Raw genomic sequence first — 113921 nt, 5'->3', positions numbered from 1 at the left:
ATCATGATGGACAGTCCAAAGAAATTAGGCTATCGTATGCCTGCAGAGTATGAACCCCATCATGGGACTCTCATGGTATGGCCTACTCGACCAGGGTCTTGGCCTTTTCAAGGAAAGGCTGCAAAAAAAGCTTTTAGCCAGATTATCAAAACTATTGCTCAGGGGGAAACAGTCTACCTTTTGGTTGAGGAGAACTATCTATCTGAAGCACAATCTTATCTTGGAGACAAGGTTGTTTATCTAGAAATTCAAACAAATGATGCCTGGGCACGTGATACTGGTCCGACCATTCTCCTCAATAATCAAAGGGAAAAGTTGGCGGTTGATTGGTCTTTCAATGCATGGGGTGGTGCTGTTGACGGTCTCTACCAAGACTATGAAGCAGATGACCAAGTAGCAAGCCGCTTTGCAGAAGTCTTAGATATACCTGTTTACGATGCCAAACCTTTTGTACTGGAAGGCGGAGCTATTCATAGTGACGGTCAAGGAACCATACTTGTGACTGAAAGTTGTTTGCTCAGTCCGGGTCGTAATCCTCACCTAACTAAAGAGGAGATTGAAAAGACCTTACTAGAGAGCCTTGGTGCCGAAAAAGTTATTTGGTTGCCTTACGGTATTTATCAAGACGAAACAAATGAACATGTTGACAATGTTGCTGCCTTTGTAGGCCCTGCAGAAGTTGTTTTAGCTTGGACGGACGACCAAGACGATCCTCAGTATGCCATGTCTGCAGCTGATTTAGCTCTCTTAGAGAAGGAAACTGATGCAAAAGGCCGGAGTTTCACTATTCATAAACTTCCAATCCCAGCTATTCATCAAGTAGTGACGAAAGAAGATTTGCCGGGCTATACTTACGAAGAAGGAGAAGAGGAGCGCTATGCCGGCGAACGTCTAGCAGCTTCATATGTAAATTTTTACATTGCTAATAAGTCTGTATTAGTGCCACAATTTCAGGATGTAAACGATCAAGTGGCATTGGGTATTCTGAGTCAGTGTTTCCCAGATCGTGAAGTTGTCGGAATTCCTGCAAGAGATATTCTATTAGGTGGTGGAAATATCCACTGTATTACCCAACAAATTCCAGAATAGGAGAAAAAGATGAGAAATGTAACGGTTGCAGCTATTCAGATGCAATGCGCTAAGGATATGGAAACCAATATCCAAACAGCTGAACGTTTAGTTCGACAAGCTGCTGAGCAAGGAGCCCAAATTATTCTCTTGCCTGAATTATTTGAACGTCCTTATTTCTGTCAGGAACGTCAGTATGACTACTACCAGTATGCCCAGTCTGTGTCTGAAAATACAGCTATTCAGCATTTCAAAGGAATTGCCAAAGAGCTAAAGGTCGTTTTACCGATCAGTTTCTATGAAAAAGATGGTAATGTCTTATACAATTCCATTGCTGTCATTGATGCAGATGGAGAAGTGCTTGGCGTTTATCGGAAGACTCATATTCCTGATGACCATTATTACCAAGAGAAATTCTTTTTCACACCTGGAAATACTGGTTTCAAGGTCTGGGATACTCGCTATGCCAAGATTGGTATTGGCATTTGTTGGGATCAGTGGTTTCCTGAAACAGCCCGTTGTCTTGCATTAAATGGAGCAGAATTACTCTTTTACCCAACAGCCATTGGGTCGGAGCCAATTTTGGACACAGATAGTTGTGGTCATTGGCAACGTACCATGCAGGGGCATGCGGCAGCAAATATTGTGCCAGTTATCGCAGCAAATCGTTTTGGTTTGGAAGAAGTCACTCCTTGTGAGGAAAATGGGGGACAAAGTTCCGGTCTTAACTTCTACGGTTCATCCTTTATGACCGATGAAACAGGAGCTATTCTAGAGCGAGCTGAAAGACAAGGTGAAGATATTCTGTTAGCTACTTATGACCTAGACAAGGGAGCAAGCGAACGCCTAAACTGGGGTCTCTTTAGAGATAGAAGACCAGACATGTATAAAGATATTGTGAAATAATTGGTTGTATTTTAGGTTTAGGTCATTAACGTTTTAGGATAGATAGGAGACCTTTTAATGAATCAAGCATGGGAATTATTATTTGAGGGTAAGATTGACGAAGCGAAGCAATTAGTTCAAGCGGAGTTTTCGCTTGCAACTTGTAAAGATTACAGTCTTTTAAACCTGATGGGCTATATCTATTTGTACGAAAAAAAATACGAAGATTGTTTAGAGATTTACCAACGTTATCTTCACTTGGCTATTACAGAAAAGAATCGTGAAAATGAACACATCGCGTATCATCAATTGGCCATGGTCTATCGTGAAATGAATGATTTTCAGACAGCTCTTAGCTATATCGAAAAAGAGCGAGAAGTTATTGAACAAGATTTTTCAGGGGATTATCTCAAATATTCTGTTAATGACTATGAGCAAGGTTATTTACGATTAAAGTTAGGTCAACTAGTTGAGGCGGAGTTTTATATGCAGCAGTCGCTAGACTCAGCCTTAAAGACAGATGATCTTATCGCTCAGGCCTGTGCTTATAGAGGATTGGGAGAGATTTATCGAAAACTTGATTCGAGTAAATGCCATGATTGTTTTAGTCACGCTATTCAACTCTTTGATAAGGCCGGAGATGAGATTGGAGCGGAAGAAGTCAGAGCTTTAATAGATAATAAAAAGTCTGAGACAAAATAGTTCTCAGATACAAAAAAGCTAGAGGTTCCCAATTGTGGAACTCTAGTTTTTTTCTGTAAATACTATAGTAATTTTTTGATAATGGCTTAGGATTCTGATAAAATGGACTTAGTGTTAGCAAGGATAAAAGAGACTGGAAAGCACTCAATCAATTTTTTCTTGAAGAATTAAGTCGTGACTGAGGTTAATTATGGAAAAATGGACTTGTAGATGTGGTCAAGCAATGAACAACCATAGATCGCCCGATCCAAATGCTTATTCTGTATACTCGGATGAGTTCTTAGCAGAAATTTCTCAAGCTGAATTATTTTGACTGATATTCTGTCATTTTAATTACGGTAATTATTTGTTATAATACTTCAAAGGAGGAAATCAGATGGTAGTAAAAACAAGAAAACAAGGAAATTCAATCACCAATACTGTTCCAAGTGAATTCAATATTCCAAGTGGTGTTAAATACGAAGCGAAATTGTTACCAAGTGGTGAAATTATCTTTACTCCCGAAGAGTCTGAACATCAGATTTCTTATGTATCTGATGATGCCTTTGACTTAAATTTGGACAAAATTTTTGACGAATACGATGATGTTTTCAAAGCTTTGGTCGAAAAGTGACAGTCTATCTAACAGAGAGGCAAATCGAGAAAATCAATGCTTTAGCAATTCAACGGTATTCACCTAATGAAAAAATTCAAATAGTTAGTCCTTCTGCCTTAAATATGATTGTCAATATCCAGAACAATTTGTCTTCGGTAAACCTCTTTATCCAACAATTTTTGATAAGGCAACGATATTATTTGTCCAATTGATCAAGAAGCATGTTTTTGCCAACGCTAATAAACGAACTGCTTTCTTCGTTTTGGTGAAATTTCTACAGTTAAATGGTTATCGTTTTTCTGTAACAGTTGAAGAAGCGGTCGATATGTGTGTAACTATCGCAGTAGAATCCTTAACAGATGAAAGGTTATCTAGCTACACCAAATGGATCTCAGAACATTCATTTAGAGCTAATAGCCAAATTTAAGCTTGGATATTTAAATCCTATAAGTAAAAAATAGATAAACAGACAGTATTAGAATTCTGTAATTCAGAAAACTAATCTTTTGAATATGTCAAATATTCAACCTTACTAAACAAGAAAAAGTAGCCCACTCAGGCTACTTTTTTAAAATTCTTTGTAAACATAAGGATTCTCTGGTTTATCAACCTTGATAAAGGATTGAACTTCAAGGGTTGGGAGGACCTGGTTAAGTTCCTTGTGATAGTGATTACTAATCTTACCTTTGACTCTTACCCAGGTGTTATTGTCATACTGATTGGTATTTCCTGTAGTCAAAAGTCCAAAAACTCCTGAATCAGCGATACAGTGCATGATACCAAAGCGAAAGACAAATTGACTATTGGCATGATTTGGATCGTTGTAAACAAAGCCTGTGAACTCGATTTCCTTACCTTCAAATTCGTTTGGAAAATCGTAGATAGCTTCCATGACCTCCAGGTAATTTTCATCATTGATAACTATACTAGATTGAGCTAAGTATTTATCAGCACTCTTACGAACAGTGTCTACATAAGCTGTGTGTGAATAAAACATACTCGTATCTGGTTTAAGATACTGACTGCTAGTTCCTTCACTTGCTTGGATTGCCTTATCAGTTCCTTCCGACAAAGGGAAATAATATCCTTTGGCCGATACTGTTTGCGAATCTAGAGCGACAGTTGGAAATGTAAATCCAACTAACAAGGGCAAACTTAAGAGGACAAAACTAGCAAGCTTGGCTGAAAAACTATGTAAGTGACTATGTTCTTTCAAACGCTTGAAGCAAATATAGGCTTGAACGATGGCTAGTAGCAAAGATAAAGACATAGTGATATAAGCCAGGTAAGAGTAGTGGAGGTTTAGATACTGATTGAGCTTACCTGATAGATGTAGATGAAGGGTTAAGAAAAAATAACTCATCAAAATAAAAAATCGTATCATAGCATCACCCCGACTATATAAGAATAGACAAGAACAACAAGAGTTACGATGGTCATGAACTGCCAGATAAAGCGAGTTTTGAGATAATTCTTCATCATGAGTAGGTTCTTGACATCAAGCATGGGACCTATAACTAGAAAGGCAAGCACTGGAGCAAAGCCAAAACTTGATAGAAGAGAAGATCCGATAAAGGCATCCGCTTCACTACAGAGAGATAGTAGGAAGGATAAGACCATCAGAAGAACAATTGCAAGTAGTGGTGTTGCACTGATAGAAGTCAGAATCCGAGTTGGTACATAGACCTGGACAATGCTGGCAAACAGACAGCCAAAAACCAAGTAACGCCCCATATCAAAGAATTCATCAATAGCTTGGATGAAGATCTGAAGAAGTTTCTGACCTGAAGTCAAGTGAGAAAAATCATGCTCATGACAAGCCAATCTATTTTCCTTTTGGATAGGTCCCTCCCAGACAAAACCAAGAAAGATACCCAATATAGTAGCAACTAGAATCGCGCCCAAAGCACGTAGTAACACCATTTTAAATGAATTACCAAAGGCCGAATAAGTCGCAAAGAGTACGATGGGATTGATGATTGGAGCTGTGACCAAAAATGGGACAGCTGTATAGCTTGGAACCTTTTTTTCCAAGAAACGATTGATGATCGGAACAATTCCGCACTCACAAGATGGGAAGAGAAACCCTATAAATGTACCAAAAAAGATTCTCCCCAAGCGATTTTTAGGGAGAAATCTATAAACTTTCTCAGGAGTCACATAGACTTCGATAGCACCAGAAATAATGCTTCCAATCAAAATGAAGGGTAGGGCCTCAATGATGATTGATAGAAAAATAGCGCCAGCTTGTAAAATACTCGAAGGCAGACTTTGAAAAATCGTCATCTATTTTTTCTTTTCTGCCTTATCTTTCTTTTCTTTATCGTCTGGAAATGTCACTTGTTTCAAATCAGGGAGTTTAGCGAATTCTTCGAACATCTTATCTAAGTCATCAGTTTTTGTAAATTTAACAGCCATTGGGCATACCTCAATTCTAATCGTTTCCTCTATTATACTATTATTTCAGCCAAAAGGTTTAATTTTAAATTGTTAAGACCAATGAATTTTAATCTTCAACAAATACCAAGCTAACTGTGACATTAATGAAAACAAGCTTTCTTCCTTATGGTATAATAGTTCTATGGATAAAAAATATGAAAAAATTTCCCAAGATTTGGGTGTAACTTTAAAGCAAATTGATACGGTTTTGTCTTTGACAGCAGAAGGATCAACTATTCCCTTTATCGCTCGTTATCGGAAAGATATGACTGGAAGTTTGGATGAGGTTGCTATCAAGGCTATTATTGATCTTGATAAAAGTCTTACCAACCTCAATGATCGTAAGGAAGCGGTCTTAGCTAAGATTCAAGAACAAGGCAAGCTGACCAAGGAACTGGAAGAAGCTATCCTGGCAGCTGAGAAATTAGCAGACGTAGAAGAACTCTATCTACCTTTTAAAGAAAAACGTCGGACCAAGGCAACCATTGCTCGTGAAGCTGGACTATTTCCTCTTGCTCGCTTGATCTTGCAGAATGTAGATGGCTTAGAGAAAGAAGCTGAGAAATTTGTCTGTGAAGGATTTGCGACTGGTCAAGAAGCCTTGGCTGGGGCAGTTGATATTTTGGTAGAAGCTCTATCTGAAGATGTCAATCTTCGTGCTATGACCTATCAGGAAGTGTTGAGACACTCTAAAATCACTTCGCAAGTCAAGGATGAAAGTCTTGATGAAAAACAAGTTTTTCAGATTTATTATGATTTTTCAGAGACAGTTGGCAACATGCAGGGCTATCGAACCTTGGCTCTCAATCGTGGGGAGAAGCTAGGCGTCTTAAAAGTAGGTTTTGAACATGCGACGGATCGTATCCTAGCTTTCTTTGCTGCTCGTTTCAAGGTGAAAAATGCCTATATTGATGAAGTTGTTCAACAGTCAGTTAAGAAAAAGGTCTTGCCTGCTATCGAGCGCCGTATTCGTACCGAACTTACAGAGAAGGCAGAAGAAGGAGCTATTCAACTATTTTCTGACAATCTGCGTAATCTTCTCCTTGTTGCACCTCTTAAAGGGCGCGTGGTCCTTGGATTTGACCCTGCCTTTCGTACAGGTGCCAAGCTGGCAGTAGTTGATGCGACCGGGAAGATGCTGACGACACAAGTCATTTATCCAGTCAAACCAGCTTCGGCTCGTCAAATCGAAGAAGCTAAACGTGATTTAGCAGATTTGATTGGTCAATACGGTGTGGAAATCATTGCCATCGGTAATGGTACTGCTAGTCGTGAAAGTGAAGCTTTTGTCGCTGAAGTGCTCAAGGATTTTCCAGAAGTTAGTTATGTCATTGTTAATGAGAGTGGTGCGTCTGTCTACTCCGCTAGTGAACTTGCCCGTCAAGAGTTTCCTGAGTTAACCGTTGAGAAACGATCTGCTATTTCTATTGCTCGTCGCCTGCAAGACCCACTGGCTGAGTTGGTTAAAATCGATCCCAAATCCATTGGTGTCGGTCAATATCAGCACGATGTTAGTCAAAAGAAACTGTCTGAAAGTCTAGACTTTGTTGTTGATACAGTAGTGAACCAAGTCGGTGTCAATATCAATACAGCTAGTCCAGCCTTGCTTTCTCATGTCGCAGGGCTTAACAAAACTATTTCAGAAAATATTGTTAAGTATCGTGAAGAAGAAGGAAAAATCACCTCACGAGCTCAAATCAAGAAAGTCCCTCGTCTAGGTGCCAAAGCATTTGAACAGGCAGCAGGTTTCCTCCGTATCCCTGAAAGTAGCAACATCCTTGACAATACTGGTGTTCACCCAGAAAACTATGCTGCAGTCAAGGAACTCTTCAAACGTTTGGACATTAAAGACCTAAATGAAGAAGCGCAAGCCAAACTCAAATCTATTTCAGTTAATGAAATGGCTCAAGAGCTAGACCTTGGTCAAGAAACACTTAAAGATATCATCGCAGACCTTCTCAAACCAGGTCGTGATTTCCGTGATTCTTTTGACGCTCCAGTTCTTCGCCAGGATGTCTTGGATATCAAAGACTTACAAGTTGGGCAAAAGCTTGAAGGAGTTGTGCGCAACGTCGTTGACTTCGGTGCCTTTGTTGATATCGGTATCCATGAGGATGGTCTCATTCATATCTCTCACATGAGTAAGAAATTTATTAAACATCCGAGTCAAGTAGTTTCGGTTGGCGATTTGGTTACTGTTTGGGTGAAAAAAATCGATGCTGACCGCGAAAAAGTGAATCTGTCGCTTCTTGCACCAAATGAATCTAACTGATTACGTTAAACAGGTCTCTTTAGAGGATTTTGGAAAACCTTTCAAACACCAAGCTCAGTGGAATACTCGTCTGCGGTCGACAGGTGGACGATTTTTCCCAAAAGATGGTCATTTGGATTTCAATCCCAAAGTCTATCAAGAACTTGGTTTGGATGTGTTTCGAAAGATTGTCCGTCACGAGCTCTGCCATTACCATCTTTACTTTGAAGGCAAGGGCTATCAGCATAAGGATTTAGCCTTTAAGCAACTTTTAAAAGAGGTAGACGGTCTCCGCTTTGTTCCTCCCTTGTCAAGTTCCAATCAAAAACCAAGCTTAGTCTATGCTTGTCAGTCTTGTCAGCAAATCTATCAAAGAAAGCGACGAATTGATACTAAACGTTATCGGTGTGGTCTCTGTCGTGGAAAGCTCCTCTTGTTAAATCGGCCTAAGGACTGATGTAGCAAATCTAGCATAGTGCTATACTAAGATTAAGAAATCCGAAAGAGGAATAAATTATGAATACAAAATTTTATAAATTGAGAAGAAATCGCATGATATCAGGTGTACTAGCTGGTCTATCTGATAAGTGGAATCTTGATGTAACCCTAGTTCGTTTCCTTTTTGCAATCTTTACAATCGCAAACTTTGGACTCGGAATTATTATCTACATTATCCTTGCTTCGATCCTACCAACAAAAGAAGATATCGAAGCTGAAATGTATGGAACAGGCCCACGCAAGATTAAAGAGGCTGAACCAATTAATGATAATGAAGGTTGGTTTTGGTAAATCAAATTAACTGTTTATATTTTGATAGCAAAAAAGATACCGCGCGGTATCTTTTTTAAATACTAAACAATTGTCCAAACAGATAGGTTACTCCCATGGTTAAAAGACCAATACAAAGGTTACGAATCATAGCTGTTTTGGTTGGTGCTTTTCCAAGTTTAGCACTGGTGTAGCCTGTAATCAATAGAGAAATCGCAACGATAAAAACAGTGGCAGGGATTCGGTAGTCACTTGGAAAGATCGTAATGGAAAGCATTGGTGGTAGGCTACCAAGTACGAAGGCAATAAAGCTAGATGCAGCAGCATGCCAAGGATTAGTAAATTCTTCGTACTCGATTCCGTATTTTTCCTCAACTAAAGCCTTGAGTGGATTTTTCAAAAAGGCTTTGTTGGTTAGTAGTTGAGCAGATGTTTCACACTCACCATTTTGAAGATAAGCTGCATAGAGGGATTTTTTAGCAGCATCCAAGTCCTTATCTAAAAGAAGTTGTTCGCGGGCTACAGCGGCCTCCTCAGTGTCTTTCTGAGTGGATACAGATACATACTCGCCACCAGCCATAGAAAAGGCACCAGCAAGAATTGCGGCTAAACCTGAGAGGAAAATAATCCAGATATTGCTTGTCGCACTGGCAACCCCGATAACAACTCCAGCGATGGAAATGATCCCGTCATTAGCTCCTAGTACACCAGCACGCAAGATATTTAAACGCCCTGCAAAGTTTGAATCAATTTCATGAGTAATTTCTGTCATAGTCTTCTCCTTCATATTCATTATAAAGTATGGGAGAAGTGAAAACAAACATTTTAAACTATCTGAAAAAAGTTCTACAATTCTAATAATAGCCATAGCTATTGCTTATGCAAAGATATAACAAAGTTGTATTTGTAACCTAGTGAAATAGGTGATACAATGAACCTAATGAAATCTTTGGAGGTCTAAATATGACTCGTGAATTTAAATTTGAAACTCTGCAATTGCATGCAGGACAAGTGGTAGATGAGACTACAAAATCTCGTGCAGTTCCTATTTACCAAACAACATCCTTTGTATTTGAAGATACACAGGAGGGTGCAGACCTTTTTGCCCTTCAAAAAGCTGGAAATATCTATACTCGTATTACCAATCCAACAACTTCAGCCTTTGAAGAACGTATTGCAGCACTTGAAGGTGGTGTTGGTGCTCTTGCTACTGCATCAGGTATGGCTGCTATTACTTACACAATTTTGGGACTTGCTCATGCAGGTGATCATGTTGTTGCAGCTTCAACTATCTACGGTGGTACTTTTAACCTATTGAAAGAAACCCTTCCTCGCTATGGAATCACCACAACTTTTGTTGATATCGATAATCTAGAAGAGGTAGAAGCAGCGATTAAAGACAATACCAAACTTGTTTTGATTGAAACTTTGGGAAATCCAGTCATCAACATTCCTGATATTGAAAAAATAGCTGAAATTGCTCATAAACATCAGATTCCTTTGGTTGCAGACAATACCTTTGCAACACCTTATCTTATCAATGTCTTTTCTCATGGTGTTGACATTGCGGTTCACTCAGCAACTAAGTTTATCGGTGGACACGGTACAACAATTGGTGGTGTTATCGTTGATAGTGGGAAGTTTGACTGGGCTGCTTCAGGGAAATTCCCTCAATTAGTCGAAGAAGATCCAAGCTACCACAATATCAGCTATACTCGTGATGTTGGTGCTGCAGCTTTTATCGTTGCTGCTCGTGTTCAATTGCTTCGCGATATGGGAGCTGCCCTTTCACCATTTAACTCATTCTTGCTCTTGCAAGGGCTTGAAACACTTTCTCTCCGTGTAGAACGTCATGTTCAAAACGCTGAAAAAATCGTTGATTTCCTTGTTAACCATCCAAAGGTTGAAAAGGTTAACTATCCTAAACTTCCAGATAGCCCTTACCATGCCTTGGCGGAGAAATATTTACCAAAAGGTGTTGGTTCAATCTTTACTTTCCACGTTAAAGGTGGAGAAGCAGAAGCACGTAAGGTGATTGATAGCTTGGAAATCTTTTCAAACTTAGCCAATGTAGCAGATGCTAAATCATTGGTCGTTCATCCAGCAACTACAACACATGCTCAGTTGTCTGACTCAGATCTAGAGGCAGCAGGAGTAACTAAAAATCAAATCCGTCTTTCAATCGGTCTTGAAAATGTCGATGATTTGATTGAAGATTTGCGACTTGCACTTGAAAAGATTTAAAAACACTTAAAATTTATCTGGTTTAAGATCCTTCTCACGAATAATTAAGTGAGGAGGATTTTTATGTATAGTATTTCATTTCAAGAAGATTCGCTCTTGCCAAGGGAACGCTTGGTAACAGAAGGAGTAGAGAGTTTGAGTAATCAGGAGTTACTAGCCATTTTGTTACGAACAGGGACTCGTCAATCTACTGTTTTTGAAATCGCACAAAAAGTATTGAATCAATTAAATTGCTTAACTGATTTGAAAAAAATGACCTTGCAAGAACTACAGAGTTTATCAGGTATCGGTAGAGTAAAAGCTATTGAATTGCAAGCTATGATAGAGCTAGGAAGTCGTATTCATAAACAAGAAACCATTGAGGCAGAGAGTATTCTTAGCAGTCGTAAATTAGCTAAAAAGATGCAGTCTGAGCTTGGAGATAAAAAACAAGAGCACCTAGTGGCGCTCTATCTGAATACTCAAAATCAAATCATTCATCAGCAAACCATTTTTATCGGTTCAGCTACTAGAAGTATTGCTGAACCACGGGAAATTCTCCACTATGCTTTGAAGCATATGGCAACATCTGTGATTCTGGTTCATAATCATCCATCTGGTGCTGTCATGCCGAGTAGAAATGATGACCATGTTACGAAGCTTGTTAAAGAAGCCTGCGAATTAATGGGGTTGGTCTTATTGGATCATCTTATCGTCTCACATTCCGATTATTTTAGTTACCGTGAGAAGACGGATCTGGTGTAAAAAACCTGTATATGATACAGGTTTTACAATTCATTGACGACATAGTCGAAAAGTGTTTTATCTTTGGGGCGATTTTCAAAGAGAAATTCTGGATGCCATTGAACACCGAGGAAAGGGAAACCATCCGTTGTTGTAACAGCCTCGATAATTCCATCTTTAGGATCATGAGCTACAACCTTTAGATTTGGAGCTAGGTCCTTAATACTCTGATGGTGGAAAGAGTTGATATGGGAGATATCTCCATAGATATCTCGAAGAATAGTATCAGGCTCGGTGACTAAACGTTGAGTTGTATACTCGGCTGAAGTATCCTGCCAATGGTCTTCAATATCTTGATAAAGAGTTCCTCCCATAGCCACATTAAAGAGCTGGGTGCCTCGACAAACAGAAAAAATTGGTTTCTTTTGTTTGATTGCTTCTTCAATGAGTGCTAACTCAAAAATATCTCTTTGAAGGTGATAGTCATCACTATCGATTGTTTTAGGCTCACCGTAGAACTTTGGATCGACATTTTGTCCACCAGTTAGAATAAGTTTATCAATCAAACCAATGTAGTAACTGGCCATTTCTTCATCACCAATCGGTAGGATAATGGGTATACCTCCAGCTTTCTTAACCCCTTCAACAAAGCCTTTTGCAGCATAACTCATCATAAGATCATCATCTGGATGCGGGGTTTCATTTCCTGTAATCCCAATAACTGGTTTATTCATAAATATTTACACTTTCTAATCCTCTTTACGCATGAAATAGAGGAGAGTTTGAAGTTCGCTTGTAAGATCGACATACTGAACAACCACGTCTTTAGGAAGATGTAGGTGAACAGGTGAAAAACTAAGAATACCCTTGATTCCGGCGTCGACTAATAGTTCTGCAACTTCTTGAGATTTAATACTAGGGACAGTAAGAATAGCAGTTTTAACATCACTATCTTTGATTTTGTCTTTTATTTGAGAGATTCCATAGATTGGAACACCGTCAGGAGTCTTGGTACCAACCTCAGGATGGTCATCTAGGTCAAAAGCCATAATGATTTTCATCTTGTTACGCTCATGAAAACGGTAGTGGAGAAGAGCGTGCCCCATATTTCCGATACCTACCAGCATAACATTAGTTATAGAATTATCATTTAAAAGATCAGCGAAAAAATTCATGAGCTTTTTAACATCGTATCCAAAACCACGTCGTCCAAGTTCCCCAAAGTAGGAGAAGTCTCGACGAACCGTTGCAGAATCAATTCCAATTGCCTCTGCGATTTGTTTGGAATTAGCTCTTTCAATTTTCTCAGCATTAAATCTTTTAAAAATACGGTAATAGAGAGAAAGTCTCTTTGCTGTTGCTTTAGGAATAGCAGACTGTTTTTCTTTCACAAAATCACAACCTTTCTATTTACTATTTTATATAAAGCTTGTGAAAATAGCAACAATAACGAAAAAAAACTAAGAAAAATCTTAGTTTAGCTATTTTCGTGGTAAGATTTCAAAAAACGATAGAGATCACCAAGAAGCCCTTGATAGATCTCAACTCCATTGTGTGTTAATGAAGTGATAAAAGTCGTATCAGGAAGGGTTACACAACCTGATAGAGAAAGCATGAGTGCTTCATAATCTTCATATTCTTGCACACGTTCAACTTTATAAGGATCCTTGTAAGTTAATCGAAACATAACGACCTTTTATCTTTCACTTTTTGTAAATACACCACGTTCAACAAGACTATCCATCAAGAAGTAGAATTTCTCTTGGTGAATATGTGTTTCCTCAGACTTAAAAATGTCAACTAAACGAAGGCCAAATTTATCTGTGATATTGATTTTTGCACCTGTCAGGTCTCTGTTGATGATAATCTTAAGCTGGAACCCTTCTCCACTATTTGGGACTTTTTCAAGAAGACGTGTCAGTTCATAGTTCCCAACTTTAGTTTCAAAAAAAGTATTATCTTTTAGAGTGAACTTTTTGACGGTTGGGCTAAGTGTGTAATCATAACGGCAATTTTTAAGACTAATGGTTTTTTCGAATGCCATTGAGTTATCCTCCAATGATATTTTTAAGAGTATTGGCGAGAGTTATCATCTCTTGTTCTGTATTTTTAGGTGAAATGCTGACGCGAACGGATTCATGTAAGCGAGGCGAGTCTTCTCCGTAGAAAGCCTGAAGAACATGACTGACCTGAACGACACCTGCAGTACAAGCAGAGCCAGTTGAAATAGAAATCCCTTCAAGATCTAGACGAAGGAGTAGTAGATCATTACGTTGACCTGGAAATCCAATATTAAGGACATAAGGTAGCTGGTCTTTCCCTTGATTGAGATAATAGTCTGTGTCAGCCATTTCCTTTAAGAATGTTTCTTTTAGTTTTTGAACCTTTTTAAAGTTTTGTTCTTGGTTTTCAAGATCATCCTTTAGAGCTGCTACCATTCCCACAATGGCAGGAAGATTTTCTGTTCCAGCTCTTTTTTTCTGCTCTTGATCACCACCATGAAGGTAGGAATCAAAATCTGTAGATGCAGCATAGAGAAATCCAATGCCTTTTGGACCATAAAATTTGTGTGCAGAAGCGCTAAGAAAATCAATTCCCAATTTTTCGGGAAGAATTTCTAGTTTTCCAACTGCCTGAACCGCATCGACATGATAGACGGCTGGATGATTTTTTAGAACTTCACCAATTTCAGCAACAGGTAAAAGTGTACCAGTTTCATTGTTTGCAAACATAGTAGAAACAAGAATGGTATCTTCACGCAGTGCATTTTTGACCTGGTCTGCAGTAATTTCTTGATTTTCAGGCTGTAAAATAGTCACTTCAAAACCGAAATTTTCAACCAAGTATTTGATTGGTTCTAGAACAGCATGGTGCTCAATCGCAGTAGTGATAATGTGCTTTCCACGATTTTGATGGCGAAGGCAGTATCCGATGATAGCAGTATTATTGCTTTCAGTACCACCAGTGGTAAAGAATATATGTTGTGGCTTTGTTCCTAGTAAACTTGCTAGTTCTTGACGAGCTTCTCGTAATAGTTTACCCGCTTGGCGTCCATGGCTATGAATACTAGAAGGGTTCCCATATGTTTCTTGCATGACTTGAGTCATTGCTGAGATAGCTGCAGGTGACAGGGGTGTTGTAGCAGCATTATCCAAATAAATCAAAAACTCACCTAATTTCTATTTAAATAGTGGACTAACTGGTTTTCTTTCATGAATACGAACCATGGCATCACCAATCAATTCGCTAGCAGTGATGTATTGTACGTTTTTAGGTTTTTTACTTTCTGTCACAACAGAATCTGTAACCAATATTTCTTTGATATTTGCTGCATCTAATAACTCTGCTGCACCGTTAACGAATAATCCATGACTGGATACAGCGTAGATTTCAGTAGCACCATCGCGTTCCAAAATTTTAGCAGCTTCAGAGAAGGTGCGGCCAGTGTTCAGAATGTCATCGATCAAGATTGCCTTTTTACCTTCGACATCTCCGATGATATAACCTTGACTGCGTTCAGAATCATCTTGTGCATAATCAATGATGGCAATTGGAGCATCAAGATATTCAGCAAGACTACGAGCACGTTTTACACCAGAGTTTTTAGGACTAATAACAACCACATCTGAACCAGTTAAACCTTTATCACAGTAATGTTTTGCAAAAAGTGGAATAGTATAGAGGTTATCTACAGGAATGTCAAAGAATCCTTGAACCTGAACGGCATGGAGGTCAAGAGTCAATACACGACTAACTCCAGCTTTCACCAACATATTTGCAACCAGTTTTGCAGTAAGTGGTTCGCGTGAAGAAGCGATACGATCTTGGCGAGCGTAGCCGAAGTATGGAAGTACAACGTTAATGGTATTAGCACTAGCACGAACACAAGCATCAACCATAATCAAGAGTTCCATCAAGTGGTTATTTACTGGATAACTAGTTGATTGGATGATATAAACATCGTATCCACGAACACTTTCTTCGATGTTAACTTGGATTTCACCATCTGAAAATTGACGTGAAGATACTTTTCCAAGTGGAACACCCGCAGCATCTGCGATTCTTTGAGCAATTTCCTGGTTGGAAGATAGTGCGAAAAGTTTCATGTTTTTTGTATCTGACATCGATAAACCGTCCTCTTTAAACTAAGTAAATCGCTATAGTAAAACACTTTTAGTGATAAATGCTCTCTACAACAGATTCTATTATTTTTTATCCCTTTTATTTTATCAAAAAAAGAAGATTATTTCAGTATTTTTTCATATTTTCTATAAAACGAACCAATTTCGAAGGAGCTTTTTTGTAATGGATTTCATTGACTTGTAAAAATTCTTGGAAATCAAGGCTACCTTGCTTACCATCTTCTACTTCTAATTCAAGCTCATAGTCAACAATATCAAAGTATTCGCTTTGATCAAGAGCCATGAGTCCGATAGGAGTTTGCTTTTCGTAACGAACAGTAGTTAGGCAACCTAACACTACCCAGCCATTGGTTGAAAGTCCACGGCTAGTCAATTCTTCAAGAATCATTCCTTGTGGAAGTTTACATTCTTTAAGACAATGGTTTGCTTCCTCAAGGCTGAGATCTTGATTGTACTCCATATTTCCAACTTTTTGTGGGATTTTTATGGTCAATTCAGCGCTATTTTCAAAAGTACGAATGCGCATAGCTATTTTATGTTGTCTAAGGTAAAAATCAGGCGTATCTAGGTAGTAATTTTTTTGTGTAATAGGTGTGATTCCTGAAAAGTGATCCTGCAATCTTTGATATTCATCCTTGTTTAGAAGTGTTTTCATTTCAATTTCTAAATGTTTCATTTTTTTTACTTTTTCCTTATCTTTGAAAGCGATTGTATGGTATAATAAGCATTGTATTTATTGTATAAGATTTTTTCTAGAAAATCAAAAACTAGATAAATCGAAGTGTATAGAGAATTGGATGAAAAAGATATATGATTACGGAATGGGAAGAATTTTTAGATCCTTACATTCAGGCTGTCGGAGAGCTGAAGATAAAACTCCGAGGTATTCGAAAACAATACCGCAAACAAAATAAACATTCTCCAATTGAGTTTGTAACTGGTCGAGTCAAACCGATCGAAAGTATAAAAGAAAAAATGGCTCGTCGAGGGATTGGATACGATACGCTGGAACAGGACCTGCAAGATATTGCAGGTTTACGCGTCATGGTTCAATTTGTAGATGACGTGAGCGAGGTTGTTGCCATCCTTCGTAAGAGGCAAGACATGAGAGTGGTACAAGAACGTGACTACATCACTCATCGAAAGGCTTCAGGCTATCGCTCTTACCATTTGATTATTGAGTATACTGTTGACACGATCAAGGGGGCAAGAACGATTCTGGTTGAGATTCAGATTCGTACCTTGGCTATGAATTTCTGGGCTACCATCGAGCATTCTCTTAATTATAAATATCAAGGCGATTTTCCAGAAGAAATTAAGAAACGCTTGGAAATTACTGCAAGGATATCCCATCAATTGGATGAAGAAATGAGTAAAATTCGTGATGATATCCAGGAAGCACAGGCACTCTTTGATCCATTGCATAGAAAGTTAAATGACGGGGTAGGTAATAGTGACGATACCGATGAAGAATACAGGTAAACGAATCGATCTAATCGCTAATCGCAAACCTCAAAGTCAAAGAGTCTTATATGAATTAAGAGATCGACTAAAAAAAAATAACTTTATATTAAATGATAAACATCCCGATATCGTGATTTCCATAGGTGGGGATGGGATGCTTTTGTCTGCTTTTCACAAGTATGAAGACCAGCTGGATAAGGTTCGCTTCGTTGGTGTTCACACGGGTCATTTAGGTTTCTATACAGACTACCGTGATTTTGAACTGGACCAATTGGTTACTAATTTACAGTTAGATACTGGGGCTCGTGTGTCTTACCCACTGTTAAATGTAAAGGTATTTTTGGAAAACGGGGAAGTGAAGATTTTCCGAGCTTTGAATGAGGCTAGCATTCGGAGAGCTGATAGGACTATGGTTGCCGATATTATCATTAACCAAGTGCCATTTGAACGTTTTCGAGGAGATGGCCTGACGGTATCGACGCCAACCGGGAGTACAGCTTATAATAAATCTCTTGGTGGAGCAGTTTTGCATCCTACTATTGAGGCCCTACAATTAACAGAAATTGCGAGTCTCAACAATCGTGTCTACCGAACCTTAGGTTCGTCTATCATTGTGCCTAAGAAGGATAAGATTGAATTGATACCGACTCGCAATGATTATCATACGATTTCTGTTGACAATAGCATTTATTCTTACCGTAATATTGAAAGAATAGAATACCAAATAGACCACCACAAGATTCACTTTGTCGCAACACCAAGCCATACTAGTTTTTGGAATCGTGTCAAGGATGCCTTTATTGGTGAGGTGGATGAATGAGGTTTGAATTTATTGCTGACGAACATGTCAAGGTAAAGACCTTTTTAAAAAAACACGAAGTCTCGAAAAGTTTACTTGCCAAAATCAAGTTTCGAGGTGGAGATATTCGCGTAAACGGTCATCCACAAAATGCAACCTATCTCTTAGATATTGGGGATGTGGTTGTCATCGACATTTCTCCTGAGGAAGGTTTCGAGACACTGGAAGCCATTGATTATCCACTGGATATTCTGTTTGAAGATGATCATTTCTTGATTTTAAACAAACCCTTTGGTGTGGCCTCGATTCCTAGTGTCAATCATTCCAATACCATCGCTAACTTTATCAAGGGCTACTATGTGAATCAGAACTATGAAAATCAACAGGTCCACATTGTAACCAGACTAGATCGAGATACTTCGGGCCTCATGCTTTTTGCTAAACACGGATATGCCCATGCTAGACTAGACAAGCAGTTGCAGAAGAAAGCTATTGAAAAGCGTTATTTTGCTTTAGTTAAAGGAGATGGGTTTCTGGATCCTCAAGGTGAAATCATTGCACCGATTGCTCGAGATGAAGATTCCATTATCACTAGACGAGTGGCAAAAGGTGGTAAATATGCTCATACCTCCTATCGTATAGTGGAGTCTTATGGCAATATTCATCTAGTTGATATTCGCCTACATACGGGAAGGACCCACCAGATTCGTGTTCATTTCTCTCATATAGGTTTCCCTTTGCTTGGCGATGACCTATATGGTGGTAGTCTTAAACATGGCATAGAGCGTCAAGCTCTGCATTGCCATTACTTATCGTTTTATCATCCTTTTCTTGAAGAGCAGTTGGAGATGGAAAGTCCACTGCCGGATGATTTTAAGAATCTTATAACTCAGTTATCAAATAATAATTTATCTAAAAAGGAGTAAAAACTCATGGAAGTTTTTGAAAGTTTGAAAGCCAACCTAGTTGGTAAAAATGCACGTATTGTTTTGCCTGAAGGTGAAGAACCACGTATTCTTCAAGCAACAAAACGCATCGTAAAAGAAACAGAAGTTATTCCTGTCCTACTTGGAAATCCTGATAAAATTAAAATCTATCTTGAAATCGAAGGAATCATGGATGGTTATGAAGTAATCGATCCTGCACATTACCCTCAATTTGAAGACATGGTAGCATCACTTGTAGAACGTCGTAAAGGAAGAATGACTGAAGAAGAAGCTCGCGAAATCTTGGTTAAAGACGTGAACTATTTTGGTGTTATGTTGGTATACATGGGCTTGGTAGATGGAATGGTTTCAGGAGCTATTCACTCTACTGCGGCAACTGTTCGCCCAGCCCTTCAAATCATTAAAACACGCCCAAATGTTAGTCGTACTTCAGGTGCCTTCCTTATGGTTCGTGGCACTGAGCGTTACCTATTTGGTGACTGTGCCATCAATATCAATCCTGATGCTGAAGCATTGGCAGAAATCGCGATTAACTCTGCTATCACAGCTAAGATGTTCGGTATCGAACCCAAAATTGCGATGCTAAGCTATTCAACTAAAGGTTCTGGTTTTGGTGAAAGCGTAGATAAAGTTGTTGAAGCAACTAAGATTGCTCATGATCTTCGTCCTGACCTTGAAATTGATGGGGAATTGCAATTTGATGCTGCCTTCGTTCCAGAAACAGCTGCTCTTAAAGCACCAGGAAGTAAGGTTGCTGGACAAGCAAACGTCTTTATCTTCCCAGGTATTGAAGCAGGGAATATTGGTTACAAGATGGCAGAACGTCTCGGTGGATTTGCAGCGGTTGGTCCAGTATTGCAAGGTTTGAACAAACCAGTTAATGACCTTTCTCGTGGATGTAATTCAGACGACGTCTTCAAACTTACTCTTATCACAGCAGCCCAAGCTGTACACCAATAAAATACAAGATAGCTCCTTTTCTGTTAAAGGAGCTTTTCGTTGAATTTAAAATCTAAAGATGATAAAATGTATTTACAAATCATCTTTACAAAGAGGTATTAATCATGGCAAATACTCAACCTGTTAATTTTAGAGCAGATTCGACTTTTTACCAACAAACGAAAGAAATCTTAGCTGATGAAAAGTTAACCATGTCAGATATCTTTAATGCTGCACTTCGTAAAATTGCGACAGGTGCAGTTGATCCTAAAGAATTCGTATTTAGTGATTCACAAGAGACCCAATATCAGGTTGCTTTTGAAGACTTGAAAAAGGAAATCTTGATGGGACATCAAGAAATTGAGCAAGGTAAACTAACGTCTTTGGCAGATGTAAGAAAGGAATTTGGCCTTGAGTAATCATAAATGTTACCATGTTTCTCTTACGGATCAAGCTAAGAAAGACTTGAGAGAAATACATGATTATATTGTACTGAATTTTTATAGCCAACAATCTGCCGATAGTAAACTAGACCTTATTCTAACGGCACTAGAAACTTTAGAAATCTTTCCAGAAGCATGTCCTTTGGTATCGAGTCGAGGTTATGGTGAATTAACAAATGACGGAAAACGTTACCGATATATGCCTATTGAAAATTACTTAGCTTTATATTATATCGACAAATATGAGGTTTATGTCTCAAGAATTTTAAATTCTACGCAGAATTGGGCTAAGTTATTCAATAAGTAGAGGTGAAATTTTTTAAATTTATTTGAATCATTTAGTCCCACTCTTTGTCCCCAAAGAAAGGAAGTTTTTTAAATTGAAATACAAATTTCTACTCTTCGACCTCGATCACACACTACTCGATTTTGATGCTGCAGAAGATATTGCCTTATCGCAACTCCTAAAAGAAGAAGGAGTAGAGGATATCCAAGCTTACAAAGATTATTATGTGCCCATGAACAAGGCTCTTTGGAAGGATTTGGAACAGAAAAAAATCACAAAATCAGAATTGATAAACACTCGTTTTGCAAAATTGTTTGCTCACTTTGGCATTGAAAAAGATGGGTCTTACTTAGCAGAGCGCTACCAGTTTTTCCTATCAAAACAGGGGCAGACTTTCTCAGGCGTGGAAGATTTATTAAAAAAATTGATAAGTAAGGGCTATGAACTCTATGCTGCGACAAATGGAATCACCTATATTCAGACAGGTCGTTTGGAACAATCTGGAATTGCACCATTTTTCAAGGAAATCTTCATTTCAGAGCAACTCCATACCCAAAAACCAGATGCTGAATTTTATGAAAAAATTGGAGCTCGTATCCCTAATTTTGATAAAAATCAGACCCTTATGATTGGTGATTCTTTGTCAGCTGATATTCAAGGTGGAAATAATGCTGGCATCGATACCATCTGGTATAATCCTCATCATCTGGAAAATAAGACACAAGCTCAGCCAACTTATGAAGTCGACTCTTATCAGGCTCTGCTAGAAATCTTAGACAAACTGTAAAAAGTGGTTTAGATAGCCACTTTTTGCTATAATAGAGACAGTATTAACGAAGGAGTCGGCTATGGAACACTCATCTTGGCATGCTTTGATTAAAGAGCAATTACCTGAAGGTTATTTTGGGAAAATCAATCACTTTATGGAGCAGGTTTATGCTCATGGGACTGTTTATCCACCTAAGGAAAAGGTTTTTCAGGCTCTTTTGACGACCCCTCTGGAAGAGGTTAAGGTAGTGATTCTGGGGCAAGACCCCTATCATGGGCCAGGTCAGGCGCAGGGTTTGAGTTTTTCTGTACCTGACTCTATCCCAGCTCCGCCATCCCTGCAAAATATCTTGAAAGAATTGTCAGATGATCTTGGTGTTAAGGAATCCCATGACTTGACCTCTTGGGCAGAGCAGGGAGTCTTGCTTCTCAATGCTTGCTTGACTGTCCCTGCTGGCCAGGCAAATGGTCATGCTGGTCAGATATGGGAACCTTTTACAGATGCTGTGATTAAGGTTGTCAATAATCTAGATAGACCAGTCGTTTTTGTACTCTGGGGAGCTTATGCACGTAAGAAGAAGTCCTTGGTTACCAATCCTCAACACTTGATTATCGAGTCAGCCCATCCAAGTCCTCTTTCAGTTTACAGAGGATTTTGGGGTTCCAAGCCTTTTACCAAGGCCAATGAATTCTTAAAAGAAAGTGGACAAGAGCCAATTGATTGGCTTAGATAAGGAGAAAATATGCCTCAGTTAGCGACAATTTGCTACATTGATAACGGGAAAGAGCTACTCATGCTTCATCGCAATAAAAAGCCTAATGATGTCCATGAAGGGAAATGGATCGGCGTAGGTGGAAAGTTAGAGCGTGGAGAAACTCCCCAAGAATGTGCTGCCCGCGAGATTTTAGAAGAAACAGGATTGAAGGCTAAGCCAGTTCTTAAAGGTGTAATCACCTTTCCTGAATTTACTCCTGACTTAGACTGGTACACCTATGTATTTAAGGTAACTGAGTTTGAAGGGGAGTTGATTGACTGTAATGAAGGGACCTTAGAATGGGTTCCTTACGATGAGGTTCTCAGCAAGCCGACTTGGGAAGGGGATCATACCTTTGTCGAGTGGCTTTTAGAAGATAAACCATTCTTTTCAGCCAAATTTGTCTATGATGGTGATAAATTATTGGACACTCAAGTGGATTTCTACGAATAAAGGAGTAAAGCGATGTTAGTAATCAAAAACGGCCGTGTAATGGATCCTAAGTCTGGTTTGGATCAAGTGTGTGATGTCTTGGTTAAAGATGGGAGAATTGTCAAAATTGCGCCTGAGATTAAAGAAGAAGGAGCAGAAATCTTAGATGCTACTGGTCTTGTAGTTGCGCCTGGATTGGTGGATATCCATGTTCATTTCCGTGAACCTGGTCAAACTCATAAAGAAGACATTCATACAGGAGCACTAGCAGCAGCTGCAGGTGGATTTACAACTGTCGTTATGATGGCTAATACCAATCCAACCATCTCAGATGTTGAGACTTTGCAGGAAGTTCTTCAATCTGCGGCAAAGGAAAAGATCAACGTTAAATCTGTAGCAACAATTACCAAGAACTTTAATGGCCAAGATTTGACAGACTTTAAGTCGCTTTTAGAAGCTGGAGCTGTTGGATTTTCTGATGATGGGATTCCACTTGAAAGCAGTAAAGTGGTCAAGGAAGCCATGGAAGAGGCTAAAAAGTTAAACACCTTTATCAGTCTGCACGAAGAAGATCCTGGACTGAATGGTACGCTAGGTTTTAATGAAAACATTGCTAAAGAACATTTCCATATCTGCGGTGCTACCGGGGTTGCAGAATACGCTATGATAGCTCGTGATGTCATGATTGCCTATGCAACCAAAGCCCATGTCCACATTCAGCACTTGTCCAAGGAAGAAAGTGTTAAGGTTGTGGAGTTCGCTCAAGGTTTGGGAGCAAACGTAACTGCAGAAGTAGCACCTCAGCATTTTTCTAAGACTGAAGCTCTTCTTTTGACTAAAGGAAGTAACGCTAAGATGAATCCACCTCTTCGTCTGGAGTCTGACCGTCGTGCAGTTATTGAAGGGCTTAAATCTGGAGTCATTTCTGTAATTGCTACTGACCACGCGCCTCACCATGCTGATGAAAAGAATGTCGAAGATATTACCAAAGCTCCATCAGGTATGACAGGTTTAGAAACTTCTTTGTCACTCGGTTTAACTTACTTAGTCGAAGCTGGTGAGCTAACCCTGATGGAATTATTAGGAAAAATGACAGTAAACCCAGCCAAATTGTATAATTTTGAAGCAGGATATTTGGCTGAAAACGGCCCAGCTGATATTACAATTTTCGATGATAAAGCTGACCGAATCGTTGATACGCATTTTGCTTCTAAAGCAGCTAATTCACCATTCATTGGTGAACAATTAAAAGGGCAGGTTAAATATACTATCTGTATGGGACAAATCGTTTATCAAGCAGATTAGGAGCTTGAGGATGAATTATTTTCGTAAATTTAGAAATCGTAAACGAAATGCTTGCCATGGAGTATATTGTCAAGCCGCTAACCGTGCTAAAATTCAGTATGAAACCAAGGAAAAAGCTGATCATGCTGTAGAGTATGATAATGGTGGCTTGGTTAGAAGCTATTATTGCGCCTCATGTAATTGCTGGCACACGACATCAAAAACTAGTAATCCACCTTTGAGCTTGAGAAAATACGGCTTAAAGCTTTTTGACTTGGATGAAAAGAAGTAGAAAGAGTAGGTATGCGTTCAACAGAAACTATTAAAGACAAAATCATCTTATTTTTAAAAATTTTCTTTCCTATTTTAATTTATCAATTCGCTAATTATTCCGCATCTTTTGTCGATACCACGATGACGGGTCAATATAATACTCTCGATCTAGCGGGTGTTTCAATTGCAACTAGCTTATGGAATCCTTTCTTTACCTTTTTGACTGGAATCGTCTCAGCCTTGGTCCCTATTATTGGTCACCATTTGGGACAAGGAAAAAAGAAAGAAGTTTCTTCGGATTTTTATCAATTTCTTTATTTGGCTTTAGCCTTATCTATCGTACTTTTTGGCTTGGTTTTCTTTTTAGCACCAATTGTGTTAGAATTCATGGGACTGGAAGTGGCTGTATCCAGCGTTGCCATACGTTATCTGTGGCTCTTAGCCATTGGTATTATTCCTCTCTTACTTTTTAGTGTTATTCGTTCGCTACTTGATACGCTAGGACTGACAAAATTGTCTATGTATCTCATGCTTCTTTTACTTCCTTTAAATAGTGGATTTAATTATTTACTAATATATGGTGCTTTGGGTTTTCCTGAGTTAGGAGGTGCAGGAGCAGGTCTGGGGACTTCTCTTGCCTACTGGGCTTTGTTGCTGATTTCGGTTTTGGTCTTGTTAAAGCATAAAAAGCTCAAGGAATATCAACTCCAAAGACCTATGCCCCTACAAATCAAAAAAATCAAGGAAGCTATTTATCTTGGTCTACCAATTGGTGGGACGGTATTTGCTGAAGTTGCCATTTTTTCAGTTGTTGGTTTAATTATGGCGAAATTCTCATCTCTTATTATTGCCAGTCATCAGTCAGCTATGAACTTTTCAAATTTGATGTATGCTTTTCCTATGAGTATTTCAACTGCTATGGCTATTGTGATTTCTTATGAGGTAGGAGCTAAACGATTAGACGATGCTAAACAGTATATCCATATTGGTCGTTTAACAGCTATGGTGTTTGCTGTTTTAACACTTAGTTTTCTTTACATCTATCGTGAAAATGTAGCCAGACTATATGGTCAAGATCAAGAATTTATCCAACTAACAGCTTCTTTTATGACCTATAGCTTGTTCTTCCAGTTAGCTGATACCTTTGCGGCACCTTTGCAAGGGATTTTAAGAGGTTACAAGGATACGATTGTTCCTTTTTGCCTTGGTCTTCTTGGATACTGGGGTGTTGGGATTCCGCTTGGCTTATATCTTGATTATTCGACTATTTTAGGTGCGTACTCCTATTGGATTGCTCTCATCATTAGTTTAATGGTAAGTGGAATTCTTTATCAGTGGCGTTTACAAGTTATTATGAAAAGATTCAAATAATTTGTTAAAAAACGATGAAAATACAACTTGTGAAATTTGTATTTTATATAAAGAAAAGTCTTGATTTTACTGGCTTTTCTTTTTTTATATTGTGAAAAATTGCAGGCATATTTTTTGACACAAATTAACCTATACAGTAAAATGGAACTATAAGAATTTAAACTTAGAAAGGCAAGATTATGTCAACTTTAGATAAAAATCTTTTGCTTGAGATGTTCCGTAAGATGGAAGAAATTCGTCGTATGGACTTAAAAATTGCTCAATTAGTAAAAAAAGGAAAAGTGCCTGGTATGACGCACTTTTCTGTTGGTGAGGAAGCTGCCAGCGTTGGGGCTATGTTGGCTCTAAACGAGGATGACCTCATCACCTCAAATCACCGTGGTCACGGGCAAGCCATTGCTAAGGGAATCGACCTTAATGGGATGATGGCTGAAATTCTTGGTAAATACACTGGAACTTGTAAAGGTAAAGGTGGATCTATGCATATCGCAGACCTAGATGCAGGTAACCTTGGTGCTAATGGTATCGTAGGTGGTGGTATGGGGATTGCAGTTGGTGCCGCCCTTACACAACAAATGAAAAACACTGGCAAGATTGTCGTTTGCTTCTTTGGTGATGGTGCGACAAACGAAGGTGTTTTCCATGAAGCGGTGAATATGGCTTCTATTTGGAATCTTCCAGTGATTTTCTACTGTATCAATAATGGATATGGAATCTCTGCAGATATTAAGAAAATGACTAATGTCGAGCATATCCACGAACGTAGCGCAGCTTACGGTATTCCTGGTATGTTTATTGAAGATGGTAACAATGTAATCGATGTCTACGAAGGATTTAAGAAAGCAGTCGACCATGTTCGTTCTGGTAAAGGTCCTGTCTTAATCGAAAGTGTAACCTATCGTTGGCTTGGTCACTCATCATCAGACCCTGGTAAATATCGTACACGTGAAGAAGTAGAAGAGTGGAAACAAAAAGATCCAATTGAAAATCTTCGTAAGTACCTTGTAGCAAATAATATTGCTAGTGCAGAAGAACTTGAAGAAATTCATGCACAAGTTAAGGAAGCAGTGGAAGCATCTGTTAAATTTGCTGAAGAGAGTCCATTCCCTCCACTTGAATCAGCATTTGAAGATATATACGCAGACTAAGGAGAAGTAGAGAAATATGGAAACAAAATTAATGTCTTTCCGCGATACCATTATCCTTGCAATGTCTGAGGAAATGCGTCGTGATGAAAATGTGCTTTTGATGGGTGAAGATGTCGGAGTTTTCGGTGGAGACTTTGGTACATCTGTAGGTATGCTTGAGGAATTTGGACCAGAACGTGTTCGTGACTGTCCGATTTCTGAAGCTGCTATCTCAGGTGCAGCTGCTGGTGCAGCTATGACAGGACTTCGTCCAATCGTTGACATGACTTTCATGGACTTTTCTGTTATTGCCATGGATAATATCGTCAACCAAGCAGCTAAAACTCGTTACATGTTTGGCGGTAAGGGTCAAGTGCCTATGACAATCCGTTGTGCCGCTGGTAACGGAGTAGGTTCTGCAGCTCAGCACTCACAATCATTGGAATCTTGGTTCACTCACATCCCTGGATTGAAGGTTGTTGCTCCAGGTACACCTGCTGACATGAAGGGACTTCTTAAGTCTTCTATCCGTGATAACAACCCAGTCATCATCCTTGAATACAAATCAGAATTTAACCAAAAAGGTGAAGTTCCAGTTGATCCGGACTATACAATTCCGCTTGGTGTTGGTGAAATTAAACGCGAAGGAACCGATGTAACAGTTGTAACATACGGTAAAATGCTTCGTCGTGTCATGCAAGCAGCTGAAGAATTGGCTGAAGAAGGCATCTCAGTAGAAGTAGTAGACCCACGTACTTTGGTTCCACTTGATAAAGACATCATCATTAATTCAGTTAAGAAAACTGGAAAAGTAGTTCTTGTCAATGACGCTCATAAGACGAGTGGATTTATCGGTGAGATCTCAGCTATTATTTCTGAATCTGAAGCATTTGACTACTTGGATGCACCTATTCGCCGTTGTGCAGGTGAGGATGTACCAATGCCTTATGCACAAAATCTTGAAAATGCAATGATTCCAACAGTTGAAAGCATCAAAGATGCTATTCGTAAAACTCACAACAAACAATAATACATAACATAAATTATATAAACAAAACTTATTTGAGATACTTTTTGTATCCAAGTAAGTTGAAAAGTTGCGACAGGAGAGAGTCGGGTCGATATTAACCGACGAACGACTTAGTAAGTCTACTAGGTTGACCGCCTTATAGTGGCAACCGTAGTAACTTGAGATACGTTTCGTATCCAAGTTACTTGTAGAGTTGAACTCGGGCTAAAGTCTGTGTGAAAAAGATAAACTTTCCTATTTTCACTTTGACTTTTGACGCCCTTAGTATCTTATAATTGAATTCGGACGGAGGTCTGCGAAAAAAAGATAGATTTCCTTGTGTTCATGGAACACATCGTCAATCTCCTATTTTTTCATTGCCCTCTTCGCCCTTAATATCTTGTAATAGAATAGGAGAGGTCATGGCTGATGATAAGCTAAGAGCGACTCCTGCGGCTAGAAAATTAGCGGATGATTTAGGGATTAATCTCTACGACATTTCTGGCTCAGGCGCAAACGGTCGTGTCCACAAAGAAGACGTGGAAACATTTAAAGACACTAATGTGGTTCGCATTTCACCACTTGCAAAACGAATTGCCCTTGAACATAACATTGCATGGCAGGAAATCCAAGGAACTGGTCATCGTGGTAAGATTATGAAGAAAGACGTTTTAGCCTTCCTTCCTGAAAATATCGAAAACGATACGATTAAATCACCTGCTCAAATCGAGAAAGTGGAAGAAGTTCCAGATAACGTAACTCCTTATGGGGAAATCGAACGTATTCCAATGACACCAATGCGTAAGGTTATTGCTAAACGTATGGTTGAGTCATACTTGACTGCTCCAACCTTCACGCTTAACTACGATGTAGATATGTCTGAATTGCTTGCCCTTCGTAAGAAAGTTCTTGATCCAATTATGGAAGCAACTGGTAAGAAAATTACCGTTACAGATTTGCTTTCACTTGCGGTTGTTAAGACTCTTATGAAACACCCATACATCAACGCTTCATTGACAGAAGATGGTAAGACAATCATCACTCACAATTATGTCAACCTTGCGATGGCAGTTGGTATGGATAATGGATTGATGACACCAGTTGTCTATAATGCAGAAAAAATGAGCTTGTCTGAGTTGGTAGTTGCATTTAAGGACGTTATTGGACGTACCTTAGAAGGTAAACTAGCTCCTAGCGAATTGCAAAATTCAACCTTCACAATCAGTAACTTGGGGATGTTTGGTGTTCAATCATTTGGTCCTATCATCAATCAACCAAACTCAGCAATTCTCGGGGTTAGCTCAACGGTTGAGAAACCGGTTGTAGTTAATAGTGAAATCGTGATTCGTCCAATTATGAGTCTTGGATTGACAATTGACCACCGTGTCGTAGATGGTATGGCTGGTGCTAAGTTTATGAAAGACTTGAAAGCTTTAATTGAAAACCCAATCTCAATGTTGGTTTAGAGAATTTTTTTTTAGAAATATAGATAGAGGAAGTAAGATATGGCCTTAGAAGTAATTATGCCAAAAGCCGGCGTGGATATGACAGAAGGACAAATCGTCCAATGGAATAAAAAAGTCGGAGAATTTGTAAAAGAAGGAGAAATCCTTTTGGAAATCATGACTGACAAAGTCAGCATGGAATTGGAAGCAGAAGAAGACGGTTACTTGATCGCTATCCTGAAAGGGGACGGCGAGACTGTTCCTGTTACTGAAGTTATCGGATATCTTGGTGAGGAAGGGGAAAACATCCCATCAGCTGGGGCATCTGCACCAGAAGCTAGCCCAGCACCTGCAGCAAGTGCTTCAAACGATGATGGTAAGAGCGATGATGCTTACGACATCGTTGTTATCGGTGGTGGACCTGCTGGTTATGTTTCTGCCATTAAAGCGGCTCAATTAGGTGGTAAGGTTGCTCTTGTTGAAAAATCTGAACTTGGTGGAACCTGCTTGAACCGTGGATGTATCCCAACCAAGACTTACCTTCACAACGCTGAAATTATTGAAAATATCGGTCATGCAGCAAATCGTGGTATCGTGATTGAAAACCCTAACTTCACTGTTGATATGGACAAACTTTTAGAAACTAAATCTAAAGTTGTTAATACACTTGTTGGTGGGGTTGCAGGACTTCTTCGTAGCTACGGAGTTGATGTTCATAAGGGTATCGGTACTATTACTAAAGATAAGAATGTCTTGGTAAATGGTTCTGAATTGCTTGAAACTAAGAAGATCATCCTTGCTGGTGGTTCAAAAGTAAGCAAAATTAACGTTCCTGGTATGGAATCATCTCTTGTGATGACTAGTGATGACATCCTTGAAATGAACGAAGTACCAGAAAGTCTCGTTATCATCGGTGGTGGGGTTGTTGGTATCGAACTCGGGCAAGCCTTCATGACATTTGGTTCAAAAGTTACTGTTATCGAAATGATGGATCGTATTGTACCAGCAATGGATGCAGAAGTTTCTAAAAACCTTCGCTTGATTCTTGAACGTAAAGGTATGACTATCTTGACAGGTACTAAACTGCAAGAAATCATTGAAGAAGATGGCAAACTTCGTATCAAGGTTGAAGGAAAAGATGATGTTATCGCAAACAAAGCTCTTCTTTCAATCGGTCGTGTTCCAGACCTTGAAGGTATCGGTGATGTTGAATTTGAATTAGAACGTGGTCGTATCAAGGTTAACGAATACATGGAAACTTCTGTTCCAGGTATCTATGCACCAGGTGATATCAACGGCACTAAGATGTTGGCTCACGCTGCCTTCCGTATGGGTGAAGTTGCGGCTGAAAATGCACTTAAAGGAAACCACATTGTTGCGAAATTGAACTTGACTCCTGCAGCTATCTATACACTTCCAGAAGTAGCAGCAGTTGGTTTGACAGAAGAACAAGCTCGTGAAAAATACGATGTTCAAATCGGTAAATTCAACTTTGCCGCAAACGGACGTGCAATTGCATCAGATGCTGCTCAAGGATTTGTTAAAGTCATTGCAGACAAGAAATATGGTGAAATCCTTGGAGTCCACATCATTGGTCCTGCAGCAGCTGAATTGATTAACGAAGCATCAAGTATCATTGAAATGGAAATCACTGTTGAAGAAATGCTTAAGACTATCCACGGACACCCAACATACTCTGAAGTTATGTACGAAGCATTTGCTGATGTTCTTGGAATGGCTATCCATTCACCTAAGAAAAAATAAACAAGTCTCTCAATAAAATTTTCTTAAAGTAGTACGGACGGCAGCGACCTCTATTAGAGTTCCATGCCTAAAAATTGAGCCTATTGCTCAATTTTTCCGAGAAATGTAACGATAACACGTTGCATTTCTTTTTACTACTTTAGAAAATTGGATTGCTATGAACAAAATTTAAAAACTAGATTTTTGGAAATACTATGAAATACATTATCAATCATTCAAACGACACTGCCTTTAATATTGCTTTAGAGGAGTACGCTTTTAAGCATCTTCTTGATGAAGATCAAATCTTCCTTCTTTGGATCAACAAACCATCTATCATTGTAGGTCGTCACCAAAATACCATCGAAGAAATTAACCGTGACTATGTTCGTGAAAATGGAATTGAAGTAGTCCGACGAATCAGTGGTGGTGGAGCTGTTTACCATGATTTGAACAACCTTAACTATACCATCATTTCAAAAGAAGATGAAAACAAGGCTTTTGACTTCAAGAGCTTCTCTACTCCGGTTATCAATACCTTGGCTGAACTTGGTGTTAAAGCTGAATTTACAGGCCGTAACGACTTGGAAATTGACGGTAAGAAATTCTGTGGAAATGCACAAGCCTATATCAATGGCCGTATCATGCACCATGGTTGTCTTCTCTTTGACGTGGATTTGTCAGTCCTAGCTAACGCACTTAAAGTGTCTAAAGATAAGTTTGAATCAAAAGGGGTTAAATCAGTCCGTGCTAGAGTAACTAATATTATCGATGAGTTGCCAGAAAAGATCACTGTTGAAGAATTCCGTGACCTACTTTTGGAATACATGAAAAAAGAATATCCTGAAATGACGGAATATGTATTTTCAGATGAAGAATTGGCTGAAATCAACCGTATTAAAGATACTAAGTTTGGGACATGGGATTGGAACTATGGTAAATCACCAGAGTATAACGTCCGTCGTGGAACAAAATTCCCAAGCGGTAAGGTTGAAATTTTTGCTAACGTTATCGAGTCAAAAATTCAAGACATTAAGATTTATGGTGACTTCTTCGGTATCGAAGATGTTGCAGCAGTAGAAGATGTCCTTCGTGGTGTCAAATACGAACGCGAAGATGTTCTTAAAGCCCTTCAAACCATTAACTTAGGTCGTTATTTCGCAGGAATTACTGCGGAAGAAATTGCTGAAGCTGTGGTGGAATAAAGTAAAAGATATCCATGTTAAATGGATATCTTTTATCTTAGACTTGATATTCAAAAATAATGAGAGTAGAATAAAGAGGAAATCTGAACAAAAAGGGGATCAAATTCAATGATGAAAGTACCAGTGGAAAAACTTGGTCTATTTGAACAGTTAGATCGTATAGTAGTGGCTTTTTTTAGCACGCAACAATCTTCAAGTCCATATGATTTGAATATCAGTATTACACAAGAACACCTTGACCAGAAAAAGCAAGAGCTAGAACCATTAGGCTATCAAGCAGTCCAACTACCATTAGGAATGGCTTTAGATAATGTCATCCAGCAACCTCATTATAAAAACTTAATCATTGGTGGACTTGCTCCCGACGAAATTATAGTCAGCAAAGAAGAATTAATGCCTTTAAAAGATATTGTGGACAGTTTTTGTATTATGTACGCTACAGCTAATAACAGACTGGAAAATAGTAAGGCTTATGAATTAATGAAAGATAAGACGGTTTATTTTATTGGTAAACTATTTACAGATTTTCCAAAAGCCAGTGATGAAATTGCTTATTTAGGAATTGATCGAATAGAGGACGATGGTACACCATATGAAGCAGTTAAATGTTTTCTAACGGAAGAGAGTGCAGAGAAGTTCAATGATGAAAAAAGACCAGTCACCCCTGCAAACTTGGCCTATCTAAAATCATTCTGGGGAAAACCAGTCATTATTGAGCCACACCGTAATTATTGGATCGAATTTTTATAGAAAGAATAAAAGAGCGTAAGATTCGATAAAAAATCCTACGCTCTTTTTCTAACACTTAAATTTACATAATTTATATTATGTGACTCATAAACTATCTAAAGCGTTTTTCTGTTCGTCATTGACAATATGGGTATACAAGTCGGTAACTTGTGTGCTAGCATGTCCTAGTTGATGGCTTACCAAAACCTGCGACTTGGTTGCATCATATAGACGTGTTGCAAGTGTGTGGCGTAGTTTGTGGGGTGTCACTCGGACTTTGAAATCTTCAGAATACTTTGCCACCATCTTTTCAACACTAGAAGCATCGATACGGTTTGGAACCCCTCGATACAAGGTTAGAAAGAGGGCTGTATCGGTCTTTTCTGTCTTATAACGTTTGTCACGAATGGCGAGATATTGTTCTAAATAAGGCTTAGCAAAGGCAGCCACATTGACTGAGTCTCTTTTTCCACCTTTTCGAGTGACGTCAATCACCATCATCTTAAGATTGAGATCTCGAAGATCCAGGTTAACTGCCTCAGAGAGACGGACACCAGAGGCAAGAAGGAGTGCGATAATCGCTAAATCTCGCTCTTTATTCTTGTTAAAGGACGATAAGGCTCGATTTGAGAGAGTTTTAGGGTATTCCTCATCGATATAGTTCAGAAAACCTTCTGTTTCATCGCCCAAAAAGAGTTTTTGCTTGATATTCTCAGCCCGTGCAGCTAAAGTTTCTTTCTTTTTCTTGGTTGCAACCTTCTTCATGACATTGCGGTAGAAATAAGGTTCCCCTTGCTCGTTTTCAACTTCCTCAGTCAAATACTTATAAAGGCTAGAAAGTGCCGAAAGGGTACGGTTAATGGTTGTTTGAGAAACCCCATTTTTCGTCGTATTGGCATTAAGCAGAGGACGTTCACGTAAGTAAAGAATGAAGGATTCCATGTCTTTCTTGGTCATGTGCTCCAGAACGTCTAAGGGAATATTGGCCATGGTGTCAGCATCCGATATACCAGATTCCAAGACCCAGGTGAAAAATCGATCGTATTCCTTTAAGTATTCGTACAAGGTTGTAAAACTGTATGGTACAGCCAGTTTCGATTGATAGTATTCAAGAACATACCAGGGCATAACTTGTTTAAGTTTATCAATCCGTTCTAATAAGATCTCGCGTTTCATGTTTTTCTCCAAATCTTTCTATACTAGTAGTATAGCATAGCTAGATATATTTTTCAAGAAAATTATAGTTTTTCGGAAAGATGATATAGGGGCTATTTCAGTTAACCGAAAAAAATTTTTGAGCAAAAAATGTACTTTATTCCCGTGAAAACTAAATCTTTCGCATACTAAAATTCTGTACACTATCTACTTGAAAACTAAAAATACAATCTTTTAAAATAATGTACTTTATAAAAATCTATGATAAAAAACAAGTTCAAATTTGAACCTGTTTTTTAAATTTTCCTATAAGGAACAAAATGTTCTCTTTTTCGTCTACGCCCTTTACAAAATATGCATGGCTCGATAGATCGTTTTACATTTGCAATCTTATCTACAATAGCCATTCTATAACGATGCTCTGGATTATTCTTACAAATCCACCAAAATCTTAATTGCGTATTATTTGGGATTCTTTCTGGATCCCCTAGAATAAGATTGTTAAGATAGTCCCACTCGTTCATCAAATCTTCAAATGAGATATTATCTTGTCTTTCTTTTAATTCTGCACAAAATGGACACATTTCTTTAAGATCTTTTGTCTCGGAATTTAAATACTTATTTAATATAATGCTGAAGCGCTCATGAAATTCGAAGTTACATTCTTTGCAGCGCCATAAATAAAACCTTTTTTCAGTTAATAATGGAACAAAACTATCTATTGAGACTTTATTATTTGGTGCCCACAATTTTGCTAGTTCAGGGTACAAATAATCAAATGTATTATACCCATTCAGAGGCTTATCGTTGTTACAGAAAGGACAACACTGAGAAACTTCTCTTCGAATTGGGATAGAACATAAATATGTCCCATGACACTTTGAACAATCCCACCAATATTTTTTCGTTTCTATTGTTGTCTGAGATAAATGAATAGGAATTTTATTTTTATCGCTCCATTCTTTGATGAGTTTTGGTTCTTTAAGGAAAATATTATTTTTAAATACCTCAGTCCTCCAGTCACATTGATTGGGACATGTTTGAAAGTTTTGATTTTCTAAATCGGTTCGACTGATCATTTCGGCTGGGCTACATTGAAAGTTGATTTTACAACAAGGACAAACCCAACTAACTACATTATTTGACTTAAACCAATATTCGGAAAAATCCCTTTCATTACTGAGGTCCCAAAATTCCCTCAAATAGGGATGTGTTTCATTTAGTGTATTAAAATCCTGAAGTTTTTCTCTATTTGAACAAAATGGACAAGACCTATCTGTTTTTTCAAATAGTGAGCATGAATACTCTCCGTGACAATTCGTACATTCCCATAACACATGAACATTAGATAATACATCAACTTGATTAGGTGTAATATTGTTCCTTTTAGACCACTCCTTGAGCATGGAAGAATTTAAAAAAGATAGAGGAGAAACATCAAAATCTTTATCCAATAACTCTTCAAATGAAGAATGACACTCCAAACAGTAATGACCACTTCTTTTAATTCGGTTCAATAATCTATCAATAGATAATTCAAATTTGCAATGACACTTATCACATTCCCAATGGATAGGTACTGTTATATTGTAACTCAGCTTCAGTTCGTTAAATTTAAATTTGTTTAAATGTTCGCTATAGATTTTAGCTAAATTTGGATAAATTGATTTGTAATCGCAATGATAGGAAGTTTCATTGCAGCCAAAATGAAATAAATCCCCACTTGTTAGTTGAAATAACCTCTTATTTGTCGCAGAATCTTTCCAACTTAATTGACACGCCGGACATTTAAAATTGAATTTTCTTTTACTATTGAACGGCAAGGTAAGAAGTTTCTCATCTAATTCTTCATCTTGCTCAATGCTGTAGTTTATATAATTTCTGAAATCGGGATAAACCTGAAGGACGCTCTCATTTTCATCAATGGAACGTTCACCTAATCCACAATGGGGGCAACACCTAAGATATTCATAACTGTCAAGCTGCACATCAATGATTTTCGCTTCCCAATGGTGTTGACAATAAGGGCAAGACCAATAGGCATATTTTAAACTATTTGACGATAATTTTTTGGGGTCAAGAACATTTCGTTTTTGATCCCAGTACATGTAAATAGCTGGATTATCTTTAACTTTCTTGTTCATTTCTTTCCTCATTTATAATTAGTTTTGCTGTCTAGTAAGTTTTTAATAGAAACCACTTTAGTTGATTTTTGAGGATTTTCTTGTTCAATAAGACCACCAGAATGAAAATCTATTTCTGAATCAGCGGTGATGATATTGTCTGCTAGGAAATCCTCACTGATAACCTTTTGAGAATATTTTAACAATCCTTCTTCTTTTAAAAGCTCATTCGCAATTTCTGGATAGACACTTGTTTTGATTATTTGTAATAGTTTTTGATTCTCATCACTTAACTCATTTTCTCTTTGTAGCTTCTGTTTTAAATCTTCATTAGTTGACTGTAGTTCAGAATTTAAACTACGTAACTTATCTGCTTCTTGTTTATAGCTGGCCGCAATGTTTGCTATTTTCTTGTAGTATTGGCTAATTTCTACCAATGCTCTTTTCATAGCACCTGGAGCACGATTTTTTGCCATAAAATTGTCAGGATCTATGGTCTTATAAGTAATTACAGCTTCATAATTTTCATCTTGGTATTTAATTTCACTTTCTTTTAAAAAATCCCTGAATCTTTTATTACGTCTAATGGTTGTATCCGCAACATTTTGATAGCCATTATTCCTAACATAGTCACCAAACCGAGGGATTTTTACCAAGCTTAAATCACAGGAACACTGGGAAATTAAATACTGTTCAAACAAATGAATCAATTCATCATCAGAAATTGATTTCTTTCTAGCCATTAGACTTATTCTCCTCTAAAGATAGTTGTTTAGCATTTAAGTAATCTTGATAGGTATTGCTAACTGTTTTTAATTTCAACAAAGCTTCTCCAATATCTTCAATATGACCTTTCCCTTGCCTAACTTTTCTAATCGCTTCATCTACAACCATAGCTTTTTCATCAACTGACTTTTTAAATGTTTTATCCATTGAAAAATAATCTTTACCTGCTTTACGGTAAAAAGGGCAGCTCGTACAAGCACCTAGTTCTGCATGCTCACTAATAACTTTCAGACAATCTGAATAATCACCTTTCGCAAAGCGGGGTGAGTAACACCGTCCTTTATTTTCTAAAGTGATGTATTGTCCTTGTGCTGTATAAAATGGCTGTCTCTTACTTATGGTGTAATTCGTATTCTTACTCGTTAGTTTACGATACATTTGATAACTACGACATTCAATAAATTGGCTTAAATTTGAAAAATAGTGAGATGAAGTTGTCACATCTTCATGACCAGCTAAAAGCATAGCTGTAACAGGACTAGCCCCTTCTGCAATTAAATTGATCATTGCAATGTGTCTCGTATCCCCAATATGAATCAAATTAATCTCGTTTTCATCTAATCTAGCTGGAAAACTAAAATAATTAACTTGATAACCGTATTTTTGAGAAATAATCTCATTAAAAAAATACCTCAAAATAGTATTGAGATTAGTGTAAGTTAAAAATCGGTTATTAACACCTGTTCGACGACCCCAACGGTTATAATGAGGATCAGTCACAAATAATGTATCTAATTTAGTAGAATTATCATTTTCCGTAAGTTTGAGGTAAGTCTTTATTTCAGAAGCTAATGAATTAGTAATTTCATAAGTATTCAAAGTATAATCTTCAGAAATTTTATGTGCAACAAGTCGATCCCTTCCTTTGATTATATTTCTCCTTAATGTAAGAAAATATTTTCCATCTTTCTCGGTTAAACAGTTTCTTTGTATTAAAAGAAATTCTCTTGGCCTTAAAGGTAAAATTGCTGTAATCTGCCACCAGAGATACAATGGATAATAAAATAGACGTTCTTTCTTAGATAATGTTTGAGACCAATAATCATTTAAAATGTCATTAAAAGTAAAATAGGATTGAAATTGCGCTAATTGTCTTTGCTGTTTTGACCTCTGCTTTTTTTGAAGGTTGATAGTTAATTTATTATCTAATTGCTCCAATAGTTGATTTAGTTGACTATCATCTGAACAGGGAAGATTTGAGAAAAAGTCAATACATAAACCAGGAAATTTTACAGAAATATTTTCTAAATCTAAAAACGTATCTTTGGTTGTATTTTTAATAATTTGTTTAATATCCATTAGAAATAGCTGTAAAGTTTTTAAAACATGTTGTTTCATTGAGAAAACAATAAAACTTTTTAAGTAATCGATAAATTCCTTATAAGGCAACTGAAAAATTGATTGATAAAATCTCCTATATTGAAATTCAGAAATGTTAAAAAATAGGCTAATATTGGCATATTCATTTGTAGTTTCCCATTTCTTATGATCAAAATCGTAACTTAGAATAATTCCTTTATCAAAATAGTCATCGAAAACTTCTTTTGCTCGCAGAACACAATCACGGTCAAAAGTTTCAAAATAATTTTCAATTTTAAAAAGTTTAGCTTGATTGTTCAATTTATTAACTCCTTTATTATTTCTTCGTAATCATGTAACACGTCATCTCCATATTGCTCGCATAAAGCTTGCAACATTTCAGTTAAACAAGGTTTTATTTGTTCTTCTAAAATACTCCGAATTTTACCTTTTTCTAAATCAGTTCGAACTCTAGAGTATTGTTTGTTCAAACGATTGAATTCTCCTACTAATAACAATAAAGTAGATTTCGTTTGTAATTCATAATGACAACCGATGCAATGTTGCCTATCGTCATATGGACAAATCTTTCCAAGCGCAGATAAAAGACACATGCTTTCACCTTGTTTTGAGAAGGCTTCACCGTTTCCTATACGATGACAAATAGTAAGAAGTTGATTAGGCTCTGCTTCTTCTTCTACCAAAATCTTTAATGCCTTTTGCGATTTCACTTCTGCCTGAATGCTTAAAGCCAATGTTTTTTCAATCTCATTTGGTGTCAAATCTAACTGTTTAATCATCTGAGTCTGTTGACTAGGACTTAATTCTTTATACTTTCCTCTAGTTACAATCGTCAGGATCATTGATGGAATCATAGATAAAACACCTCGTTCAAATAGTTCTCTCGCAACCATTTCTGGTTTAAGCTGGCTTAGTTGGGCATCTTTTAGGTACGTTGTTGTAGTTTGTGCAAATTCATCGAATGAACCTTTATGGCTACGGGCTAATGCGGCTAAAAAATAGCCTTTAATATTTAACTCAGATTTTTCTTGCAAAACATCATCTGCTAACATGGCAACAGTTTGAAGATAGGATTTATTTGCAGATCTAGAACTAAAATTCCTTTCAAGAAATAAGTCTCCAATTTCTTTCCCCATATATCGACTAATTCGTTTATATTCTTTTATTTGTCGAATTAAAGGTTCATCATTATTATCTTTATTCAACTGATAATGAGCTTCACAGATAGCCAACAACGTTCCAATCAATACCTGACAACTCTCAGGGACCTGAAATTTAATCTGACTAATATTTTTAGTTCGCTTTGTTTTGTTTGGAGTAATATTTAAATAAGTTAAACGAGTTGTAATACTTAAAAGAGTTCTTCTTGCCTCACTGCTACTCCAATTACCACTTCTAACTGATTTTAGAACTTCTTTCGGTGTTCTAGGAAGTTGTGGATGTCCAAGTTGTTCTAAATCTGTTCCACGTAGCGCACATATAAAATGAAGTGCTAGAAATAGCCAGGTATCTGCGTAGTCTTTTGAGATTGCTGCTTTATAAAGCATATCTTCTTTTCTAATGTAATTGTCATTAAAAAGAAAATACAGTAATTCTAAATATTCGTCTAACTCATAAGCGTTAGTCTCCTGTTCTAATGTGTATCGAGGTGTAAATTCATATCTTTTGTGATAGTTACATCTCGTTTTATTCATTAACCACTTTAAAAAATCAATAAAAACTTCGCCTTTTTGCTTTTCAAGTGCATATACTGCTTCTTCAACCAACAATTCAATCTCATTATCATTACAGAGAAATAAATCTCTTTTAAGATAAAAAGCAAGAAAATCTTGAACATAAAACATGTTTTCCTTAGATAAGTTGCTATCTTCTGAGTATTGCTGAAAATATTTGTAAGTTAATGGGAATTTTTGTTTAAATATAGGCTGAATTCCTGCTAAACCAGTTGGTCCAAGAAGATAATTGGTTATTTTTTCTATTAATAATTGAGCATCTTTATCTGAGATGGAATAGTTATCCAAATCAATCTCTATATTAAACCAATTGTTATCAACTAAAAACTGACTAATTTTTCCTTTATACTGTGTATCGTTTTTTCCGAGTTCACTTAACAGATTTTCGATTAAAGATTTAATTGAATAAGTCATACATTACCTTTCTAACTTATCACCAAAAAGTTCATTTGCTCGCCAATTCATATAGTCAAAAACACCATTATTAACTTGACCATATTGTTTTGCGATTTCTCCTTTGTTTTGTAGATAAACCCAAGCACTCTCAGGTGATTTATCACCTCTTGCTGACATAAGCTCACTGATTTCAGAAACCCCAGATAATACTAACTGTGTCGTGTACCAGTGTCTGAAAATATGTGGGGAAATATTATTCTCCTGCAAAAGCTGCCCAAAAAAGACAACCTCTGCATCATCAGATTTTAAGAAGATTGGGATCATTTCGTCGCGAATAATCTTACGAAATCGTTGATAGTATACATCGTATGATAATGCTTTTCCTCGTCTGTTAAGATTTAAAGGTCCATAATCCTTCTCATACTTCTTACCTTCCAGATAAGTCATATAGTCATTATAAGTGTCTAAAAAGACCTCCAGAAAGATATAAGGTACTGCTTGAAGTCTTTCCTTTTTAATCCGTCCAGTTGGCTTTAAATCGCTTCGGAGAGGTATTTCTTTTCGTAGATCGATCTCAATCTTAAATACTTGCCCATCACTTTGGTGAAACAAAATACCTGGCCCTAGAGGACTATCTTCACGTCTTACATTGCATGCTTCTGATGGTCTTAAGCCAACAAAGGCTCCCAAGGCCACAACCATGAGTAGATCTTTATGATAGTGTGCTATGTGAGAAAATAACATCTCAAAAGCACTATTTGGCATATCACGAAAAATAGCTTTCTCAGTGTTGCTATCATCTACGTATATTTCAAAATTTGGTTCTTTACGCTTTATAACCCGTCCTCTACTATTCGTAAAAGTTGTCGTAGCATACAATTCTTCTGCTTTTAACTTAGCCTTTCCCTCTCGCTCACTTAAATAAAGAGTTAAGAAGTCAAGAACTGCATTTACGCATTTTTCAACGGTGCTTTTCTTTCTTTTTCCTCTATCTCCTGGTAACTGAGATAATCCATAAAGCGTAAAAAATTCTCTAACCATTTCAAGTGTAAGTTGATCTATACTTTTAAGTCCAGAAGTACCAAATATAAAATTTAGAAACTTAACAACGTATGAAAAACGTTTGTTTCCATCGTCTGAGATAGACTTAATTTTTGCGGTAGATTTTACATATCTATGAAAATCAGTGAATTGTAATGTACCATCATCATGTTTGAGTGCAATCAATTGCTTTGTAACGATATTATTATCACCTAGAATCAGCGAATGTTTATATACAACAAATCTCATGCTACCTCCTTGTTTATTATGACTGAAGGTTCTGACTGTGTTTTATAATGTCAATACACAAAAAAACGATCAAGTCAGTACCATTTTCCTTTGTGCTCTAACTGCATAAAGGGAATATCGATGATTACTTTCATTGATCGTTATTATTATTTAAATTAATTCAATAATAAAAGTAACTTCATCTAAGTAATAAGAGCAATTAATTAGCTCAGCAACAACGATAACCACAGCAAATCCTTCTAAACAATGAAAGGAATATCCGCCGTGGCTATCTATTTACTTTTGTTATTTTACTTCTGTAAGTTACTTTTGTTATTTTTACTTTTTCTGTATTATATCATATTTTGATTAAATTGTCATCTGAGAAAGTGATTTTAAAAAAACTGGAAATTTTTTCAATTGTATATTTTGACAATAAAAAACACTTTTATGTCAATTTAATGATTTTAGAGCGTTTTTAGCTTATTTGATTTTAAAGTTGTCGTCTATTCCTCAGAATTACTTGAAGAAGTAAAAGTAACTAATAATGTCAAGTTATTTATTGGAAAATGAAAAAAGCCTTAAAATCAAGGCTTTTCTATACTTTCACAAATAATCCTAATAAATTTCCATTCAATTTCTTCTAAGCATCTTTTCTAAAAATTAAATTGACAATCTCATCTTCTGAAAAGCCTAGCTCACCAAGTTTTTCAAACAAAATTTTAACTAGCTTGTTAGATTCTTGATATCTTATCTCTTTTATTTCTTGCTCGCTTGCTATGACAAAATATCCTAATGTTCCACAGCTAGTAACCAAATTCTGTTCTTCAAGAACTTTCATTGCTTTTTGGACAGTTGCCGGATTACACTTCTCGTTTTCTGCTAATTTCCTTATTGAAGGAATTTGTTGTTCAGGTGCATAATCACCTCTTAAAATCTTCGTTCTTAATTTTGATGCAATTTGTAAATATAGATGGTGTTTCATTTAATCTTTTTATTATCACTTTCCCTAACAAACTTCCAATATGCGGAATAGGGGATTACTGTAGCTAGTAGAAGATAGTATTTATTTGCAAACATATCTGCTACTCCTTTTGCATTGAAATGAATAGGAACTGTCTCAGGGAGAAACCCACAAATAATGACTATGATGACCATCATTCCCAACAAAACCAAAATATCTTTTAACAGTCTATTTTTCATCTTATTTTCCTCCTTTAACTAGATAAAATTTAACTTGGTCATTTTTATATAAACTCTAAACGAAATAGCCAGTAAAATTACTGATACTGCTTGCAAAACAAATATAATCGGAAGATTAAAAAACCAATTAAGCAAAATAGGCGTAATAAGCGTAATCATACTAATAATTCCAGTTACAATAACAGGAAGACTTTGTTTGACAACTATCATCTCACTGTCCCAATCATAGTTAGGATATTTTTTATTTAATGAAATTCCGATTACCATTATAAAAAGGGAGTAACATATAGGAACAATAACTAGATTCATAACTTGAATAGGATTCATATCAAGTTTCAGCATAAATACAGATACAGAAATCATATATCCAATCAAATGAAGTGTAAGGTTGACAGCTATCTTAGCATTTAAAATCGTTTTCACTTCAACTGGAGAACTTTTCAAAATCCAAATATTTTTACCTTCTAAAGATATAGATGAAGCTGCTGGACAACTGAGTGAAAGCATAGATGCAATAAAGACGGGAGCTAAGTTTGAAAGATACTCATTTATATTTTCAATTCCTGCAGAATTTCCTATTTGACCTACAGAATTAAACAGGAAACATATACTAAAGACACATAAAAGAATCACTCCAAGCCCAGCATTCAAGACTGCCATATAAGAACTTAAAAATCGTCCAAGCTCTTTTTGATACAAGGAAAAAAATACCGATTTTCTTTCATAAGATACTTTGTCATTAGCATAACTTGATTTTGTATTGGCAAGTGTATTAAGTAGTCCATACTTCAACGAAGCGATTTTGACAAATAGATAAAAGACGACTATTGAAAGAACTATATAAAATCCCATCCCATAGTACATTGGAAAATTGTAGTATGACATAAATAGTCTAGAAATTGGATACAGTCCAGTAATTTGCTTAGCCAGAGTAACCCCAATACTACTTTCATCACCTGATTGCAAAGCTGATAATGCAAAATATCCAATTATACCTAGCATCGCAAATGAAAAAATAAGAGAGATAACATTTTTTCTTTTAAAAAAAGATGAAGCGACAACAATAACGAGTCCCATGCATGCCGCTATACACATGGGGATCAAAGGGGCAAAAATTATAGAAGTAAAATACAATATAATCTGTAGGAGGTTTAAACTTCCGTTCAAGCCCCATATAATTCCACCCGGAAGCATAAACATCAAGCCTATTAAAAAATTCAATAAGTACATAAACATGAACTTGCTGGTGATAATATACGAACTTTTAACAGGTAAGGATTGGAGAATTTCCATATCTCGACTGCCAAATAAAATGCCATTCGAATAAAATACTGTCAAAAATAATATTGAAAAACTTGAGACAGAGACCATATATGCTGGAATCAAGTTCTGCTGTCCGACGTGTACCAATGTTTTCGCTGTTATTATATTATAAACAAAGCAAAATAAGGAAAGAGTTATTATGCCAAAACTCGCAATAGCCATTGAACTTTGTTTTTTATTTCGTGAATCTCTAATCACGTTAATAGGAAAGAAATTAATCAATTGCGCTTTAAGCAGTATCCAAATGTTACTCATTGTTCTGCACCTCCATGAAAAATGCCTCCAATGATTCATCACCTTTGACGTCTCCTGTATTGCCACTTGCAATTAACTTTCCATTTTTGATAATGGCAATCTTATTACATAATTTTTCCGCAACATCCAATACATGGGTTGAAAAGAAAATAGCACCTCCATCTGAAACACACTCATGCATAATTTTCTTTAGTAGGAAAGTTGCTTTGGGATCTAGCCCAACAAAAGGTTCATCTAAAATCAACAGTTTGGGAGAATGTACAAGTGCAGAAATAATGGCTGTTCGTTGCTTCATTCCATGTGAATATGAAGAAATTATCCCCGAAAGATGATCAGTCATATCAAATAAATCACCGTATTTTTGTATTCTCTCCTTGCGTATTTTTGTAGGAATTTCAAACAAGTCAGCAATAAAATTAATATATTGAAGTCCTGTCATATGTTCATACAAATCTGGATTATCTGGGATATACGCCATCATTTTTTTACAAATAACAGGTTCTTCTTTAATAGAATGACCGTTGATAATTATACTTCCGTCTTCAAAATCATGGATACCGACAACTGCCTTTATCGTTGTCGTTTTGCCTGCACCATTTGCTCCAATAAAACCATAAATATCTCCAGGCTGTACTGAAATAGATAGGTTATCCACAACCTTCTTGTCCCCATAACTTTTACTAAAATTCTTTATCTCTAACATATTTTCACCTCTATTGACAATTTGTCAGTCATATTTTGAAATAATACCGATAGCTTGTTTTGATTTAGCTATCGGTACATAGTTCTCTTTACAAACATTCTATCTTTTTTAATTGCTAAAGAGTCCTTTTGTATTTAGATTTTGTTCCAGCATTATCTTAAATGCATTCAAGTAATCTTTGACAGTTTCTTTCTTTGAAGTTTTTATACCTATGTTATTTGAAACAAAAACATAGGCTGTCATCAGAAATTCTGCTGTTTCTGATGGATATTTTACAGAAAATACTTTTTCTGAGATGCCTTGATTTATTATCCTCTCAAAATATATAGTCAGTTTTTCAATGAGCTTATGAGATAACTTATCTAACATATAACGATTTTCTTCAAGATCAACCGTCTTTTGTAACTCAGTTCCTTCCGCTGAAACGTTATCTGTAGAGATTATTGTGGCATCTATAAAGGCTCTTATTTTTTCAATAGCAGTTTTGTCATCATCATAGACAATCACGTGAATAACACTCAATAATTTCTCTGAATAACGTTCCACGAGACAATACAGAATATCTTCTTTATTCTTAAAGTGATAGTATAGCAAACCTCGTGATATATTTACCTTATCGACTATATCCTGAGTTGTTGTGTTCGCATATCCTTTCTCCATAAAGAGGAGCATAGCAGCGTCCATAATCTCAGCCCGTCGAATTTCCGGATCTTTTACATCTCGCATTTTATTCCTCCTGCTTATAAATTATACTACTCTACTGACAAATTGTCAATTATAAAATTACCTTTTTGAGGATACCAAAAAAACCTTGACACTAAGGCTTTTTCGTTAACATTTTTTCTAAGCTCGTACAAGCAGTGATGCTGCCTCAACATGGGTTTTAGAGGACTAAATGGAGTCTGAATTGACTGATAGAGATGTAGTATTGATTAAGCAATCAACAAATAATGTACAAAACAAAAATAAAGTACACTGCTTAATGAGTGTACTTTATCCTTCTAATTCAGTTTTATCAATGGTTTAACTCTAGTTAAGTCGATTAGTTAAATGAATTTAGACTATTGCTTTTTATAACGACTATAAATTGTATGCTCAATGCTATAATTTATCTTCCAAATCTACTTCTTCATAATTTATCGGAATTAAAGCAACTTCACTGCTTAGAGTAGATTGTTTTTCATTTTCACTTATTTGAATGGCATTTTTGAGTGAAAAAATAACTTCTCTTACAAGATTTAATAAATCTAATGCAAACTCTTGAAGTTCAGATTCAGTTAGATACAGTCTGGTTTCATTATTATCTTCATTATCTTCACTTCCATTAAAAATATTCAATGTTATATTAGTAAATCTATGCTCTAAATAATTTCTAATAATTTTCAATCGCTTTGAGTTTGGATTAGCTGTTAAAGAATTATCACCATTATCAAAATCTTTCTCTATCCAAAATATAGATGACAGACCAATATTCTTATCCAACATTTTATTTAAATCACTATTTGATCTCCAAATTGAATGGAAATTTACTTTTCGAGTTTCAATTTTTAAAGAATAATATTCATTTATAAACATAGCTACTTTATCTAATAATGAATATAGTGTTTTAAAAGATGCTTTTAATCCTTCAACTCGGATAGAGTATTGTACGTAGTCTAGACAATCAATAAGATCAACATTCTCGTCAGCATAATGAACCGAATCACTCTCAATGCTATTAAAACAGAGATAACGGGCATAAACATATTCTTGCTTAATTTGATTAAACATAGAAATATATTTGTTTAAATCTTTATCCGATTGAAATAATAAACTTGGTAGTAAAAGATTATCATCATATCTATTTATATCGTCAGCTTGTAAGTCATTAAGTGGATTAAGATACAGCCCGTTGTTCCAACACCATTCACGATACTTTTGTGAATTAGGATTATAATCGATTGTTTTACAAGAACATTCATCTATATCTTTATAATCAAGATATTGTTCGTAAAGTTCAATAAATCGCTTTTCTGCATAATCAACTCTGTTTGGATCTGAAACAGTTATGCTTGTTTCTATTAAATTTTTAATTTTTTTAATAAAGTGGAGGTGTTCGTTATCATTCAAAAAATTACGATAATGATCTAGACAAATAGCTAAGTTACCACTAGCCATTGTGAATCTTGGATTGATTTGTATACATTTACAATACATCTTAATAGCTAACTGCTTTCTACCACAAGCATCTAATAAATTTGCGTAATTAGTGTAAAGTGAACATAATAATGGGAAAACAAACCTACTGTTCTCAGAATTTATATCAACTTTATTTGAAATTTCTATAGCTTTTCTAAAGTAATAAATTTGTTGAACTGTAAAATCGGTATCTATGTTGAAAACTAAGTTATCACTTAGTTCAAATATATCAGCGTATGCTGTCCCAATAGAATAAAATAATTGAATTTTGGAAATATCATCAATAGTGTTTTCCATATTTTTTCCAAATTCTATTAGTCTATGGATTTCCTTTATATTTTTATGTTTAAAAGCATTATCGAAATCCATTGACAATTTAAGTACACTATGATTAATTGGATTATTTGTTAACATCTTCACCCCAAACTAAATATTTCGATTTTAAATTTGATTTTCCTTTATTTTCCTGTTCTTCAACTAACATATCAGATAAAAACTCTTTTATCATGTCCCAATTAAAATTCTCTTTAAATCCTATACTACCATCAGAAGGAACATTTAATGAAAATGTTGCAAATACGGTTTCACAAGTTCTTCTTGGAAATTTTGCTAAGTAAGAATCAAAAAATGAATTTGAATACCTATAATGATGGCTATGAATAAAGTCTTTCCATGTATTTAGCATAGTCTCTTCGTCTATAATATCTATTACGGAAACTTCTTCAAGTGGTCGGTCTTCAATATTTCCCCATGCTTTTTTCATTAAATTAACAGCATCTACATCGCTCTTAGGAGCACTGTATCCAAAAATAGTTAACATATATGAATGATCGACAAAGTAATCTAATGCTTTCCAACACCAATTTATGTATCCATCGGAAGAATAGTCTTTGTTTTTTACGGGATACAATAATTTTGTTGGATTTAAATTTTTATAACATGTTGGGCAATAGTAATCTACTGTTCCATACTCAGTATGTTCTTCACAAAAACCGACAGCTACATTCCCATGTAAACAAAGAATTTGTGGCAGGTTCAGAGTAATTTTTGAACAGCGAACATAAGCTTGTATAAGTAAAGGGTCCCAATTAAACGTAGCTATGCAATCTTTATTAGTTAAACTTAATATTAAAAGATCATAAATTGTTGGTTCATCAGGTAACTCCAACGAAGCAAAATAATCATAGAGTCTTTCTTCTAGCTTCCTAACTATTTCAGAGCACTCTTCTCTCTCAAATAATTCTGAATAGATATCTTCCAAATTTTCGCTCTTTGTCTGTAATTCAACACCGGCAAGAATTTCTTCTAAATTAAGTTTTTTTAGCAATCCATTCATAACTGAAGAGCTTTTCCCATTTTTATCACCATCTGGAATTGCTGCAATAGTAGCACCAGCGCCTAGAATAACTGTATGCGATCTCATCTCATTTCTCCTGAAAGTCTTTTGACACTATTATACCACTGTATCTACTTTATCTATGCTTCAAATACTATTATTATAGCCATAAATATTTTAAATAAAATGCACAATTGAACCGTCACTCCTTCTACTGTTACTTGAGTAAAAAATGTACAAATCAATTTCTTAGATTTGATTATATGATGCACTATAAAACATACAAAATACCACTCTAGAATAATGTACAAAACAAAAATAAAGTACACTTTTTAAAGAATGTACTTTATGCTTCTAATTCAGTTGTATCAATGGTTTAACTCATGTTAAGTCAATTGTACATAAACTTTTAGTTTTTGTAGGAATGGATAACTTAAAGACGATAACCAAAATTTTTTTAGAGCTAATCATTCTTAATTATGTACTTTATTTAAGTGAAAACTAAAAATTGTTCAAATGACATTAACTTTTAGTTTTTCTATCAATGTTTAAATAACTTTTACATAAACTTATAATTTTCTCTAAAATCAATAAAATCCAAATCAACAAAGTGATTTGGATTTTTAACTCTCTATTAAATGTTTAAAATTATTCTAAATACTATTTAATATGTTTTATACTTAACTTTGCTAGACATTACTAGATAACACGATGCAACAATAACAATAATTCTGATTAGATACATTCCGTAATGATCGTCACTCATAGTCAATTGAGAAAATACATTAATCATTGAATGAGTCATCACACAAATCCAGAGATTTTTTGTTTTTAAATAAAGAGCTGAAAGAATAAACGAATTTGTCAGCAACCCAAATAAAAAAGGTACTATTTGAAGGACGGCTAGAGAACCATCTATATAAAAGAAAAATAAATGCCAAATTGACCATATGATAAATGTTAAAATTGTCGCTTGAAAATAGTGGAACTTTTCTTGTAAAAGTGGCTGAAATACATATCTCCAACCAATTTCCTCCAAACCGCCAAATACAATAAACTTGAAAAACATCAGAAAAGGAAGATACCAGATAAATTGTACGATTTTCCCTCCCAAAAATAGAAAAGAGAAATCAAGAATAATAAGAAAAAATGCTAATAAATAATGTTTGTAACTGGTCTGAATGTTAAAAAAATCTTTTATTATTTTCTTTAAGTCAATCTCATAATAGCAAATGGAAACAATGCTACCCCATAAGGCTGTAGAGATTCCACCAATCATTACTCCGAAAACATTTACAAGAACAGAATGAACGCCATAATGATTGCAGAAAAATACAACTAAACAAACTAATAATAATTGACTAAAAGTCCCAAGTAAATAAACTGCAAGAGCTTTATTTCTACTCATAGCATCCATCTCCCTTTGGTTATAAAAAAACAGTTTAAGAGTTACATTTTGTACATAAACAAAATTATGCAATAAATATATTTCCCGATCTTTTTGTTTCTAAATTTACATAACTTAAATTATGTTTTTATAGTAGTAAATCTTTCACTTTTCCAATTTCACTTTTTGGAATTACGAGATGGATCATATCACCTAGATACATTCTTGTAGATCCATTAACTGTCTTACTTTTACCGTTATGTACCTGGGTTGTGATAAGCACATTGTGTGGTAAATTGAGTTCATGTACCTGCTTACCAGCTATCTTATCAGAAACTGGGATTTCAATTAGGGTAACTTCTCCATCATCACTTGCGGTTTCTGGTAACATTTTTTCAAGCATGGCTTCATAGACGGGCGCCCCTTTGAGCAGGTCCATAACAATATAGGCAACTAGTGTTACCATCCCTAAAGGCATGAGATTGCGGATGTCACCAACCATTTCTGTCACAAGAATCATAGCTGTCAAAGGTGCTTTTGAGATAGCCCCAAAATACCCGCTCATTCCAAGAATCACAAAGATAGGGAATTGCTGCTGGGTAACAAGGCCAAGATTGACACAAATAACACCAACCAGGGCACCAAGTAAGGATCCTAAAGCTAAAATTGGCAAGAAAATACCACCTGGCAGTCCACTACCATAACTGATCATACTCCAGATAAAACGAATGATGAAGTAAACTAAGAGAATTTGGAAACTATAATCTTGTTCTGTTAAGGATAAGACAACCTGATTGCCCCCACCAAGTATTTGAGGTAGGAATATTCCCACAGGAATAATCAGGATAAAAGCAAAAATTGGATGATAAGCTTTGTCAATGTGAACCTTTTTCCCAATCCAATCATAAACTTTGCCGACATTCAGAACCGCTTTCTCATAAAGAAAACCTGAGAGACCAAGAAAAATACCCATAAGCAGATAAATCCAATACTGACTCAAACTCATAAGAGGGATATTGTCCGGCATATCAAGTACAGGTGTTAAGCCAAAGATGAGAAGGGAAACAAAGTTTGCTACTAGACTAGCAGCCAAGGTAGAAACCCAAAAGAAACGTGAAAAATGGTGATAGACTTCTTCTACTACAAATAATAATCCCGCAATCGGTGCATTAAAGGCAGCAGCAAGACCAGCCGCAGCTCCGCTAGCAATCAAAGAACGCTCCTCAACAGGGCTAGACTTGAGCCATTTAGCAATTCCTTTTCCTCCAGCGGCACCTAGCTGAATACTGGGACCTTCACGACCGAGCATGAGCCCACTCGCAATGGCCAAGATACCTAGAATATATTTTTTCCAGAGGACACTCCACCAGTTGAGAGACATGAGACCTTTTAACTCCGCTTCAACTTGAGGAATACCAGAACCTCTGATATCTTTTTCTGAGCGTGTTAATTTGGCACTAAGTAAGCAAATGAGGATATAAAACAATAAAATGATCAATAGATTCCGTATCAGATTCTCTTGGTCTTGATAAAATCCTTGAACGATATGAAAGCCTTTTTCGATCAAAAATCGAAATGATCCTACAATAAGTCCTACGACTAATCCGACAATAATACCTCGCCCTACTTGAGCTAAGATCGTACTGGACGCGAAGGCAAATTCTTTCTTGGAACTAAGTATTTCCGATTGTTCCTCCATAATTCTCTCCTTTAATTATCTTTTACTAATTTCTGAAACGATTGTTTTAATCGGTTCAAAACTGGTGCGATGAATAGGTGTGACACCATGCTTTTCAATTCCTTCTAGATGCTTAGCAGTTCCATAGCCAGCATTTTGAGCAAAATCATAACCTGAAAATTCTTCGTCATAGTTAGCCATGATCTTATCTCTTGTAACCTTCGCAACGATAGATGCTGCTGCAATAGATAAGGAGTTGGCATCCCCTTTGATGATAGATGTCTGAGAAATTGACAAATCCAATTTCATAGCATCAATCAAAAGGTGTTCTGGTTGAGGTTCAAGCTGAGAAATAGCTTCCTTCATGGCTAGTTTCGTCGCTTCGTAGATATTGACTTGGTCTATGACATGATTGTCCATAATCCCGATACCGATTGCTAGGGCATTATCTTTGACAGCCTGAAAAATTTCTTCATGTTTTTTCTTGGGAATCTTTTTACTGTCATTCAAGCCTTTTATTTTACAATTTTTGGGAAGAATGACTGCTGCAGCAACAACAGGGCCAGCTAAGGGACCGCGACCAACTTCATCAACTCCAGCAATGAAGCTTATTCCATTCTCGTAAAGCTCTTTTTCATAGCTAAGCATAGCTTCTAAGCGGAGATTTTCATCAATGTCAGCTTGAAGGGCTTTTTTCCGCTTTTGAATTTCTTTTTGGACACCTGAACGAGAATCTTTTTCAAATTCCTTGAACAAGGGACTTTCAAGTTCAGTTATCTTTGCTAATTCTTCTTTGATTTCTTTAATCGTTGCCATTTAGATCATCCAATGTATCTAATGTGTAATTACCAAGTTTTCCATCACGAACTTCTTTAACAAAGAGATTGTAAAAACGATCATAATCATCACGGAAACCAAGGATACGCGTCATATCCATGATAATTTCTGGAGCCTCATCGTCCAGATTCATTTGTTTGAAACGTTCTTGAAGCTTATCGGGATAATGGGTTTTAAAGTAATTGAGACCGAAAATCGTTACCTCATCCATTGGAAGTAACTGATCCTTGATTGCTCCAGTAAGGGCAAGTTTAAGAGCGACGGTCTCGTCTTCGAATTTTGGCCAAAGAATCCCTGGAGTATCCAAGATTTCCAAATCTTTATTGGTTTTGAGCCATTGTTGACCTTTTGTCACACCAGGCTTGTTACCAACTACAGCAATTTTCTTACCAGCCAAACGGTTCATCAGAGTTGATTTTCCTGCGTTTGGAATCCCAATAATCATGGTGCGTAATGTTTCAATTTGAATACCACGTTCTCTTTGACGAGCAATCTTATCTGCCATGAGTTTCTTAGCAGCGTCTGTTACGACTTTAACTGTAATTTGCTCTTTAGAGTTGATAGCAAGTGTCTGAATGCCTTGTGATTCAAAGTGCTGACGCCATTCTTTTGTTAATACTGGGTCCGCTAGGTCTGCCTTGTTTAGAATCAATAGCCTTGGTTTGTCCCCAATGATTTTAGTCAGCATTGGATTTTGGCTAGACAAGGGCAAACGTGCATCTACTAAAACTGTCACAAAATCAACAAATTTTAAATTTTCCTGGACCTGACGACGCGCCTTGGACATATGTCCAGGAAACCATTGAATAGTTGCCATTCTGTAAAATTCCTTTCTTTTATTGGATTTGTATCTATTCTTTCATATTTAAAAATTAAATAGATATCCTTTTTTCTAAAAATAAATCACTATCTTTTATTATAACATGATTTCTCATATTTGACGCTTGATTCAATGCCGATTGTAAAATGTTTTCTAAGTCAATCAGTCACAAATTAAATTCCTCATTGTCTAAAACAATTGAAAAATAATAGTGTTCACCATGATCTTTAACATAGTTGCTGATATATTTTTCTGTTTGAATAATGGATTTACTGCTATCAATGGTTGGATCTTGTTTCTCGTAATACCAATGATCATAAGTATGTTTCAATTGGCCATTCTTGTAGCAAAAAACATCCCCACCTAGTATAATTTGATTATTGGCTTTGAGATTATCAAGTAAGTCTAGGAATACTGAATAATCATAAGCGTATGCATCAATCCCTAAGTCACGTAAATCAATTCCTCTTTTATTTGTATTCTCAAAATTCTGCTTCATAAAGTTCATTTCTCAAGTTTCTCTTGATAAGCAAAATCGATAACCACTTTGCAGTCGTTATCGATTTTAATGATTTTTAATCTTTTTCACCTAGCTGACTGTTGATTCTCATCATGATACTTGCAATTTTTTCTCCCCAGTATGGATCCGATGCATAAAGAACATTCATCCCTGACGCTTTATTTCCAAGGTATGTTCTGCCATTATCGATGTAATTTTCGCGGATCCACTTGGCTGCACCTAAGATACCCTTATCAACATCGTCAAAGCTTTTTGCTGAATCATATGGTGTTGTATCATAAGCGGCAATACCAAAGAAATTGTTTTTATCTTTAGCAATTTGGCTACGTCCCCATGAACTTTCTATGGCACTATGGGCGATTAGATAGAGAGCGTTGATCTGATAACGTTCTTCAGCTTCTTTAAAGATTGCTCCCTTACCTGCCAGACGACTTCCTTTGATATTCATAAGAGAATAGACTTTATCTAATTCTTCAGCTGTGTAATTGGTTGGTTTTCTTAAATCTCTAAATAAGAAAGGATTTTCAACTGTAAAGTTCTCAAAGTTCTTGCCATCAGCTGAATAGTATTTTTTACCAATTGCCATTGATGAGCTATGAGGTGCTACACGAATACTTGCGTAAGGTGATAACTCATGGTAAAGATAATTACCGTCAGTGGCATAGTGAGGAATGAAGTCACTATCTGAGCTGACTGCTACTAGATCACTCTTGTTCATATAGCCTGAAAGGCCTGAAATTTTGACCGGAAGTCGACCGTCTTTGGCTTCAGCTCCATCAATCGCTACAATACTTCCTTGCGAAATATAGCTAAGTTTCTCACCAGAAGCGCTATATACATTTGCTGTAATAGGTTTTACTTTATAATATGAGGCTGAATCAGTAATCCATTTTCCGTTGCTTTGGAACGTATAGTCTTTTCCATTAATGGTGAAGTTACCAGTTACATAGACTCCATCTTCTTTTAGATAATACCAAGCGTTGTAGTCCTTATCGAAAATCCATTCATTTTTGGCCATATAACCAAAAGATTTGAGATAGTAAGAACCTACCCATTGATTTTCAGCATAGGTACCGTCCGACTTGAGGTAGAACCAACTCTTGTATTTTTCATCAAAATTCCATTCGCTTTTAGCCATGGCCCCACTATCTTTTAGATAGTATTTCTCTTTCCATTGGCTACTTAACATGACACCGTCTTTATTAAAATAGTACCATGAACCGCTGATTTTCTCCCACTTATCGCGAATAATTTTTCCTGATGCTGTAGCATAATACCACTTATCTTCGAGTTTTGCCCAGGCATTTTCTGCCATAGCTCCACTAGTCTTGAGAAGATAGTCTTTATAAATAGTAGCACTTAGCATGACACCAGATTCATCAAATCGATACCATAGGCCATCAATCTTTGCCCACGTGTCACGATTGATTTTACCTTCTTGATTCCCATAATACCATTTATCAGCAATTTTTACCCAGCTATTTTCAGCTAAAGCTCCACTTGATTTGAATAGATAGTCATCGTAAACAGCATTACTGATCATGATACCATTTTCATCGAATCGATACCAAACACCAGCTATCTTTTTCCAATTATTACGAGTAACTTTCCCGTCCTCAGCGGAATAATACCACTGGTTGTCAATTTTTACCCAAGAAGATTCTGTCAAAGCACCGCTATTATTCAATAGGTAATCATTAAAGATAGTATTACTAAGCATGATACCATCTTGATTAAAATAGTACCAAACACCAGCTATTTTTTTCCAATTCAAAACTGGTTGATTATTCTCATAATAACGCCATTGGTTATTTTCTTTTTGCCAACCTTCTTTGTTAACTACTTCTACTACTGTTTCTTTTGAAGGTTGTTCTTTGGTCTCTGGAGTTTGAGAAGTTGCTTTTTCAGCTTCGCTTTGATTTTTCTTTTCATTGCTTACTGTATTCGTAGCAATCTTTTCTGATGATTGAACATTATTGGTAGCTTGAGAATCCTCGGCATAGACGGTCGTTTTTGCAAAACCTGCCATAGAGAGGGCAACTGTACTTGCCAGCAATATTTTTTTCATTCTTTTCTCCTTACAAATACCTAAATAGTGGATTTGATGTTTCTATATATTGTGTAAAAAACAGTAATTATCCACTATATTATACAATATTCTGTTAAATATAAAAGTAGTATCTTTCAGAAGAAAAGAACTTGTAATATTTTTAAAATATTTTAGAAATAAAAGTCAATAAAAAGTAGTCGAACATCAGCTGAACGACTACTTTTTTATAACATTATGCCTGACCATAGACTTCTTTGCGATTTGTTTTGGTTGCTTTAGTAGAATTCTTCCAAAGGTTTGGATTGATGAAAATAGTGACGATCGCTAGTATTGCAAAACCAATCCCAACATACCAGTAGGGTGCATCCAGAGTTGTAGAACGCCCTGAGAGATTGACAATTCCTCGGAAAAGTGTACCCGCTGTAATAATCGCTACTGCCGAATTCCATAGATTTAGACTAATACGAGAGAAATGAGGGAGAACCTTGAGAAAGATTGCCAGTAGAATCCCCCCTGCAAGAGGTGCTGCAAATAAATAGTGCATATGAACAGAAGTTTCTCCAAAACTAAAAGCTTCATAAATTCTAGAAAATGCAAAGAAGAAAATAGTGATTAGTGTATAAGAAATGACTGTTTTTTTAAACCGTTTTTTGCCAAGATTAGTAACCGATGTAGACAATGTCACTCACCGCCCTTTCTGAAATTTTGTTTCCACCAGTCGTTGGTTTATTGATAACCTGACCGTTGAAATAAAGTGTAGATGATCCACCGCCATCAAGATTGTAGGCAGTCTTTGCACCGTAAGATTTCATGACCTCAGCTAGCTGATAAAGAGAGAGTCCTTCACTTTCTGATGTACGTCCATCTGAAACAACGATGATATAGTGGTTTTCATCGATAATACCAATAGCTGTACGAGGATTTGAAGCCATTGCTTGTCCTACTTCTGTATTGGTATCAACTGCAATTTCACCATTTTCGACCAAGGCTGGTCCAAAAGCCAAGAGATTGACGACACCGTCATTTACTAGTTGCTCAGCTGATATCTGATCTTCGTAAATAATCTTAAAAGAGCCGTCTTTATAAATAGCTAAGTCGCCATTACTAGAATCTTCACGAACAGTATCACGATACACAACGCCATTACGGATAACATAACCTGTAGAGTTAGCACCATAGTAGTCCCCGTTTACTGCTAAAATGGCATTGTTATCAGCTGCAGTTACAGAGGTTTTTGCAGTTACGTTAGTTCCATAAGCATTTTGAGCAAAGGCAGTTTTCAGATAATCTGATGAGCTCAGAGTAATATCAGCAACGTAGACTTGTGTATTATTGACCGTCGTTTCAGACAAATTGACTGAAATATTGTCATCTTTATAACTAGAGTCAGTGACAGTAGCTGTCTTAGCAGCTTGACTTGCTGCTGCAGCATTGGAACTTGTGCTAGTTGTGGCAACTGTCGAGATAGTTTCAGCGAGGACAAAGGTCTTTAGCATTGAGTAACTAAAGGATCCTGTCAAGAGTAGGCCAAGAACTGAGGCGTAAGCATAGCGTTTCTTTAAAAATTTCATAATACAGTTGATGTCCTTTCCTTAAAGATGAATTTCTTCTGCACTGTCCAAGAGACAGCGAAGAGAAGGATGCCGACGATAACTTTGGCAATCAGAAGGTTGATTCCAAAGACTGTAAAGAAGAGACGAATCAGTAGCGTGTCTAAGACAAAGAGTCCGACTGCTAGACCAAAGTATCCCATCCCTGTTTTTACAAGGCTATCATCATTTTTAAATACTAGTTTTTTATTTGTAGAATAGTTAAAAATAGAGCTAGTTACACGAGCTACTCCGTTCGCTAGAAAGATTCGTAGACTCGTCGGAACTGTCGGCAAAATCAAAATTGCTAGGGCGTAAACGACATAGTCTACAACAAAGCTACTGAGAGATGATAAGGCAAATTTAAAGATATTTTTATAGATCATGAGCCCGTCTTGGATTGGGCGGAAGTGTGAAGCCTCATTGTCATTAATATAGACAGTTTCAATAGGAACTTCTAAAATCTCGTATTCTTTCGTTGCTTCGAGCAACATATTCATTTCATATTCATAACGTTGGCCTTCAATCTTAAGCATAAACGGTATCAAGTTTGTAGTAAAAGCACGAAGACCTGTCTGCGTATCTGTCACTCCTACTCCTGTTTGAAGCTTAAAGAGAGCTTTGGTTAAGCTGTTACCAAAACGGCTACGAAGAGGAACTTTTCCAAAAAAGGCACGTACACCCAAGATTAGCTTGTTTGGATTTTCGGAAGCTTTATTAGCCGTGCGGAAAATATCCCATACCTTGTGCTGTCCATCCGCATCTGCTGTGACAACCGTACCATAAATGTTTTGTTCTTGGATATAAGTAAAGGCTGTTTTTAGAGCCTGCCCTTTACCTTGGTTCACTTGGTGACGAATGACAGTAGCAAATTGTTTTGCTTTATCAAAGATTTTTTGGCACTTTGATGAACTGCCGTCGTCTATGACTAAAATATGAAAATCACTCTTTTCATGAATTTTTTCGATGAGTTTGATAAGTTTATTATCTGGTTGATAAGCTGGAATGACTATGTAGTTCATATCGATACCTCTTTCTTTGGTGATGGTATAACTATACAGAACATCGCTTAAAAATACCTTATATCAGTTTTCTTTAAGATAAGGTTTAAAAAACTTTAAGCTTAAAGAAAAGACTTATCAATTAATAAGAAATATGGTTTGAATTTTCAGAAAAAAATAAATATACAAATTTCAAAAAAATAAAATCTGTTTGGTACAGACTCTAACTATAGAAATATTAGGGACTACATAAAAAGCCATCCAATTTGGATGACTTTTTTTAAAACTATTTACTTAGTTCTCTGATTTTTTACTTTTTTTGAAAAGTGAAATACCAAAGATTCCAGCTAAAATAGCAAGAAGATTCATAGCTAATGGCGAATCAGAAGTTCCTGTATTTGGTAACTGAGGTTTTTCTGGAGCTGATTTTTGCTCAGTAGATTGAACATTTTCTGGTTGAACAGGATTTGGAGCTGGCTCTGGATTTGGAGTTAGTTTTGGATCCGGAGTTGGTTTTGGATCCGGAGTTGGTTTTGGATCCGGAGTTGGTTTTGGATCCGGAGTTGGTTCTGGATCTGGAGTTAGTTTCGGATCTGGAGTTGGTTCTGAATCCGGAGTTGGTTTCGGATCTGGAGTTGGTTCTGGATCTGGGGTTGGTTTTGGATCTGGAGTTGGTTTTGGATCTGGAGTTGGTTTTGGATCTGGCTCCTTCTCATACTCATAAATAACATGAGTTGTTCCTTCTTTTAGCTCACCTGTTTCTGGTGCAGATGTTGAAGAAACACCAACAAGATTGTATTTTTGACCATCTACAGTGATAGAAGATGGACGTTCATCCGTGTTCTCACCAGTATTATAGGTCACAAGTTTTCCATCAGATCCATAAATAGAAGTTAATGGTGTGTCTTTATAAGTTTCCTTGATAGATTGATTTGTTCCTTTGATCACATAATCCACCACTACATCTCCATAGTGAAGCGTAGAAACATCCTGGTCAGCCATATCTTCAAATTCTGAAGCATAGTATTTAACAGCAGGATTGGCTTTCAAAGTAAAAATTTTCACATAATTAAAGAAGGTCTCAGGATTAATATTAACATCATGAGGAATAGTTCTCCAATCACCGTTATTTGGTGTGATATGAGTATTTTGGTTTGAAACTGACCTAATTAGATGGTCATTCTGAACATAATTATCATCTACTAAACTTGGATTAGCTAGAGCACCATAAGTCAATTTCCCATTGCTGTCTTGATAATATGGTTGAATTTGATGATATTCTTCAAGACTTTGGCAACCTTCTTCATATGAACCAATCCCACCTTCTTGAGAACATTTCCAAGCAAATCTCACGTCGATTGGTAAGTACTTGATCTTCTTAGCTTCCTCCAAGGGTACGGTCACAGATACTCGAAGAGCTGTTGATCTCAATGTTTTTGAACTAACAGCATATGTACTAACTCTATCATTATAAGCTTCATAATAGCCATAATAGTCTGGATCAAAGGCAGAATCTTCATATTCCTTCATATTAACAACGGAAGGTTTCTTACCAGCTGCTAGTTCTTCTGAAGTTGGAACAATCTCCCCTTCATCAGTAGACTCACGATATTCATTATACGAACGCTCTTTCATTGGAACATTAACATCTACAGGATTTCCATTAGCATCACGAGTTCCAATCAAAGTGAAATCAGCTTTTGCACCTGAAATCTCAGGAATACGGATACGAATATCGCGAACAGTTTGACCTTCATCACTTGAGTGCATTCCTTTGAAGGCTACAGTGTAATTATAGACTACACTTTTACCATCTTCACTAAAATGTGCTGGAAGTCCTTCAATATTGACATAACCACCTTCATCAATGATATTGCTACCATCTGGTTCGCAACTAGCGCCTGGGACAGAGCCTGTTGAAGTCCCAGGAGGGCAAGTTGAACCTTCTTTCCCGACAGTTGTACCTTCGCTATTAGTTGAGATTTCTTCAGTTTTATGTGAGGAAGCATTGGCATCCTCTTCGTCTGATTTTAGTGAGGTGTCACTAGTAGGGGCTGGTGCAACCATATTGTCTACTGAAGAAGTGTTCTCAGCATCAGTTGAATTAGTAATACCTAGTGTCACTGAAACATTTGCTGGTTCGCTATTAGTTTCTTCAGCTTGAACTACTGACTGAGAAACCAAATTTAGAGCAAAGACAGACATTGTAATGATGCCAAATTTAGTGAGTTTTTTCATACACTTTTTCTCCTTATATGAAAGGGATCATGCATAAACAAAATCCTATTCATTGATATTACTTTCACATAAATTATACTATATAAACGCCTTAGTTAGCAAACAATTACCTAATAAAGACTCCTTCATTCGGTTTTATCTCTTAATTTTTCAACGAAGAGATAGGCTGCGGGACAGGTTAAAGTATTTTTGATAGTCAGATTATTGATTTGATAAATCTTTTTTCGGTCGGTATGTGGAAATTCCCGACAGGCTTTGGGACGGACGTCGTAGATGGAACACAGATTATCGCCTCCTAGAAATGGACAGGGCATCGATTTGAAGACCTTATCTCCATCTTCATCTACTTGCAAAAACTCAGCTTCAAAGGCTGGCAATTTCATTTTAAAGTATTTTGCGATACGTGTGATATCTGCTTCTTTGAAGTCTGGACCAAGACTCTTGCAACAGTTAGCGCAGGCTGTACAATCAATTTCAGTAAAAACTTCTTGATGAATTTCAAGGGCAATTTTATCCAAATTTTTAGGTGCTTTCTTTTTCAGATTTCCTAAAAACTTCCGATGCTCTTTTTGTTTTTGCAAGGCTAGTTGGTGATAATATTCGATATCGATTTCTTTTGACATAGTTTCTTTCTATTTTTTTAATGTTGATACAAATATTTGAGTTAATACATAAAATAAATTATGTAAAATTGCTTTAAGACATAATTTTAACAATAATGAGTCTCTCCATGCAGGACGAAAACTACTGCTATACTATCATTCTTTCTAAAAAAGGTTTGATGCAGTTGGTTAAAATGCCTTCTATCCAAGATTTTTGAGCGGACGATAGGTTTTCTGCATTTAAAGACTCCTTTAAAAAATCACGTACCTGGTCGGGTGCTATTTCAAACTCAAAAGCCTTCATTTTGTAGAAAAAATCAAATAGATTATTAGACAGATATTCTCTTGAAAATGGGATTTCTCCAGTTTTTCGATACATGGTTAAAAGTCGAGAAAAGCGAGCTTTTTCTTCGGGTATATCCTTAAAATACGAGTTAAGCAACCATACTTGCTTTTGTTTTCTTTCAAGAGGGTCTTGACTAGCAATGCGTTGATCCTTTTCAAGTTCTCTTTGGTACTGTTTTGATTTTATAGAACGTTCTGCACGATTTTTACCGAAGAGAATCTTTTCCCACTGGCGTTCTTCTAGAGTCAGTGTTTCGCTCAGTCCAAAGTAATCTTGATAGGCACGTTCAGCTGGTCCCATTGCTAGAACTAGATTATCCGCATATTGTTTAGCAATCTTGTCTCGCTTCTTTCGTTCCTTTTCAGCTTTGATGCGAAGTTCTTGCTCATAGTCAATTTTTTCTTTTCCTAGTTTAACTAGATAGAGTTGATCGTCAGATTTTCCAAGTAGAAAGGGTTTGATAAATTTCTCAAGGACTTCTTCCATCCGAGCTTTCTTCAAAGGCTCTGCCTTAGTCCAACTTCCACCTTGAAATACCTCCAAAAAGAGTTGATAATCCTTTTCTGGTGAGAATTGATTACCTCGATTTGAATTAAAAGCTCCCTTTTTCCATAGCCAGTTGATCAGTCGCTCATCAAAATCTGTTTTATTAACTCGAATGGCTTCTTTTTTCTGGGCCTTTCTGGTTAGATTTTCAAGCTTTCTGAGAAGTTTTCCCTCCTCTTCTAGCTGTTGATCTAGGCTAATTCTTTGGAAATGGCGAACACAGTCACTCCCAATGGGAAAGAGACGTTTGCCAGTAACTCCGTTAAAAAGTTCATAAGCATACTTAATAGCATTACCGCAGACACAATTGCTCCGACCGATTCCATTAAAAATCAAGGAAACTTCACTCCATTCTTTGGTAGCTTGTTCCCAAGTATCGGCTTTAGATGTCTCTAAAACTGCATCATATAAGTTTTTTCTAACAGGAATGGACATGATGTCTCCTTTCTTTTTAGAGTTTAACGACTTCTACTTGGTCTTTACCAAGTAGAATCAAATATTTCTCAACTGTTTCTATCTGATAAGAGCGAGATAGAGCCTCTGCATAGAGATCTAATTGTCCTCGATAGCGTTCAACAAGCTGACTAGCATGCTCATAACGGTCTGTCTTGTAGTCAAAGAGAGCAATCTTATCATTGTAGAGGAGATACCCATCTAAGATTCCACGGACAACAAAGTTTTCTTGGCTTTTCTCGTCTCTTTTTAACATTGAGAAAGGTTGTTCTCGATAGAGTTTATCTTGATTTGCAAGAATCTCTTGACCTAGAGCTGTATCAAAGAAGGACAAAATTTTTCCTAGATTGATTTTGGATTTGACATCCGAACTTACTTGAACTTGCTCTAAAGCCTCTTCTAAAGTCTCTAAAGTGGGGTTCTTTGCTAGATTAATTCTCTGCATGAGTTCATGGGTAGCACTACCAATCTCAGCACCAGTAACTTTCTTAGTTTTAGAGAAATCAGGAAGGTTGAATTGAACAGTGCTTTCTTTTAGTTGACTTTGACCAGCTACTACTACACCTTCCATATCCATGACTGGTTCATAGAACTTTTTAATCTGACTTGGCGTTTGAACACTTGGAAGATTAATTGCTGCTCGGTGGACTTGATTATAGACTTCCACTTCTTTCAGCATTTGTAGAGCCTCCTTGATAGTATCAGATTGGCGATTGTCTGCTTGGGATTGATCTTGAAGCTGGCTTTTAGTTTCCAATTTACCGATAGCTTCTTCTGTCAGTTGCTCTTCACCCTCGAAACGAACAATAAAGTGTAAGTCCTCTTTAGAAAAAGCTTGATAGATGGCCCAAATCCAGTCCTGGAAATTTTGAGCATCTAACCTGGTTTGACGAGTTAGGAGACCTTGCCCATTTGTCGGGTATTCTTTAGACTCCAACTTTTCCCTCGATCCCTTTCCGACTAGATAGAGTTTTTTCTCAGCACGAGTCATGGCTACATACAGTAAACGCATTAACTCAGAATAGCTTGCTAATTGGAGCTCATCTTCATTTTGAGTATAAGTCAAGCTTGGAATAGATAACTTAATCGTAGATGGAACGTATTCCTCTTTGGCATCTGTAGCAACTCTAGCAACATACTTGAGACCAAGGCCATTTCTTCGACTTAGGATGACCTCAGACATGGAATCTTGCTTGTTAAATTGCTGATCAATATTAAGGATAAAGACATAAGGAAACTCAAGGCCCTTACTTTTATGAATACTCATAAGTTCTACAGCATCCTTAGGTGGTGCTACAGCCACATTGGCAAGATCATGCTGGGCTTCCAAGACCTGATCTATCATTCGAATAAAGCGAGATAATCCCTTAAAATTACTCTTTTCAAACTGATCAGCTCGTAAAGCTAAGGCATAGAGGTTAGCCTGTCTAGACTGACCATTTGGCAAAGCACCGACATAGTCATAGTAAAAGCGGTCGCTATAGATTTTCCAAATGAGATCATAAAGTGAGTGCGTTTTAGAATACAAACGCCAAGCCTGGACGGTTTCCATGAAAAAGTCTAACTTTTTGTGTAATTCAGTCTTAATTAAATCCTTTTGGAGGCTAGTTTGTGCTTGAGCATTGACTAGTTTCTCGTAAAAGTTTTCTTGGACCTTATCCTCGGATTTTTGGAGAGCAAGACGAGCTAATTCATCCTCGTCAAAGTTAAACATTGGAGACTTCATTAAAGCCACTAAAGCGAAATCTTGAAGAGGGTTGTGGATGACACGAAGAGTATCCAACAGCACCTGCACTTCTAAAGATTGCAAATAATTGTTTTGAGCACCATCCGTCTTGACAGGAATACCATACTCAGACAAGGCAAGTAGAACCTGGTCATTGCGACTTCTGCTGGCAGTTAAGAGAGCCATGTCCTTGAAAGGTACACCCTTATCATTATGAAGATGAATTATCTCCTTAAGCACCATGCGCATTTCACCAGTTAATTTGTTGGTTGCAAGTTCCTCCTCATCATCAGAATCGCAATCATCCTTATCATATAAGAGAACTTCTGCTCTATTTTCTGGATCTGGTTTTATATCTGTATTCCCAAATACAAGTTGATGCATACCGTCATAAGAAATCTCTCCAACTTCCTCGTCCATAAGATGCTTAAAGACGTCATTAGTAGCATCTAGAACTTCTGAACTACTACGGAAGTTCTCCTTAAGGAGTATTAACTGACCTTCTTTGCTATCTTGAGCAAATCTATGAAATTTTTCGTTGAAAATTTGGGGATCTGCCTGTCTAAATCGATAAATGGACTGCTTAATATCTCCTACCATAAAACGATTATGACCGTTTGAGAGGAGTTCCAGCATTCTTTCCTGGATGTGGTTGGTATCTTGGTACTCATCGACCATGACTTCATGGAAGCGTTCCTGATACTCTTGTCGAACCTGAGAGAAGTTTTCCAAAATCTCAATGGTATAGTGGCTAATATCTGCAAATTCGAAGGCATTTTCTTCGCGCTTCCGTTGTCGATAGGCATCAACAAAATCCCTCATGAAGACTTGGAATGTCTTTGCCAAGTCCCAAGACTCTTGATGATATTCCTCCTGGAATTTCAATAATGTGATTTGGTCATTTAGTGCAATTAGCTTTTCAAACTTGTCTTTTCTCTCTTGGTTGTATGCTTCTTTCAGTTCTTGAAGTTCAGCCTTGCGACTGGCATTTGTAAGAGCACGACCTCCCTTATCCTTAGAGATACTAACAACTCGCTCTAGCACTTTTTGGATATTGTCAAAGGTTGATTTATGGCTTAAAGCACCGATTTCATCAAGAACTTGTTGGACAGATTCTAAATAAGCTGCTTTGCCAAATTCCTTGGCATCATTATCCAAATGGTAACGGAAAAAGCTTTCTAAATCCCAAAGTCTTTCTTTTATATCCTCTGCAAGTTTTTCTTTAGCAACCGTAAAATCAGCCTCTTCGAATCCTTTTAAGAAAGATTCCTGTAGCCAGGCCTGAGGATTGCTGGTGGATTGCAAAAAGTCATAAATCATATAGACCTGTTTACGTAGTCCACGCGCGTCTTTGCTTCTACCTGCAAAGTTCTTGACCAATCGACTAAAATTATCTTTATCCTTGCCTTGGTAGTGATGTTCAAAAACTTGTCGAAAAACCTCATTTTTTAAGAGAAGTTGTTCACTTTCATTCTGAAGAATGCGAAAATTTGGAGCAAGATCTAGTAGATATCCATGCTTGGCCAGGAATTTTTGGGTAAATGAGTCCATGGTTCCAATTGCAGCGTTTGGTAAATCAGCTAATTGTCTGCCGAGGTGTTTTTTTAGTTCCAGATCTTGGGTTTCTTGGATTTGTTGGCTGATTTTCTTTTCCAAGCGTTCTTTTAACTCGGTCGCTGCCTTAACGGTAAAGGTAGAGATAAAGAGTTGGCGAATTTCTACACCACGCGCTAGTTGGTCAAGAATCCGTTCAGCCATGACAAAGGTTTTCCCTGAACCAGCTGAAGCTGAGACCAGAATATTTTGACCAGAGCTATAAATAGCTTGAATTTGTTCAGCTGTTTTCTTAGGTTTCTTGTTAGACTGAGCTTCTGCTACTTGCAAGGCTGCAATCTCTTCTTGGGTTAAAAATTTCATCGCTCCAACTCCTCTCTGATTTTATTAAACCAAGCTTCCTTGGCATTGCTCTTGGCAACCTTATCTAATAATCTAGCCTGGCCTAGATGGTAATTAGCTTCAAAACCTGTAATAGCTTGATATTGTTGAACATAGGGTGCAATGCTTCTACCGTTTTCTGTATAAGGGTTGATCGCAAATTCACCAGATAAAATCTTCTCTGCCGCTTTTTTGTAGAGAAGGGCATTATAGTCCAACAATAACTGGAATTCCTCATCAGACAACTGATAAGTCTTATTTTTATTGTAAAACTCTCCAAGGTTTTTTATCTCTTTTTCAAGAAAGAGGCCTTGGTATTTCATAGTCTTATTGGTTTCTGCTACTGCTTTAGAAAGAGTTTTTGCAGTTTGCAATGACTGAATTGGTTCAGCCATTTCTAGGTACATAGCTCCAAAGAAATCCGTATTCCCTTCTTGCTTGAGGGCAGCTAGATAGGTTGGTAATTGCGAATTAAGACCATTATAAAACATAGGGAACTTGAACTGAGTCAAAGAAGACTTATAATCTACAACACCGATAGCTCCATCTGATTTTAGACGGTCAATTCGGTCAACCTTACCACGAACATAGACATTTCGTCCGTTATCTAATTGAACAAAGGCTTGGTCCTTGCCACCAAAGACGGCCTCTTCCTGAATGGTTTCAATTTCTGAATTATGACGCAGAATGTGTCCAGTAGCGCGTGCTACATCCAAAAGAACTTCCTGGGTTAATTGCGCTTCCAAACTTTCTTGATAAATGGCTTGAAACTCACGTTCTTGACTGGTTTCAGAGATTGCATGCTCTAAACGTCGATCAAAGGATTCATCGCTCGGCATTTTCAATGCCCGCTCAAAGATACGATGCAAGAAATTACCGTGACTTCTTGCATCAGGACGCAGACGCAATTCTTCTTGCAAGCCTAATACATAACGAAGGTAATAACTGTATTCATTACGGTAAAACTCCGTTAGTCCAGAAGTAGATAGATAGAAATCCTGATCTTGAGGATACAAGGCTTCCAGTGTATCATTAGCTAAAGCCTTGCTTTTCGGACTTGTTGGTAGGACGGGATTTTCCAAACCTTTGTCTTCCAACTTTTTACCCATCACACGAGCTAAAACCTTGACAAAGGTTAAGTCTTGGTCGCTTGTCTCCATCTCGCCTTGCTGATGATAGGCAACAAGACTAGACAAAAGGCTGTGATAAGAACCGATATCATCCTTTGATAGGTTTTTTCGATCGATTCTTTTTTCAATCTTGCTAAAACCAAAATCCTGCAATTCTTTCAGATAAACTGACTCTTTACTCTCATTTTCATTGAGTAAACTTGGTGCTGATAAGACTAATTGCTTCCTAGCAGAGTTGACCAACGAAAGCATAGTATAGCGATTCTTCTTAAGATTTTCATGACTAGCAATCAATAATTGAGAGCCTTCTTCAGTACCTTGGTTTAAAACTTCTCTTTCTTCATCACTTAAAAGACTAGTATTTTGGGTGATTTTAGGTAGATGGTCCTGGGTTAAGCCAAGTGCATAGATGTAATCAGAAGTCAAAGGCACAATCAAATCATAACTTTGCACCAGAACAGTATCGACTGTTGCTGGGATCGTACGATAATTAGACAAGCTCATGCCTGAATGTAGAAGAGCTAAGAAATCATCCAAAGTGACCTGAGAACCTTCAAATACAGTTGCAAATTGCTCCATTACGTGGCAAAAGGCCTTCCAGACCTCCTCTTGTCTTTCTTGCTCCGCTACTTCCATCGTTGCAGATAAGGTTTGTAATTGCTTGGTCAAATGAGCATCTTTCAAAAAGTTGTTCCATTTTGAAAGAAGATTCTCAGCTTTTTGCTTACGACTAGATAATAAAGTTTCTAATGGATTTAGAACACGAACACGAAGCTTATTTAATTTTTCTAAATCAAATTTCCCATGATGATTTTTTGTGAATTCTTGTTTAAAACTAGAAAGACCATCAATCCCTAGATAACGAAGATATTGTTCAAAGCTATCAATTTCCTCTTGACTAAGGTCAGTATGCAAACCGGTGCGTAGGAGATTAATCAAATCTTCCTGACGGAAATTGTATCGTTTCAAACGTCCGATAGATTCTACAAATTGCGTTAAAGGATGATGAGCCATGGACTCACTCTTGCCCAAATAAAATGGAATCTGATACTGATTAAATATTGTCTGCAAAGACAGTTTATAAGACTCTACATCTCCTAGCAGGATTCGAAAATTCTTATAACTAAGTTCTGAATCTTGATGCAATTTCTGGCGAATGCTTCGAGCAACTAACTCCAGCTCTTCTTTTTGTGTCAGACAAGACCAGATTTGCAAGTCATTTCTATCTTCGTCATTCACATCTAAATTAATTTCGGAATAATCATAAGCACTTTCGAGTAATCTTGAGGCTTTAGCAAAGGCATCAAGTTTCTCATGTTCTTGACATGCATCTTCTGCCTTAGTCTGATATTTAAAGGCTAAATGATGCAAAAACTCAACACTGGCTTGATAGAGGTTCCCTTCAGTAAAAGGACTTGTATAAGCTTTTTTAGTCGCATAAACCCCAATGATAATCTCAACACCCTTACGATAAAGTAGATCCACTAGGTGTTCTTCTTCTGCAGAAAATCGGGTAAAACCATCAATGACTAGGGCAATCTTACTAAAATCACTACTTACTTTATTTTCTTCGATAGCATTGATCAGATATGATAATGGGCTTCCTTGTGAAACTTGACCTTGATTCAGATAAGCTGTTACCTTTTCAAAAATTAAGAGTAAATCAGAACGTTTATCAGCGTCAGCTAGACTTTCCAAGTCCAAGAAACTCATCTTAGCGGTTGTCATTTCGTGATAAATTTCAATCAATTGCTGGATGAATTGCGGATCTTGCTTAATAGCCCCGTAAACACGCAAATCCTTAGCGTCTATCTCAGACAAACATTTAGAGAAAGCCATACCCAGACCAATATCATCGAGACTTGACTTCGCGGGTATATCGTTTAAAACCAGATAACGAGCCATTTGAGCAAAGCGCGTGACTGTGATCGCAAAAGAAGCCTGCTGACTCAAGCACTCCAGCACGGCACGTTCCTTTTCAAAAGAAAGAGAGTTAGGAGCTATGTAAAAGACTCGTTTGCCTTGGGCAACCAGTCCTTGAGCCTCCTTGGTCAGGATTTCTGTCAAAGAAGTCCGAATGTCGGTATAAAGTAGTTTCATCTCTGCCTCATTTGATTTTTTCATTACCTTTCATTATACCATTTTTTTACTGCTAATCCTATAAATAGAGAGTTCTTAAACTACTGATAAAAAGTAAAATACCGGAAATCTCCGGCATTGATTGATAAGCACTAACTTCATGAAAACAAGAGTACCCATAAATCCCAAGATGCTGTAACGTTAATCATGAGATGGAGCAAAATGGGATAATAGAGAGAATGAGTTTTTCGGTAGAGGAATGCACAAATTGCTCCTCCACTTGCATAGGTGAAAAAGGCGAGTGGTGTTAAACCTGAACTGACATGCACATAACCAAAGACACAGGCTGATAGCAAAACATCTCCATACCATGGTGAATCTTTCAGAAATGTATTCATCAGAACTCCTCGATATACCAATTCTTCTGTAATTGGTCCTAGCATGCAAACAATAAGTAAAAGATAAGGTAACTCTTGTCTCCCTGTCATCTCAATCAATTCATTTAAAGCCATTTGATTGGACGTTGCTGGGGTTAAAAAGGAAAACACAATTCCTGAAAGATGACTGACTCCATAAGCAAAAAGCAAATAAACTGGATATCTCCATTTCCACTTCAACTCAAGAATTTTCCTACCTTCGAATACTAGTAAATAAAGAATAGCTATAAAAGTAACGATGAGCTCTAAAAAAGCAAGAATCAAGAAATACTCTCGACTAGCAACTACAAATCTAGCTGTAAAGTTATTAAAAATCCACCAAAACCAAGTCTTCCTATAAATAATTACTAACAAGGCTAGTAAAATCTGCACAACTCTTTTTTTCATGTTAAATCCTTTGATTTTTTATCCATTATCAGTATAATATTAAATATATTACTAATTTAGTATATCATATTTTTGTTCTCTATCTACTAAAAACCTAAATAGAAATGGCATTTCACTCAGCTTTAGACTTATTTGCCTCAAAATATGCTATAATATAGGCAAAACACGTGAAGAGGAAATACTATGATTAAACTACTTGCTCTTGATATGGACGGTACTCTACTCAACGAAGCCAAGGAAATTCCTCAGGCTCATATTGATGCTATTCATAAAGCTATCGAAAAAGGTGTCAAACTGGTTCTCTGTACTGGTCGACCTCTCTTTGGAGTTCTTCCTTACTACAAGAAACTCGGTCTTGATTTGCAAAATGAATTCGTTATTGTCAATAATGGTTGTTCTACCCACCAAACCAGTGATTGGAGCCTTGTTGACTGGCGGGAACTTAGCAAATCTGACATCGAATACCTCAATGATCTTGCTGAAAAGAGTGAGGTTCAATTGACTCTTTTTGATGAGGAACACTACTTCGTTCTCGGAGGGAAACCAAATCCTATCGTTCAATATGATGCGACACTTGTCTTTGCTGACCTGACTGAAATCTCACTGGAAGAAGCTACTAGTGGTAAATATCGTATGTTCCAAGGAATGTTTTTAGGAACAAAAGAACAAACAGATGACTTTGAACAACGATTTGCCGATGAACTTTGTCAGAGATTTAGCGGTGTTCGTTCTCAACCAGTGATCTACGAAGCCATGCCACTCGGTACAACCAAGGCATCTGCTCTTTCTCGTTTGGCTGAGATTTTAGATATCCAACCTTCTGAAATCATGGCTATGGGTGATGCCAATAACGACATTGAGATGCTAGAGTTTGCTGGGCTTGGGATTGCCATGGGAAATGCTAGCGACTATGTCAAATCTCTTGCTGATGCCGTAACTGCCAGCAATGAAGAAGACGGTGTTGCACGCGCTATTGAGAAATATATTTTGTAGAAAATAAGCCCAGTCAACTAGTATTTCTAGCCAACTGGGCTTTTATTTTTTTTAGAAACTTAAAAACTTTAGAAACTCTTTAGAAATGCTTGACGATTCTTTGATATCTATGCTTTATACTAGAGTTATAAAAATAAAACATCTTAAATGTTAAAGGAGAAAACTATGAAAACAGTCCTCGAAATCCATGGCTTGTCCAAACAATTTGGCAAACAACCCATTCTACAAGATCTTAATCTCTCAGTAAAAGAAGGAGATATCTATGGACTTATCGGAAAGAATGGGGCTGGTAAAACAACTTTGATTAAAATCATTACCCAATTATTATCTGCTGACCATGGAACTATTTCCCTATTTTCCAGTCAAGGGTATAAGGAGTGCACGAAAGCCCTATCTCGAGTAGGTTCAGTCATTGAATCCCCAGTAGCTCACAATCATTTAACAGCCTATCAAAATCTAAGATACTATTGTACTATTCGACATATCCCAAATGCCGATCAAGTCATTCAGGAAACATTAAAGTATGTGGGGTTAACAGATACAGGAAGAAAAGTTTTTCGAGATTTCTCTCTTGGAATGAAACAACGCCTAGGCATTGCGATTGCCCTCCTATCAAAACCAGACTTTCTCATCCTTGATGAACCTATCAATGGACTTGACCCAATCGGTATCAAAGAGTTTCGTCAAATGATTCAACGTCTGAATCAAGAACTAGGAATAACAATCCTCATCTCTAGTCATATCTTGTCAGAACTCTATCTGGTTGCCAATCGCTTTGGAATTCTGGACCAAGGGAAGATCATTCGAGAAATCAGTAAGGCCGAATTTGAGACACTCAATGAAGACTATATTGTTCTGAAAACAAGTGAAAAAGAAAAAGCTAGTCAAATCTTAAAAGACAAAGTGCGTCTTGAATTTAAAGTTGTTAATTCAGATAATGAGATTCATATTTTTAGCCATGAACAAGATGTCAAACGAATTCTCAAAGAACTTACTCTAGCAGATGTCGCTGTTGATGAGATTTACTATGCTCGTCAAAATCTTGAAGAATACTTCACACAATTAGTAAAATAGGAGGAAGAACATGATTCATACAATTCAAGCAGACTTTTACCGTCTTTTCCGTTCCAAAGGTTTTTGGATTACAGAGATTGTTCTCTTTGCACTCATGTTAATGGGAGCTACTATTGGGGCTACAGGACATCTAATGTCAGTTGATACAACGCCCCCAGAATCAGAAATTCCAACCCAAGGTTGGAATGGTGTGCAAGCCCTGATTAACGCATCTAGTCAAGGTTCAAACCTCGTTTTTCTCTGTATTATCCTTGCTTGCCTCGTTCTGGGAGTTGATCTTATCGGAAAACTCTATAAAAACAGTTTGACAGTGGGAGTTTCTCGTACAGAATTCTTCCTAGCTAAGTCTGTTGTATTAGCCAGTATCGCTCTAATGCAAATTCTTATTAGCCTAGTTATTGCTTTCGTACCAGCAACTATCCTAAACGGGGTAGGAACGATGCCAGAAGGATTTATTGGCAATCTCCTTCTAACGATCGGCCTTCAATTCCTCTGCCTTCTTGCTTGGCTTTCCATTATTTCTTTCATTCTCTATGTGACTCATTCCTATTTGGCTGTTTTCATTGGCTATTTAATCAGTTCTATCTTGCTTTCAACGCCGATGCTTATCTTTCCAGATATCGAAATTTTACGCTATTTATCCTTAAATGTTGCCTATGCCATGACTGCCTATAGTCAGGCTGTTCTATACACCATTATCGTTACAGTGACTGTTATTCTATTCTTTACCGTTAGTGGACTTGCTGTTTTCAAGAAGAAAAGCTTATAAAAATGACCTCCTCTGTTCAAAAAGAGGAGGTTTCTTGTTTTAAAAAAGGATCTTAACTGTAAACCAAGCACCATCTGTACTTAGTTGTAGTTCTGCTCCAAGGAGATGAGATAGTTCTTCAGTAATATAAAGACCTAAACCAGAGGATTCTTCTGTATCTGAGAGATTTTCAGAGTAAAATCGCTGACTGAGATTTTCAATTTTGCGAATGGGTTGTTTGACCAGATTTGAAATTTCCAAACAAATGTGATTGTCCACTTCCTTCAAAGAAAATCTCGCTTCATCCTTACCATGTTTTAAAACATTGCCAATGAGATTTTGCAACATACGGTCTAATAAATCCGAATCTGTCAGTAAATACAAACCTGGTTCTACTTGCAAATCAAGGTCAATCTTTGCCGTCTGAAAAGAATCATAATAGGTCAGCAATTTTTGCGTCATAAATGTCGAGACTTCTAACTCAGATAAGTCAGGTTTAACTGCTCCTTCCATTAACCGACGATAGTCCAAAAGAGCCTCTAGACGTTTTGAAACTTGATTGAGATGATGGGAAATTTTTTTCAAACTCTCAGACTCAGGATTTTCTGTTTTAAGCAATTGCTGAGTGTAACCCGACGCAATCGTTAAAGGAGTTCGAATATCGTGGGCAATATTGCTAATAGCCATGTCTAAAGTCTGTTTTTCACGCTTCATAATCAAGCGTGACTGCTCAACTTCTTGAAAGAGATGATTGATTTGCTGGTAAAGATGTAAAAAATCCTTGGAGAAAGTTGACACTCCGATTCTCTTCATACTTCCAGTCAGAATCTTATCTTCAATCTGTTGGCTCAAGTTAACGAGTGCTAGATGATAGCGAATCAACCATATCGTCAATAGGATAATGACCAGCACTAGTAAAGATAGTAAAATGTAGATCATTGCTCATCTCCTTTTAACCGAACACCAACTCCCCAGATAGTCTCAATATACTCTTGCTCTGGATCCAGTTGGCCTAATTTTTTACGGAGATTACTTAAATGAGTGTTGAGAGTATTATCGCCTGGTAAATAAGTATCCTCCCAGACCAGCTCATAGAGTTCTTCTTTCGTGAAAATTTTCTTAGGATATCCCAGTAAGGTTTGGAGAATCAAACATTCTTTCTTAGCTAGGCGAATAGTTTCCTGGCTATTTTTGATTTCAAAACTATCTGCATCAAATTGAATATTTTTTAACTGTTGAATCAACTTGTTAGGATGTTCGATTTCAGCTGATTGCTTATCACTATTTTGACGTAATTGAACCGTAACCCTAGCAAAAACTTCATCCAAATCAAAAGGCTTTACGATATAATCATTGGCACCATCTAAGAGATATTGGCTGATGAGCTTCTTATCACTTAGGGCAGTTAGCATGATGACAGGAACTGAGCTATCTTTTCTAACGGCTTTTAAAACTTGATCGCCATTTTTGCCTGGAAGCATAATATCTAACAAGATTAGATCAATGCCACCTTGCTCAAATCGAATCATCCCTTCGGTACCAGAAAAAGCTTGAATCACCTCATGTTCCTCAGAAAGAAGAGTTTTCAAAATTTCTTGAATCTCATTATTATCTTCAACGATAAGTATTCTAGCCATAAACACCAACCTTTCTAATAGTATTATATCATGTTTTTTTAGGAATTTCGGATAAAGAAAAACTCTCCTTCATGCTTAAATACGAAGAAGAGTTCATTAGCTATATTAAATTAAAGCTGTCAATGCGGTAATAAGTCCAAAAATGATACCTGGTGCATTAGCTGCTGCCAAAGGAATATCACGTTCTTTTTTAAAGAGACCGTAGTAAACCCAAAGACTGCAGTTAAGTGCAGCTACTGCTGGTTGGATAAAGTTTCCTTTTTGACCCGCAAGGTTATTCATAATTTGTGGAATATAAGAGACATACATCATTACAGACATAAAGGTTGCAATCCAACCCAAAATTTTCATTTGTTTTTCAGACATTTTCTTCTCCTTTCAAAAACAGTCTCAATTATACACTATTTTTAAAATCGTGTGAGCAAAAAAACTTTTTGTTATGAAAATGTAAATTATCACAAGAGTGTGATAAGAGTATTCGTAAAAATGGCGGTGGGACAGAAATCAATAGACAAAGTCTCGATTTCGTAGTCCCAGCCCCGCGAGGATGATTAGGAGCTTTTTTGGAGTCTAAAAGACGAACAAAAAGTTCAATCAACTACCGCGTCAAAGTTTCATTGCTAATAAAAAGTGAGGTCGGAATCTTTTGTCTCAACCTCAATCTTATTCATTTAGATAACTTACTTTTTCTCAATCGGTGCAACACTGGCCAAAAGTTTTTTCAAACCGACTTCTGGGAAGTTGATTTTTAGTTCCTGTGTTGATCCACTACCTGATACTTCAAGGACAGTCCCTTCACCCCATTTTTTATGAAGGGCAATATCACCAATAGACCAGCTGGTTTCACTTGAAGTTGATTTTGATCCAGTAGCAAATTGTCCAAAAGGTAGTCCTTTTGAGTCAATGGATCTTGGTGCTGCATTGCGTTTGCGATCTTGTAGAGCTTGAGCTAGGCTCATGCCTTGACCAAAGGCGACACCACCACTGCTATAAGATGCTTTGAAGCTACTATTAGCTGGACGAGCCAAACCTTGATAAGTTAACAAATCTGAACTAATCTCATTGATAAAGCGTGTTGGGCGATTATAGTTCGTTCGACCAAACAGCAAGCGTGAGTTAGCATTAGTCAAATAGAGAATTTTCTCGGCGCGCGTGATTCCTACATAGGCCAAACGGCGTTCCTCTTCTAGTTCGTCCACATCTTCTGCTGCACGACTAAGTGGAAAGACATTTTCTTCCATCCCAATCAAGAATACAACTGGAAACTCCAGTCCCTTGGCAGCATGGAGCGTCATCAAGGTTACTTCTGATGTTTCCTGACTGCCAGAGTCTGTATCTGCAATCAAGGCCAAGTCATTGAGGAAGCGACTGAGTTTATCCAGTCCAGTTTCCTCTTCTTGATTATCTGGGTTATCATCGAAATTCTTGGTAACAGAAAGGAACTCCTCGATATTTTCAACCCGAGCCTTGCTTTCCAAAGTCGCCTGGGCATTGAGAATATCCACGTATCCTGTCTTTTCCAATACTGTTTCTACTAACTCAGTAATGCTTAATTGATCCAGTTGCTCCCGTAAATCAAGAATCATATTGGCAAAATCCCAGATAGACTGGGCTGCCTTACCTTTAATTCCTGATAACATGATGTTAGCTGAAGCATCTAGCATAGACATTTCTTGCAAATTAGCAAAATCACGAATCTTCTCAACAGTACCTGGGCCAATTCCACGCTTTGGTTCATTGATAATGCGTTCAAAACTGATATTGTCACTCAAATTGGCAATGAGATTCAGATAAGCGATAATATCACGAATTTCCTTACGGCTGTAGAATTTTGTTCCACCAACCATGGTATAAGGAATATTGGACTTAAGCAAAGCTTCTTCAATCGTACGAGATTGGGCATTAGTACGGTAAAGAACTGCAAAGTCCTTGTGGAGGAAGTTTTGGCTTCGACCAAGTTCATCAATGGTTTTGGCTACAAAGACTGCCTCGTCTTGTTCATCATTAGCACGATAGTAGACAATCTGTTCCCCATCCGCATTTTGAGTCCAGAGATTCTTAGGACGGCGATTTTTATTGTTTTTGATGACATCATTAGCTGCTTGGAGGATGGTCTTGGTTGAGCGGTAATTTTCCTCCAACAAAACAACCTTGACTTGAGGATAATCCTTCTCAAAGTCCAAGATATTCTGCATATCAGCACCACGCCAACCATAGATAGACTGGTCTGCATCCCCAACTACACAGATATTTTGAAAGCGTGAAGCCAGGAGTTTAACTAATTGATACTGGGCATGGTTGGTATCTTGATACTCATCAACGTGGATGTACTGGAACTTCTGCTGATAATAAGTCAAAACATCAGGATTTTGGTCAAAGAGACGCAAGGTCAACATGATTAAATCATCAAAGTCCACCGACTCTGACTGACGAAGTTCTTTCTGATAAGCCGAATAACACTTAGCTACAATTTGTGTGTACATATCTCCTGCCTGGGCAGCATAAGCCACATCGTCAATCAGATCATTCTTAGCATTGGAGATAGTTCCCAAAATGGTGCGTTCATTCCATTTTTTAGGATCCAAGTTCAACTGCTTGAGAATACGTTTCATGAGCGTCCGCTGCTCCCCTGGATCCACAATCGTGAAATTGCGATTGTAGCCAATGTGGTCCGCATCGCGCCGTAGGATACGCACGCACATAGAGTGGAAGGTAGCGATCAAACAATCCTGAGTAGCTGGATTAAGTCCATAAGCACGCTCCTTCATTTCACGCGCAGCCTTATTGGTAAAGGTAATGGCCAAGATATTCCATGGGTTTACCATCTTTTCATCAATTAAGTAGGCAATACGGTGGGTTAAAACACGAGTCTTACCAGATCCAGCACCCGCCATGATCAGCAACGGACCTTCAGTCGTTTGAACAGCCTCAGCTTGACGTTCATTCATTCCCTTTAATAATTCGTTCATTTTCTCTTCCTTATTCTTCAAGTCAATGTTTCTATTATATCAAAAAAGTTTGAAAATAACTTTTCTCAGAAGCCTTCTGACTACTTTAGAAGATTATACAAGAAAAGAACACTGGATGAGTGTTCTTAGTAATTATTCTATTAATCCTTTATAGACTGCAAAAGCGTCATTAGGGCTTGGGCAGAACGACGTCCTGCTTCTACGATAAATTCATCAAAGGAAACGGATGCTTCATGGTTGGCATTGTCACTCATGGCACGAACGACTAAGAAAGGTAGGTTCAAAGCGTGAGCTGCTTGAGCAATAGCTGCCCCTTCCATCTCTACAGCAAGAACTTGAGGGAAGTGCTCTTTTATCGCTTTGATTTTATCTTCTCCAGCAACAAAACTGTCTCCTGTCGCAATTAAACCTAAATGCCAAGTTTGTTCCAGTTTAGACAAACTCTCTTGAATCAAACTGATAAACTTTTTGTCTGATTCAAAATAGAGAGGCTGTTGAGCCATTTGACCGTAATCATAGCCAAAGGCAGTCACATCAACATCGTGATAGGCAAGCTTGTCTGCAATCACTACATCGCCTACTGCAATCCCATTTGCCACTGCACCAGCAGATCCAGTATTAATCACTGCATCCACCTGAAAGTGATCCGCTAAGATAGCGACACTCATAGCAGACATGACTTTTCCGATTCCACTCTCTACAAGTACAAGCTCGACAGAACCAATCTTACCAGTATGATAGCTGTTTCCCAGAACCTTTTCTTCGCTGGCATCGTCCAAGTGTTGAATCAAGTAAACTAGCTCTTCTGGCATAGCTGCTATAATTCCAATTTTCATGATAGACCCCTTAAATAAATCTCATTGCTAGAATCAACAAAATCAAGAGAAAAATAACTGCAAATAGAATTTTATTCAATTTAGAATTAAAGACATTTCTCTTAGTATTTTCAATCCGACGACTTTTGTGAATAGAAGGTTCAACTTCGATGGTCAGTGTATCCTGGCTAAAACTATGATCTCTGGTTCGTGAATAGCCAAAATTTTGAGAAGAAGTCGGTAAAATCTTAGTTTCCTCATCATCTAGCAAGGGAGGACCCGAGATGTCCTCTCCTCGATTGGCACGTTCAATCATTTCATCTGTTAATAAAGGTTTACCCATGGGTTCCTCCACTATTTTTTTGTAATTCCCAGTACTGGATAGCCATGATGGTCTTGGCATCACAAATATCTCCTGACTGGATCAGTGCTTTAGCTTGGTCAAGATTGACTTCAAGCAACTCCAAAGTCTCATCTTCATCCTGAGGACGAGGATTTTCAACTTTTGTCAAATCGCTTGCCAAGTAAAGTTTTAAGCGCTCGTTACAAAATCCAATCGCTGAGTAAAAATCATAGAGAAGGCTTAATTTTCCAGTATAGGCTGCCTCTTCCTCTAACTCACGAAGGGCTGCTGCTTCTGGATCTGCATTCTCCCCGATTTCAAGTTTACCTGCAGGAATTTCATAAGAGATTTTTTCAATTGCCTTGCGATATTGTTTAACAAGGACAATCTTATTTTCTGGAGTGACTGCAAGGACACAAACTGCTCCATTGTGGAAAATCAAATCACGTTGCGCTCTACCTTTGCCAGAAGGTAGTTCAACCTGGTCTTGAACCAATTGGAAGATTGGTCCTTTATAGATTTCTTTACGACTTATAGTCTTTTCTTCGAATTCCATCGTTAGCTCCTATTTATTGTTAGGATGATGAGGGAGGCGAGTTGCATATTCATCCTTATTGACTTGACGACCTCGTCCAATAGCAATGGCATCAGCTGGGACATCCTTAGTAATGGTTGAACCTGCTCCAACAAGAGAGTTATCTCCAAGTTCTACTGGAGCAATGATAGTTGAATTAGATCCAACGAAAACATTGTTTCCAATGGTTGTTTTAAATTTGTGTTGACCATCGTAATTTACAGTGATCGTTCCTGCACCGAAGTTGACATCACTACCAACCTCACAGTTACCAATATAAGTTAAATGACCAGCTTTTGTATTCTCACCAATGCTAGATCCTTTGACTTCTACAAAGTTTCCAATGTGCACATCTTTTGCAAGGCTTGATCCTGGACGGATATGAGCATAAGGACCAACTGTAACGCCATCAGCAACTGAGCTTTCCTCAATCATTGAATTGGTAATCACTGCTCCTGCTCCGATACTACTATCAACGATATAAGTTCCGTTGGTCAAAACAGTTCCTGTACCAATCTTACTAGAACCTTTGAGGGTTACATTTGCTTCGATTTGAACTTCTGGAGCGATCTCAACATCAATGTCAATGTAAGTAGCTTCAGGATTCACAAAACTAACCCCATTGACCATATGCGCTTGGTTAATACGACGACGCATAATGCCTTCAGCTGTCGCAAGGGCAACACGGTCATTAACTCCGAGACTTTCATCAAAGTCTTTTAGAGTATAAGCACCAACTTTTTCCCCTGCTTCACGGAAAATGCCAATGACATCAGTGATGTAGTATTCGCCTTGAGCGTTATTGGTATTGATATTCTTAAGTGCTTCAAAGAGACGAGCATTATCAAAGACATAGGTTCCTGTATTGATCTCCTTGATTTGTTTTTCAAAATCAGTCGCATCTTTCTGCTCCACGATACGAAGTACTTCAGCATTCTCGTTACGAACAATACGACCATAACCAAACGGATCTTCAGCTTCTGCCGTAAGGATTGTAGCTACATTCTTGTGATTTATGTGGAAATCAATCAAATTTTTAAGACTTTCCCCAGTGATTAATGGTGTATCACCAGCGATGACCAATGTTTGACCAGAAAGACCTTCAAGAATTGGCTCAGCCATCATGACTGCATGACCTGTACCTAATTGTTCAGACTGTCTCACAAAATCAGTTTGACCAGCTAAAACTTGTTCAACTAGCTCTGCCTTATGACCAACAACCGTTACTGTTTTTTCAGGCTTGATTGCCCCTACACTACGAAAAACATGCTCCAGCATAGAAATTCCTGCAACCTTGTGCATGACTTTTGGTAGATCTGATTTCATACGAGTACCTTTACCCGCTGCTAAAATAACTGCATAATTTGACATATTTTTCTCTTTTCTATAGAAATTCCCTTATATTATATCATAAATTTGTTCATTCAAACACAAAAGAGGGCAAATGCTTTAAAACATCGCATTCTCTACATGATTTCGAGTATTTTTTTTTGATTTTTTTCACCATTTACGATACACTATAAAAGTATGAGAAAGAAAATAAATCCTGTTTTTATTTTTACTGTATTAGCGACTATCGTGGGTATTTTAATCATTAACAGACCCAAGTTTGAAGACCATCCAGTCAAAACAAAGCAAAATCCAGTTCAAGTAGAAACTCAAGCTTTACATAATATCAACAAGCCGATTATTGATGTTTCTGGCTGGCAAAGACCATCTGAGATTAATTATGACACCTTAACTCAAAATATTTCAGGTGCGATTGTTCGGGTTCATAGTGGAGCTCAAGTTTCTATTGATGAAAACGATGCTTCATTCAAAAATGGAGTCGATAAGGCTTATAAAGAACATATCACTGAATTCCAAAAACGAAATGTTCCAGTTGCTGTTTACGCCTATGTAGCTGGAAAAAATGTCGAAGAAATGGAAAAAGCTGCTGAAGCCTTCTATAACGCCGCTTCTCCTTACAATCCTAGCTACTATTGGCTTGATGTTGAAGCAAAGACTATGTCTGACATGAATCAGGGAGTTGAGGCCTTTCGTGCCAAATTAGCTTCATTGGGAGCAAAAAATATTGGTATCTATGTTGGTGTTTACTTTATGGAGGAACATAGTATCAGCGTTGATAATTACTCGGCTATCTGGATACCTTCCTATGGAACCAACTCAGGTTACTATGAAAGTGCTCCAAAAACAGATCTTGACTATGATCTTCACCAATACACTTCACATGGAAATCTTGGTGGATTTGAACATCACCTCGATTTGAACCTTATTTCTTCATCAAAGAACAAGGAAGAAACCTTTAGAAAACTGTTTTTGAATCCTTAATCACTATCACCATAAGCAAGTCAGGCATTGCTTTCTGCTTGCTTTTCTTTATTTTTCAGTATTAAATCACTGTTTTATCTATATAGAATATAAATCTCGGAGGCCCTCTATGTTATCATGGCTATCAAAAATTATTAAAGGAATTGTAATCGCCCTAGGTTTCATTCTACCAGGGATTTCTGGTGGCGTTCTTGCCGCTATCTTGGGAATTTATGAGAGAATGATTCGTTTTCTTGCCCATCCTTTTAAGAATTTAAAAGAAGATGTGCTCTTTTTCCTTCCTGTCGGTATTGGGATGTTACTGGGCATCGGACTTTTCTCTTATCCAATTGAGTATCTTTTAGAAAATTATCAAGTTTATGTATTGTGGAGTTTTGCTGGAGCTATCATTGGTACCATCCCAAGTCTTGTCAAAGAATCAACTCGTGATTCTGATAGAGATAAGGTTGACCACATATGGTTTTGGGTAACCTTCATCATCTCAGGTCTTGCCCTCTACGCCTTGAATTTTGTAGTTGGTTCTCTATCTGCAAGCTTCCTTAACTTTACACTGGCTGGTTGTTTGTTGGCGCTTGGAATTTTGGTTCCAGGACTTAGTCCTTCCAATCTTCTCTTGATTCTTGGTCTTTATGGCCCTATGTTAACAGGGTTCAAGACTTTTGATTTGTTAGGAACCTTCTTACCAATTGGGATCGGACTTCTTATCACTCTGATTATCTTCTCAAAATTCATGGACTATGCTCTTCGCCTTTATCACTCACGTGTGTATCATTTTATCATTGGAATTGTACTATCAAGTACTCTATTGATCCTTATTCCAAACGCTGGCAATGCTGAAAGTATCAGTTACAGTGGTTTGTCTCTAGTTTCATATGTACTGATTGCTTTCTTCTTTGCACTAGGGATTTGGTTGGGAATCTGGATGAGTCAATTGGAGGATAAGTATAAATAATGGCAAAAAAAGTAAAAGTCAAGAAAACTTTGGTTCAACAAATTTTAACCAAAGCAGGAATAAACCATACAGGTATTCAAATTAATGCACTGGAAGGTGAGATGCCTCAAGGTTATGAAAAGAGTCAGATTTTTAAGACTTTAGCACTTCTGGGAGATAAGACTGGACCCATTATCGGCATCCTTCCTATCACTGAACATCTTTCTGAAAAGAAACTGGCTAAGATTTCTGGTAATAAGAAAGTCAGCATGATTCCACAAAAAGACCTAGAAAAAACAACAGGCTATATCCACGGTGCCAATAATCCAGTTGGGATTCGTCAAAAACATAACTATCCTATCTTTATCGATCAAACTGCTCTTCAACTGAAGGAAATGATTGTTTCCGCAGGGGAAGTAGGCCATAGTATCATTATCAACCCTCAAGATCTAGCAACCTTTGTTAAAGCTGAATTTGCAGATATCTTGGAGGCAAGTAACACATGAAATTCTATTTTATTCGTCACGGTAAAACACTTTGGAATCTTGAGGGACGTTTTCAAGGAGCAAGTGGTGACTCTCCACTCCTTGAGGAATCCATTGAGACCTTAAAAAAATTGGGGCAGTATCTCCAAGAAACTCCATTTGATGTGATTTATTCTAGTGATCTTCCTCGGGCTAAAACTTCTGCTCAAATTATCCAAAGTCAACTGAAAAACAGCTGTCCATTAGAAGAGATACCCTCACTAAGAGAATGGCAACTTGGAAAACTTGAAGGTGCAAAATTTGCAACCTTAGAAGCCATCTATCCCGAGCAATTAAAAGCTTTTCGTACTAATCTAGCTAAGTTTGATTCGACTATGTTTGGTGCAGAGTCTGTCTATCAAACAACTCAGCGTACCACTCAATTTATCAAATCATTAGAGTCCAAACCTTTTGAACATGTCATGATTGTTGGTCACGGAGCCAATCTCACAGCCAGTATTCGAACTCTTCTAGGATATGATACTCCGCTACTTAGAAAAGATGGGGGTCTAGCAAATGCTAGTGTTACTATTCTGGAAACCCAAGACTTTACAAACTTCAACCTCATAGTCTGGAACGACACTTCTTATCAAGATAATAACTGAACTTAACAATCACTGTTAAGTTCTTTTTAGATTTTGTAGAATATCCGTGAATTTATTTGACTTTTATGATAAAATGGGAGTACCGTGAAAAATTGATTTATTATTTCAAAATTTGAATTTCATTAGGAGGAACTCATGTCAACAGAACACATGGAAGAACTAAATGACCAGCAAATCGTTCGCCGCGAAAAAATGGCTGCGCTCCGTGAACAAGGAATTGATCCATTCGGTAAACGTTTTGAACGTACTGCTAACTCTCAAGAACTAAAAGATAAATTTGCTGACCTCGATAAGGAACAACTACATGAATTGAACGAAACTGCTACTATTGCAGGTCGTCTTGTTACCAAACGTGGTAAAGGTAAGGTTGGATTTGCCCACCTTCAAGACCGCGAAGGTCAAATCCAAATCTACGTTCGTAAAGATGCTGTCGGTGAAGAAAACTACGAAATCTTTAAAAAAGCTGACTTAGGAGACTTCCTTGGTGTCGAAGGTGAAGTTATGCGTACGGATATGGGAGAACTCTCTATCAAGGCTACACACATCACTCACTTGTCTAAGGCTCTTCGTCCACTTCCAGAAAAATTCCACGGTTTGACAGACGTTGAAACTATTTACCGTAAACGTTACCTTGATTTGATTTCAAACCGTGAAAGCTTTGAACGCTTTGTTACTCGTTCAAAAATCATCTCTGAAATCCGTCGCTACCTCGATGCTCAAGGCTTCCTTGAAGTGGAAACACCTGTTCTTCATAACGAAGCTGGTGGTGCTGCTGCTCGTCCATTCATCACTCACCACAATGCTCAAAACATTGACATGGTACTTCGTATCGCCACTGAACTTCACTTGAAACGTCTTATCGTCGGTGGTATGGAACGCGTCTATGAGATTGGTCGTATCTTCCGTAACGAAGGTATGGACGCTACCCACAACCCTGAGTTCACTTCTATCGAAGTTTACCAAGCTTATGCAGACTTCCAAGACATTATGGACTTAACTGAAGGCATTATCCAACACGCTGCTAAATCAGTCAAAGGCGACGGCCCAGTCAACTACCAAGGAACTGAAATCAAAATCAACGAACCATTTAAACGTGTACACATGGTTGATGCAATCAAAGAAATTACAGGTGTTGATTTCTGGAAAGATATGACTTTCGAAGAAGCTAAGGCAATCGCAGCTGAGAAGAAAGTTCCAGTTGAAAAACACTACACTGAAGTTGGTCATATCATCAATGCTTTCTTTGAAGAATTTGTTGAAGAAACTTTGATCCAACCAACCTTTGTCTATGGACATCCAGTGGCAGTATCTCCACTTGCTAAGAAGAACCCTGAAGACGAGCGCTTCACTGATCGTTTCGAGCTCTTCATCATGACTAAAGAATATGGAAATGCCTTTACTGAGTTGAACGATCCAATCGACCAGCTTAGCCGTTTCGAATCTCAAGCTAAAGCTAAAGAACTTGGTGACGATGAAGCTACAGGCATCGATTATGACTACATTGAGGCCCTTGAATACGGTATGCCACCAACAGGTGGTTTGGGAATCGGTATCGACCGTCTCTGCATGCTCCTCACTGATACAACTACTATCCGTGATGTTCTTCTTTTCCCAACTATGAAATAAAATACAAATCTCCTAGTCACATTCTAGGAGATTTTTTAGTATTAATATAAAAGACAAACTCGATTTTGAGCTTGTCTTTTTATTGTTCAATTAGAATAATCCAAGAACAGTTCCATCACTTTCAACATCCATATTGAGAGCGGCAGGACGTTTTGGAAGTCCAGGCATGGTCATAACGTCACCAGTAAGGGCAACGATAAAGCCTGCACCCAGCTTAGGTACCAATTCTCGAATGGTAATTTCAAAGTTTTCAGGTGCTCCAAGTGCGTTTGGATTATCTGAGAAACTGTATTGAGTTTTAGCCATACAAATTGGCAATTTATCCCAACCGTTTTGAACGATTTGAGCAATTTGGGTTTTAGCTTTCTTCTCAAAGTTTACTTTGCTTCCGCGATAGATTTCAGTAACAATCTTTTCAATCTTTTCTTGGACAGAAAGATCGTTATCATAAAGACGTGTGTAGTTTGCTGGATTTTCAGCGATAGTCTTGACAACCGTTTCAGCAAGTGCTACTCCACCTTCAGCTCCATCTGCCCATACACTAGCCAATTCAACTGGAACATCAATTGAAGCACAAAGCTCTTTCAAGGCTGCGATTTCTGCTTCTGTATCAGAGACAAATTCATTGATAGCAACAACTGCTGGAATACCAAACTTACGGATATTCTCAACGTGGCGTTTCAAGTTTGCAAATCCAGCACGTACTGCTTCCACATTTTCCTCTGTCAGAGCATCCTTAGCAACTCCACCATTCATCTTAAGAGCACGAAGTGTTGCGACAATGACTACTGCGCTTGGAGCTGTTGGTAGGTTTGGAGTCTTGATATCCAGGAACTTCTCTGCACCAAGGTCTGCACCAAAGCCAGCTTCTGTCACTGTGTAATCTGCTAAACGTAGAGCCGTTGTCGTTGCCAAAACTGAGTTGCAGCCATGGGCGATATTGGCAAATGGTCCACCATGTACAAAGGCAGGTGTTCCATAGATTGTTTGAACCAAGTTAGGTTTGATAGCATCCTTCAAAATCAATGCCAAGGCACCTTCAACCTGTAGATCACCCACTGAAACAGGTGTACGGTCATAACGGTAACCGATGACGATATTTGACAAGCGACGTTTCAAATCTTCAATGTCAGTTGCCAAGCAAAGGATAGCCATGATTTCTGAAGCAACAGTGATATCAAATCCATCTTCGCGAGGAATACCATTAAGAGGACCTCCAAGTCCAACAGTTACATGACGAAGAGCACGGTCGTTTAAGTCAACAACACGTTTCCAAAGAATACGACGTTGGTCAATTCCTAGCTCATTTCCTTGGTGCAAGTGATTGTCAATCAAGGCAGAGAGAGCATTGTTTGCAGTTGTGATAGCGTGCATATCACCAGTAAAGTGAAGGTTGATATCTTCCATTGGTAGTACTTGGGCATAACCACCACCAGCTGCACCACCTTTAATCCCCATTACAGGACCAAGAGAAGGTTCGCGGATAGCAATCATGGTTTTCTTACCAATCTTATTCAAAGCATCAGCAAGTCCGATGGTAATAGTTGATTTTCCCTCACCAGCAGGTGTTGGGTTGATAGCTGTCACCAGGATCAATTTACCGACTGGATTACTTTCCACTTCACGAATCTTATCAAAACTAAGCTTAGCCTTGTATTTTCCATATAATTCCAAATCATCGTAAGAGATGCCAAGTTTCTCTACAACATCAACGATTGGTTTTAGCTCGATACTCTGTGCAATTTCAATATCTGTTTTCATAACAAACTCCTCTACCTCAAATGTGTTAATTCATTATAACACAAAACAAGATTTTTAACAGACATAAAGCTTTATAACGTTCGTAAATATAGCGCCCTCAAAGGATTTATTGGCTACTATTTAAATTTTTATATGCCTTTATAGGTTTTAACTATAGATTAAGATTTCGACTAATTCAAAAAGTAGCTATCAATTTCTGATAAATCATGTAGAATTTGACTATTAGAAACTCCTATTTGCTCAGCTAATTCAATTGAATACTCAAAACGAAGACGTATATTGATAGATAAATCAAAAGAGTAATCCTGTAATCGTCCTAGTTTATGATATTTATCTATAATATCATTAAAAATAATCTTGTATTTATCATCTAAGTTTTTGATATGGTTATCTAAGTTTTCCCTGTAATTTTGAATTAATTCCTGTTCCCTATCACTTAAAATCCCTTTGCCTATTTCCCAAATTATTGAAGTAGCAATTGAACCTACTACTGCTCCTAAGACAGGGACAGGAATAAGTGTTTGACCAACACATGAACCAATTGTCGCTAATGTTGTATCCAATGTATTGATAGTTATAAAATTTATAAATTCATCCTCAGTAATCTCATTTGTTCTAAGTTTAGTAATAATATCTACTATGCCGTAACTTGCTGTTACAAACGAACTTGCACTTGGTGCACTCATTTTAAAAACATTAGTGAGACCATAAATCGCGTAACCTGATATAGAACCTTTTACCGCACCTTCCACTGTTTCCAGTCCACAGTCTAACCAATCTGATTGATCAAATTCAAAAATAGTTTTTCCTTCTTTGTATTTTCCATACACATTGAGCATCAAAGCTAAACCACCCTGTAAAACAGCTGCGTTTCTAGCAATCTTATTGGCTTCTTTTATTCTTGGCAGTGAATTTTTTTGTGCTACTAACCGTTTTCTATTTAACTCTTGTTGTTTTAGTCTGACAGTTTTACAAATATTCTTCTCCTCGGAATCTAAAATGGATTTTATTGAATTTCTTTGAGCATCATCATAATTTAGAACAGATGATTTCATCCAAGATTTATATGAAGTAAGTCCCTTGCTTTCGGTAATATCATTGATCATTTGTCGTATATCAGTAATTTGTTTAATAGACAATTTTTTACCATTAAATTCAACTTCTTTGGCGCCAGCCATAATTTTTTCGTATACTAACACGTGATCTTTTGGAAACATCATTTTCATTTTTGCACTGTAATGAAATGATTGAGCTAGTTCATCACGTAAATTATTATAAAACTTCATTTGAATGGTATTTCTACCAATTAATAAATCGGCTGGTCCATTATCATTCAATACTTTTACAATAGGATTTAATCCTTCAAAAGCTCTTCTCGCATTCACAATTCCTGCTTCTGCAAATTCAGCAATAAAACCGTGACCGCCGTATTCACCTCCACGATTCTTTAGAATAACGTCTTCAATGTTATCTCTAGCATAGTTTAAGATTTTAGAGGCATTGTCCTTGTTTAAAATGACATGTTGAGCTTCATCCTCAATCATTTTCATAGCAATTTGTAAGTCTTGAATTCTCAAGTTGTTTAAACAATTGACATATGCACCTATCCCTTGATAAAATGCTCTATTAACAGCCTGATTCATCATTTATTTTAATTTCCTTATTAATCATCGAAGTAAGTGAGAGGGTTGAATTTACTAAACTACCTGCTTGATACTTTTCATCATCTGTAAATAAGTTATAATCTTTTCCAATTAAAGAAAGATTAGCTAAATAAATCCCCTCAGTTTGCTTTTCAATAAAATTAATTAATTCACTAATTTCTATTATTGATTTATCAGTTTGTCTAATTAATAACTCAATTTTCTTTTGTTCATCAAGCGCTTCTTTAGCTACTTCTTCATTTTTTTTATTAGCAAAAACACCTGCTCCGACAGACGCTGTTAACATTAAGCCAGCAATCCCCCAACCAACAGGGCCCGCCATGGCTAGAAAGGCATTGCCAGCAGCCATACCTCCTCCGCCTGCTGCTAGACTTCCTCCACCTAACCAAGCTAATGCCGCACTATTTGCTGCTGCACCTGTCAAGCTAGAAATTGCTGTTCCTGTTGATGCGACACCAAAAGTAGTTGCAACTCCCATAGCTGCAGTAGGACCTAAAGTTGCGACTGTCACACCTAAAGCACTTAAAGAAGCTGTAGCTGCCGTACTACCGCTGGCTAATTCTGCTTCTTTGATTGCCTGAGTAATAGCTAACTGTTTATCTTCGAAATTCTGTATTTCAACAATTATTTCTTCTAACTTTGTTTCAAATTCTTTCGGTTTATTTGCTAATTTACTAATTCTCTCTTCAACAATTTTTACAACTTTAATCGCCTTGTCTCTAGTTTTATAAAGCTCAGTCGATTTATTCGTTAGATCTGTGGCTTTTTCATTATATGTTTGAATAGATTCATGATAGTTCTCAACAGCTTCGGACCTTAGTTTACCATTAAAAAGATCTATTGAATCAATTTGTGATTTTGCTTCAGTTGCAACTTTACCAGCTTGATTAAGCGTGCCAGATGCAACCTCTGTTACTTGTTGAACAGTATCATTCGCTACTGTAGCAGCTTGACCTGAAACGTCTGAAACAACATTTCCTATCTTATTTGATACATCTCCTATTACTTTTACAGAATCTGATAATAAATCTCCTGTAACTTTCCCAGCGCTATCTAAAGCTTTTCCAGCTTCATTAAGTACGCTACTGGTTGTCTTACTAGCATCATCAATTACTTTACTAGCTTCTTTAACCATATTATCTGCAAATTTAAAAAAGTCCATAACTGCTTCCCCTTTTCATATATAACTAAAATAATTATCTTATATCTTAAATTAATTGTCAATAATAATATAGTTATAAAGTTTAGTTATATTTTATCGCTTTCATTTTACTTACTGCTCATTTTTTTGTACAATAGTTCTATGAAAATTTTAGTTACATCTGGTGGTACAAGCGAAGCAATAGATCAAGTTCGCTCCATTACCAATCACTCTACCGGTAGACTTGGTAAAGTAATAACTGAGACTTTACTAAAGGCTGGGCATCACGTTTGTCTGATTACTACGCAACAAGCACTAAAACCAGAACCACACTCGAATTTATCCGTCATCGAAATCAAAAATACTTCCGATTTACTCCAAGAGATGAAACGGATTGTCCCTGATTATCAAGTTTTGATTCATTCCATGGCAGTCTCTGACTATAGTCCTGTTTACATGACTGGTCTTGACCAAGTCCAAGCAAGCCAAGATTTAAGTGAGTTTTTGCATAAGAAAAATATGGAAACAAAGATCTCCTCTAAGGATGAGGTGCAAGTCCTATTTCTCAAGAAAAATCCTAAAATTATTTCTCTTGTCAAAGAATGGAACCCAAGTATTCATCTCATTGGCTTTAAACTCCTTGTCGATGTTACTAAGGACCATCTGATTCAAATCGCTAGAGAAAGTCTTAAAAAGAATCAAGCTGATTTGATTGTCGCTAATGACCTCACTCAGATTAATGCGAATCAGCACCTAGCTTATCTAGTAGAAGAAAAGGATTATCAGATTGCTGCTAGCAAGAAAGAAATCGCTGACTTATTAGTCAAAAAAATTCAAGGATTTGATTCTTAGAAAGGAAAATTATGGCTCGTATTACAATTGCTATTACTGGATCTATTGCCGCATATAAGGCTGCTGATTTAGTAAGTGGCTTGAAGAAACAAGGGCATTCTGTTACTGTACTTATGACCCAGGCTGCGACTGCCTTTATTCAACCTTTAACCCTTCAAGTCTTATCTCAAAATACCGTACATCTCGATCTTATGCAGGAACCTTATCCTGATAAAGTCAATCATATCGAGCTTGGTAAAGAAACAGATTTGTTTATCCTTGCCCCTGCAACCGCAAATACGATTGCGAAAGTCGCGCACGGTTTTGCCGACAATATGGTGACTGCTACTGCTCTTGCCTTGCCAAACTATGTTCCAAAACTAGTAGCACCTGCTATGAATACCAAAATGTATGACCATCCAGCAACTCAAACAAACTTAAAAACTTTAGAAACTTATGGTTATACAATTATTGCTCCAAAAGAGTCCCTACTGGCCTGTGGCGATGTAGGACGTGGTGCTCTTGCTGATCTTGATACTATTTTACAACAGATAAAGGAAAAACTTCATGAACAAACGCTCTAATATTGCTCCTATTGCTATCTTTTTTGCCAGCATGATTGTCATTCATTTGCTGAGCTCTATTGTCTTTAATGTCTTGCCATTTCCAATTAAACCGACCATTGTCCATATTCCAGTCATCATTGCTAGTATCATCTACGGGCCACGAATTGGTGCCATCTTAGGTTTCTTGATGGGGATGATTAGCTTGACAGTCAATACAATCACGATTCTCCCAACTAGCTACCTCTTCTCTCCTTTTGTACCAAACGGTAACATCTACTCTCTAGTTATTGCGATTGTACCACGCATCCTTATTGGTTTAACTCCATACTTTGTCTATAAACTCCTCAAAAACAAGGCGGGGCTTATCTTCGCTGGAGCACTCGGTTCCCTCACAAATACTGTATTTGTACTAGGCGGAATCTTCTTCCTCTTTGGAAATGTTTTTGATGGAAATATCCAGAAACTATTAGCTACTGTTATCTCAACAAACTCTATCGCAGAACTGATTATCTCAGCAATACTCACCCTAGTTATTGTTCCGAGACTTGAAAAAATCAAAAAATAAGAGGTCGGGAAAATCCCGACCTCGATTTTTATTTGCCCTAAGTCACTGACTCTGTATTTAATTAAGAATACAGACTCCTAAAAGTCCCTTTGACGAAACTATCTAAAAGCTTGATTGTAAAGACTCACCAATATGGGAAAAAATCAATCGTAGAAAAATATTTATTTTCCAACAACCTTTTATCTCCTTATCATTGGGCTAGACGTGCTTCTTCTAAAATCTTTTCAATTTTTGTTGTCAGCAAATCAATGGCTACTGTATTAGTCACACCTTCTGGAATAACGATATCTGCATAACGCTTTGTTGGCTCAATAAATTGATGATACATGGGTTTCACTACACCAAGATACTGGTCAATAACGCTATCTAGACTACGACCACGTTCTTCCATATCACGCTTAATACGGCGAATGATACGAACGTCATCATCTGTATCTACGAAAATCTTGATATCCATTAAATCACGAAGTCGTTTGTCCTCTAAAACTAAGATTCCTTCTACGATAAAGACATCCTGAGGTTCTTGACGATAGGTTTTAGAACTTCTGGTATGGGCAGCATAATCATAGGTAGGAATATCTACAGGACGTCCTGCCAACAACTCTTTGATTTGCTCAATCATCAAATCAGTATCAAAAGCAAAAGGGTGGTCATAGTTGGTCTTGATACGCTCTTCAAAGGTTAGATGTGATTGATCTTTATAGTAGGAATCATGCTCAATCATAGCAATTTTCTCGTTTGGAAAATGTGACAAGATTGCTTTAGATACGCTTGTCTTTCCTCCTCCAGATCCCCCTGTTACTCCGATAATGATTGGTCTATTTTGCATTGTAGCCTCCTTGTATTTTCCCTTGTCTATTTTACCATATTTTTGATAAATTTCACAGATGGAGTTTTCTACAAAATAGAAGAAAAAATCCTCATAGCTAGAAGCTACAAGGATTTGTAATTGATTAGTCTACGTTAACGTATTCTTTTGAAAGTTCAAGAACTTCTTCCATTGTTGCACATTCAGTAAGAGCGCGGTTAGCGTATTCTTGCATTTTAGCAGTGTCAAGTTTCTTCATCAAGCTACGTGTACGAAGTACAGATGTTGCTGACATAGAAAACTCATCTAAGCCCATTCCGACAAGAAGTGGAACAGCTGTTTGGTCACCAGCCATCTCACCACACATACCAGCCCATTTACCTTCAGCATGAGCTGCTTTGATAACATTGTTAATCAAACGAAGGATTGATGGGTTGTATGGTTGGTAAAGGTATGAAACTTGTTCGTTCATACGGTCTGCCGCCATTGTGTATTGGATCAAGTCATTTGTACCAATTGAGAAGAAGTCAACTTCTTTTGCAAATTGGTCTGCAAGCATAGCTGCCGCAGGAATTTCAATCATGATACCAACTTGGATGTCATCCGCAACTGCAACACCTTCAGCAAGAAGGTTTGCTTTTTCTTCATCGAAGACTGCTTTAGCTGCACGGAATTCTTTCAAAAGCGCAACCATTGGGAACATGATACGCAATTGACCGTGTACAGAAGCACGAAGAAGAGCACGGATTTGAGTGCGGAACATTGCATCTCCAGTTTCAGAGATAGAGATACGAAGAGCACGGAATCCAAGGAATGGGTTCATTTCATGAGGCATATCGAAGTAAGGAAGTTCCTTGTCACCACCGATATCCATTGTACGTACAACAACCGGTTTACCGTTCATTCCTTCAAGAACAGCCTTGTATGCTTCGTACTGCTCGTCTTCAGTTGGGAAGTCTTGAGAATCCATGTACAAGAACTCTGTACGGTAAAGACCTACAGCTTCTGCACCATTGTCATTAACACCTTCAACGTCTTTTGGAGTACCAATGTTTGCTGCCAATTCGAAGTGTTTACCGTCAGCAGTAACTGTTTGAGCATCTTTCAAGAGTGCCCACTCAGCTTTTTGTTGAGCGTAAGCTTCACCAGCTGCTTTAAATTCAGCTGCTTGTTCTTCAGTAGGATTGATAATCACTTCACCTGTAATACCATTAACGGCAAGTAGGTCACCATCTTTAACGATTTCAGTAATGTTGTTTGTACCCAAAACTGCAGCGATTTCAAGTGTACGAGCCATGATAGCTGAGTGACTTGTACGACCACCGATGTTTGTTACAAAAGCTTTTACAAAGTTTTTGTCCAATTGAGCTGTATCAGATGGAGTCAAGTCGTGAGCAATCACGATCACTTCTTCATTGATAGAAGCTGGGTTTGGCAATTTTTTACCAAGGAGGTTAGCCAATACACGTTTTGTTACGTCGCGGATATCCGCTGCACGTTCTTGCATGTATGGGTTGTCTTCCATGCCTTCAAAGATTGTGATAAACATGTCTGTAACTTCTTTCAGACCTGCTTCTGCATTCACTTTCTTAGCACGGATAGTTTCTTTGATTTGACCGATCAATTCAGGGTCAGCAAGAACCATCAAATGAGCGTCAAATACTTGTGCCGCTTCTTCACCAAGCGTACCTACAGCCTTCTCGCGGATAAGAGAAAGCTCGTTTTGAGAAGCTTCAAGAGCAACATCCAAACGAGCCTCTTCTGCATTTGTATCTTCGACTGTAACAGTCTCGAATGATAAATCCGGTTGAACGAGTAGATATGCTTTTGCAACTGCAACACCGTCAGATGCTGCGATTCCTTTAAGCATTTCTGTCATTTCCTTATGCCAATCCTTCTTTTTCCATTGTTTCTGAAATTGCAGCGATAGCGTCATCAGCGTCTGCACCTTCAGCAGTGATTGTAACGTCAGCACCTTGACCAACACCAAGGCTCATTACACCCATGATAGATTTAAGGTTAACTGATTTACCTTTGTACTCAAGAGTGATATCTGAAGCAAATTTGCTAGCAGTTTGTACCAACAATGTTGCTGGACGTGCGTGAATACCTGTTTCTGCCACTACGTGGAAATCTTTAGAAGCCATAGTTTGACTCTCCTTTAATAGTTTTCTTGTTGAGTTACACATCTGATAACCCTTACAATTTAGTATTATATCACCTTCATTGATATTTTTCAAGTATTTTATGGACTTTCTTCAATTTCCTTTCAGATAACTTGCTGAAAATCTTCTATTAAATTTAACAAAACACAGTATGTAGTTTTTATTAAGACGTCTATAATGAAATCATTGATTTTTCTGTAGTCATTTTCAATCCTACACTATATATTGTGTTTGTTAGTAAAATCAGTAAAACAAGTACACAAGATTTAGTTTTAGAAAGTTGACAAAGTTTTTTTTTCTGATATACTAAGAAAGTAATAATTTTTTAAAAAGGAGTTACAGAAATGGTAACCGTATATTCTAAAAACAACTGTGTCCAATGTAAAATGACGAAACGTTTTTTAGACAGTAATAATGTTGAATATAAAGAAATCAATCTTGATGAACAACCTGAATACATTGATCAAGTAAAAGAGCTTGGCTTTAGTGCTGCTCCTATTATTCAGACACCGACAGAAGTTTTCTCTGGTTTCCAACCAAGTAAACTCAAACAACTTGCTTAAGAATCAGGACAAAAGCTTCTATGTCTACCTTAGAAGCCTTTCTTTTGTAATTAGATAAAGGATTTTTTATGGGATTAAAACAACTTGAGGATGTGACTTACTTCCGTCTTAATAATGAAATTAACCGTCCTGTGAATGGACAAATCATGCTTCACAAAGACAAGGAAGCTTTAGAAGCCTTCTTTAAAGAAAATGTTGTACCAAATACAATGGTTTTTAACTCAATTACGGATAAGATCAACTTCCTCATTGAGCATAACTACATTGAAACAGCATTTATCAAGAAATACCGTCCAGAATTTTTGGAAGAACTGCATCAATTTATTAAGGATCAAAACTTCCAATTTAAATCTTTCATGGCTGCCTATAAATTCTATAATCAGTATGCTCTGAAAACGAATGATGGTGAATACTATCTTGAAAGCATGGAAGACCGCGTCTTCTTTAACGCCCTTTATTTCGCAGATGGTGATGAAGCGATTGCTATCGATATTGCCAACGAAATCATCCACCAACGTTATCAACCTGCTACTCCTTCTTTCTTGAATGCAGGTCGTGCGCGTCGTGGTGAGTTGGTATCTTGCTTCTTGATCCAGGTAACAGACGATATGAACTCTATCGGACGTTCTATCAACTCAGCTCTTCAACTTTCACGTATCGGTGGTGGCGTGGGAATTTCCCTCAGCAACCTTCGTGAAGCTGGTGCTCCTATTAAAGGATATGAAGGAGCAGCTTCTGGTGTCGTACCTGTTATGAAGCTTTTTGAAGATAGCTTCTCTTACTCAAACCAATTGGGTCAACGTCAAGGTGCTGGGGTTGTTTACCTCAACGTCTTTCACCCAGACATTATCGCCTTCCTTTCAACTAAGAAGGAAAATGCCGATGAAAAAGTTCGTGTCAAGACTCTCTCACTTGGTGTTGTGGTACCAGATAAATTCTACGAATTGGCTCGGAAAAATGAAGAAATGTACCTCTTCAGTCCTTACTCTGTAGAGCTTGAATACGGCGTGCCATTTAACTACATCGACATCACAGAAAAATACGATGAGCTAGTCGCAAATCCAAACATCCGTAAGACAAAAATCAAGGCGCGTGATTTGGAAACTGAAATTTCTAAATTGCAACAAGAATCTGGTTATCCTTATGTCGTCAACATTGATACTGCTAACCGTGCAAATCCAGTTGATGGCAAGATTATCATGAGTAACTTGTGTTCAGAGATTCTCCAAGTGCAAGAACCAAGTCTTATCAACGATGCGCAAGAATTCCTAAAAATGGGTACTGATGTTTCATGTAACCTCGGTTCAACAAACGTGGTAAACATGATGACTTCACCTGACTTTGGTCGTTCTATCCGCGCCATGGTTCGTGCGCTTACTTTCGTTACAGATAGTTCACACATCGTAGCTGTTCCAACTATCGACCATGGAAATAGCCAAGCTCACACATTCGGACTTGGAGCTATGGGACTTCACAGTTACCTTGCCCAACAATTGATCGAATACGGATCTCCTGAGTCTGTTGAATTTACAAGCATCTACTTTATGCTTATGAACTACTGGACCTTGGTAGAATCTAATAACATCGCACGTGAACGTGGTGTTACCTTCCACAACTTTGAAAAATCAGACTATGCTAATGGAAGCTACTTTGATAAGTACACAAGTGGGGAGTTTGTACCAAAATCTGATCGTGTTAAAGAACTCTTTGAAGGTATCTTTATCCCGACTGCTGCTGATTGGGCTGAACTTCGTGATAAAGTTAAAACAGATGGACTTTACCACCAAAACCGCCTTGCTGTAGCGCCGAATGGTTCAATCAGCTACATCAACGATGTTTCTGCTTCTATTCACCCAATTACGCAACGTATCGAAGAACGTCAAGAAAAGAAAATCGGTAAAATCTACTACCCAGCTGCAGGCTTGTCAACAGAAACCATTCCTTACTATACTTCTGCTTACGACATGGATATGCGTAAGGTTATTGATGTTTATGCTGCTGCGACTGAGCACGTGGACCAAGGACTTTCACTCACACTCTTCATGCGTAGTGATATTCCAACAGGCCTTTACGAATGGAAGAAAGAAAACAAACAAACGACACGTGACTTGTCTATCCTTCGTAACTATGCCTATAACAAGGGTATTAAGTCTATCTACTACGTCCGTACCTTTACAGATGATGGTGGAGAAGTCGGTGCTAACCAATGCGAGAGCTGTGTGATTTAATTCAACTCTCAAAAAAATTACATTTACTTAATCCATTAAACGTATTTTGCTGATAAAATCATGTAAGAATATAAAAGTCGGGCTTCCGACTTTTTGTTCGATTATAGCATAGAATTATGATAGAATAACAGTGATTATGTTATCGCATTACTACACACAGAAAGAGATTTCAAATGAAAACTTACTACAAAGCCATTAACTGGAATGCCATCGAAGATGTCATCGACAAATCAACCTGGGAAAAACTGACTGAGCAGTTCTGGCTCGATACGCGTATTCCCTTGTCAAATGACCTAGATGACTGGAGAAAGCTTTCTAACAAGGAAAAAGACCTTGTTGGTAAAGTTTTTGGAGGTTTGACTCTTCTTGATACCATGCAATCAGAAACTGGTGTTCAAGCCCTTCGCGCTGATATTCGTACGCCTCACGAGGAAGCTGTTTTTAACAATATCCAATTTATGGAATCTGTTCATGCTAAGTCTTACTCTTCTATCTTTTCTACCTTGAATACCAAGTCAGAAATCGAAGAGATTTTCGAATGGACCAACACCAATCCATATCTTCAGAAAAAAGCTGAAATCATCAATGAAATCTACCTAAACGGAACTCCACTTGAAAAGAAAGTAGCGAGTGTTTTCCTTGAAACCTTCCTTTTCTACTCTGGTTTCTTCACACCACTCTACTATCTTGGAAACAACAAGTTGGCCAACGTGGCAGAAATTATCAAATTGATTATTCGTGATGAATCAGTTCATGGAACCTACATCGGCTACAAATTCCAACTTGGTTTCAATGAATTGCCAGAAGATGAGCAAGAAAAACTCAAAGAATGGATGTACGACCTTCTCTATACTCTTTATGAGAATGAAGAAGGCTACACAGAGAGCCTCTATGACGAAGTCGGATGGACTGAAGAGGTTAAAACCTTCCTTCGCTACAATGCAAATAAAGCCCTTATGAACTTGGGGCAAGATCCTCTCTTCCCTGACTCAGCTGACGATGTCAACCCGATCGTTATGAACGGGATTTCAACTGGTACATCAAACCACGACTTCTTCTCTCAAGTTGGTAATGGCTATCTACTTGGTGAAGTTGAAGCTATGCAGGATGATGACTATAACTATGGACTAAATTAATACCTAACCTAAAAAACATCTAAGTTTAATTACAAACTAGATGTTTTTTTTTGTTTATTTTTGTTTTCTTTAAGTTGCTTAGCTGTTTAAAATATGATAAAATAGTATTAAATTTGGGGGTGGTTCAATGCTGAAGCAAGAAAAATTAGATACTATTTTAGAAATTGTTAATACAAAAGGAACTATCACTGTTAAAGAGATTATGAATCGCCTTGATATTTCCGATATGACAGCTAGACGATATTTACAAGAGTTAGCGGATAAGGATTTGCTGGTTCGAGTTCATGGTGGTGCTGAAAAACTTCGAACAGGTTCCTTATTAAATAATGAGCGTTCTAACGTTGAAAAACAAGGACTACAAACAGCAGAAAAACAAGAAATTGCTCGCTTTGCAGGTCACTTAGTTGAAGAAAGAGAAACTATTTTCATTGGTCCAGGTACCACATTAGAATTCTTTGCGCGTGAGCTTCCTATCGATAACATTCGTGTTGTTACCAATAGTTTGCCTGTATTTCTCATTCTAAATGAGCGTAAGCTAACTGACCTAATTTTAATCGGTGGTAATTATCGTTCAATTACTGGAGCCTTTGTAGGTACTCTAACCCTTCAAGATATCGCTAGTTTGCAATTTTCAAAAGCCTTCGTTAGTTGTAATGGTATCAAGGATCATGCTATCGCTACTTTTAGTGAAGACGAAGGTGAAGCACAGAAATTAGCACTGGAAAACGCCAATAAAAAATATCTCCTAGCTGACCATAGCAAATTTGATAAGTTTGATTTCTTCACATTTTACAATATCTCAGATATCGACACCATTATCACTGATTCAAAATTAAGTGACCAATCACTCCAATCCCTGTCTAAACAAACTAAAATTATCAAGTCAAAACCTTAAACTCTACAACTAGTCCTAGAATCTAGTAGCTACTACTAATTCCGTGGCTAGTTTTTTATTTTGCAAAAATTATAAAAAGTTCCCGCAATGTTTATAGATATTTCCAAAGCACAAATATTATAGAACGAAAAAAACCCGAAAGTTATATCTTTCAGGTTTTTTGATCGGAATAATCAACTAATAGAATCGTTAGAAGATTTAGTCTTCATCATCACGCTTACGACGTTTAGCCACTAATCCGAATCCAGTTAGACCTGCTACAACTCCAAGGAGAGCATTTGCAGCTGAAGCTGTTTCACCAGTATTTGGTAATTGCTTACGAGCCTTAGTGGTATCAGTTTGAGGAGCTAGACTTGTTGAATGAATCATAGATGCACTTGTTGATGCAGACTCAGATGCGCTTGTTGATGCTGATTCAGAAGCCGATGTGCTTGCTGATTCTGAAGCTGATGTTGACGCTGACTCTGAAGCTGATGTGCTTGCTGATTCAGAAGCCGATGTGCTTGCTGACTCTGACGTACTTGTTGATGCAGACTCTGATGCGCTTGTGCTTGCTGATTCTGATGCGCTTGTTGATACTGACTCAGAAGCTGATGTACTTGCTGATTCTGATGCAGACGTTGATGCTGACTCAGATGCTGATGTGCTTGCTGATTCTGACGCACTTGTTGATGCTGACTCAGATGCGCTTGTACTTGCTAATTCTGATGCGCTTGTGCTTGCTGATTCTGATGCGCTTGTTGATGCTGACTCTGAAGCTGACGTTGATGCTGACGTTGATGCTGATTCAGAAGCTGATGTTGATGCAGACTCTGATGCACTTGTTGATGCTGACTCTGAAGCTGATGTGCTTGCTGACTCAGATGCACTTGTTGATGCTGACTCTGAAGCTGATGTACTTGCTGACTCTGAGGAAGACGTTGATGCAGACTCAGATGCGCTTGTGCTTGCTGACTCTGACGCACTTGTTGATGCTGATTCTGAGGCGCTTGTTGACGCTGATTCTGAGGCGCTTGTTGACGCTGACTCTGAAGCTGATGTGCTTGCAGACGCTGATGCACTTGTTGACGCTGACTCTGAAGCTGATGTTGATGCAGACTCAGAAGCCGATGTGCTTGCTGACTCTGATGCACTTGTTGATGCTGATTCAGAAGCCGATGTGCTTGCAGACGCTGATGCACTTGTTGATGCTGACTCTGATGCTGATGTGCTTGCTGATTCTGAGGCGCTTGTTGATGCAGACTCAGAAGCTGATGTACTTGCTGATTCTGATGCACTTGTTGATGCTGACTCAGAAGCTGATGTACTTGCTGATTCTGACGCACTTGTTGACGCTGATTCTGAGGCGCTTGTACTTGCTGACTCTGAGACGCTTGTTGATGCAGACTCAGAAGCTGATGTACTTGCTGATTCTGACGCACTTGTTGATGCTGACTCAGATGCGCTTGTTGACGCTGACTCTGACGCACTTGTTGATGCTGATTCTGAAGCTGACGTTGATGCTGATTCAGAAGCTGATGTGCTTGCTGATTCTGAGGCGCTTGTTGATGCGCTTTGTGACGCGGATGTACTTGCACTTGTTGAGGCCGATGTGCTTACTGATGTGCTTGTTGATTCTGATGCACTTGTTGAGGCTGATTCAGAAGCCGATGTGCTTGCTGACTCTGATGCAGACGTTGAGGATGACTCTGATTCTGATGCACTTGTTGAGGCTGATATACTATCCCTATTAGGGATAACTGTATAGGTTACCGGCAATTCGTAAGTGCTACTAAGGCCTGTCCCGTCAGGTAAGGTTGTAAATCTAACAGAATAAGTGAATTGTCCAGGAGTACTAATATCTGGTAAGTCTGAGCTGACAAAATTTGCAGATAAGATGGCTGATGCTGAAACAGAATCAGCACTATACCACTCACTTGGCGTATAGCTATTATAATAATCATCATCATCAACATCTTGTTCAAATGTATGAGAAATGCCCGTCACCTCGATAACTTTATGTTTCAGTGTTGTTGTGCTCACTAACAACTCTGAATTATTTGAAGTTGTCCCATAACGACCAACATCATAGGTCCGCGTAATCGTATAGTTAAATTCACCTGCCGTTGCCGTTGACAATGGTAGAGTTGTCGTTGTTGAAGATGTAGAGTTATTGGTCCATTTGGTTGTGTAAGATTGGTCTGTCACATCAGATGAGAGATACGCATCTGCATTTGAACCATTGTGAAGATTTTGACCTTTAAAATCATAAATAGGTGTTTTAGCCTCAATCTTAGGTAAAACCTTATAATTCACATTAACGGTTTGCACAGAACCATCTGAATAGGTTACTTTAGCAACAGCTGTTTGATTCCCCGAAGTAGTCGTTGAAATCGGTGTTGACCAAACCAGACTATAACCAGAGGCTGCAGGTGTTGTACTTTCATTTGAAGCGACCGTCACAAATTTACTTACATCAGAAAGATCCGAAGTTGTTTCACCCTGCAACGTGTACACAGTTGTTGCTTTGGCAGAGGCTGTGTAAATCTCGTTTTGTCTGATTTTATGGAAAGCATAGGTAATTCCTTGGTGACCCGTAACAACTTTCACAGTATTACCAAAAACATAGCCCTTAGCCGTAGAAACGTTTGTCGCTTTTAGAGTATAACCACTAATAGCAAGGTATTCTCCCAAATCTACATTTGTTCCAGGAGTTTTCTGAATCAACACTTCATCTTTTCCAGGAATCTCTGCCCCAGTGTCTGCATCAATGAATTTCACTGTAATGTAGGCACCCTGGGCTGAATAATCAAACTTCTCCAATTGGAATTGCTGTAAATTATAACCGGAACCCGTCGATCCAAAGAGCGCAAAGGCCATTTCATCAGGGTATCCCGCATTTTGTAACAGGCTTCTGCTCTTATTCTCGTTTTTTATGACACTTGCATTTGGATGTCCAAGAACTTCCATATCAGCATTAACAGCTATGGAATCATAGTTTAGATTCATAGACCAAGTTTGTCCATTATAGGTGACCGTCATCACCTTGGTATCCCCATCATAGACAACCTTATAGTCCTTCAATGAATTATCTGTTGGGCCTTCCCCATTTAGCTTCTTAATGGTGCGGATAACAGGGTAAACAGAACCTTTGGCATCACTTCTAGATCCATTATAGTTATAGGTAAAGCCTCCAAAAGCTCCCTTTTGATAACCCGAATACTTAGGATCGGCTGAAGCTTTATTATTCGATGATGGGTTACCCGTATTATGCCAAGTATCTAGTTTGAAACCGAAAGAACCTTTGAGGTTATTTCCTCCCATCCCAAGACTGGCACCTGATCCATTACCGTTGGCATTTCCGATTTCTCCGATAGCACCCGTTGAGAATACCGCAGCAATTCCATCACCACCCGCATGACCGTTTTTAGGGCGCCCTTCATAAGCCTCACCAAGATTGATTTTCCCTGTGAGAGTGAAACTTTCGTTCATATCAATCTTCGTGTTTAGGGTATAAGCACCTGCCTGACCTGGCACACTTGGCGTCAAGGTCAAGGTCCCATTACTTAGAGAAGCCGATCCAGTTGTTTTGAAATAGGTGGATTGGTTCTTATTGGTTACAATCAAATGCGCCTTAGAATCATAACTTGCATTTCCCAGTGAAGCATTCGTATCGTAGGATGCACGTAAGGTATTGGCAGCCGTAATCCGTGCGCCATTCCGGTAATCACGAGCACCAGAACTTGCGCGTAACACTGTATTGACCACGGTATTACGTCTTCTAGTAGCTTCCGAGATAAGAGCGTTGAGGTCAGCGTTTGGATCTGTCAAAGCATTTTGAATCGTTTCAATCGTAGCCTTTCCTTTTAGAAGGGCATTTCCCGCCCCTTCACGATTTCCCAGATGACCGAGATAGGTTCCGATCTCATCTGAAAGACTTTTGAGTTTTTTCTCCTGCTCTGCTCGTTTTTTGTCAGTCTCAGTCGCAGTTACTCCCCCTGTCGCTACTGTTGTTAACATATCAGCAGTGTTGCCATTGACTTTATCAGAAACACCTACGCTTGCTGAAGTAGTATTCAAGTTAGCTGGAGTTGATTTATAGGTAATTGTAGCACCATCTTTATTCGCTACTACTTCCTCTACCTTAGAAGTTTCATCAGTAGTACTCTTACTTGTTGAGTTTGTGACTACAGAACGAGTAGAACTCGTTTCTGAGAGGCTTTCTGATCTTGTAAGTAACTCAGAGGTACTGCTTGAAGTTGAAGCTGAGGTAGATGATGAAGTTGACGTAGAGGCAGATGTTGAAGCTGACTCTGACGCTGACGCAGATGTACTTGCAGAGACTGATGAAGACAAGGATTCTGATAGCAATTGACTTGCAGAGACTGAAATACTCTCACTAATAGACTGAGAAGTCACATCTGAAGCTGGAGTTTCTTGATTTTCTTGCCCAACTGACCCTAGAACTACTTTATCCGTAGTAACGAGTGTAACATCTGTCTCAATAACTTTTTCAACAACAGTTTGTTCATTGGCATGAACCTGTGTTTGAACGATCGCTCCACCACCGATAACCGAACCAGCTGCTACTATCCCCTTAAGAACATCGATTCCTGTCAATGGTGCAGAAGAACGCTCTTCAACAACTTCTGTTGACACTTGAGCAGTATCGACACCACCACGAATGACTTTAAACAGACCAAAAAGGGAAGTAGAGGCACGTAACCAGTGCTTACCAGACTTGATTAACTTAAATCTTGTAACACGGTCTGTCTCTCTAAATTGACCTTCATTTCTTTTAAAAAACATGTAAATACCTTCCCGTTTTTCTTTCAATTATTAAAATCGAGTTTCCCTTCATTTTACCATTTTTTAACAAATTTTTCCATTGATTTCACAAAAAAATTATAAAGAGAAACTTCTCAAAGTAACTTCCACTTTTCTGACCAAAGTGGAAATTAGTCTAAAACGGATTTTTATGGTGGAATTAAGTATGAGACGTTTGTGTTAGAAATGAGGCCTACTATGACTAAACATAAACACCTTACCCTGTCAGACCGTAATGATATCCAACTAGGTTTAGAGTGCGGGGAAACTTTCAAAGCTATTGGACAACTTATTCTAAAAGACCCGACTACTGTTTCTAAAGAAGTCAAACGAAACAGACTAGTCAGAGAGTCTACCTGTGATAAACTTCCTTGCCCTCTACTCGATAAGGCTCCCTTTGTCTGTAATGGCTGCCCTAAAAGAAGACAAAACTGTGGCTATCAGAAAATCTTCTACCTTGCTAAACAAGCTCAAAAACAATACGAACAAACTCTTGTCGAAGCTCGTGAAGGAACTCCTCTCAATTCTCAGACTTTCTGGAATATGGATAAAGTTATTTCTGATGGAGTTAAAAAGGGACAGCACATCTATCATATCCTCAAAACTCATAACCTTGATGTCAGCTCCTCAACCGTCTATCGACACATTCGAAAAGGTTACCTGTCTATCGCTCCGATTGATCTTGCTAGAGCCGTTAAATTTAAAGAAAGAAGAAAAAATAATCTACCTTCCATCCTTAAAGATGCCAAAAAAGGCCGTTCCTATGAGGATTTACTAAATTATTTGGCTCTTAAGTAACTGAATTCTTGGCTGGAAATGGACACCGTTATGGGCAGGTTGGGAGGTAAAGTCCTACTTACCTTCAACCTGTCTTTCTGTAACTTTATCTTCGCTAGACTGCTAGATAATAAAACTGCTCTTGAGGTTACCAAACACCTCTATGACATCAAGAACACTTTTCACCAAGCGGACAATGATTTCTTCCAACTCTTTCCTGTCATTCTGACAGATAATGGTGGAGAGTTTGCCAGGGTTGATGATATCGAAATGGATGTGCGAGGAGAGAGTAAGCTCTTCTTTTGTGACCCTAATCGCTCTGACCAGAAAGGGAGAATTGAGAAAAATCACACGATGATTCGCGACATTCTACCTAAGAGAACTTCCTTTGACAACTTAACTCAAGAGGACATCAATCTCGTCTGTTCTCATGTCAACAGTGTCAAACGTGCTGCTTTGAATGGAAAGTCAGCCTATGAGTTCTTTGCCTTTACTTATGGAGAAGAGATTCCTAAGCTTCTTGGCATTTCTAAAATACCTGCAGAAGACGTCTGCCAGTCGTCTAAATTACTCCAACATAAGTTCTAAAAACTAACCTTTAACCGCATTCAACATCTCTATCAGCTCTCACTTCTTCACTTTCAGAATAAAAAGTCGGATAAATTTATCGGACTCATTGAGGACAATCTAAATCAGGTTCATCCTCTCTGACAACTTTAAGAAACGAATTTCATCGCTCTGAATATAAAAATGGAGAAGACAACGATTGTCCTCTCCAGATGTTAGCTTATCTTCTAGCTATCTTTTCATCTTCTTCTAGTTGCTTAACTAATTGATCAACGCTATCAAATTTTACCATATCACGGATACGGTCCAACCAGGAAACGATGACAGTTTCCCCATAGATATCGTCAGAAAAATCAAAGATATGAACTTCAAAACGCTCTTCTTCGCCATCAAAGGTTTCATTTTTACCTAGACTCGCCATACCACGATAGACTTTTCTTTGAATTTCAACGTCAACGGCATAAACACCATCAGCTGGCATATATGTCCGATCCAAGTTGACTAGATTAGCTGTCGGGAAGCCAATAGTTCGACCTCGAGCATTTCCGTGAACCACTACACCTCTCGTCGGTAAAGGGAATCCCAGAAGTTTACCTGCTTCTTTTACATCTCCTTCTAGAATGGCTTGGCGAATACGCGTTGAACTAATTTTCCCCTTTTCGTCCTCAACTGGTGGAACAATAACTACTTCACCATGGAAGAGTTCTTTTAAATCTTCAGCTGTTTTTCTATCTGATCCAAGAGTATAGTCAAAACCAACTACAATCGTATCTGCCTTTGCTTCCTTGACATAGGTATCAATGAATTCTTGGGCAGTCATATTTGCTACTCGACTAGTGAAATCCATCAAATACAAGCTCTCAACTCCAGCTCGCTTCAATCGACGTTCACGTTCACTAGCATTCAAAATATGCAATAAGTGTTCAGGTGAGTATTGATTCAGAGTTAGTTTTGGTGATTCATTAAAAGTTACTAGAGCTACTCCCTGGCGCTTTTCAGCAGCAATGTTAGAAGCTATTTCAAATAATTTTTGATGTCCAAGATGAACTCCATCAAAATAACCAAGTACAAGGACGTTTGGTCCTGGTGTTGCAATATCTTTTTCTGTTTTAATAGGTACTGTAATAATCATAGTATTTATTATACCAAAAAAATGGCGCTTTCAAAACAATTTAGGCTGAATTCAGCATATAAAACTTAAAGTAGGAAACTTAAAGTAAACCTTCTTTGACTTCTTTACGGAGTTGCTCTAGACTATCAATACCATATTTGTCCATGACTTTTGGTAGATTTTCGATAATATCTGGACAAGCATATGGATTGGTAAAGTTTGCTGTACCGACTCCGATAGCTGATGCACCAGCCAGATACATTTCTAAGGCAGCTTCAGCAGAATCCACTCCTCCCATACCAATGATTGGAAGCTTAGTTGTTTGAGCTACTTGACGGATTAGTTTAAGAGCTACAGGAAAGACTGCAGGTCCAGACATGCCACCTGTCCCATTTGCAATAATCGGCTTTCTAGTTTTGAGATCAAAACGCATCCCTACAAGGGTATTGATCATGGTGAGTCCACTAGCTCCAGCATCTTCTGCAGCCTTAGCAATGGTTACAATGTCAGTAACACTTGGAGTCAATTTGACGTAAACGGGCACTTCTGATGCTTCTACGGCAGCCTTCACCACATCATAGGCCAACTCAGGATCTTGTCCAATTAAAAGTCCATGATTCCCATGATCAACGTTAGGACAAGAGATATTGAGCTCTATAGCTTTCACGTTAGTTGCCTTAGAAATTCCGTGAGATACGCCCGCGTATTCTTGTTTTGAAAAGCCAGCAACATTTGCGATTATAGGGAGATTTGGATATTCTCTTTGAAGCCAAGGTAATTTTTCAGAGAGAACGACTTCTAAACCAGGATTTTGTAAACCAATGGCGTTTAACATACCTGCTGGTGTTTCTGCCACTCGTGGAGTTGGATTACCAAAACGTGGTTCTAGGGTAGTCGCCTTAATCATGATAGAGCCTAAAAGGTCTAAATCATAGTATTTGGCATATTCTTGACCAAATCCAAAACAGCCTGAAGCAGGAATGATAGGATTCTTTAATTCTAAGCCTGGTAGAGAAACTTGTAATCGATTTGCAGTCATGACACTCTCCTTATAAAACTACTGTGCCTGTTTTAAATACAGGGCCATCTTCACAGACACGTTGACTTATCGTTTCACTATCAGGTACTTTCAAGACGCAAGCATAGCAAGCCCCCATGCCACAAGCCATACGAGATTCTAGGGATAGGTAAGCTCTGGGATGGTCGTAAAATGTTTGATTAATGTATTTCATCATACCAGGTGATCCGCACGAGTAAATTGCATCGAATTCGTTATCAAATTCCTTTATCACTACTGACACATTTCCTTGGGTTCTATAAGAACCATCATCAGTCGTTACAAAGACTTTGCTGTATTGGGATAATTCATCTTCCAAAATAACTGCATCTTTAGTAGCAAATCCTAGAACTGTTGTGACATCTACACCACGTTCATCTAATTGTTTCGCTACTTCAAGTAAAGGAGGTACACCAATTCCTCCACCGACTAGGAGAACATGACTCTGATTGTTTAAATCAGATAAGTCAAAGCCATTTCCTTGAGGTCCCATAACATCTAAGCTATCACCTGTTTTTAAGGTTGAAAAAATTGCCGTACCAGAACCTTCGATACGATAAATAAGATGGCATTGTTTATTAGCCTTATCTATAGATGAGATTGAAATCGGACGACGCAAGAGATGAGCATCATCAGGAACTCGTAAATGAAGAAATTGGCCTGCATTCATAGCTTCAACCATTTCTCCTTGAAGTACGAGTTCAAAGATTGCTGGTGCGATTTCCTTTTGGGACACTACTTTCATGGTTTCCAAGCGAATAGCACCCATGCGTTTTTTACAATTTGGATTCATACCGTTTCCTCCTTAAATTTTAAGGGGTTCAGAAAAAGAAAAACCTTGCAATCGCAAGGTTTCAGTAAGATACTTACAGAAAAGACTCAAATAAACTGTGTTTATTCAAAGTTTGTGTAATCTATTTTCTATCTGACACCTTGTGAGCCTCTCTGGACTTCCCTTAAAGGTTAAATTTTTACTAGTATACTGTATCAACCCTAAAAAGTCAAGCAAAAATAGCTAAGGTGTCTGACGTATTTTAGTTTACTTATTTTTGTGAAGAGAGAATCTGCTCCAATTTTTGATAATCTTTGACACTATCAATTTCATAGATAGAGTTTTCTTCCAATTCCTCTACGTAAACATCTAATTTTTTAATGTTGTCTTTGACCATATTGTCCCAGTAGAGATCTACAAATTCGCCGCTTGCATAGGCTTTGTCGATAAACCCAACAATCTTCTCAGCTGTTGGAGCATCCCAGAATGACACACCACTCAGGATGCGGCCGTTCTTACTATCAACGATGATATCTTGAACTTTGTAATCTTCTCCGTAAACCAGGAACCATTCATTATCACAGTCTTCACGATAAACGCTGAAGTATGTTGAACGTTCAATGTCATTGCGGAACATATTTTTGAAAAGATAGTTATCCGCATCGATAACGTAGCTGTTAGCCAACTCTTCTTTTACCAAGTAAAGAGAGTAAAAATTATTGTAATCCGCATACTTATCGTTGAAGACCAAACGAACGCCATACTTCTCTTTAAGGTAGTCGAATTGTTCTTTCAAATAACCTACAACGATGATAATATCATCAATACCACGTTCTTTTAAAAATTCAATTTGATATTCAACCAAAGGTTTTTGATTGACTTTAACCAAGGCTTTGGGAGTATTTTCTGTCATGGGTCTCAAACGAGTTCCCAAACCTGCTGCTAAGATGATCGCTTTCACGCGCTTTCTCCTTTATTCTTTAATAATAATGTAAACACCAGCCATTACAACAAATGAAGTAATGATTGTTAAGACAGTCAGAGGTGTTCCCAAGAACATTGCTGCAAACAAAACAGTCCATACTACATAACTGACATTTAGACCAGTTGCTTTTGCTGGTTGCAATCGATTGATAGCAATGTAGTATGCAAGGTAAGAAATCATATTAAATGCTGCAAAGACTATCAATAAACCAAACAATTGCCCATTAGCCACTTCTGCAAATGAATGATGCGAGAAGAGAACAATGACAAGGTAGGACAAGAAAGATGTGACTTGTCGTATCAAGAGTGCTTCGAGTTCACTGAGTTCACTTTCCATAGCAAATGAGCTCAGAACACTTTCACTTCCCCAAGCAAGGGCACAGATCAAGGCACAGAGGATACCAATATAGAATGAATTGACCTGTTCAACCTTGTAGGTCTGAGCAATAATTCCTGCAATGATTAATAAAATTCCAAATACTGTATTCTTCGAAACCTTATGCTTAAGAATAAAGAAGGCAAGAAGGACAGAAACCGCAGGATAAATCGCTGAAACAGATGATGCTAAAGAACTACCGATATACTTGACTGCATAGAGATTGGCCTGCATGCCTATTGGCCCAGCCAATAGTGCTCCTATAATAACACTGACATTTCGAATATTCAAGAAGATTGAAAAACGTACCTTTCCTTCTTTAACTAGAAGATATCCTAGCAAGATAAAAATACTAAGAAAGTCGTGCGCTGCTGCTACTACAAAAGGTGATAGTTCAGTAAATATTGAAAATATATAGGCACTAACGGTAAGTCCTAACCCCCAGAACACACCTGAAAGTAGACCAAAAGAAACTCCATTTTTAGTTTTCATCAAATCCTCCCTGAGACTGCAATTCTTTTACAGCTCTATTGTAACGAGAGATTCCATAATCTCCAAAATCTGCACCATTTTCTTCTTTGTAAATGGTCCATAGGCTCCAAATAATGTCTTGCAAGATTTTGTAAATACGAATTTTTTCCCGAGAAACTGGTGTCTGTTCGCTTTCATAATGACTTAAAAAGTCTTCTTCTTCTGCACTTGTAAACTCTGATTCTAGGAAGAGGGCTGCCAGATCCCACATAGGGTCATTCATAGAGGAATATTCCCAATCAATGAGATAAAGATGTCCATCTGGCCCTTCTATGAAATTTTCAGGAACCAAATCAATATGACATGATTTTTGATCAATTCCAATTTGTTCAAGTTGATTTTTCAAAGAAAATACAGACTGTCTGACAACTTCATAGTTTGGATAGGAAATCTCCCCTTGAATCAAGGTTTCATATTTTTTGATTTCCTCAAAAGGAGCAAACTCTCCTTTTAATTCTTTACCAGAAGCGTGAATGGTTTGTAGAATTGGTGCAATCTTTTCAAATTTGGTTTTAATGGTAGCTGAATCAAGTGTCTCAGCATTTTCAATGTATTGATTAACCTTAATTCCTGCTTCAATATCGAAAAGATAATTCTCTACATCTAATTTCAAATCTTTCAACAATTCAAGATTGAACTTTTCATTCTGGCGGTCAATTAATTTATCCGTACCTTTACCGAAAAACTTAACGATGTACTGGTTTGAGGATGTTTTAACCAAATAATTTTGATTGGTCATTCCACCTAATTGTTCAACACTCAGAATATCATCATCAGTTGATAGTAAAGAGGTAAGTTTTTCCTTAATGATTTTTTCCACAATCTTCCTCCATTAGACTTCCCACTTAAAGACTGTCTTAAATGCGGTATTTAAGTCAGTTGCAAAAACTCGGTGAATATCTTTGATTTCTCTGACTGGTTCTTCTAAATAAATGATATTTTTCAAACGATTGGCAAATCTCTTAATCTCCATCATTTGGATAGCTTTTTCAAAGTCAACACGTCCTGAACGTGAAGAACCTACCAGTAACAAACCTTTTTCCAATGAATCTCGAGTATTGATATTTACCTTGTACTCACTAACACCCATCATCAAAATGGTTCCCTGTGGTTTGATGTAACGAATGAGATCATTAATAGCAGGCCCGCATCCATCACCACCACAGCATTCGAAACCATGGTCAAAACTAAGATCTTCTGGAATACTGTCCGTAATGTAAAGCTCCTTAGCAAAGGAGAAGAGTTCTAATTTCTCCCAGTGACGACCAATAACAATAATCTCTGCTTCAGGCAAGGTATAGTTAATAATATTAGCCATGACAAAAGCTAGACTACCATCACCAATAACTGCAATACGCTGACGTCTGCTATGTGAAACCGTCAAGAAGCGATTCATAGCGTGCATTCCCACACTGACAAACTCAGTAATGGCAGCAACTGTGTCTTCGACGTCCTCGTAAGCTACCACACGATCCTTAGGTAGAGAAACAAATTCTCGCATAAAGCCATCATGACCACTAGACAAGAAATAAGTTCCTGTCATATAGTTTTCATAAAATTCCTCATCACTCTGCATAGGTGGTTGATTGGGAATCATGACAACCTTCTGGCCAACTTTGTAGGTACCTGTGGGATCAGAAATAACAGTCCCACAAGACTCGTGAATCATAGCCATTGGAAGCTTTTTAGATAATATTTTGGGATCGCGTTTTCCTTGATAGTAACGTTGATCCGCATGACAAACCGCCATATAATTTGGTCGAATGAGGATATGATTCTCTTGATCAATCTCTTCTTCTTGGTATTTGATATTGATAAACTTTGGTTTTGTCAGTTGATAAATTTGATTAATCATGTTTTTAGTCTTTCTCAATCATGCTTTTAGCAATCTTCAAGTCTGTAACTGTTGTGATTTTTAGATTTGAGTATTCACCCTTAGCTAAGGCTACATCTTTCCCCTTGATAACAAAAATTTTACATGCATCTGTCAAAATTTCTTTTTCTTCTGCTGATAAAGAACCATACAAATCAATAAAGTCTTTACAACGGAAGGTTTGAGGAGTTTGCCCTTGATAGAGATGAGCGCGGTTTGGAATATCTGTAATAAATTTCCCATTAGTACTTTCAACAATGGTATCCACGGCTTCAACTACAGTATCAACAGCATCATGATTTTGTGCAAGAGTAATGTTATCTTGAATCATTCGAAGTGTGATAAAAGGACGAACTGAGTCATGAGTGACTACGATATCATCTTCTGTCAGTGGACGATAAGCATCAATAGCTTCAATAATTTTTTCAATACTCGAATTACGATCCACACCACCTTTTGTGATGATGATACGGTCCTTGTGGAGTGGAAGGAATTTTTCAACTAAATCTTCTGCGTGTGTCACCCAGTCCCCATGAACTCCAACTACAATCTTTTCAATACTTGGTTCCAAAACAAATTTTTCAATAGTATGAATCAAGATTGGGCGATCTCCCAACTCAAGAAATTGTTTGGGTAAATTACTAATCCCCATGCGCGTGCCGGTTCCACCTGCTAAAATTCCAGCGTAGATCATTTTAATACTCCTTTAGTCTGTTTTTAAAAAAACTCATTCTTTACTATTATATCACAACCTAGCCCTTTCTCGAAATAAATACTAGAATTCTCTAGTCAGAAAGAGCGCTAGGCATGCCTTTAGGAAAAGGAACTTGAATGATAAAAAATTCTCAACCATATTTTCAACAAATATAGAGTTCTTTAGAATAGTATAGAAAACTTAAAGAAACCTTAAACCAAATATAAAGAGTTGAGAATATTTGCCAGAGATAACTCCCTTCTAACATTTCTCAACTCTATTCAAAAAGATTCGGTTTATTTTTCCTCTTGCTCGCCGATGCCCTTAACAGCTTTTTTAAATTCGGCAAGCATCTTTCCTACTGATTCGCCTAGCTCTGGTAAGCGCTTTGGTCCAAAAATCAACAGTGCGCCAAGGACAATGACTATCAAGCCTGGTGCACCAATATCACGTAAGATTCCCATCTTTTTCTCCTTTCCTTTTTCTCTTAATCATCCATTTAC

104 protein-coding genes and 4 pseudogenes are annotated in these 113921 nt (G+C 37.5%); 44 read left to right on the top strand and 64 right to left on the bottom strand.

What is annotated here, in order from left to right; all coding sequences use genetic code 11:
• The first annotated feature begins 3 nt into the window (after positions 1-3).
• The 5 genes and pseudogenes from aguA to ADH90_RS10705 all read left to right on the top strand — a co-directional run bounded on the left by aguA (position 4) and on the right by ADH90_RS10705 (position 3677).
• Positions 4-1089, top strand: coding sequence for an agmatine deiminase (gene aguA / locus ADH90_RS01755; protein WP_049529704.1), 1086 nt, complete (start codon positions 4-6; stop codon positions 1087-1089).
• A 9-nt stretch (positions 1090-1098) separates the two neighbouring features.
• Complete coding sequence (gene aguB, locus ADH90_RS01750) at positions 1099-1974, top strand: N-carbamoylputrescine amidase (RefSeq protein ID WP_049529703.1); 876 nt, start codon at positions 1099-1101, stop codon at positions 1972-1974.
• A 57-nt stretch (positions 1975-2031) separates the two neighbouring features.
• Positions 2032-2655, top strand: a complete 624-nt coding sequence (locus ADH90_RS01745; RefSeq protein WP_049529702.1) for a tetratricopeptide repeat protein — start codon at positions 2032-2034, stop codon at positions 2653-2655.
• A gap of 376 nt (positions 2656-3031) precedes the next feature.
• Positions 3032-3268, top strand: a complete 237-nt coding sequence (locus ADH90_RS01740; RefSeq protein WP_049529701.1) for a hypothetical protein — start codon at positions 3032-3034, stop codon at positions 3266-3268.
• Positions 3265-3677, top strand: a pseudogene (locus ADH90_RS10705) (type II toxin-antitoxin system death-on-curing family toxin). Before ADH90_RS01740 ends, ADH90_RS10705 begins: the two are co-directional and overlap by 4 nt.
• 141 nt (positions 3678-3818) lie before the next feature.
• Here the strand turns inward: ADH90_RS10705 and ADH90_RS01735 are convergent.
• The 3 genes from ADH90_RS01735 to ADH90_RS11690 are packed head-to-tail and all read right to left on the bottom strand — an operon-like array spanning position 3819 to position 5668.
• The gene (locus ADH90_RS01735; RefSeq protein WP_049529700.1) at positions 3819-4634 is read right to left on the bottom strand and encodes a TIGR03943 family putative permease subunit; all 816 of its coding nucleotides are present in this window, start codon (positions 4632-4634) and stop codon (positions 3819-3821) included.
• Complete coding sequence (locus tag ADH90_RS01730) at positions 4631-5536, bottom strand: permease (protein WP_049529699.1); 906 nt, start codon at positions 5534-5536, stop codon at positions 4631-4633. Before ADH90_RS01730 ends, ADH90_RS01735 begins: the two co-directional genes overlap by 4 nt.
• Positions 5537-5668 carry an SPJ_0845 family protein gene (locus ADH90_RS11690; protein WP_000268695.1) on the bottom strand — a complete coding sequence of 44 codons (132 nt, stop codon included), beginning with the start codon at positions 5666-5668 and terminating at the stop codon, positions 5537-5539.
• Between the two features lie 163 nt (positions 5669-5831).
• On the opposite strand from ADH90_RS11690, the gene ADH90_RS01720 reads away from it, so the two are divergent.
• Genes ADH90_RS01720 through ADH90_RS01710 form a run of 3 tightly spaced genes read left to right on the top strand, consistent with a single transcriptional unit; the run spans position 5832 to position 8729 of the window.
• Complete coding sequence (locus ADH90_RS01720) at positions 5832-7961, top strand: Tex family protein (RefSeq protein ID WP_049529698.1); 2130 nt, start codon at positions 5832-5834, stop codon at positions 7959-7961.
• Entirely contained in the window at positions 7948-8397 is a 450-nt protein-coding gene (locus tag ADH90_RS01715; protein ID WP_049529697.1) for a SprT family protein, read from the top strand. The genes ADH90_RS01720 and ADH90_RS01715 overlap by 14 nt, the downstream gene beginning before the upstream one ends.
• A gap of 59 nt (positions 8398-8456) precedes the next feature.
• Positions 8457-8729 (top strand): PspC domain-containing protein, encoded by a 273-nt coding sequence (locus ADH90_RS01710; RefSeq protein WP_049529696.1) that lies wholly within the window; start codon positions 8457-8459, stop codon positions 8727-8729.
• Positions 8730-8784: 55 nt separating this feature from the next.
• Here the strand turns inward: ADH90_RS01710 and ADH90_RS01705 are convergent, their stop codons facing one another.
• Positions 8785-9480, bottom strand: coding sequence for a VIT1/CCC1 transporter family protein (locus ADH90_RS01705; RefSeq protein ID WP_049529695.1), 696 nt, complete (start codon positions 9478-9480; stop codon positions 8785-8787).
• 191 nt (positions 9481-9671) lie between these two features.
• Between ADH90_RS01705 and ADH90_RS01700 the strand changes: the two genes are divergently transcribed.
• A complete protein-coding gene (locus ADH90_RS01700; protein ID WP_049529694.1) occupies positions 9672-10952 on the top strand; it encodes an O-acetylhomoserine aminocarboxypropyltransferase/cysteine synthase family protein in 1281 nt (426 codons plus the stop codon).
• 63 nt (positions 10953-11015) lie between these two features.
• Positions 11016-11696, top strand: coding sequence for a RadC family protein (radC, locus tag ADH90_RS01695; protein ID WP_049529693.1), 681 nt, complete (start codon positions 11016-11018; stop codon positions 11694-11696).
• 23 nt (positions 11697-11719) lie between these two features.
• On the opposite strand, the gene ADH90_RS01690 is transcribed toward radC, so the two are convergent.
• From ADH90_RS01690 to ADH90_RS01660, 7 genes are all read right to left on the bottom strand, one after another.
• Complete coding sequence (locus ADH90_RS01690; RefSeq protein ID WP_049529692.1) at positions 11720-12409, bottom strand: gamma-glutamyl-gamma-aminobutyrate hydrolase family protein; 690 nt, start codon at positions 12407-12409, stop codon at positions 11720-11722.
• A gap of 15 nt (positions 12410-12424) precedes the next feature.
• On the bottom strand, positions 12425-13066 hold the full coding sequence (locus ADH90_RS01685) for a redox-sensing transcriptional repressor Rex (RefSeq protein ID WP_049529691.1): 642 nt from the start codon (positions 13064-13066) through the stop codon (positions 12425-12427).
• 86 nt (positions 13067-13152) lie between these two features.
• Positions 13153-13362, bottom strand: coding sequence for a DUF4649 family protein (locus tag ADH90_RS01680; RefSeq protein ID WP_049529690.1), 210 nt, complete (start codon positions 13360-13362; stop codon positions 13153-13155).
• A 9-nt stretch (positions 13363-13371) separates the two neighbouring features.
• The gene (locus tag ADH90_RS01675) at positions 13372-13719 is read right to left on the bottom strand and encodes a DUF1831 domain-containing protein (RefSeq protein WP_000863542.1); all 348 of its coding nucleotides are present in this window, start codon (positions 13717-13719) and stop codon (positions 13372-13374) included.
• Positions 13720-13723: 4 nt separating this feature from the next.
• Complete coding sequence (locus ADH90_RS01670; RefSeq protein WP_049529689.1) at positions 13724-14839, bottom strand: cysteine desulfurase family protein; 1116 nt, start codon at positions 14837-14839, stop codon at positions 13724-13726.
• 15 nt (positions 14840-14854) lie between these two features.
• The gene (locus tag ADH90_RS01665; RefSeq protein ID WP_049529688.1) at positions 14855-15799 is read right to left on the bottom strand and encodes a ribose-phosphate diphosphokinase; all 945 of its coding nucleotides are present in this window, start codon (positions 15797-15799) and stop codon (positions 14855-14857) included.
• Positions 15800-15923: 124 nt separating this feature from the next.
• Positions 15924-16493 carry a CYTH domain-containing protein gene (locus ADH90_RS01660; RefSeq protein ID WP_049529687.1) on the bottom strand — a complete coding sequence of 190 codons (570 nt, stop codon included), beginning with the start codon at positions 16491-16493 and terminating at the stop codon, positions 15924-15926.
• Positions 16494-16627: 134 nt separating this feature from the next.
• Here ADH90_RS01660 and ADH90_RS01655 point away from each other — a divergent pair, with 134 nt between their 5' ends.
• The 18 genes from ADH90_RS01655 (at position 16628) to ADH90_RS01570 (ending at position 32857) form a co-directional block, all read left to right on the top strand.
• On the top strand, positions 16628-17299 hold the full coding sequence (locus ADH90_RS01655; RefSeq protein WP_049529686.1) for a GTP pyrophosphokinase: 672 nt from the start codon (positions 16628-16630) through the stop codon (positions 17297-17299).
• Positions 17283-18101, top strand: a complete 819-nt coding sequence (locus ADH90_RS01650) for an NAD kinase (protein WP_049529685.1) — start codon at positions 17283-17285, stop codon at positions 18099-18101. The genes ADH90_RS01655 and ADH90_RS01650 overlap by 17 nt, the downstream gene beginning before the upstream one ends.
• A complete protein-coding gene (locus ADH90_RS01645; protein ID WP_049529684.1) occupies positions 18098-19006 on the top strand; it encodes an RluA family pseudouridine synthase in 909 nt (302 codons plus the stop codon). Before ADH90_RS01650 ends, ADH90_RS01645 begins: the two co-directional genes overlap by 4 nt.
• Positions 19007-19012: 6 nt before the next feature.
• Complete coding sequence (pta, locus tag ADH90_RS01640; protein WP_049529683.1) at positions 19013-19987, top strand: phosphate acetyltransferase; 975 nt, start codon at positions 19013-19015, stop codon at positions 19985-19987.
• Between the two features lie 104 nt (positions 19988-20091).
• Positions 20092-20385, top strand: coding sequence for an antitoxin (locus ADH90_RS01635; protein ID WP_049529682.1), 294 nt, complete (start codon positions 20092-20094; stop codon positions 20383-20385).
• Positions 20378-20716 (top strand): type II toxin-antitoxin system RelE/ParE family toxin, encoded by a 339-nt coding sequence (locus ADH90_RS01630; protein WP_049529681.1) that lies wholly within the window; start codon positions 20378-20380, stop codon positions 20714-20716. The genes ADH90_RS01635 and ADH90_RS01630 overlap by 8 nt, the downstream gene beginning before the upstream one ends.
• A 73-nt stretch (positions 20717-20789) precedes the next feature.
• On the top strand, positions 20790-21482 hold the full coding sequence (locus ADH90_RS01625; RefSeq protein WP_049529680.1) for a YjjG family noncanonical pyrimidine nucleotidase: 693 nt from the start codon (positions 20790-20792) through the stop codon (positions 21480-21482).
• 61 nt (positions 21483-21543) lie between these two features.
• Positions 21544-22197, top strand: a complete 654-nt coding sequence (locus tag ADH90_RS01620; protein ID WP_049529679.1) for a uracil-DNA glycosylase — start codon at positions 21544-21546, stop codon at positions 22195-22197.
• Between the two features lie 9 nt (positions 22198-22206).
• Positions 22207-22671 carry an NUDIX hydrolase gene (locus ADH90_RS01615; RefSeq protein ID WP_001135775.1) on the top strand — a complete coding sequence of 155 codons (465 nt, stop codon included), beginning with the start codon at positions 22207-22209 and terminating at the stop codon, positions 22669-22671.
• Positions 22672-22683: 12 nt separating this feature from the next.
• The gene (locus tag ADH90_RS01610) at positions 22684-23955 is read left to right on the top strand and encodes a dihydroorotase (RefSeq protein ID WP_049529678.1); all 1272 of its coding nucleotides are present in this window, start codon (positions 22684-22686) and stop codon (positions 23953-23955) included.
• 10 nt (positions 23956-23965) lie between these two features.
• Positions 23966-24226, top strand: coding sequence for a hypothetical protein (locus ADH90_RS01605; RefSeq protein WP_049529677.1), 261 nt, complete (start codon positions 23966-23968; stop codon positions 24224-24226).
• A gap of 11 nt (positions 24227-24237) precedes the next feature.
• Positions 24238-25578, top strand: coding sequence for an MATE family efflux transporter (locus ADH90_RS01600; RefSeq protein ID WP_049529676.1), 1341 nt, complete (start codon positions 24238-24240; stop codon positions 25576-25578).
• Between the two features lie 179 nt (positions 25579-25757).
• The gene (locus ADH90_RS01595; protein ID WP_049529675.1) at positions 25758-26726 is read left to right on the top strand and encodes a thiamine pyrophosphate-dependent dehydrogenase E1 component subunit alpha; all 969 of its coding nucleotides are present in this window, start codon (positions 25758-25760) and stop codon (positions 26724-26726) included.
• A 16-nt stretch (positions 26727-26742) separates the two neighbouring features.
• On the top strand, positions 26743-27735 hold the full coding sequence (locus tag ADH90_RS01590; RefSeq protein ID WP_006150669.1) for an alpha-ketoacid dehydrogenase subunit beta: 993 nt from the start codon (positions 26743-26745) through the stop codon (positions 27733-27735).
• 401 nt (positions 27736-28136) lie between these two features.
• Positions 28137-29180 (top strand): dihydrolipoamide acetyltransferase, encoded by a 1044-nt coding sequence (locus tag ADH90_RS01585; protein ID WP_049529674.1) that lies wholly within the window; start codon positions 28137-28139, stop codon positions 29178-29180.
• Positions 29181-29219: 39 nt separating this feature from the next.
• On the top strand, positions 29220-30923 hold the full coding sequence (gene lpdA, locus ADH90_RS01580) for a dihydrolipoyl dehydrogenase (protein WP_049529673.1): 1704 nt from the start codon (positions 29220-29222) through the stop codon (positions 30921-30923).
• Between the two features lie 194 nt (positions 30924-31117).
• Positions 31118-32107, top strand: coding sequence for a lipoate--protein ligase (locus ADH90_RS01575; protein WP_049529672.1), 990 nt, complete (start codon positions 31118-31120; stop codon positions 32105-32107).
• A 108-nt stretch (positions 32108-32215) separates the two neighbouring features.
• On the top strand, positions 32216-32857 hold the full coding sequence (locus ADH90_RS01570) for a hypothetical protein (RefSeq protein WP_049529671.1): 642 nt from the start codon (positions 32216-32218) through the stop codon (positions 32855-32857).
• Between the two features lie 84 nt (positions 32858-32941).
• Here ADH90_RS01570 and xerS read toward each other — a convergent pair whose 3' ends face one another.
• From xerS to ADH90_RS01430, 28 genes are all read right to left on the bottom strand, one after another.
• Positions 32942-34012, bottom strand: coding sequence for a tyrosine recombinase XerS (xerS, locus tag ADH90_RS01565; RefSeq protein ID WP_049529670.1), 1071 nt, complete (start codon positions 34010-34012; stop codon positions 32942-32944).
• A gap of 275 nt (positions 34013-34287) precedes the next feature.
• A complete protein-coding gene (locus tag ADH90_RS01560) occupies positions 34288-36135 on the bottom strand; it encodes a zinc-ribbon domain-containing protein (protein WP_049498824.1) in 1848 nt (615 codons plus the stop codon).
• Between the two features lie 8 nt (positions 36136-36143).
• Positions 36144-36857, bottom strand: a complete 714-nt coding sequence (locus ADH90_RS01555) for a hypothetical protein (protein WP_006151858.1) — start codon at positions 36855-36857, stop codon at positions 36144-36146.
• Positions 36850-38520 (bottom strand): hypothetical protein, encoded by a 1671-nt coding sequence (locus ADH90_RS01550; protein WP_049498825.1) that lies wholly within the window; start codon positions 38518-38520, stop codon positions 36850-36852. Before ADH90_RS01550 ends, ADH90_RS01555 begins: the two co-directional genes overlap by 8 nt.
• Positions 38517-40367, bottom strand: coding sequence for a hypothetical protein (locus tag ADH90_RS01545; RefSeq protein ID WP_049498826.1), 1851 nt, complete (start codon positions 40365-40367; stop codon positions 38517-38519). Before ADH90_RS01545 ends, ADH90_RS01550 begins: the two co-directional genes overlap by 4 nt.
• A 3-nt stretch (positions 40368-40370) precedes the next feature.
• A complete protein-coding gene (locus tag ADH90_RS01540; protein ID WP_049498827.1) occupies positions 40371-41639 on the bottom strand; it encodes a site-specific integrase in 1269 nt (422 codons plus the stop codon).
• Between the two features lie 622 nt (positions 41640-42261).
• Complete coding sequence (locus tag ADH90_RS01535) at positions 42262-42603, bottom strand: GntR family transcriptional regulator (RefSeq protein ID WP_006154125.1); 342 nt, start codon at positions 42601-42603, stop codon at positions 42262-42264.
• Complete coding sequence (locus ADH90_RS01530; protein WP_049422429.1) at positions 42600-42821, bottom strand: DUF1648 domain-containing protein; 222 nt, start codon at positions 42819-42821, stop codon at positions 42600-42602. The genes ADH90_RS01535 and ADH90_RS01530 overlap by 4 nt, the downstream gene beginning before the upstream one ends.
• Positions 42822-42839: 18 nt before the next feature.
• On the bottom strand, positions 42840-44399 hold the full coding sequence (locus tag ADH90_RS01525; protein ID WP_049422427.1) for a putative ABC transporter permease subunit: 1560 nt from the start codon (positions 44397-44399) through the stop codon (positions 42840-42842).
• Entirely contained in the window at positions 44392-45102 is a 711-nt protein-coding gene (locus ADH90_RS01520; protein WP_002890485.1) for an ABC transporter ATP-binding protein, read from the bottom strand. The genes ADH90_RS01525 and ADH90_RS01520 overlap by 8 nt, the downstream gene beginning before the upstream one ends.
• 108 nt (positions 45103-45210) lie before the next feature.
• Complete coding sequence (locus tag ADH90_RS01515; RefSeq protein ID WP_049422424.1) at positions 45211-45828, bottom strand: TetR/AcrR family transcriptional regulator; 618 nt, start codon at positions 45826-45828, stop codon at positions 45211-45213.
• A gap of 375 nt (positions 45829-46203) precedes the next feature.
• Positions 46204-47694: an LA2681 family HEPN domain-containing protein gene (locus ADH90_RS01510; RefSeq protein WP_049422417.1), complete on the bottom strand. Its 1491-nt coding sequence runs from the start codon at positions 47692-47694 to the stop codon at positions 46204-46206.
• Positions 47681-48703: a hypothetical protein gene (locus ADH90_RS01505; RefSeq protein WP_049498828.1), complete on the bottom strand. Its 1023-nt coding sequence runs from the start codon at positions 48701-48703 to the stop codon at positions 47681-47683. The genes ADH90_RS01510 and ADH90_RS01505 overlap by 14 nt, the downstream gene beginning before the upstream one ends.
• A gap of 577 nt (positions 48704-49280) precedes the next feature.
• Positions 49281-50024, bottom strand: coding sequence for a CPBP family intramembrane glutamic endopeptidase (locus ADH90_RS01500; protein ID WP_049529669.1), 744 nt, complete (start codon positions 50022-50024; stop codon positions 49281-49283).
• Positions 50025-50151: 127 nt separating this feature from the next.
• Positions 50152-51702 carry a ClC family H(+)/Cl(-) exchange transporter gene (locus ADH90_RS01495; RefSeq protein WP_049529668.1) on the bottom strand — a complete coding sequence of 517 codons (1551 nt, stop codon included), beginning with the start codon at positions 51700-51702 and terminating at the stop codon, positions 50152-50154.
• A 15-nt stretch (positions 51703-51717) separates the two neighbouring features.
• Entirely contained in the window at positions 51718-52497 is a 780-nt protein-coding gene (locus ADH90_RS01490; protein WP_049529667.1) for a ribonuclease HII, read from the bottom strand.
• Positions 52484-53335 (bottom strand): ribosome biogenesis GTPase YlqF, encoded by an 852-nt coding sequence (gene ylqF / locus ADH90_RS01485; RefSeq protein WP_049529666.1) that lies wholly within the window; start codon positions 53333-53335, stop codon positions 52484-52486. Before ylqF ends, ADH90_RS01490 begins: the two co-directional genes overlap by 14 nt.
• A gap of 169 nt (positions 53336-53504) precedes the next feature.
• Positions 53505-53837 carry an Imm40 family immunity protein gene (imm40, locus tag ADH90_RS01480; RefSeq protein WP_161800903.1) on the bottom strand — a complete coding sequence of 111 codons (333 nt, stop codon included), beginning with the start codon at positions 53835-53837 and terminating at the stop codon, positions 53505-53507.
• Between the two features lie 76 nt (positions 53838-53913).
• A complete protein-coding gene (locus ADH90_RS01475) occupies positions 53914-55926 on the bottom strand; it encodes a glucosaminidase domain-containing protein (RefSeq protein ID WP_049529664.1) in 2013 nt (670 codons plus the stop codon).
• A gap of 214 nt (positions 55927-56140) precedes the next feature.
• Complete coding sequence (locus ADH90_RS11310) at positions 56141-56587, bottom strand: hypothetical protein (RefSeq protein WP_049529708.1); 447 nt, start codon at positions 56585-56587, stop codon at positions 56141-56143.
• A complete protein-coding gene (locus ADH90_RS01465) occupies positions 56568-57479 on the bottom strand; it encodes a phosphodiester glycosidase family protein (protein WP_049529663.1) in 912 nt (303 codons plus the stop codon). Before ADH90_RS01465 ends, ADH90_RS11310 begins: the two co-directional genes overlap by 20 nt.
• Positions 57476-58519, bottom strand: a complete 1044-nt coding sequence (locus ADH90_RS01460; RefSeq protein ID WP_049529662.1) for a bifunctional glycosyltransferase family 2/GtrA family protein — start codon at positions 58517-58519, stop codon at positions 57476-57478. The genes ADH90_RS01465 and ADH90_RS01460 overlap by 4 nt, the downstream gene beginning before the upstream one ends.
• 273 nt (positions 58520-58792) lie before the next feature.
• Positions 58793-60736 (bottom strand): LPXTG cell wall anchor domain-containing protein, encoded by a 1944-nt coding sequence (locus ADH90_RS01455; RefSeq protein ID WP_049529661.1) that lies wholly within the window; start codon positions 60734-60736, stop codon positions 58793-58795.
• 125 nt (positions 60737-60861) lie between these two features.
• The gene (locus ADH90_RS01450; protein WP_049529660.1) at positions 60862-61359 is read right to left on the bottom strand and encodes a YkgJ family cysteine cluster protein; all 498 of its coding nucleotides are present in this window, start codon (positions 61357-61359) and stop codon (positions 60862-60864) included.
• 127 nt (positions 61360-61486) lie between these two features.
• Positions 61487-62665 (bottom strand): hypothetical protein, encoded by a 1179-nt coding sequence (locus ADH90_RS01445; RefSeq protein WP_049529659.1) that lies wholly within the window; start codon positions 62663-62665, stop codon positions 61487-61489.
• Between the two features lie 16 nt (positions 62666-62681).
• Positions 62682-66326, bottom strand: a complete 3645-nt coding sequence (addA, locus tag ADH90_RS01440) for a helicase-exonuclease AddAB subunit AddA (protein ID WP_049529658.1) — start codon at positions 66324-66326, stop codon at positions 62682-62684.
• Positions 66323-69574, bottom strand: a complete 3252-nt coding sequence (gene rexB / locus ADH90_RS01435; RefSeq protein WP_049529707.1) for an ATP-dependent nuclease subunit B — start codon at positions 69572-69574, stop codon at positions 66323-66325. The genes addA and rexB overlap by 4 nt, the downstream gene beginning before the upstream one ends.
• A 137-nt stretch (positions 69575-69711) precedes the next feature.
• A complete protein-coding gene (locus tag ADH90_RS01430; protein ID WP_049529657.1) occupies positions 69712-70377 on the bottom strand; it encodes a CPBP family intramembrane glutamic endopeptidase in 666 nt (221 codons plus the stop codon).
• 183 nt (positions 70378-70560) lie between these two features.
• On the opposite strand from ADH90_RS01430, the gene ADH90_RS01425 reads away from it, so the two are divergent.
• From ADH90_RS01425 to ADH90_RS01415, 3 genes are all read left to right on the top strand, one after another.
• A complete protein-coding gene (locus ADH90_RS01425) occupies positions 70561-71370 on the top strand; it encodes a Cof-type HAD-IIB family hydrolase (protein WP_049529656.1) in 810 nt (269 codons plus the stop codon).
• Positions 71371-71535: 165 nt separating this feature from the next.
• Positions 71536-72444 (top strand): ATP-binding cassette domain-containing protein, encoded by a 909-nt coding sequence (locus ADH90_RS01420; protein WP_049529655.1) that lies wholly within the window; start codon positions 71536-71538, stop codon positions 72442-72444.
• Between the two features lie 10 nt (positions 72445-72454).
• Positions 72455-73213, top strand: a complete 759-nt coding sequence (locus ADH90_RS01415) for an ABC transporter permease (protein WP_049529654.1) — start codon at positions 72455-72457, stop codon at positions 73211-73213.
• 39 nt (positions 73214-73252) lie between these two features.
• Here ADH90_RS01415 and ADH90_RS01410 read toward each other — a convergent pair whose 3' ends face one another.
• From ADH90_RS01410 to glmU, 8 genes are all read right to left on the bottom strand, one after another.
• On the bottom strand, positions 73253-74131 hold the full coding sequence (locus tag ADH90_RS01410) for a sensor histidine kinase (protein WP_049529653.1): 879 nt from the start codon (positions 74129-74131) through the stop codon (positions 73253-73255).
• The gene (locus ADH90_RS01405; RefSeq protein WP_049529652.1) at positions 74128-74829 is read right to left on the bottom strand and encodes a response regulator transcription factor; all 702 of its coding nucleotides are present in this window, start codon (positions 74827-74829) and stop codon (positions 74128-74130) included. The genes ADH90_RS01410 and ADH90_RS01405 overlap by 4 nt, the downstream gene beginning before the upstream one ends.
• A 105-nt stretch (positions 74830-74934) precedes the next feature.
• On the bottom strand, positions 74935-75195 hold the full coding sequence (locus tag ADH90_RS01400) for a SemiSWEET family transporter (protein ID WP_049529651.1): 261 nt from the start codon (positions 75193-75195) through the stop codon (positions 74935-74937).
• Between the two features lie 314 nt (positions 75196-75509).
• Positions 75510-77798: a DNA helicase PcrA gene (pcrA, locus tag ADH90_RS01395; RefSeq protein WP_049529650.1), complete on the bottom strand. Its 2289-nt coding sequence runs from the start codon at positions 77796-77798 to the stop codon at positions 75510-75512.
• Positions 77799-77938: 140 nt separating this feature from the next.
• Complete coding sequence (locus ADH90_RS01390) at positions 77939-78634, bottom strand: 5'-methylthioadenosine/adenosylhomocysteine nucleosidase (RefSeq protein ID WP_049529649.1); 696 nt, start codon at positions 78632-78634, stop codon at positions 77939-77941.
• Between the two features lie 10 nt (positions 78635-78644).
• On the bottom strand, positions 78645-78956 hold the full coding sequence (gene macP, locus ADH90_RS01385) for a cell wall synthase accessory phosphoprotein MacP (RefSeq protein WP_049529648.1): 312 nt from the start codon (positions 78954-78956) through the stop codon (positions 78645-78647).
• Entirely contained in the window at positions 78949-79512 is a 564-nt protein-coding gene (locus ADH90_RS01380; protein ID WP_049529647.1) for an NUDIX hydrolase, read from the bottom strand. Before ADH90_RS01380 ends, macP begins: the two co-directional genes overlap by 8 nt.
• Before the next feature lie 9 nt (positions 79513-79521).
• On the bottom strand, positions 79522-80901 hold the full coding sequence (glmU, locus tag ADH90_RS01375) for a bifunctional UDP-N-acetylglucosamine diphosphorylase/glucosamine-1-phosphate N-acetyltransferase GlmU (protein WP_049529646.1): 1380 nt from the start codon (positions 80899-80901) through the stop codon (positions 79522-79524).
• Positions 80902-81057: 156 nt separating this feature from the next.
• Here glmU and ADH90_RS01370 point away from each other — a divergent pair, with 156 nt between their 5' ends.
• The 5 genes from ADH90_RS01370 to lysS all read left to right on the top strand — a co-directional run bounded on the left by ADH90_RS01370 (position 81058) and on the right by lysS (position 85547).
• Positions 81058-81861 carry a glycoside hydrolase family 25 protein gene (locus tag ADH90_RS01370; protein ID WP_049529645.1) on the top strand — a complete coding sequence of 268 codons (804 nt, stop codon included), beginning with the start codon at positions 81058-81060 and terminating at the stop codon, positions 81859-81861.
• Between the two features lie 109 nt (positions 81862-81970).
• The gene (locus ADH90_RS01365; RefSeq protein WP_049529644.1) at positions 81971-82813 is read left to right on the top strand and encodes a DUF368 domain-containing protein; all 843 of its coding nucleotides are present in this window, start codon (positions 81971-81973) and stop codon (positions 82811-82813) included.
• Positions 82813-83298: an aminoacyl-tRNA deacylase gene (locus ADH90_RS01360; RefSeq protein WP_049529643.1), complete on the top strand. Its 486-nt coding sequence runs from the start codon at positions 82813-82815 to the stop codon at positions 83296-83298. The genes ADH90_RS01365 and ADH90_RS01360 overlap by 1 nt, the downstream gene beginning before the upstream one ends.
• Complete coding sequence (locus ADH90_RS01355) at positions 83295-83921, top strand: histidine phosphatase family protein (RefSeq protein ID WP_049529642.1); 627 nt, start codon at positions 83295-83297, stop codon at positions 83919-83921. The genes ADH90_RS01360 and ADH90_RS01355 overlap by 4 nt, the downstream gene beginning before the upstream one ends.
• 135 nt (positions 83922-84056) lie before the next feature.
• Positions 84057-85547, top strand: coding sequence for a lysine--tRNA ligase (gene lysS, locus ADH90_RS01350; RefSeq protein WP_049529641.1), 1491 nt, complete (start codon positions 84057-84059; stop codon positions 85545-85547).
• Positions 85548-85637: 90 nt separating this feature from the next.
• On the opposite strand, the gene ADH90_RS01345 is transcribed toward lysS, so the two are convergent.
• The 3 genes from ADH90_RS01345 to ADH90_RS01335 all read right to left on the bottom strand — a co-directional run bounded on the left by ADH90_RS01345 (position 85638) and on the right by ADH90_RS01335 (position 90134).
• A complete protein-coding gene (locus tag ADH90_RS01345; RefSeq protein ID WP_049529640.1) occupies positions 85638-87308 on the bottom strand; it encodes a formate--tetrahydrofolate ligase in 1671 nt (556 codons plus the stop codon).
• A gap of 170 nt (positions 87309-87478) precedes the next feature.
• Positions 87479-88954 carry a hypothetical protein gene (locus ADH90_RS01340; protein WP_049529639.1) on the bottom strand — a complete coding sequence of 492 codons (1476 nt, stop codon included), beginning with the start codon at positions 88952-88954 and terminating at the stop codon, positions 87479-87481.
• Positions 88935-90134, bottom strand: coding sequence for a hypothetical protein (locus ADH90_RS01335; protein ID WP_080982603.1), 1200 nt, complete (start codon positions 90132-90134; stop codon positions 88935-88937). Before ADH90_RS01335 ends, ADH90_RS01340 begins: the two co-directional genes overlap by 20 nt.
• Positions 90135-90275: 141 nt before the next feature.
• Between ADH90_RS01335 and ADH90_RS01330 the strand changes: the two genes are divergently transcribed.
• From ADH90_RS01330 to ADH90_RS01320, 3 genes are read left to right on the top strand one after another with little or no spacing between them, the layout of a single operon-like run.
• Positions 90276-90965 (top strand): phosphopantothenate--cysteine ligase, encoded by a 690-nt coding sequence (locus ADH90_RS01330; RefSeq protein ID WP_049529638.1) that lies wholly within the window; start codon positions 90276-90278, stop codon positions 90963-90965.
• A gap of 11 nt (positions 90966-90976) precedes the next feature.
• A complete protein-coding gene (gene coaC, locus ADH90_RS01325; protein WP_049529637.1) occupies positions 90977-91528 on the top strand; it encodes a phosphopantothenoylcysteine decarboxylase in 552 nt (183 codons plus the stop codon).
• Entirely contained in the window at positions 91512-92075 is a 564-nt protein-coding gene (locus ADH90_RS01320; protein WP_001042711.1) for an ECF transporter S component, read from the top strand. The genes coaC and ADH90_RS01320 overlap by 17 nt, the downstream gene beginning before the upstream one ends.
• 190 nt (positions 92076-92265) lie before the next feature.
• On the opposite strand, the gene udk is transcribed toward ADH90_RS01320, so the two are convergent.
• From udk to ADH90_RS01305, 3 genes are all read right to left on the bottom strand, one after another.
• A complete protein-coding gene (gene udk, locus ADH90_RS01315; RefSeq protein WP_006151141.1) occupies positions 92266-92904 on the bottom strand; it encodes a uridine kinase in 639 nt (212 codons plus the stop codon).
• Between the two features lie 124 nt (positions 92905-93028).
• A complete protein-coding gene (gene ptsP / locus ADH90_RS01310) occupies positions 93029-94762 on the bottom strand; it encodes a phosphoenolpyruvate--protein phosphotransferase (protein ID WP_049529636.1) in 1734 nt (577 codons plus the stop codon).
• 4 nt (positions 94763-94766) lie between these two features.
• Positions 94767-95030 (bottom strand): phosphocarrier protein HPr, encoded by a 264-nt coding sequence (locus ADH90_RS01305; protein WP_000146952.1) that lies wholly within the window; start codon positions 95028-95030, stop codon positions 94767-94769.
• 362 nt (positions 95031-95392) lie between these two features.
• Between ADH90_RS01305 and nrdH the strand changes: the two genes are divergently transcribed.
• The 4 genes from nrdH to ADH90_RS01285 all read left to right on the top strand — a co-directional run bounded on the left by nrdH (position 95393) and on the right by ADH90_RS01285 (position 99870).
• Positions 95393-95611, top strand: coding sequence for a glutaredoxin-like protein NrdH (gene nrdH / locus ADH90_RS01300; protein ID WP_049509546.1), 219 nt, complete (start codon positions 95393-95395; stop codon positions 95609-95611).
• A gap of 68 nt (positions 95612-95679) precedes the next feature.
• Positions 95680-97839: a class 1b ribonucleoside-diphosphate reductase subunit alpha gene (nrdE, locus tag ADH90_RS01295; protein ID WP_049529635.1), complete on the top strand. Its 2160-nt coding sequence runs from the start codon at positions 95680-95682 to the stop codon at positions 97837-97839.
• 173 nt (positions 97840-98012) lie between these two features.
• Entirely contained in the window at positions 98013-98975 is a 963-nt protein-coding gene (gene nrdF / locus ADH90_RS01290; RefSeq protein WP_049526102.1) for a class 1b ribonucleoside-diphosphate reductase subunit beta, read from the top strand.
• 127 nt (positions 98976-99102) lie between these two features.
• Positions 99103-99870 (top strand): DeoR/GlpR family DNA-binding transcription regulator, encoded by a 768-nt coding sequence (locus ADH90_RS01285; RefSeq protein ID WP_049529634.1) that lies wholly within the window; start codon positions 99103-99105, stop codon positions 99868-99870.
• A gap of 198 nt (positions 99871-100068) precedes the next feature.
• On the opposite strand, the pseudogene ADH90_RS11775 reads toward ADH90_RS01285, so the two are convergent.
• Both ADH90_RS11775 and ADH90_RS11770 read right to left on the bottom strand, forming a co-directional pair.
• Positions 100069-101202: pseudogene (locus ADH90_RS11775) on the bottom strand (LPXTG cell wall anchor domain-containing protein); the annotation flags it as partial.
• 960 nt (positions 101203-102162) lie between these two features.
• Positions 102163-104658: pseudogene (locus tag ADH90_RS11770) on the bottom strand (accessory Sec-dependent serine-rich glycoprotein adhesin); the annotation flags it as partial.
• 216 nt (positions 104659-104874) lie between these two features.
• Between ADH90_RS11770 and ADH90_RS01275 the strand changes: the two are divergent.
• Positions 104875-106041, top strand: a pseudogene (locus tag ADH90_RS01275) (IS30 family transposase).
• A gap of 199 nt (positions 106042-106240) precedes the next feature.
• Here ADH90_RS01275 and ADH90_RS01270 read toward each other — a convergent pair.
• From ADH90_RS01270 to ADH90_RS01230, 9 genes are all read right to left on the bottom strand, one after another.
• A complete protein-coding gene (locus tag ADH90_RS01270) occupies positions 106241-107152 on the bottom strand; it encodes a bifunctional riboflavin kinase/FAD synthetase (protein ID WP_049529633.1) in 912 nt (303 codons plus the stop codon).
• A gap of 79 nt (positions 107153-107231) precedes the next feature.
• Positions 107232-108170 (bottom strand): dihydroorotate dehydrogenase, encoded by a 939-nt coding sequence (locus ADH90_RS01265; protein ID WP_049529632.1) that lies wholly within the window; start codon positions 108168-108170, stop codon positions 107232-107234.
• A gap of 10 nt (positions 108171-108180) precedes the next feature.
• On the bottom strand, positions 108181-108981 hold the full coding sequence (locus ADH90_RS01260; RefSeq protein ID WP_049529631.1) for a dihydroorotate dehydrogenase electron transfer subunit: 801 nt from the start codon (positions 108979-108981) through the stop codon (positions 108181-108183).
• Between the two features lie 250 nt (positions 108982-109231).
• Complete coding sequence (locus ADH90_RS01255; protein WP_049529630.1) at positions 109232-109921, bottom strand: CTP--phosphocholine cytidylyltransferase; 690 nt, start codon at positions 109919-109921, stop codon at positions 109232-109234.
• A gap of 12 nt (positions 109922-109933) precedes the next feature.
• On the bottom strand, positions 109934-110812 hold the full coding sequence (locus tag ADH90_RS01250; RefSeq protein WP_049529629.1) for a DMT family transporter: 879 nt from the start codon (positions 110810-110812) through the stop codon (positions 109934-109936).
• Positions 110802-111671 carry a phosphotransferase family protein gene (locus ADH90_RS01245; RefSeq protein ID WP_049529628.1) on the bottom strand — a complete coding sequence of 290 codons (870 nt, stop codon included), beginning with the start codon at positions 111669-111671 and terminating at the stop codon, positions 110802-110804. The genes ADH90_RS01250 and ADH90_RS01245 overlap by 11 nt, the downstream gene beginning before the upstream one ends.
• Before the next feature lie 12 nt (positions 111672-111683).
• The gene (locus ADH90_RS01240; RefSeq protein ID WP_049529627.1) at positions 111684-112706 is read right to left on the bottom strand and encodes a ribitol-5-phosphate dehydrogenase; all 1023 of its coding nucleotides are present in this window, start codon (positions 112704-112706) and stop codon (positions 111684-111686) included.
• A 4-nt stretch (positions 112707-112710) separates the two neighbouring features.
• On the bottom strand, positions 112711-113418 hold the full coding sequence (locus ADH90_RS01235) for an IspD/TarI family cytidylyltransferase (protein ID WP_049529626.1): 708 nt from the start codon (positions 113416-113418) through the stop codon (positions 112711-112713).
• Between the two features lie 296 nt (positions 113419-113714).
• Positions 113715-113882, bottom strand: a complete 168-nt coding sequence (locus tag ADH90_RS01230) for a twin-arginine translocase TatA/TatE family subunit (RefSeq protein WP_000512114.1) — start codon at positions 113880-113882, stop codon at positions 113715-113717.
• Positions 113883-113921 lie beyond the last annotated feature (39 nt).

This window comes from Streptococcus pseudopneumoniae, from assembly GCF_001073085.1.
GTDB classification, from domain to species: domain Bacteria; phylum Bacillota; class Bacilli; order Lactobacillales; family Streptococcaceae; genus Streptococcus; species Streptococcus pseudopneumoniae_M.
This window is presented reverse-complemented; position numbering and strand designations above follow the sequence as displayed.

What these genes read in the sequence shown, in the direction of transcription:
- aguA (WP_049529704.1), top strand. Translation starts at nt 4, where the DNA reads ATGATGGACAGTCCAAAGAAATTAGGCTATCGTATGCCTGCAGAGTAT.
- aguB (WP_049529703.1), top strand. Translation starts at nt 1,099, where the DNA reads ATGAGAAATGTAACGGTTGCAGCTATTCAGATGCAATGCGCTAAGGAT.
- ADH90_RS01745 (WP_049529702.1), top strand. Translation starts at nt 2,032, where the DNA reads ATGAATCAAGCATGGGAATTATTATTTGAGGGTAAGATTGACGAAGCG.
- ADH90_RS01740 (WP_049529701.1), top strand. Translation starts at nt 3,032, where the DNA reads ATGGTAGTAAAAACAAGAAAACAAGGAAATTCAATCACCAATACTGTT.
- ADH90_RS01735 (WP_049529700.1), bottom strand. Translation starts at nt 4,634, where the DNA reads ATGATACGATTTTTTATTTTGATGAGTTATTTTTTCTTAACCCTTCAT.
- ADH90_RS01730 (WP_049529699.1), bottom strand. Translation starts at nt 5,536, where the DNA reads ATGACGATTTTTCAAAGTCTGCCTTCGAGTATTTTACAAGCTGGCGCT.
- ADH90_RS11690 (WP_000268695.1), bottom strand. Translation starts at nt 5,668, where the DNA reads ATGGCTGTTAAATTTACAAAAACTGATGACTTAGATAAGATGTTCGAA.
- ADH90_RS01720 (WP_049529698.1), top strand. Translation starts at nt 5,832, where the DNA reads ATGGATAAAAAATATGAAAAAATTTCCCAAGATTTGGGTGTAACTTTA.
- ADH90_RS01715 (WP_049529697.1), top strand. Translation starts at nt 7,948, where the DNA reads ATGAATCTAACTGATTACGTTAAACAGGTCTCTTTAGAGGATTTTGGA.
- ADH90_RS01710 (WP_049529696.1), top strand. Translation starts at nt 8,457, where the DNA reads ATGAATACAAAATTTTATAAATTGAGAAGAAATCGCATGATATCAGGT.
- ADH90_RS01705 (WP_049529695.1), bottom strand. Translation starts at nt 9,480, where the DNA reads ATGACAGAAATTACTCATGAAATTGATTCAAACTTTGCAGGGCGTTTA.
- ADH90_RS01700 (WP_049529694.1), top strand. Translation starts at nt 9,672, where the DNA reads ATGACTCGTGAATTTAAATTTGAAACTCTGCAATTGCATGCAGGACAA.
- radC (WP_049529693.1), top strand. Translation starts at nt 11,016, where the DNA reads ATGTATAGTATTTCATTTCAAGAAGATTCGCTCTTGCCAAGGGAACGC.
- ADH90_RS01690 (WP_049529692.1), bottom strand. Translation starts at nt 12,409, where the DNA reads ATGAATAAACCAGTTATTGGGATTACAGGAAATGAAACCCCGCATCCA.
- ADH90_RS01680 (WP_049529690.1), bottom strand. Translation starts at nt 13,362, where the DNA reads ATGTTTCGATTAACTTACAAGGATCCTTATAAAGTTGAACGTGTGCAA.
- ADH90_RS01675 (WP_000863542.1), bottom strand. Translation starts at nt 13,719, where the DNA reads ATGGCATTCGAAAAAACCATTAGTCTTAAAAATTGCCGTTATGATTAC.
- ADH90_RS01665 (WP_049529688.1), bottom strand. Translation starts at nt 15,799, where the DNA reads ATGTCAGATACAAAAAACATGAAACTTTTCGCACTATCTTCCAACCAG.
- ADH90_RS01660 (WP_049529687.1), bottom strand. Translation starts at nt 16,493, where the DNA reads ATGAAACATTTAGAAATTGAAATGAAAACACTTCTAAACAAGGATGAA.
- ADH90_RS01655 (WP_049529686.1), top strand. Translation starts at nt 16,628, where the DNA reads ATGATTACGGAATGGGAAGAATTTTTAGATCCTTACATTCAGGCTGTC.
- ADH90_RS01650 (WP_049529685.1), top strand. Translation starts at nt 17,283, where the DNA reads ATGAAGAATACAGGTAAACGAATCGATCTAATCGCTAATCGCAAACCT.
- ADH90_RS01645 (WP_049529684.1), top strand. Translation starts at nt 18,098, where the DNA reads ATGAGGTTTGAATTTATTGCTGACGAACATGTCAAGGTAAAGACCTTT.
- pta (WP_049529683.1), top strand. Translation starts at nt 19,013, where the DNA reads ATGGAAGTTTTTGAAAGTTTGAAAGCCAACCTAGTTGGTAAAAATGCA.
- ADH90_RS01635 (WP_049529682.1), top strand. Translation starts at nt 20,092, where the DNA reads ATGGCAAATACTCAACCTGTTAATTTTAGAGCAGATTCGACTTTTTAC.
- ADH90_RS01620 (WP_049529679.1), top strand. Translation starts at nt 21,544, where the DNA reads ATGGAACACTCATCTTGGCATGCTTTGATTAAAGAGCAATTACCTGAA.
- ADH90_RS01615 (WP_001135775.1), top strand. Translation starts at nt 22,207, where the DNA reads ATGCCTCAGTTAGCGACAATTTGCTACATTGATAACGGGAAAGAGCTA.
- ADH90_RS01610 (WP_049529678.1), top strand. Translation starts at nt 22,684, where the DNA reads ATGTTAGTAATCAAAAACGGCCGTGTAATGGATCCTAAGTCTGGTTTG.
- ADH90_RS01605 (WP_049529677.1), top strand. Translation starts at nt 23,966, where the DNA reads ATGAATTATTTTCGTAAATTTAGAAATCGTAAACGAAATGCTTGCCAT.
- ADH90_RS01600 (WP_049529676.1), top strand. Translation starts at nt 24,238, where the DNA reads ATGCGTTCAACAGAAACTATTAAAGACAAAATCATCTTATTTTTAAAA.
- ADH90_RS01595 (WP_049529675.1), top strand. Translation starts at nt 25,758, where the DNA reads ATGTCAACTTTAGATAAAAATCTTTTGCTTGAGATGTTCCGTAAGATG.
- ADH90_RS01590 (WP_006150669.1), top strand. Translation starts at nt 26,743, where the DNA reads ATGGAAACAAAATTAATGTCTTTCCGCGATACCATTATCCTTGCAATG.
- ADH90_RS01585 (WP_049529674.1), top strand. Translation starts at nt 28,137, where the DNA reads ATGGCTGATGATAAGCTAAGAGCGACTCCTGCGGCTAGAAAATTAGCG.
- lpdA (WP_049529673.1), top strand. Translation starts at nt 29,220, where the DNA reads ATGGCCTTAGAAGTAATTATGCCAAAAGCCGGCGTGGATATGACAGAA.
- ADH90_RS01575 (WP_049529672.1), top strand. Translation starts at nt 31,118, where the DNA reads ATGAAATACATTATCAATCATTCAAACGACACTGCCTTTAATATTGCT.
- ADH90_RS01570 (WP_049529671.1), top strand. Translation starts at nt 32,216, where the DNA reads ATGATGAAAGTACCAGTGGAAAAACTTGGTCTATTTGAACAGTTAGAT.
- xerS (WP_049529670.1), bottom strand. Translation starts at nt 34,012, where the DNA reads ATGAAACGCGAGATCTTATTAGAACGGATTGATAAACTTAAACAAGTT.
- ADH90_RS01560 (WP_049498824.1), bottom strand. Translation starts at nt 36,135, where the DNA reads ATGAACAAGAAAGTTAAAGATAATCCAGCTATTTACATGTACTGGGAT.
- ADH90_RS01555 (WP_006151858.1), bottom strand. Translation starts at nt 36,857, where the DNA reads ATGGCTAGAAAGAAATCAATTTCTGATGATGAATTGATTCATTTGTTT.
- ADH90_RS01545 (WP_049498826.1), bottom strand. Translation starts at nt 40,367, where the DNA reads ATGACTTATTCAATTAAATCTTTAATCGAAAATCTGTTAAGTGAACTC.
- ADH90_RS01540 (WP_049498827.1), bottom strand. Translation starts at nt 41,639, where the DNA reads ATGAGATTTGTTGTATATAAACATTCGCTGATTCTAGGTGATAATAAT.
- ADH90_RS01535 (WP_006154125.1), bottom strand. Translation starts at nt 42,603, where the DNA reads ATGAAACACCATCTATATTTACAAATTGCATCAAAATTAAGAACGAAG.
- ADH90_RS01530 (WP_049422429.1), bottom strand. Translation starts at nt 42,821, where the DNA reads ATGAAAAATAGACTGTTAAAAGATATTTTGGTTTTGTTGGGAATGATG.
- ADH90_RS01525 (WP_049422427.1), bottom strand. Translation starts at nt 44,399, where the DNA reads ATGAGTAACATTTGGATACTGCTTAAAGCGCAATTGATTAATTTCTTT.
- ADH90_RS01520 (WP_002890485.1), bottom strand. Translation starts at nt 45,102, where the DNA reads ATGTTAGAGATAAAGAATTTTAGTAAAAGTTATGGGGACAAGAAGGTT.
- ADH90_RS01515 (WP_049422424.1), bottom strand. Translation starts at nt 45,828, where the DNA reads ATGCGAGATGTAAAAGATCCGGAAATTCGACGGGCTGAGATTATGGAC.
- ADH90_RS01510 (WP_049422417.1), bottom strand. Translation starts at nt 47,694, where the DNA reads ATGTTAACAAATAATCCAATTAATCATAGTGTACTTAAATTGTCAATG.
- ADH90_RS01505 (WP_049498828.1), bottom strand. Translation starts at nt 48,703, where the DNA reads ATGAGATCGCATACAGTTATTCTAGGCGCTGGTGCTACTATTGCAGCA.
- ADH90_RS01500 (WP_049529669.1), bottom strand. Translation starts at nt 50,024, where the DNA reads ATGAGTAGAAATAAAGCTCTTGCAGTTTATTTACTTGGGACTTTTAGT.
- ADH90_RS01495 (WP_049529668.1), bottom strand. Translation starts at nt 51,702, where the DNA reads ATGGAGGAACAATCGGAAATACTTAGTTCCAAGAAAGAATTTGCCTTC.
- ADH90_RS01490 (WP_049529667.1), bottom strand. Translation starts at nt 52,497, where the DNA reads ATGGCAACGATTAAAGAAATCAAAGAAGAATTAGCAAAGATAACTGAA.
- ylqF (WP_049529666.1), bottom strand. Translation starts at nt 53,335, where the DNA reads ATGGCAACTATTCAATGGTTTCCTGGACATATGTCCAAGGCGCGTCGT.
- imm40 (WP_161800903.1), bottom strand. Translation starts at nt 53,837, where the DNA reads ATGAAGCAGAATTTTGAGAATACAAATAAAAGAGGAATTGATTTACGT.
- ADH90_RS01475 (WP_049529664.1), bottom strand. Translation starts at nt 55,926, where the DNA reads ATGAAAAAAATATTGCTGGCAAGTACAGTTGCCCTCTCTATGGCAGGT.
- ADH90_RS01465 (WP_049529663.1), bottom strand. Translation starts at nt 57,479, where the DNA reads ATGAAATTTTTAAAGAAACGCTATGCTTACGCCTCAGTTCTTGGCCTA.
- ADH90_RS01460 (WP_049529662.1), bottom strand. Translation starts at nt 58,519, where the DNA reads ATGAACTACATAGTCATTCCAGCTTATCAACCAGATAATAAACTTATC.
- ADH90_RS01455 (WP_049529661.1), bottom strand. Translation starts at nt 60,736, where the DNA reads ATGAAAAAACTCACTAAATTTGGCATCATTACAATGTCTGTCTTTGCT.
- ADH90_RS01450 (WP_049529660.1), bottom strand. Translation starts at nt 61,359, where the DNA reads ATGTCAAAAGAAATCGATATCGAATATTATCACCAACTAGCCTTGCAA.
- ADH90_RS01445 (WP_049529659.1), bottom strand. Translation starts at nt 62,665, where the DNA reads ATGTCCATTCCTGTTAGAAAAAACTTATATGATGCAGTTTTAGAGACA.
- addA (WP_049529658.1), bottom strand. Translation starts at nt 66,326, where the DNA reads ATGAAATTTTTAACCCAAGAAGAGATTGCAGCCTTGCAAGTAGCAGAA.
- rexB (WP_049529707.1), bottom strand. Translation starts at nt 69,574, where the DNA reads ATGAAACTACTTTATACCGACATTCGGACTTCTTTGACAGAAATCCTG.
- ADH90_RS01430 (WP_049529657.1), bottom strand. Translation starts at nt 70,377, where the DNA reads ATGAAAAAAAGAGTTGTGCAGATTTTACTAGCCTTGTTAGTAATTATT.
- ADH90_RS01425 (WP_049529656.1), top strand. Translation starts at nt 70,561, where the DNA reads ATGATTAAACTACTTGCTCTTGATATGGACGGTACTCTACTCAACGAA.
- ADH90_RS01420 (WP_049529655.1), top strand. Translation starts at nt 71,536, where the DNA reads ATGAAAACAGTCCTCGAAATCCATGGCTTGTCCAAACAATTTGGCAAA.
- ADH90_RS01415 (WP_049529654.1), top strand. Translation starts at nt 72,455, where the DNA reads ATGATTCATACAATTCAAGCAGACTTTTACCGTCTTTTCCGTTCCAAA.
- ADH90_RS01410 (WP_049529653.1), bottom strand. Translation starts at nt 74,131, where the DNA reads ATGATCTACATTTTACTATCTTTACTAGTGCTGGTCATTATCCTATTG.
- ADH90_RS01405 (WP_049529652.1), bottom strand. Translation starts at nt 74,829, where the DNA reads ATGGCTAGAATACTTATCGTTGAAGATAATAATGAGATTCAAGAAATT.
- ADH90_RS01400 (WP_049529651.1), bottom strand. Translation starts at nt 75,195, where the DNA reads ATGTCTGAAAAACAAATGAAAATTTTGGGTTGGATTGCAACCTTTATG.
- pcrA (WP_049529650.1), bottom strand. Translation starts at nt 77,798, where the DNA reads ATGAACGAATTATTAAAGGGAATGAATGAACGTCAAGCTGAGGCTGTT.
- ADH90_RS01390 (WP_049529649.1), bottom strand. Translation starts at nt 78,634, where the DNA reads ATGAAAATTGGAATTATAGCAGCTATGCCAGAAGAGCTAGTTTACTTG.
- macP (WP_049529648.1), bottom strand. Translation starts at nt 78,956, where the DNA reads ATGGGTAAACCTTTATTAACAGATGAAATGATTGAACGTGCCAATCGA.
- ADH90_RS01380 (WP_049529647.1), bottom strand. Translation starts at nt 79,512, where the DNA reads ATGGAATTCGAAGAAAAGACTATAAGTCGTAAAGAAATCTATAAAGGA.
- glmU (WP_049529646.1), bottom strand. Translation starts at nt 80,901, where the DNA reads ATGTCAAATTATGCAGTTATTTTAGCAGCGGGTAAAGGTACTCGTATG.
- ADH90_RS01370 (WP_049529645.1), top strand. Translation starts at nt 81,058, where the DNA reads ATGAGAAAGAAAATAAATCCTGTTTTTATTTTTACTGTATTAGCGACT.
- ADH90_RS01365 (WP_049529644.1), top strand. Translation starts at nt 81,971, where the DNA reads ATGTTATCATGGCTATCAAAAATTATTAAAGGAATTGTAATCGCCCTA.
- ADH90_RS01360 (WP_049529643.1), top strand. Translation starts at nt 82,813, where the DNA reads ATGGCAAAAAAAGTAAAAGTCAAGAAAACTTTGGTTCAACAAATTTTA.
- ADH90_RS01355 (WP_049529642.1), top strand. Translation starts at nt 83,295, where the DNA reads ATGAAATTCTATTTTATTCGTCACGGTAAAACACTTTGGAATCTTGAG.
- lysS (WP_049529641.1), top strand. Translation starts at nt 84,057, where the DNA reads ATGTCAACAGAACACATGGAAGAACTAAATGACCAGCAAATCGTTCGC.
- ADH90_RS01345 (WP_049529640.1), bottom strand. Translation starts at nt 87,308, where the DNA reads ATGAAAACAGATATTGAAATTGCACAGAGTATCGAGCTAAAACCAATC.
- ADH90_RS01340 (WP_049529639.1), bottom strand. Translation starts at nt 88,954, where the DNA reads ATGATGAATCAGGCTGTTAATAGAGCATTTTATCAAGGGATAGGTGCA.
- ADH90_RS01335 (WP_080982603.1), bottom strand. Translation starts at nt 90,134, where the DNA reads ATGGACTTTTTTAAATTTGCAGATAATATGGTTAAAGAAGCTAGTAAA.
- ADH90_RS01330 (WP_049529638.1), top strand. Translation starts at nt 90,276, where the DNA reads ATGAAAATTTTAGTTACATCTGGTGGTACAAGCGAAGCAATAGATCAA.
- coaC (WP_049529637.1), top strand. Translation starts at nt 90,977, where the DNA reads ATGGCTCGTATTACAATTGCTATTACTGGATCTATTGCCGCATATAAG.
- ADH90_RS01320 (WP_001042711.1), top strand. Translation starts at nt 91,512, where the DNA reads ATGAACAAACGCTCTAATATTGCTCCTATTGCTATCTTTTTTGCCAGC.
- udk (WP_006151141.1), bottom strand. Translation starts at nt 92,904, where the DNA reads ATGCAAAATAGACCAATCATTATCGGAGTAACAGGGGGATCTGGAGGA.
- ptsP (WP_049529636.1), bottom strand. Translation starts at nt 94,762, where the DNA reads ATGACAGAAATGCTTAAAGGAATCGCAGCATCTGACGGTGTTGCAGTT.
- ADH90_RS01305 (WP_000146952.1), bottom strand. Translation starts at nt 95,030, where the DNA reads ATGGCTTCTAAAGATTTCCACGTAGTGGCAGAAACAGGTATTCACGCA.
- nrdH (WP_049509546.1), top strand. Translation starts at nt 95,393, where the DNA reads ATGGTAACCGTATATTCTAAAAACAACTGTGTCCAATGTAAAATGACG.
- nrdE (WP_049529635.1), top strand. Translation starts at nt 95,680, where the DNA reads ATGGGATTAAAACAACTTGAGGATGTGACTTACTTCCGTCTTAATAAT.
- nrdF (WP_049526102.1), top strand. Translation starts at nt 98,013, where the DNA reads ATGAAAACTTACTACAAAGCCATTAACTGGAATGCCATCGAAGATGTC.
- ADH90_RS01285 (WP_049529634.1), top strand. Translation starts at nt 99,103, where the DNA reads ATGCTGAAGCAAGAAAAATTAGATACTATTTTAGAAATTGTTAATACA.
- ADH90_RS01270 (WP_049529633.1), bottom strand. Translation starts at nt 107,152, where the DNA reads ATGATTATTACAGTACCTATTAAAACAGAAAAAGATATTGCAACACCA.
- ADH90_RS01265 (WP_049529632.1), bottom strand. Translation starts at nt 108,170, where the DNA reads ATGACTGCAAATCGATTACAAGTTTCTCTACCAGGCTTAGAATTAAAG.
- ADH90_RS01260 (WP_049529631.1), bottom strand. Translation starts at nt 108,981, where the DNA reads ATGAATCCAAATTGTAAAAAACGCATGGGTGCTATTCGCTTGGAAACC.
- ADH90_RS01250 (WP_049529629.1), bottom strand. Translation starts at nt 110,812, where the DNA reads ATGAAAACTAAAAATGGAGTTTCTTTTGGTCTACTTTCAGGTGTGTTC.
- ADH90_RS01240 (WP_049529627.1), bottom strand. Translation starts at nt 112,706, where the DNA reads ATGATTAATCAAATTTATCAACTGACAAAACCAAAGTTTATCAATATC.
- ADH90_RS01235 (WP_049529626.1), bottom strand. Translation starts at nt 113,418, where the DNA reads ATGATCTACGCTGGAATTTTAGCAGGTGGAACCGGCACGCGCATGGGG.
- ADH90_RS01230 (WP_000512114.1), bottom strand. Translation starts at nt 113,882, where the DNA reads ATGGGAATCTTACGTGATATTGGTGCACCAGGCTTGATAGTCATTGTC.